General features: G+C 39.6%; 85 protein-coding genes and 2 pseudogenes. 59 read left to right on the top strand and 28 right to left on the bottom strand.

Translation table 11 applies throughout. The features are described from left to right. From B3X18_RS04970 to B3X18_RS04945, 6 genes are all read left to right on the top strand, one after another. Positions 1 to 778: acyl-CoA dehydrogenase family protein (locus tag B3X18_RS04970; protein WP_286935165.1), on the top strand; the 778-nt coding region annotated here is incomplete at its 5' end. A 61-nt stretch (positions 779 to 839) separates the two neighbouring features. After that, entirely contained in the window at positions 840 to 2,111 is a 1,272-nt protein-coding gene (locus B3X18_RS04965) for an MFS transporter (RefSeq protein ID WP_005014178.1), read from the top strand. A gap of 49 nt (positions 2,112 to 2,160) precedes the next feature. Continuing rightward, positions 2,161 to 2,835 (top strand): 3-oxoacid CoA-transferase subunit A, encoded by a 675-nt coding sequence (locus tag B3X18_RS04960; protein WP_005025985.1) that lies wholly within the window; start codon positions 2,161 to 2,163, stop codon positions 2,833 to 2,835. Beyond that, positions 2,832 to 3,482 (top strand): 3-oxoacid CoA-transferase subunit B, encoded by a 651-nt coding sequence (locus B3X18_RS04955; protein WP_005025983.1) that lies wholly within the window; start codon positions 2,832 to 2,834, stop codon positions 3,480 to 3,482. Before B3X18_RS04960 ends, B3X18_RS04955 begins: the two co-directional genes overlap by 4 nt. 41 nt (positions 3,483 to 3,523) lie before the next feature. Then, positions 3,524 to 4,789, top strand: a complete 1,266-nt coding sequence (locus B3X18_RS04950; protein WP_005025982.1) for a DcaP family trimeric outer membrane transporter — start codon at positions 3,524 to 3,526, stop codon at positions 4,787 to 4,789. A 24-nt stretch (positions 4,790 to 4,813) separates the two neighbouring features. Continuing rightward, positions 4,814 to 6,016: an MFS transporter gene (locus B3X18_RS04945; protein WP_034671047.1), complete on the top strand. Its 1,203-nt coding sequence runs from the start codon at positions 4,814 to 4,816 to the stop codon at positions 6,014 to 6,016. A 114-nt stretch (positions 6,017 to 6,130) separates the two neighbouring features. Here the strand turns inward: B3X18_RS04945 and B3X18_RS04940 are convergent, their stop codons facing one another. The 5 genes from B3X18_RS04940 to xseA all read right to left on the bottom strand — a co-directional run bounded on the left by B3X18_RS04940 (position 6,131) and on the right by xseA (position 9,635). Continuing rightward, positions 6,131 to 6,565: a PaaI family thioesterase gene (locus B3X18_RS04940; protein ID WP_005025977.1), complete on the bottom strand. Its 435-nt coding sequence runs from the start codon at positions 6,563 to 6,565 to the stop codon at positions 6,131 to 6,133. 172 nt (positions 6,566 to 6,737) lie between these two features. Next, positions 6,738 to 7,388, bottom strand: a complete 651-nt coding sequence (locus tag B3X18_RS04935; RefSeq protein WP_005025974.1) for an SOS response-associated peptidase — start codon at positions 7,386 to 7,388, stop codon at positions 6,738 to 6,740. Positions 7,389 to 7,698: 310 nt separating this feature from the next. Then, a complete protein-coding gene (locus B3X18_RS04930) occupies positions 7,699 to 8,037 on the bottom strand; it encodes a hypothetical protein (RefSeq protein WP_005025972.1) in 339 nt (112 codons plus the stop codon). Between the two features lie 145 nt (positions 8,038 to 8,182). Next, positions 8,183 to 8,377, bottom strand: a complete 195-nt coding sequence (gene xseB / locus B3X18_RS04925) for an exodeoxyribonuclease VII small subunit (protein ID WP_005014193.1) — start codon at positions 8,375 to 8,377, stop codon at positions 8,183 to 8,185. Further along, positions 8,370 to 9,635 (bottom strand): exodeoxyribonuclease VII large subunit, encoded by a 1,266-nt coding sequence (gene xseA, locus B3X18_RS04920; protein ID WP_005025970.1) that lies wholly within the window; start codon positions 9,633 to 9,635, stop codon positions 8,370 to 8,372. The genes xseB and xseA overlap by 8 nt, the downstream gene beginning before the upstream one ends. Positions 9,636 to 9,925: 290 nt before the next feature. Between xseA and B3X18_RS04915 the strand changes: the two genes are divergently transcribed. Next, positions 9,926 to 10,048: a hypothetical protein gene (locus tag B3X18_RS04915; RefSeq protein ID WP_005404932.1), complete on the top strand. Its 123-nt coding sequence runs from the start codon at positions 9,926 to 9,928 to the stop codon at positions 10,046 to 10,048. Between the two features lie 229 nt (positions 10,049 to 10,277). Here the strand turns inward: B3X18_RS04915 and B3X18_RS04910 are convergent, their stop codons facing one another. Next, on the bottom strand, positions 10,278 to 12,671 hold the full coding sequence (locus tag B3X18_RS04910) for a glucose/quinate/shikimate family membrane-bound PQQ-dependent dehydrogenase (RefSeq protein ID WP_005025968.1): 2,394 nt from the start codon (positions 12,669 to 12,671) through the stop codon (positions 10,278 to 10,280). Positions 12,672 to 12,773: 102 nt separating this feature from the next. Next, a complete protein-coding gene (locus B3X18_RS04905; protein ID WP_005025966.1) occupies positions 12,774 to 14,018 on the bottom strand; it encodes a carbohydrate porin in 1,245 nt (414 codons plus the stop codon). A 364-nt stretch (positions 14,019 to 14,382) separates the two neighbouring features. Between B3X18_RS04905 and B3X18_RS04900 the strand changes: the two genes are divergently transcribed. After that, positions 14,383 to 14,832 carry a hypothetical protein gene (locus B3X18_RS04900; protein WP_227548699.1) on the top strand — a complete coding sequence of 150 codons (450 nt, stop codon included), beginning with the start codon at positions 14,383 to 14,385 and terminating at the stop codon, positions 14,830 to 14,832. Positions 14,833 to 14,954: 122 nt separating this feature from the next. Here the strand turns inward: B3X18_RS04900 and B3X18_RS04895 are convergent, their stop codons facing one another. Then, on the bottom strand, positions 14,955 to 15,950 hold the full coding sequence (locus B3X18_RS04895; protein WP_005025961.1) for an ABC transporter substrate-binding protein: 996 nt from the start codon (positions 15,948 to 15,950) through the stop codon (positions 14,955 to 14,957). Between the two features lie 3 nt (positions 15,951 to 15,953). Further along, a complete protein-coding gene (locus tag B3X18_RS04890) occupies positions 15,954 to 16,541 on the bottom strand; it encodes an ANTAR domain-containing response regulator (protein WP_005025959.1) in 588 nt (195 codons plus the stop codon). A 417-nt stretch (positions 16,542 to 16,958) separates the two neighbouring features. Between B3X18_RS04890 and B3X18_RS04885 the strand changes: the two genes are divergently transcribed. From B3X18_RS04885 to B3X18_RS04825, 13 genes are all read left to right on the top strand, one after another. Next, positions 16,959 to 18,299, top strand: a complete 1,341-nt coding sequence (locus B3X18_RS04885) for an MFS transporter (RefSeq protein WP_005025957.1) — start codon at positions 16,959 to 16,961, stop codon at positions 18,297 to 18,299. A 40-nt stretch (positions 18,300 to 18,339) separates the two neighbouring features. Further along, positions 18,340 to 20,886, top strand: a complete 2,547-nt coding sequence (nirB, locus tag B3X18_RS04880; protein ID WP_005025956.1) for a nitrite reductase large subunit NirB — start codon at positions 18,340 to 18,342, stop codon at positions 20,884 to 20,886. 24 nt (positions 20,887 to 20,910) lie between these two features. Further along, positions 20,911 to 22,521: a nitrite reductase small subunit NirD gene (nirD, locus tag B3X18_RS04875; RefSeq protein ID WP_005025954.1), complete on the top strand. Its 1,611-nt coding sequence runs from the start codon at positions 20,911 to 20,913 to the stop codon at positions 22,519 to 22,521. Between the two features lie 282 nt (positions 22,522 to 22,803). Next, positions 22,804 to 25,584: a nitrate reductase gene (locus B3X18_RS04870; protein ID WP_034671046.1), complete on the top strand. Its 2,781-nt coding sequence runs from the start codon at positions 22,804 to 22,806 to the stop codon at positions 25,582 to 25,584. After that, positions 25,581 to 26,219: a molybdenum cofactor guanylyltransferase gene (mobA, locus tag B3X18_RS04865; RefSeq protein WP_005025949.1), complete on the top strand. Its 639-nt coding sequence runs from the start codon at positions 25,581 to 25,583 to the stop codon at positions 26,217 to 26,219. Before B3X18_RS04870 ends, mobA begins: the two co-directional genes overlap by 4 nt. Before the next feature lie 132 nt (positions 26,220 to 26,351). Next, the gene (gene moaA, locus B3X18_RS04860; RefSeq protein WP_005025946.1) at positions 26,352 to 27,404 is read left to right on the top strand and encodes a GTP 3',8-cyclase MoaA; all 1,053 of its coding nucleotides are present in this window, start codon (positions 26,352 to 26,354) and stop codon (positions 27,402 to 27,404) included. A gap of 1 nt (position 27,405) precedes the next feature. After that, the gene (locus tag B3X18_RS04855; protein WP_005025944.1) at positions 27,406 to 27,657 is read left to right on the top strand and encodes a MoaD/ThiS family protein; all 252 of its coding nucleotides are present in this window, start codon (positions 27,406 to 27,408) and stop codon (positions 27,655 to 27,657) included. A 1-nt stretch (position 27,658) separates the two neighbouring features. Next, on the top strand, positions 27,659 to 28,114 hold the full coding sequence (locus B3X18_RS04850; RefSeq protein ID WP_005025941.1) for a molybdenum cofactor biosynthesis protein MoaE: 456 nt from the start codon (positions 27,659 to 27,661) through the stop codon (positions 28,112 to 28,114). A gap of 148 nt (positions 28,115 to 28,262) precedes the next feature. After that, positions 28,263 to 29,186, top strand: coding sequence for a bifunctional molybdenum cofactor biosynthesis protein MoaC/MoaB (moaCB, locus tag B3X18_RS04845; protein ID WP_005407381.1), 924 nt, complete (start codon positions 28,263 to 28,265; stop codon positions 29,184 to 29,186). Next, the gene (locus tag B3X18_RS04840; protein ID WP_005025937.1) at positions 29,183 to 30,424 is read left to right on the top strand and encodes a molybdopterin molybdotransferase MoeA; all 1,242 of its coding nucleotides are present in this window, start codon (positions 29,183 to 29,185) and stop codon (positions 30,422 to 30,424) included. Before moaCB ends, B3X18_RS04840 begins: the two co-directional genes overlap by 4 nt. Before the next feature lie 14 nt (positions 30,425 to 30,438). Then, positions 30,439 to 31,200, top strand: coding sequence for a molybdate ABC transporter substrate-binding protein (gene modA, locus B3X18_RS04835; RefSeq protein WP_005025935.1), 762 nt, complete (start codon positions 30,439 to 30,441; stop codon positions 31,198 to 31,200). Positions 31,201 to 31,208: 8 nt separating this feature from the next. Continuing rightward, positions 31,209 to 31,892 carry a molybdate ABC transporter permease subunit gene (gene modB / locus B3X18_RS04830; protein WP_005025933.1) on the top strand — a complete coding sequence of 228 codons (684 nt, stop codon included), beginning with the start codon at positions 31,209 to 31,211 and terminating at the stop codon, positions 31,890 to 31,892. A gap of 1 nt (position 31,893) precedes the next feature. Then, the gene (locus tag B3X18_RS04825; protein WP_005025932.1) at positions 31,894 to 32,550 is read left to right on the top strand and encodes an ATP-binding cassette domain-containing protein; all 657 of its coding nucleotides are present in this window, start codon (positions 31,894 to 31,896) and stop codon (positions 32,548 to 32,550) included. 52 nt (positions 32,551 to 32,602) lie between these two features. Here B3X18_RS04825 and B3X18_RS04820 read toward each other — a convergent pair whose 3' ends face one another. After that, a complete protein-coding gene (locus B3X18_RS04820) occupies positions 32,603 to 33,463 on the bottom strand; it encodes an MBL fold metallo-hydrolase (protein WP_005025930.1) in 861 nt (286 codons plus the stop codon). Between the two features lie 223 nt (positions 33,464 to 33,686). Further along, a complete protein-coding gene (gene paaZ / locus B3X18_RS04815; protein ID WP_005025929.1) occupies positions 33,687 to 35,801 on the bottom strand; it encodes a phenylacetic acid degradation bifunctional protein PaaZ in 2,115 nt (704 codons plus the stop codon). 261 nt (positions 35,802 to 36,062) lie between these two features. Here paaZ and paaA point away from each other — a divergent pair, with 261 nt between their 5' ends. From paaA to B3X18_RS04770, 9 genes and pseudogenes are all read left to right on the top strand, one after another. Continuing rightward, positions 36,063 to 37,007, top strand: coding sequence for a 1,2-phenylacetyl-CoA epoxidase subunit PaaA (paaA, locus tag B3X18_RS04810; protein WP_005025928.1), 945 nt, complete (start codon positions 36,063 to 36,065; stop codon positions 37,005 to 37,007). A 42-nt stretch (positions 37,008 to 37,049) separates the two neighbouring features. Further along, positions 37,050 to 37,340: a 1,2-phenylacetyl-CoA epoxidase subunit PaaB gene (gene paaB, locus B3X18_RS04805; protein ID WP_005014243.1), complete on the top strand. Its 291-nt coding sequence runs from the start codon at positions 37,050 to 37,052 to the stop codon at positions 37,338 to 37,340. Positions 37,341 to 37,352: 12 nt separating this feature from the next. After that, positions 37,353 to 38,108 carry a 1,2-phenylacetyl-CoA epoxidase subunit PaaC gene (gene paaC / locus B3X18_RS04800; protein ID WP_005407311.1) on the top strand — a complete coding sequence of 252 codons (756 nt, stop codon included), beginning with the start codon at positions 37,353 to 37,355 and terminating at the stop codon, positions 38,106 to 38,108. Between the two features lie 24 nt (positions 38,109 to 38,132). Continuing rightward, positions 38,133 to 38,633, top strand: a complete 501-nt coding sequence (paaD, locus tag B3X18_RS04795; protein WP_005025924.1) for a 1,2-phenylacetyl-CoA epoxidase subunit PaaD — start codon at positions 38,133 to 38,135, stop codon at positions 38,631 to 38,633. Between the two features lie 35 nt (positions 38,634 to 38,668). Then, positions 38,669 to 39,724 carry a 1,2-phenylacetyl-CoA epoxidase subunit PaaE gene (gene paaE, locus B3X18_RS04790; protein WP_005014249.1) on the top strand — a complete coding sequence of 352 codons (1,056 nt, stop codon included), beginning with the start codon at positions 38,669 to 38,671 and terminating at the stop codon, positions 39,722 to 39,724. A 45-nt stretch (positions 39,725 to 39,769) separates the two neighbouring features. After that, positions 39,770 to 40,561, top strand: a complete 792-nt coding sequence (gene paaG / locus B3X18_RS04785; RefSeq protein WP_005025922.1) for a 2-(1,2-epoxy-1,2-dihydrophenyl)acetyl-CoA isomerase PaaG — start codon at positions 39,770 to 39,772, stop codon at positions 40,559 to 40,561. 98 nt (positions 40,562 to 40,659) lie between these two features. Continuing rightward, positions 40,660 to 41,952, top strand: coding sequence for a phenylacetate--CoA ligase PaaK (paaK, locus tag B3X18_RS04780; RefSeq protein WP_005014254.1), 1,293 nt, complete (start codon positions 40,660 to 40,662; stop codon positions 41,950 to 41,952). Positions 41,953 to 42,013: 61 nt separating this feature from the next. Further along, positions 42,014 to 42,952: pseudogene (paaX, locus tag B3X18_RS04775) on the top strand (phenylacetic acid degradation operon negative regulatory protein PaaX). A gap of 36 nt (positions 42,953 to 42,988) precedes the next feature. Continuing rightward, complete coding sequence (locus tag B3X18_RS04770) at positions 42,989 to 43,603, top strand: carbonic anhydrase (RefSeq protein ID WP_005025919.1); 615 nt, start codon at positions 42,989 to 42,991, stop codon at positions 43,601 to 43,603. Positions 43,604 to 43,624: 21 nt separating this feature from the next. Here the strand turns inward: B3X18_RS04770 and B3X18_RS04765 are convergent, their stop codons facing one another. Beyond that, entirely contained in the window at positions 43,625 to 44,506 is an 882-nt protein-coding gene (locus B3X18_RS04765) for a LysR family transcriptional regulator (RefSeq protein WP_005014261.1), read from the bottom strand. Between the two features lie 164 nt (positions 44,507 to 44,670). On the opposite strand from B3X18_RS04765, the gene B3X18_RS04760 reads away from it, so the two are divergent. From B3X18_RS04760 to B3X18_RS04710, 11 genes are all read left to right on the top strand, one after another. Next, the gene (locus tag B3X18_RS04760; RefSeq protein ID WP_005025916.1) at positions 44,671 to 46,188 is read left to right on the top strand and encodes a CoA-acylating methylmalonate-semialdehyde dehydrogenase; all 1,518 of its coding nucleotides are present in this window, start codon (positions 44,671 to 44,673) and stop codon (positions 46,186 to 46,188) included. 15 nt (positions 46,189 to 46,203) lie between these two features. Further along, positions 46,204 to 47,094: a 3-hydroxyisobutyrate dehydrogenase gene (gene mmsB / locus B3X18_RS04755; RefSeq protein WP_005025914.1), complete on the top strand. Its 891-nt coding sequence runs from the start codon at positions 46,204 to 46,206 to the stop codon at positions 47,092 to 47,094. Between the two features lie 77 nt (positions 47,095 to 47,171). Next, entirely contained in the window at positions 47,172 to 48,830 is a 1,659-nt protein-coding gene (locus B3X18_RS04750; RefSeq protein WP_005025911.1) for an AMP-binding protein, read from the top strand. 50 nt (positions 48,831 to 48,880) lie between these two features. Beyond that, positions 48,881 to 50,008 carry an acyl-CoA dehydrogenase family protein gene (locus B3X18_RS04745; RefSeq protein ID WP_005025909.1) on the top strand — a complete coding sequence of 376 codons (1,128 nt, stop codon included), beginning with the start codon at positions 48,881 to 48,883 and terminating at the stop codon, positions 50,006 to 50,008. A 44-nt stretch (positions 50,009 to 50,052) separates the two neighbouring features. Further along, positions 50,053 to 50,826, top strand: a complete 774-nt coding sequence (locus B3X18_RS04740; RefSeq protein WP_005025907.1) for an enoyl-CoA hydratase — start codon at positions 50,053 to 50,055, stop codon at positions 50,824 to 50,826. A gap of 12 nt (positions 50,827 to 50,838) precedes the next feature. After that, positions 50,839 to 51,864 (top strand): enoyl-CoA hydratase/isomerase family protein, encoded by a 1,026-nt coding sequence (locus tag B3X18_RS04735; protein ID WP_005025905.1) that lies wholly within the window; start codon positions 50,839 to 50,841, stop codon positions 51,862 to 51,864. A 119-nt stretch (positions 51,865 to 51,983) separates the two neighbouring features. Beyond that, a complete protein-coding gene (locus tag B3X18_RS04730; protein ID WP_005025903.1) occupies positions 51,984 to 53,321 on the top strand; it encodes an MFS transporter in 1,338 nt (445 codons plus the stop codon). Positions 53,322 to 53,596: 275 nt separating this feature from the next. After that, the gene (locus tag B3X18_RS04725) at positions 53,597 to 54,934 is read left to right on the top strand and encodes a site-specific integrase (protein WP_034671230.1); all 1,338 of its coding nucleotides are present in this window, start codon (positions 53,597 to 53,599) and stop codon (positions 54,932 to 54,934) included. 2 nt (positions 54,935 to 54,936) lie between these two features. After that, positions 54,937 to 56,505, top strand: a complete 1,569-nt coding sequence (locus B3X18_RS04720) for a site-specific integrase (protein WP_034671236.1) — start codon at positions 54,937 to 54,939, stop codon at positions 56,503 to 56,505. Continuing rightward, on the top strand, positions 56,495 to 58,813 hold the full coding sequence (locus tag B3X18_RS04715) for a hypothetical protein (protein ID WP_034671228.1): 2,319 nt from the start codon (positions 56,495 to 56,497) through the stop codon (positions 58,811 to 58,813). Before B3X18_RS04720 ends, B3X18_RS04715 begins: the two co-directional genes overlap by 11 nt. Before the next feature lies 1 nt (position 58,814). Next, positions 58,815 to 59,252, top strand: a complete 438-nt coding sequence (locus B3X18_RS04710) for a hypothetical protein (RefSeq protein ID WP_034671226.1) — start codon at positions 58,815 to 58,817, stop codon at positions 59,250 to 59,252. Here the strand turns inward: B3X18_RS04710 and B3X18_RS04705 are convergent. Next, a complete protein-coding gene (locus tag B3X18_RS04705) occupies positions 59,241 to 59,450 on the bottom strand; it encodes a helix-turn-helix domain-containing protein (protein WP_034671223.1) in 210 nt (69 codons plus the stop codon). The two genes, B3X18_RS04710 and B3X18_RS04705, sit on opposite strands and share 12 nt — an antisense overlap. Positions 59,451 to 59,536: 86 nt before the next feature. Here B3X18_RS04705 and B3X18_RS04700 point away from each other — a divergent pair, with 86 nt between their 5' ends. After that, positions 59,537 to 60,034: a hypothetical protein gene (locus B3X18_RS04700; RefSeq protein ID WP_034671221.1), complete on the top strand. Its 498-nt coding sequence runs from the start codon at positions 59,537 to 59,539 to the stop codon at positions 60,032 to 60,034. 136 nt (positions 60,035 to 60,170) lie between these two features. After that, the gene (locus B3X18_RS04695) at positions 60,171 to 60,479 is read left to right on the top strand and encodes a hypothetical protein (RefSeq protein WP_034671220.1); all 309 of its coding nucleotides are present in this window, start codon (positions 60,171 to 60,173) and stop codon (positions 60,477 to 60,479) included. Between the two features lie 49 nt (positions 60,480 to 60,528). Here the strand turns inward: B3X18_RS04695 and B3X18_RS04690 are convergent, their stop codons facing one another. Continuing rightward, positions 60,529 to 63,192, bottom strand: a complete 2,664-nt coding sequence (locus B3X18_RS04690; RefSeq protein WP_034671218.1) for an ankyrin repeat domain-containing protein — start codon at positions 63,190 to 63,192, stop codon at positions 60,529 to 60,531. A 208-nt stretch (positions 63,193 to 63,400) separates the two neighbouring features. On the opposite strand from B3X18_RS04690, the gene B3X18_RS04685 reads away from it, so the two are divergent. Genes B3X18_RS04685 through B3X18_RS04675 form a run of 3 tightly spaced genes read left to right on the top strand, consistent with a single transcriptional unit; the run spans position 63,401 to position 71,305 of the window. Beyond that, on the top strand, positions 63,401 to 69,205 hold the full coding sequence (locus tag B3X18_RS04685) for a dsDNA nuclease domain-containing protein (protein ID WP_034688549.1): 5,805 nt from the start codon (positions 63,401 to 63,403) through the stop codon (positions 69,203 to 69,205). A 26-nt stretch (positions 69,206 to 69,231) separates the two neighbouring features. Next, positions 69,232 to 70,344 (top strand): PIN domain-containing protein, encoded by a 1,113-nt coding sequence (locus tag B3X18_RS04680; RefSeq protein ID WP_034671213.1) that lies wholly within the window; start codon positions 69,232 to 69,234, stop codon positions 70,342 to 70,344. A gap of 1 nt (position 70,345) precedes the next feature. Next, complete coding sequence (locus tag B3X18_RS04675) at positions 70,346 to 71,305, top strand: bacteriophage abortive infection AbiH family protein (RefSeq protein WP_034671234.1); 960 nt, start codon at positions 70,346 to 70,348, stop codon at positions 71,303 to 71,305. Positions 71,306 to 71,725: 420 nt separating this feature from the next. On the opposite strand, the gene B3X18_RS04670 is transcribed toward B3X18_RS04675, so the two are convergent. Further along, the gene (locus tag B3X18_RS04670; RefSeq protein WP_005025893.1) at positions 71,726 to 72,664 is read right to left on the bottom strand and encodes a LysR family transcriptional regulator; all 939 of its coding nucleotides are present in this window, start codon (positions 72,662 to 72,664) and stop codon (positions 71,726 to 71,728) included. 201 nt (positions 72,665 to 72,865) lie between these two features. Here B3X18_RS04670 and B3X18_RS04665 point away from each other — a divergent pair, with 201 nt between their 5' ends. Next, positions 72,866 to 76,345: an indolepyruvate ferredoxin oxidoreductase family protein gene (locus B3X18_RS04665; RefSeq protein ID WP_034680053.1), complete on the top strand. Its 3,480-nt coding sequence runs from the start codon at positions 72,866 to 72,868 to the stop codon at positions 76,343 to 76,345. 335 nt (positions 76,346 to 76,680) lie between these two features. Here the strand turns inward: B3X18_RS04665 and B3X18_RS04660 are convergent, their stop codons facing one another. The 5 genes and pseudogenes from B3X18_RS04660 to B3X18_RS04635 all read right to left on the bottom strand — a co-directional run bounded on the left by B3X18_RS04660 (position 76,681) and on the right by B3X18_RS04635 (position 84,271). Beyond that, the gene (locus B3X18_RS04660) at positions 76,681 to 79,818 is read right to left on the bottom strand and encodes an efflux RND transporter permease subunit (protein WP_034671209.1); all 3,138 of its coding nucleotides are present in this window, start codon (positions 79,816 to 79,818) and stop codon (positions 76,681 to 76,683) included. Further along, positions 79,808 to 81,046 (bottom strand): efflux RND transporter periplasmic adaptor subunit, encoded by a 1,239-nt coding sequence (locus tag B3X18_RS04655; protein WP_026444368.1) that lies wholly within the window; start codon positions 81,044 to 81,046, stop codon positions 79,808 to 79,810. Before B3X18_RS04655 ends, B3X18_RS04660 begins: the two co-directional genes overlap by 11 nt. Then, positions 81,047 to 82,372, bottom strand: a pseudogene (locus B3X18_RS04645) (TolC family protein). Positions 82,373 to 82,419: 47 nt separating this feature from the next. Beyond that, positions 82,420 to 82,830 (bottom strand): cation efflux protein, CzcI-like, encoded by a 411-nt coding sequence (locus tag B3X18_RS04640; protein ID WP_197736764.1) that lies wholly within the window; start codon positions 82,828 to 82,830, stop codon positions 82,420 to 82,422. A gap of 172 nt (positions 82,831 to 83,002) precedes the next feature. Next, positions 83,003 to 84,271 (bottom strand): MgtC/SapB family protein, encoded by a 1,269-nt coding sequence (locus B3X18_RS04635; protein WP_005025875.1) that lies wholly within the window; start codon positions 84,269 to 84,271, stop codon positions 83,003 to 83,005. 612 nt (positions 84,272 to 84,883) lie between these two features. On the opposite strand from B3X18_RS04635, the gene aspT reads away from it, so the two are divergent. Next, positions 84,884 to 86,569, top strand: coding sequence for an aspartate-alanine antiporter (gene aspT, locus B3X18_RS04630; protein ID WP_005025873.1), 1,686 nt, complete (start codon positions 84,884 to 84,886; stop codon positions 86,567 to 86,569). Positions 86,570 to 86,617: 48 nt separating this feature from the next. Then, the gene (locus tag B3X18_RS04625) at positions 86,618 to 88,219 is read left to right on the top strand and encodes a bifunctional aspartate transaminase/aspartate 4-decarboxylase (protein WP_286935153.1); all 1,602 of its coding nucleotides are present in this window, start codon (positions 86,618 to 86,620) and stop codon (positions 88,217 to 88,219) included. A 274-nt stretch (positions 88,220 to 88,493) separates the two neighbouring features. Here the strand turns inward: B3X18_RS04625 and B3X18_RS04620 are convergent, their stop codons facing one another. Next, a complete protein-coding gene (locus B3X18_RS04620; protein WP_026444397.1) occupies positions 88,494 to 89,405 on the bottom strand; it encodes a bestrophin family protein in 912 nt (303 codons plus the stop codon). Between the two features lie 195 nt (positions 89,406 to 89,600). Here B3X18_RS04620 and B3X18_RS04615 point away from each other — a divergent pair, with 195 nt between their 5' ends. Beyond that, positions 89,601 to 90,905, top strand: coding sequence for a type II toxin-antitoxin system HipA family toxin (locus B3X18_RS04615; protein WP_005025864.1), 1,305 nt, complete (start codon positions 89,601 to 89,603; stop codon positions 90,903 to 90,905). After that, positions 90,898 to 91,176: a helix-turn-helix domain-containing protein gene (locus B3X18_RS04610; protein ID WP_005014332.1), complete on the top strand. Its 279-nt coding sequence runs from the start codon at positions 90,898 to 90,900 to the stop codon at positions 91,174 to 91,176. Before B3X18_RS04615 ends, B3X18_RS04610 begins: the two co-directional genes overlap by 8 nt. Positions 91,177 to 91,202: 26 nt before the next feature. Here the strand turns inward: B3X18_RS04610 and B3X18_RS04605 are convergent, their stop codons facing one another. From B3X18_RS04605 to B3X18_RS04580, 6 genes are all read right to left on the bottom strand, one after another. Beyond that, on the bottom strand, positions 91,203 to 92,189 hold the full coding sequence (locus tag B3X18_RS04605) for an NAD(P)H-dependent flavin oxidoreductase (protein WP_005025862.1): 987 nt from the start codon (positions 92,187 to 92,189) through the stop codon (positions 91,203 to 91,205). 18 nt (positions 92,190 to 92,207) lie between these two features. Further along, complete coding sequence (locus B3X18_RS04600) at positions 92,208 to 92,999, bottom strand: enoyl-CoA hydratase-related protein (protein WP_017401227.1); 792 nt, start codon at positions 92,997 to 92,999, stop codon at positions 92,208 to 92,210. Positions 93,000 to 93,020: 21 nt separating this feature from the next. Next, positions 93,021 to 93,944 carry a 2-hydroxyacid dehydrogenase gene (locus tag B3X18_RS04595; protein ID WP_005025858.1) on the bottom strand — a complete coding sequence of 308 codons (924 nt, stop codon included), beginning with the start codon at positions 93,942 to 93,944 and terminating at the stop codon, positions 93,021 to 93,023. Beyond that, a complete protein-coding gene (locus B3X18_RS04590; RefSeq protein WP_034671340.1) occupies positions 93,941 to 94,696 on the bottom strand; it encodes a class II aldolase/adducin family protein in 756 nt (251 codons plus the stop codon). Before B3X18_RS04590 ends, B3X18_RS04595 begins: the two co-directional genes overlap by 4 nt. A 677-nt stretch (positions 94,697 to 95,373) precedes the next feature. Further along, positions 95,374 to 96,669: a DcaP family trimeric outer membrane transporter gene (locus B3X18_RS04585; protein ID WP_034675240.1), complete on the bottom strand. Its 1,296-nt coding sequence runs from the start codon at positions 96,667 to 96,669 to the stop codon at positions 95,374 to 95,376. A gap of 668 nt (positions 96,670 to 97,337) precedes the next feature. Then, positions 97,338 to 97,673, bottom strand: a complete 336-nt coding sequence (locus B3X18_RS04580; RefSeq protein WP_005025852.1) for a hypothetical protein — start codon at positions 97,671 to 97,673, stop codon at positions 97,338 to 97,340. Positions 97,674 to 98,224: 551 nt separating this feature from the next. Between B3X18_RS04580 and B3X18_RS04575 the strand changes: the two genes are divergently transcribed. Together B3X18_RS04575 and B3X18_RS04570 are read left to right on the top strand one after the other, a co-directional pair. Further along, positions 98,225 to 98,674 (top strand): hypothetical protein, encoded by a 450-nt coding sequence (locus B3X18_RS04575; RefSeq protein WP_227548697.1) that lies wholly within the window; start codon positions 98,225 to 98,227, stop codon positions 98,672 to 98,674. Positions 98,675 to 98,915: 241 nt separating this feature from the next. After that, the gene (locus B3X18_RS04570; protein WP_005025848.1) at positions 98,916 to 100,778 is read left to right on the top strand and encodes a non-contractile tail sheath protein; all 1,863 of its coding nucleotides are present in this window, start codon (positions 98,916 to 98,918) and stop codon (positions 100,776 to 100,778) included. Between the two features lie 57 nt (positions 100,779 to 100,835). Here the strand turns inward: B3X18_RS04570 and B3X18_RS04565 are convergent, their stop codons facing one another. Continuing rightward, a complete protein-coding gene (locus tag B3X18_RS04565; protein WP_005014349.1) occupies positions 100,836 to 101,327 on the bottom strand; it encodes a Dps family protein in 492 nt (163 codons plus the stop codon). 300 nt (positions 101,328 to 101,627) lie between these two features. Between B3X18_RS04565 and B3X18_RS04560 the strand changes: the two genes are divergently transcribed. From B3X18_RS04560 to B3X18_RS04535, 6 genes are all read left to right on the top strand, one after another. Further along, on the top strand, positions 101,628 to 101,936 hold the full coding sequence (locus B3X18_RS04560) for an ArsR/SmtB family transcription factor (protein WP_005025845.1): 309 nt from the start codon (positions 101,628 to 101,630) through the stop codon (positions 101,934 to 101,936). Between the two features lie 120 nt (positions 101,937 to 102,056). After that, positions 102,057 to 103,799 (top strand): SulP family inorganic anion transporter, encoded by a 1,743-nt coding sequence (locus tag B3X18_RS04555; protein WP_005025844.1) that lies wholly within the window; start codon positions 102,057 to 102,059, stop codon positions 103,797 to 103,799. A gap of 191 nt (positions 103,800 to 103,990) precedes the next feature. Next, positions 103,991 to 105,184, top strand: a complete 1,194-nt coding sequence (gene sstT / locus B3X18_RS04550) for a serine/threonine transporter SstT (protein WP_005025842.1) — start codon at positions 103,991 to 103,993, stop codon at positions 105,182 to 105,184. Between the two features lie 34 nt (positions 105,185 to 105,218). Beyond that, a complete protein-coding gene (locus B3X18_RS04545) occupies positions 105,219 to 105,905 on the top strand; it encodes a YoaK family protein (RefSeq protein ID WP_005025840.1) in 687 nt (228 codons plus the stop codon). A gap of 6 nt (positions 105,906 to 105,911) precedes the next feature. Further along, positions 105,912 to 106,448, top strand: a complete 537-nt coding sequence (locus B3X18_RS04540) for a DUF2058 domain-containing protein (protein ID WP_005025838.1) — start codon at positions 105,912 to 105,914, stop codon at positions 106,446 to 106,448. A gap of 101 nt (positions 106,449 to 106,549) precedes the next feature. Beyond that, positions 106,550 to 107,836: a mechanosensitive ion channel family protein gene (locus B3X18_RS04535; RefSeq protein ID WP_005025836.1), complete on the top strand. Its 1,287-nt coding sequence runs from the start codon at positions 106,550 to 106,552 to the stop codon at positions 107,834 to 107,836. Positions 107,837 to 108,137 lie beyond the last annotated feature (301 nt).

Raw genomic sequence — 108,137 nt, 5'->3', positions numbered from 1 at the left:
ACCGGAATCAGGTTCTGATGCTGCATCTTTACGCACGACTGCAGTCAAAAATGGCGATTTTTATATCCTGAATGGCACTAAACGCTATATCACCAATGCTCCACATGCTGCAACCTTTACCGTAATGGCCAGAACCAATCCTGAAATTAAAGGCTCAGGCGGTATTTCTGCCTTTCTAGTTGAAGCCGATAATCCAGGTATTACTCTTGGAAAAATTGATCAGAAAATGGGGCAGAAGGGTTCACATACCTGTGACGTCATCTTTGAAAACTGTCGTGTACCCGCCTCTGCCCTGATTGGAGGAGTGGAAGGGGTCGGTTTTAAAACAGCCATGAAAGTCCTCGATAAAGGACGTCTGCATATTGGAGCCTATAGTGTAGGGGTAGCAGAACGTATGCTGGATGACGCATTGCGGTATGCCGTTGAACGTAAACAGTTCGGTCAGCCAATTGCCAATTTCCAGTTAATCCAGGCCATGCTGGCAGACTCCAAAGCTGAAATCTATGCAGCCAAATGTATGGTACTCGATGCTGCACGTCGTCGTGACCAGGGTGAAAATATCAGTACAGAAGCATCATGCTCAAAAATGTTCGCAACGGAAATGTGTGGCCGTGTTGCAGACCGCTGTGTACAGATTCATGGAGGAGCTGGCTATATCAGTGAATACAGTATTGAACGTTTCTATCGGGATGTACGCTTGTTCCGTCTTTATGAAGGAACCACACAGATTCAGCAAATTATTATTGCACGCAACATGATTAAAGAAGTGTCTTCGTAATGAGGACATGATGGGGATAAGGCATCAAAGCTAAGATGCCTTTTATTACAAGGAAATGGACATGATGGATCAGGCTGTTCAAAAAACAGATAACACAACAAATGCAAAAGTCTGGAAATTTGCTTTTATTTTTTCCTTCCTGGCTTTATTGGTTGATGGCGCTGATATTGCTTTTTTATCTTATAGTCTAACCAGTCTGAAAGCTGAATTTGGTTTAAGCAGTATACAGGCAGGCGCACTCGGAAGCTGGACACTGGCAGGCATGGCAATTGGTGGCTTCTTTGGTGGCTGGGCCTGTGACCGTTTTGGACGGGTGCGGGTTATTGTTATTGCAATTACCTTATTCTCGTTGCTGACCTGCTGGCTGGGCTTTGCACAAAGTTACCAGCAATTTGTGACACTACGTTTTATTTCAGCGATTGGTTTAGGGGCACTCTACATCGCCTGTAACACCTTAATGGCTGAATATGTGCCTACAAAATATCGCTCGACTGTATTAGCTGCCCTTATGACTGGCTGGACCTTGGGTTCAATTGTGGCTACGGTACTTGCAGGCTGGCTTATTCCTGAATTCGGCTGGCGCATGCTGTTTTATATTTCAATTATTCCTATTGTTCTGGCAGTAGCCATGCACTTTCTGGTGCCTGAACCACAGTCATGGAAAGATGCACGTGCCCAGCGCCTCACCACTACCACTTCAGTAGATCAGAGCCAACCTAAACCTAAAGGTGCTTTCAAGACAATTTTTGCAGATGTCATGAACCGCCGCATGTTCATCCTGTGGTCATTCAGTACTGCTTTTCTACAGTTCGGCTATTATGGGGTAAGTAACTGGTTGCCAGCCTATTTAGAATCCGATCTTGGTATCAAGTTTAAAGAAATGACCATGTATATGATCGGCACATTCTTTATCATGATCTGTACAAAAATTATTGCAGGCTATATTGCAGACCGGATTGGACGCCGTGCTGTATTTGCCTTCGGTACAATGGGCACAGCAATCTTTATTCCCATCATTGTATTTGGTAATACGCCTGACAATATTTTATGGCTAATGCTGTTATTCGGTTTTCTGTACGGTATTCCATACGGAATCAATGCAACTTATATGACAGAGAGCTTTCCAACCAAGGTTCGAGGTACAGCTGTAGGCGGTGCATACAATATTGGCCGTCTGGGTGCAGTACTTGCGCCGGTTACTATTGGCTACTTTGCACAAGGCGGTTCCATAGGTACAGGTCTGTTGATTATGGGTGTAGCCTATTTTCTTTGCGGTTTAATTCCAGCCTTGTTTATTAAAGACCGTTTATATAATCCTCAAAAAGCAGAGTAATGGTATTTACCATTGCTCTTTTTTTATATTTGAGAAGGTAAAAGTTCAGATGATCAATAAAATCACTCCGGATATTGAAACGATTTTAAAGGGTATTCCAGACGGGGCCAGTATCATGACAAGCGGCTTTGGACTAGCTGGACAACCAGTTGAACTCATTGAGGCCCTGATTGACTTTGGCCCACGCGACCTGACCATTATCAATAATAATGCAGCCTCAGGTGACCGTGGTCTGACCAAGCTATTAATGGCTGGACTGGTCAAAAAAATGATCTGTTCTTTCCCAAAAGCTAATAATACCAAAGTATTTGATGAACTTTATAAAGCAGGAAAAATAGAGCTGGAGCTAGTACCACAGGGCAATCTGGCCTGCCGGATTCAGGCAGCTGGTGCAGGGCTGGGAGCAATATTTACTCCGACCGGTTATGGGACCAAGATTGCTGAAGGTAAGGAAACCCGTATTATCAAAGGCAAAGCTTATGTACTTGAATATCCGATTGAAGCTGACTATGCACTGATCTATGCAGACAAAGCAGACCGTTGGGGTAATCTGACTTATCGAAAAGCTGCGCGAAACTTTGGCCCCCTTATGGCTAAAGCTGCAGAGATCACAATTGCTCAGGTTCATGAAATTGTTGAGCTGGGTACATTAGATCCTGAGTGTGTCGTCACACCAGGAATTTTCGTTCAGCATGTATTTCAGTTACCAGGAGGAGGCGCATGAGTATCCAGAAGCGTACACGTGAGCAAATTGTACAGTTAATTGCACAAGATATCTCCGATGGTTCTTATGTGAATCTAGGCATAGGTCTGCCAACAAAAGTTTCTAAATACCTGCCAACAGACCGGGAAATTATTCTTCATTCAGAAAACGGTATATTGGCTTTTGGTGCACCACCAGAGCCAGGGCAAGAAGACCCCGACCTCATTAATGCAGGAAAAGAATTTGTCACTTTACTGGATGGTGGCTGTTTTATGCATCATGGTGACTCATTTGACATCATGCGCGGCGGGCATCTGGATATTTGTGTGCTTGGGGCTTTTCAAGTTGCAGTAAATGGTGACCTGGCCAACTGGCATACTGGTGAAGCAGATGCAGTACCAGCTGTAGGTGGTGCAATGGATCTTGCAGTCGGCGCAAAAACTATTTTCGTATGTATGGAACATGTGACTAAGCATGGTGAGCCTAAAGTGGTTAATGCACTGACTTATCCCGTAACAGGGGAGCAATGTGTGAACCGGATTTATACTGATCTCTGCATTATTGAACTCAGCAATGGCAAAGCATTAGTTAAGGAAATAGTTGAAGGCTTAAGTTTTGAAGAATTACAGTCTATGACTGGATGTGCACTTGCCGACGCCAGAACTTAAAAAGCTTTTTATACGGATTTAATATCTTTAAGGATTAAAGAATGAAAAAAATGATTTTAGCTGCAGCCTGTGCTGCGGCCTCAGGGAGTATTTTCGCCGATTCTACCGAGCAGCGTATTTTACTGTTGGAAAATGAATTACAGCGCTTAAAGACCGAGCTTAAAGAGCAAAAACAGCAGCAAAATGTTCTGCAAGCACAGCAGCAGGAAGATCGGGCTTTAACACAGAAAATTAATACTTCCTCATGGAAAGACAATGTCGACTTTTATGGCATCTTGCGTATGGATGGTGCAGTAGACTTTAAAAGTACAACAGGCCGTTCAAGCGGAGGGCGTACCAGTAATAAGATTAATAGTGTCCCTTTTGATGGAGTTGAGGGAAACCGTTCAGATTTTACCGTAGCCGCCAGCCGCTTTGGAGTAGACATTAATCATCTGGGGGGACGTAAAGATGTTAAAGCCAAGCTGGAAGCCGACTTTTGGGTGGACAGTGGTAAAGGCGATGGCAAACTCAGGATACGTCATGCTTATGTCAGTTTTGATGACTGGTTATTTGGCCAGACATGGTCGCTTATGTCGAATATGGAAACAATTACTGAGTCAGTTGATTTTACCCAGTTACTCGGTGCTTCAATCCTGCGTGATCCGCAAGTCCGCTATCAGTGGCAGTTTAGCCCCGCACATACATTGCAGATGGCTCTTGAGTATTCAGGTGAAAGAACTTCAGAATTTCCAAGCCTGACCAGTAAATACACTTACAAGAATGGACCATTGCATTTGATGGGGCAGGGCTTCATCAACGAGAAGCAGGCACAAGCTACCACTGGTGATATTGAAAAAGTCAGTTGGGGTGTAGGAGCGGGTGCCAAATATAAATTTAATGCTCAGCAATCAGTTCAGGCGAACTATTACCATGTGAAAGGTGACCAGAAGTTTGTATTTTATACCAATCAGGGTTCAACCTCGGATAACGCAAACTGGGGCGGCGACTTCTCTGTAAATACAGATAATAATGAGTTACTGTTAAATGAATTTGATAGCCTGAGTATTGGTTACTCTCATAAATTTAATGACCAGTGGCGAGCAAATATTGCAACTTCATTACTGCAATATGATGATAATAGTGCATATGCCAAAGCCAATCCAGAAAGTAATAAACGCCTAACTGACCATGTAGTTAATGCATTTTATACCCCAGTGGAACACGTAGATCTAGGGGTAGAATATCATCATGGTAAACGTGAAAACCTTGCAGGAAAAGAGGCGGATATTTCACGTGTTAATATGTCAGCACGTTATAAGTTTTAATTTAACCAGACAAGGATGTCATTTATGCAAAATAGCCAGCCAGAACATTATGACCTGTCACGAGGTCTGATTCTGATGCTGGCAATTACCTGCGGTTTATGCGCCGGCTCAAATTATTTTAATCAGCCATTAATATATTCAATTTCAGAAAGCCTTTCAGTGAGTGCAGAACAGGCAGCCTTTACAATTGTGATTAGTCAGCTTTCATATGCTGCCGGTTTATTTGTATTGGTTCCCTTAGGAGACCTTTTTGAGAAACGGGGTTTTATCTGCCTGCTCATGTGTTTAACCGGAATTGCCCAGATTGGGCTTTCCATGAGTCATTCAGTTTCTGTACTTTATGGTTTTACATTTTTAGCCACATTCTTTTCTATAGCAGCTCAGGTACTTATTCCCTTCATTTCCAATCTGGTATGTCCGCGTAAAAGTGCTGAACTTGTCGGTATACTGATGAGTGGTTTACTGATGGGAATACTTTCCGCCCGAACAATAGCCGGGTTAGTCTCTACCATGTGGTCTTGGCACTATATTTATCTGGGTAGTGGTATAACCATACTTTTATTTGCACTGGTGATGTGGAAACGCTTGCCTCAGTCCAATAAAGTATCTGGCTTAACAATATGGAAAATTTACCAGTCTTTATTCAGCTTTGCTGTTCATGAACCCCATCTGATCCGTAGGGGTATTGTAGGAGGACTCGGCTTTGGGATGCTTACTCTTATCTTTACAACGATGACCTTTCTTTTAGCAAATGCTCCTTACCATTTTAACGATTTTCAGATTGGCCTTTTTGGAATTGTAGGTTTAGCAGGGGTTTTTGCTACACCTTGGGCAGGTAAACTCATCAGCCGTGGTCAAGATGACCATGTAGCACGCATATGCATCTGTTTATTAATCATATCTTGGTTACCACTCTATTTTGCTCAGCAATCATTATGGATGTATGGAGTAGGGGTGATTTTAGCCTATTTCGGGCTTTCTGCCTTGCATGTATTAAATCAGAATCTGGTTTACCGGATTTCAGCTACAGCACGTTCAAGGATTAATTCAATTTATATGACGATGTACTTTGGTGGCGCAGCTATAGGTTCATTTTTGGCGGTCTTTTTCTGGAAACATGGAGGCTGGCCAGTATGTGTAATATTAGGAGTCTGCATCGCATTACTCATTTTTTTATTTGATCGCTATGATTACCGAGCAGTGAAGCAATCTACGATCCCTCAGTAAGATTTATCGCTCTACTAAAGTAATAGCCTAAGTAAATTAATTCTCAATTAAATAGCCTAAGTATAGTTTTAAATTTTTAAAGCAAACCTCTCAACATAAACTTCACAAAAAAATTCAAGAACGATTGGTAATCATAAGAGTAGCTGAACCAAAAGCATAAACTTTATCACTCTCATCAACTATACGAGCTTCAGACGTTAAAATATTACGTCCCGTATTAATCACATCCCCAATGGCAATATATGTTTTATCTTTCTGTAAAGGCCGAATCATTTTGACATTCAAATCCAGTGTCGCAAAACTTACTCCATTCTCAACAGTTGTATGAACTGCACCTCCAGTTGCTGTATCTAGTACTGTGGCACAAAAGCCACCATGAATTAAACCCTGTAAATTAAGATGACGTTCATCTGGTGTAACTGCATATTTAATATGACCAGGATGCACATCAATAATACGCATAGGAATAGTTTGAGCCATAGCAGCAGGACTCTTGATTTTCCCATCCTTTATGGCCATCAGAAATTCAAATCCATTTTTAAATTCCATATATTCTCCAAAATAGTTTATTTAAGTCTTTATTATATTTTGCTAAATAGAAATTAATTTCGCAATAAGAAATTTTTATATTTTATTAATAATAGTTGAGAAAGCTAACTGTTAAAGCTTAAACCAGCTGATCAAGAATATTTTTATGATCTAAGATAGAGTTATACTGCGTTTAGAATGAATTGATATTAAAATCGTGCTGTGCTGAATAGGGCATATGTTCAGCTATAAAGTCTTCAGCAGGAAAGCTGGTTAAAAAATTTTGAGCTTCTTGATGGGTAGCTTGTAACCAAGCTAGACGTAGCTCGGGTGGAATCACTACAACAGAGCGTTTTTCTTTTCCTGGCTTATGAAACTGTGACATTAATGGATGCTTCTCAGCATTTATAGTGAGCATAGACATAGAATGTATAAACTCTTTTTCAAGTTTTGTGCGCTCATAAATTGCTGCTATTGTAAAAGGTTGGCCATCTTTACGATAAATTCCCCAGCGTTGTGCTTTTCCCTCGATATAGCGAGGCTCAAAAAATACTTCAACTGGAATGAGTGCAAACTGGTCTGATTTCCACGCATGTCTGAAACTTGGTTTCTCGCTTGCAGTTTCACTCCGGGCATTAAAAGTTTTTTGTACTGTTTTTAAATCCTCTGCCCAAACCGGAACCAGACCAAATATGGCACGGCGCCATTCAGGCTGTTGTTCTGGAGCAATAATGATCGGACTCCGATCACTAGGGTAGACTTCAGCCTGATAGTCAAATGTCATTTGCGGTAAATCTAGTAAATGTGCATGTTCAGGTCGGATAGGTAAATAATTAGCACACATAATGCTCTACTATATTTATAATTTCTTATCTACTTTAAAATTACTCGAAATAGAAGAACAGCTAGCTATATAAAAAGTTGCAGTATAGATATATAAAATAAAATTTTTGCTAACCAAGACAGGTTGAGAGAAAATTATTTTTTAAAATAATAGCGAACCAGCAGAAGAAGGATGATAGTAACTATTAGCATGATAGCTGTAGTAGAATCAAAAAATTGCATAGATATTTTTACCTGATGATTATTTTTAAAGAATACCAGATGTCAGAAACTGTCTGGTATTCTACAATATAATAAATTAATTCCAAAAGTTAGCGATGATATTCCTGCTCAATGGCTGCAAGTTCTTGCGCATAATGTTCCAGTTTGTCCGATAAAATTTTTAATTCGTTATCACTGTAGTCATTATCAATAAGAGTGCGATAAATTACTTCCAGATTATCTCTCACAGATTCATTTTTATTAGAAAGTTTGGCATACCATGCTGAATCGACACCATAGTCCATCCTTTCATCATTGCCTGTGGAATGAATAAACAGGTTGCTCTGATATTCTTTATTCCCTGCATTATTCAATTTTTCCGAAATATTATAGGCACGAACCTGTAAATCTTTAATGCGGTCATGTAGTTGATTTTTAGTTATGCTCATAATTTTATTTCCTGTCATTACTCTATTCTTATTAGTGACTATGAAGACAGCTTTAGACTATTTCAATTATAAGTTGTTAAGTTTTAACAGGTCGTTAACATATCCAAGCTAAGCATATTATACTTTTGATCTCGCTAAACCATCTTCATTCTTTAAAAGTTTCTGTTAATGCCTGCTGAACTGCTTCTACACGACTTTTACAAGCCTTATAGGCTCGCATGGATTCTTCTACAATCTCCATCAGATTATCAATGTCTGGTTCTTCCTGTGTTTCCAAAAACTCGGCATTCTTTTTCAAGATCTCATAACCCTGTTTAAAGCTGAGTTCTTCATTATTCATTTTGACTTCCTTTTACAATTTCTGCCTGAATCGTACCATCCTGCAGCTCGAGCTGTATATTTTGCATAATATTTAATTGCTGTATAGAACGAATGGCCCTACCATTATGCCGGACAATTGCATAGCCCTTATTCAAAATATGTCGTGGATTTTGCAGTAAGGTCTCTTTTAATAGGCTGTCAATATGTTGTTTAGTCTGACGAACTTGCTGCTGGGCACAGTAATGGACCACATCCTTTAAAACGTCTAGGGTTTTAGCTGACTCAGAAAGTTGGCTATGAGACAAAGTTCTGATTAAACGCATATATTGATCATTTTGACTCTGATAAACCGTAAGCTGATATTGAGATAAAGCCTTAATATGCTGAAAGGTATTTTGAACCTGCTGTACGTTTTCACTGATAGTATTTCGAATTCCTGCAATAACCTTACTTGGGGTATCAAAAGAGCGATGGGCAATTTCATCCAGAATGGTCCGGTCTTTTTCATGACCGATACCTACCCATACGGGAACCGAACGTTTGCATAAAAGGGCAGCCAGTTCATAATCATTTAAATAGGCCAAATCATTTACAGCACCGCCTCCGCGAATAATTACAATTAGGTCAGGAGGGTAGTTAAAATCATTAGCCCAGTGTTTCAGAGCACTACGTAGAGCCTCTATAATACTTTTTGGAGCTGTTTGGCCCTGAAATGTAGCTGTTTGATAGATGAAATTACAGACACCATATTTTTGTAGTACATCAGCATCTTTTTTAAAGTCACCTAAACCGGCTGCCTGTTGCGGGGCAATAACCAGTACATGCTGGATATCAAATGGCGTAACAAGCTGACGGTTTCGTTCGATCAGTCCTTCCTGAGTTAACCGTTCAACCAGTTGTTGATATTGTCTGGCGATATCACCTAGGGTAAAGCTGGAATCTATATCTTCAATATTGACTGAAAACCCATATTGCGGATCAAAACGAGCCTTGACCTTAATAAGCACATTTAAGTCTTTAGACAGTTCTATTCCACTTTCACGCTCGAATTTAAGCACAATGTTTGCCGCACTAAATTTCCAGATTGTTGCCCGGCAACTAGCAATGACCTTATCGCTCTGCTGTTCTTTTTCAGCAAGTTCCAGATAATAGTGACCACCTTTAATATTTAAATTACGTATTTCTGCCCTGACCCAAACGGGCTCGTCAAAAGTCAGCTGAATAATTTCCTGTACGCCAGATAAATATTCACTTAAAGAAAGTTGTGGATCAGCCATAGGTCTCTGGTTAGAGTAAAACGTAATTAAAAAATATCAGGAATATTATAAATCATCTGTTGAATAGACGTGAGAATGGCTAAAAGATTTAAGCTTAACTATAAAAGGGACTTATATGAACATCACGCTAGTAAAACTTCTCAGATGTAACAATCAAAAGGTTATGTTATCTCTGCACAAATATTTTGTTACTTTTTATAGGACAAGAATTCTGTTTCTTTAAGAAAGCTTATAACGCACTTTGAAAAGAGTATATTGAATTTCATCATTACTGTTTAGGAGTTAAGGACATGCTTAAACAAGTATTGAAATGCTGGTTATGCTTTCATGTCTGGTCATTTACCAAACAAGATGGACATAAGCTCAAGCAATGTCATAAATGCGGAACCATTAAAGACCAGTTCGAATTCTAACTTGATGCTGTCTTTTAAAAATAAAAAGCTGAAGTAACTGATAAGGATTACTTCAGCTTTTTATTTTTCATATCTATTTAGAGAAAGATTTTTATTTAGGTATTTAATACCTAAAATGCAATTTCTAATTGCAAAAATCTTTTCTATTAATAAGCTGATTTTTTATACAGATGAAAAATTAATAGACCTCCAAGGAGGCCTATTAACTCATTATAATCTAGTGTTAATATCAGTCTGGCAAGGCATAAGCGATTAAATAATCACCCATTTTGGTTCCAAAGGAACCATGCCCACCTGCCATAATAACTACATACTGTTTGCCATTTATTGAGTAGGTCATAGGTGTAGCCTGACCACCTGCCGGTAAGCGGGCTTTCCATAGCTCATCACCATTGGAAACATTAAAGGCGCGGATATAATTATCCTGAGTACCTGCAAGGAACATCACATTACCAGCAGTTGAAATTGGCCCACCTAGCATTGGTACACCTAACTTAAATGGCGGTAATGGAATACCTGGCAGACTGTCACGGATTGTACCCACACGTTTCTTCCATGCTATCTGATGGTTATCCAGATCTACACCGGCAATATAACCCCATGCTGGCTGCTTACAAGGTAAACCTAAAGGAGAGAGGAATGCATTAATTTCTACGCCATACGGAATACCGTATTGTGGTTGAATGCCTGACTCTGTGCCTGTACCTTTTACTCCACCTTCAGGCCAGATCGGATTACCCGGACCACGTGGAATGAGTTTAGATACGAATGGCAATGCCATCGGATTCATTACAGCCACCTGACGGTCCGGATTCACAGAGATACCACCCCATTCAAACATACCAAGATTACCTGGGAATACGATGGTTCCATTTTCAGAAGGAGGTGTATAAGGGCCCTTATAGTCCAGGCTATGGAACATTACACGACACATTAGCTGGTCAAACATGGTCGCACCCCACATATCTTTATCTGTCAGATGATTTTTAGGGCGGAAGGTAAACTCGGAAATCGGTTGAGTCTTAGATACCCAATCACCTTTAGCTGCACCTTGTGGAACCGGTTCTTCATGAACAGGAACTACCGGCTGGCCAGTACGGCGATCCAGTACAAAGATATGACCGGTTTTTGTAGGTGCATAAATTGCAGGCACTATTTGACCATTTTTAGCCTTTACATCAACAAGAGTAGGCTGTGAAGGCACATCCATATCCCACAGGTCATGATGTGTAGTCTGGAATGACCAGACCAGTTTACCTGTGCTTGCATTGAGAGCTACTACGGCATTTGCATAGCGTTCCATTTGTGGTGTGCGGTGACCACCCCAAATATCTGGGGTAGAAACACCAGTTGGAATATAAACGATATCCAGTTGAGAGTCATATGCAAGAGGTGCCCAGGCATTTGGCGAGTTATGTACATATGTACCACCAGTCGTTGGCATAGCATTTGGATCGGCTGCGCCTGTATCAAATACCCAGAGCAGTTTACCTGTATTTACGTCATAGCCGCGAATAACTCCTGAAGGCTCTTTAATTGACAGGTTGTCGGTTACAGAACCTGCAATAATGATCGTACTGCCAGTTACAATAGGAGGCGAGGTTGGGTTATAGCCGCCCGGATAAGCATTTGGCATATAGAGCTGAAGGTTAACTTCACCATTTTCACCAAAATCTGTACAGCGCTGACCATTATCTGCATTAATAGCAACAAGGCGCCCATCATTAACAGGCAAGATCACCTTACGTGGACATATCGCAGAGGTAGAGGTACGGCCCTGCAGGCTTGTAGCAAACTCGGCAGTATTGTTCTGATCATAGTAAGAAACACCCCGACAGGTTAGATGCTGAAAACTTGGATCTGTTTTGAGTTTTGGATCAAAACGCCATTTTTCCTTACCTGTAGCGGGATCAAGAGCCACCAGAAACTGGTGGGTAGTACAAATATACATGTTATTGCCAACTTTAATTGGCGTCACCTGATTTGTAGTTTCTCCAGAGTCCTTGTCAGTTTTAAAGTCACGGGTCCGATAGGTCCATGCAACTTTAAGATCTTTAACATTGTCAGCATTAATCTGAGCTAGGGGAGAATAGCGCAAACCTGACTGGGTACGGCCATATGCCGGCCAGTCTTCAGGGGGTATACCAGGAAGCGCTTGCCCTTGAGCTGGCTGCTGTGCTTTTAACTCACCATGAATCTCTTGCGGGTCATTAAATATTGAATAAATCATGACTAAAATTGTCAAGGCCAGTACTGCACCCAAAGCCATGATTGCCGGCTTGCGATTTATAAAGTTGTAGGTAACCGCTGGAATTAACAACCAGAGACCAAGCAAGCCTAGAATATCCAGACGTGGTGCAAGGGCCCAAAAGTCGGTTCCAACTTCCCAGATAGCCCAGATTACAGTTCCAAGCACTAAAGCGGCATATACCAGTAATGCTGAAATTCTGCCTTTATATAGCAAGAAGGCAGTAAGTAACATAAGAACGGCAGCAATAATATAATATATCGAGCCGCCAATTGCAGCGAGCCATATACCGCCGATGAGCAATCCGATTCCGATAATTGTAAAAATGAACACGGTAATCAGATTCATTTTTGACCTTGAAGATGCACGATTCATTTTCTGTGATCTCCTCCTAGTTTTAAGTTTTTTAGTGAGTTAAGCATTTTCATCAAGATAGAACAGGGTTCATCAAATCCTTTAATCAGAATCAACATATAATTAAAAAGCAGCCTGTAGTTTTAAACCACCGACCCAGACATTTTCGCCATTCTTATAACCACCGACGTGACGGATGTACTGAATATTCGGGCGAAGAGTCAGCCAATTTGTAGCGTGAATACCGTAGTAAAGCTCGGCATCATATTCTTCGTGTTGACCGGTTTGGACCTTGTCATTCACAGAAATCCGGCCAAATGCTATAGCGAGCTGATCATCTGGGCGTTGTAAGCTAAGACCGGTATAGACCAGACCAATATTTTGCATGTTATCTATAGTATTGGTTGCATCATCATGCAGGGTAAAATTAATAAAGCCTTTTAGACCACGATTCGAATCAGGTTCAGGCTGAGTAAGTTTCTGCTGAATTACTGCCCACATTCCCTGTTTATGGCTATTTTTTATAGGGTTTTCAATTTCTTCTACATCTGCGGTACTATAATAATAACCAAGGCGGTATTCACCTGGTAACTGTTGTAAAAACGCTCTAGGCTGCCAGACCAGTTCTACAGGAATAATTGCACCTTTGGAACCATCTGTACTCAAGTTAAATCCTTTACTGCGTTTCAGATTTTCAGGGTTATATTCATATACTCCTACTTGGCCATAAAGTTCTGGCTGTACCTGGTATTTAACTCGCATGGCCCATTGACTCACAGGCCAGTTATACCACTGGTCACCCACCCAGTTACCTACCTGTGAACCACAAAAAGTAAGATTCTGGAAATCACAGTCAAAACTGTTAAAATCTTCGCCTTCACCGAATCGGCCAACTTTAATATCTAACTTCTGGTCTAAAAACTGTTTTTTTATCCATAAATCAGTCAGACGCCAAGTTTGCCCACGTCCCCAGACTTCCTGTACCGAACTCAAATGTCCTTGTAGGGCCTCATGTGTCTGCGAAAGTGAACGGCCATTCCGGTGAGTAACAGTAATCTGGGCTTCTGTATCTTCCCAACCTATAATTTTTTCCAGATCAAAATGTGCGCCTAGAGCAAACTGGTCGGTGTATTCAGTTTTATGTTTATCATTATTCTTTGCATCTATAAGGCTTGCCATTTCACCTGTATAACCCAAACTAAATTGATAGCCTTGCTGTTCAAGCTGAGTTCTGTTGCTATTCCAGTCGCCCAACATCCAGGGAGATTGCATAGAAAATGCAGGTACAGCTGCGTAGAGACCGCTTGAAGTTAGCAGACCACCCAATAAGCCAAAAAGACTTACAAAGTATTTACTTTCAGTAGGCATTATGAATATCCTGAACAATATTTGTAATTGTTAATAAAGAGAAGTATGAAACTTTCAAAAAATAAAATGTAGGTATAAGATTTTTCTATGTATTCTTTTTATATATTTAAGTTAATAAATATTAACAATTCTTAAATATTCTATAGTTGTGAGATAATAAAAGGTTTTTTATAAAAAATAAGTAGATAGACGATTTTTTATAAGCATTTAATTTTAAGTAAAAACTCTAATTTAAAATACGAAATTACAGTAAATAATGCTTAATATTTTATACAGAAGCGATATAAATTTAAAAAAAAAGCCGTACAAAATTACTTTACATTTCTTTCAGATTTATGCAAGTTTAAAAACAACTGATTAAAATATGAAGAACAATATGCAAGATATTAATGAGCCGAAAATTAATCTTCCTGAAGAGATAAAATTAGAAGACGGAACAGTTATCCCCGTCGGTGACATCAGCTATGAGGCTTCCTATCTGGATGGAACCCATGATCCGGAAAGTTTTAATGGCTATATTCTTACATTTGAAGTATCAGGAAAGGGAATGGCCGCAATTCGGATTATCCCAAGTATGACTGATCCAGATGATGCCGAGCATGGAGTCAACTATACTGAATTCACTGAAGATGATGAAGCCGGTATCGACCTTTCACCTGAAACCGCCAGCCAGATTCGAATTATACCAGCAGAAGAAGATGATCTGGTTAATGAAGATGACTACGGCGACGGAAATGAACATGATGGGGGTGTAGTACCAGAGGACTATAATAATGAGGATATTGAAGATATAAATGATATTATAAACCGATAGGTTACTGAATTATAAAATTAATCCTAGTATCTTTAAAAACGTTTCATGAGATAAAAAGTTTTGCTATAAGAACTTTTTATCTCATTTCTGATAGTGGTCAATACAACTTCCCGGAGCCAATATCAGCATTGAAGTTTGTATATACAACTTTGACCAAGTTGGTGGAAATCAGATGAATAGGAATCAAGCTGTTCCCATTTTAGCATTTTTTCAGTTAACCATATAAAATCGGCTAGTTGGGGCTGAGCAGACTCACCAATAAAGTTCTGTATAATATTTTTTATAAAATAAAATCTGTCTACATGTATCTCAGCAGAACATTGAAACCGGATAATATTGTAATGAATGAGTAGCTGCCAGATTTGCTGATAATCTTGCATCTGTTTTAATTCATATTGTGCCTTTTGAATAGCCTCGACTAAAGCGGTTAATGTATTTGGATGCTGGCTAGCCCATTCGGCCGTTACTGCCAATACTTTATCGGCGACTTTAGGAATAATGGTTTGGCTTGAAGTAATTATTTTTGAATAACCTTGTAATTCTCCTTGGGTATTCCAAGGTTCACCTGCACAAAAACCATCAATTAAGTGATTAGAAACAGCCTCAACCATATACGGCGGTGGCAGAGTCTTTAATTCAAACTGCTGGGCGACTTGTTCATCGGCCAGAGCCAGCCATTCTCTTAAACAATAATGATGAAGCGAGTATTTAAAAACCTGCGCTAATTGAATTGGACGACCCTGTAAGTAAGCCTGCACTACTTTTTGTGCAGATTGTTGTGCTGTATCACTAGAGTTAATATCCAGTTCAAAACACAGTTTCTGGCTTAAACTGATATAAGCCTGATTGGTACTTAATATTAATGGTGTTTGAAAAGGTATCCCTGACTGATCAAGACCTATTGCAGCAGCAGGTAACATTGCAGAAAGACAATGTGCAGCATCGAGAAAACCAAAAGCTAGCCGATCACGCAGACTGGCCCACGATGGTTCTTTAACCAGCTGGACATTTAAACCAGTTTCTGTAAAAAAGCCACGATGTTTGGCCCATAAAATAGCAATACAGTCCAGTAATGGTATATAGCCTAGCTGAATATCTGTTTTTTCAAGCTGTTTCATAACCTAATCCTTTAATCTGGTCTGTAATAATTGCTGTGCGTCAAGAAGCCTTCTGGCCATTTTACCCATGGTCATACGATGGCTCATGGCATTTTTTCTTAACAGGCGAAATGCATCTTCTTCACTGAGATGATGCATTTGCATGAGTAGCACTTTGGCTTTTTCAATATCCTTACGGTCAGCCAGTTTTCCTTCGGTTTCTTTTAAAGCATTAAGCAATTTTCGGTGTTTTTTAAACTGTTCAATCGAGATCTGCAAAATACTGTCAAGTTTGGCCGGATCAATCCCATCAACGATATAGGCGGTTACTCCAGCATCGATAGCACTTTTAATCGTATCCTTGTGGCTATTTTTGGTGAAAAGAACAGTAGGCAAATCAAAATGGCTGACACAGTTTTCAATAATATCTCGATGCGGATTTTGTATATCAAGCAGAATTACATCTGCGTGCAACTGCTGCAAATAAGACATATTAGAGTGGTCAATGACAAGACAGGCCACCACATCAAAATGATGTTCCAGCAGAGAAACTCTAATATATTCTGCTCGCTCCAGATCATCATCGATTAAAACTATTTTAAGCTTTGACATGCAACACTCGGGTTGTGTCTCTAACAATTATTAAAGATCTAAAGCAATTAGAATGCCAATCTGATATAAAAATTTAAGACACGATGATTAAAATTCAATGGAGAAATACAGAAAATGCAGAATAAGTGCTCTTTGCTTTAACCCTCTGCACCTTAATAATGCAATTCTTAGATTCGAACCAGTAAACTTATATAAAATTAAAACTATTAAAATCAGTTAATTGATAAAAATTAAATAAAATCAATAGAATATAAAATAATTTTTAAAATTGGCATATTAACTGCATATTACTGAATGGGTCAAAGAAGACTCTCAAAATTTGTAAGACGGCCAATGACGTCCGTTCTGATCGCATCTGGTGTGCAGCGATTCGCATAGCAGATAAGCCTATACGTTCAGTTCTGGAAGGAGATGGTGATGTCTTCAAATTTATATGAAAAGAAAGCAACAAAAATAAGTCTTTTGAATTTCAGCAGCGCAGCAATGAGAGCCTTCCATATGAGTTGGCTCGCATTTTTTGTCTGCTTCTTTGCCTGGTTTGCCTGTGCACCGCTAATGCCAGTTATTGCAGGAGAGTTTCATCTGACCAAAGACCAGATAGCCAATATTAATATTGCTGCAGTTGCAATCACCATTCTCGTAAGACTCATCGTTGGTCCTTTATGTGATAAATACGGCCCGCGCAAAACTTATACCGCATTACTCATTATTGGCAGTCTTCCAGTCTTTGGAGTAGCCTCTGCCAACAGTTATGAATCCTTTCTGTTCTTTCGTTTACTGATTGGCGCTATTGGTGCCAGCTTTGTAATTACTCAATATCACACCAGCATCATGTTTGCATCCAATGTAGTAGGTACTGCCAATGCTGCCACAGCTGGCTGGGGAAATGCCGGTGGTGGTGCAACTCAAGCCTTGATGCCCTTACTTCTAGCTGCGTTGGTGATGTTCGGTGTTGAACAGGCGATGGGCTGGAGAATTGCCTTAATTGTTCCAGGCCTGATGATGCTGATTGTCGGTGCCTTGTACTGGAAATTCACTCAGGACTGCCCACAAGGCAACTTTAAAGAACTGCGTGCAGCAGGAATTCAGGTTGGTAGCGAGAAAAAAGGTGGCATGGCAATTCTGATGCATGCTGCACGTAACTACCGTGTCTGGATTCTATTTGGCGCTTATGCGGCCTGTTTCGGTATCGAAATCTTCATTCATAACATCGTAGCCATGTACTACGTAGAAAACTTCAGCTTTGGTTTAAAAGAAGCAGGTATGACGGCCGGGATCTTCGGTCTGCTAGCCCTGTTTGCCCGTGCACTGGGTGGCATCGTTTCAGACAAAGTTGCCATCAAAAAAGGCCTGGACGGACGTACCAAAGTGCTGTTTGCCATGATCTTGATGGAAGGCTTATTCCTGATTTTATTCTCGCAAATGAACAGTGCCATGCTGGCCATTATCACAATGACTGTCTTTGCATTATTTACCCATATGGCATGTGGTGCAACATATGCGCTGGTGCCATTTATTGACCGTGATGCTTTAGGCGGTGTGGCCGGCATTATCGGTGCAGGCGGTAACGTGGGTGCGGTCGCAGCAGGATTCTTACTCAAAGGCATGCTGGATATTCAAACCTGTCTGATGGCACTTGGCGGCCTGGTCGTGATTGCAGCAAGTTTTGTTCTGATGATTCGCTTCTCGGTTGAGCATAAGGCCAAAGAGCAAAAGCTATATGAAGAAGCTGTTCTTGAACGAAACAACCTGGCTTAAAACACAAGATACAAGATTTAGAAAATTTAGGAGAAGGAATATGAAACTGGTAATGATTGGCCATGGCATGGTAGGACACAAATTTATTGAATCTGTGCTTGAGCATACGGGTGATGACGTTGAAATCACGATTCTGGCAGAAGAGCCGCATCTGGCGTATGACCGTGTTCACTTAACAGAATATTTTAGCGGTAAATCAGCCAAGGATTTAACCCTTTGCCGTACAGACTTCGCCGATGCTTATGGAATTGATCTACGTTTAAGCACTAAAGCCACTGCGATTGATACAATTAGTAAAACAGTGACTACCAATCATGGCGATGTGATTGCGTATGACAAACTGGTTTTAGCCACTGGCTCTTATGCTTTTGTTCCACCAATTCCGGGTAATGATCGTGAAAATTGCTTTGTTTACCGTACTATTGAAGATCTGGATGCCATTCGTGCAGCCAGCCTGAATTCAAAAACCGGTGTAGTAATTGGTGGTGGTCTGTTAGGTCTGGAAGCAGCTAAGGCACTACGTGACCTGAATCTGGAAACGCATGTGGTTGAATTTGCACCACGCCTAATGGCAGTACAGATTGATGATCTTGGCGGTAAAGTATTACGCAGCAAAATCGAAGATCTGGGCGTTAAAGTCCATACCCAAAAAGCCACCTCGTCTATTGAAGATGGTGTCAATGCCAAGCACGTGATGAAGTTTGGTGATGGTGCTGAGCTGGAAACCGACATCATTCTGTTCTCTGCAGGGATCCGTCCACGTGATGAGCTGGCACGTCAAAGCGGACTGGCAATCGGTGAGCGTGGCGGGATCATGATCAATGATTATTGCCAAACTTCCAATCCAGACATTTACGCGATTGGTGAATGTGCGCTGTGGAATAACAAGATTTTTGGTCTGGTTGCACCAGGCTATGACATGGCACGTATTGCTGCGAAACATGTACTACAAGAAGAATGTGCAGCATTTGCTGGCGCAGACATGAGCACCAAGCTGAAACTGATGGGTGTGGATGTTGCATCAGTTGGCGATGCACATGCCATGACACCAGGTTCACTGAGCTATTTCTATGCCGATGAAGCGGCACAGATCTACAAGAAAATTGTGGTTAATGCAGAAAAAACCAAACTGCTCGGTGCAGTGCTGGTCGGTTGTGCCAAAGAATATAACGACCTGCTGCAAATGATGCTAAATGGTCTGGAAATCCCGGAAAATCCGGAAAGCCTGATCATGCCGGGCTTTGATCAAGCGACTGCAAAAGCAGGCGGTAGCGGTGTAGACCTGCTCCCAGACAGCGCAACGATCTGTTCATGTAATAACGTATCTAAAGCGGATATCTGTTCAGCGATTGCCGATGGTTCAACTTCACTAGGCGCTCTGAAAAAATGCACCAAAGCAGCTACTGCATGTGGTGGTTGTGCACCTTTAGTCACTCAAGTATTGAAGTCTGAACTGCAACGCCAAGGCGTGACAGTGAATAACCATCTGTGTGAACACTTTGCTTATTCACGCCAAGAGCTGTATCACCTGGTGCGCGTCAATGAGATCAAAACTTTTGATGACCTGATCCAGCAACATGGTCATGGTCTGGGCTGTGATATCTGTAAGCCAACAGTGGCCAATATTCTTGCATCTTGCTGGAACGACTTTGTCCTGAAACCAATCCATGCCGGCCTGCAAGACAGTAACGACTACTACCTCGGTAACATTCAAAAAGATGGTACTTACTCTGTCGTTCCTCGTATGGCAGGTGGTGAAGTCACTCCAGATGGTCTGATCGTAATTGGTCAAATTGCTAAAGAATATGGTCTGTACACCAAATTGACTGGCGGCCAGCGTGTCGATATGTTTGGTGCGCAACTGCATCAATTACCAGAAATCTGGGAAAAACTGATCAATGCCGGTTTTGAATCGGGGCATGCTTACGGTAAATCGCTGCGTACCGTGAAATCTTGTGTGGGTAGCACCTGGTGCCGCTATGGTGTGGATGATTCTGTGGGCTTGGCGATCTATCTGGAAAACCGCTACAAGGGCTTACGTTCTCCGCATAAACTGAAAATGGCGGTATCTGGCTGTACCCGTGAATGTGCCGAAGCACAAAGCAAAGACGTGGGTGTGATTGCCACTGAAAAAGGATGGAACCTGTATGTTTGCGGTAACGGCGGTATGAAACCGCGTCATGCTGAACTACTAGCATCAGATCTGGATACACAAACTTTAGTTCGCTATATCGACCGTTTCTTCATGTTCTATATCCAGACGGCTGATCGTCTGCAACGTACTTCAGTATGGCGCGACAATCTCGAAGGTGGCCTGGATTATCTGAAAGATGTCGTTGTGAATGACTCACTGGGTCTGGCAACAGAACTCGAGCGTCGTATGGAGCATGTGGTGGGCACTTATCAGGATGAATGGCGTACTGCAGTTGAAGATCCAGAAGTCCGTAAACGTTTCAAAACCTTTATTAATGCCAAGGCTGAACAGCAAAACGACTCACATATCCAGTTTACAGAAGTTCGTGGCCAGATTCGTCCAAAAACAAAAGCTGAACGTGATGCAAACCGTATTGCAGTAGTGGAAGCCTGATTCAAATAACAAAGGAGCAAGAAGATGACTATTTTTAAAGACATGAATGAACTAAATTGGGTAGAAGTGTGTGCACTGGACGACATCACCCCAAATACTGGTGTAGCAGCATTAGTAGAAGATCAATCAATTGCGATCTTCCGTGTAGGATCAGAAAAACGAGTATATGCGCTGAGTAACCAGGACCCATTTAGTAAGGCTTTTGTGATGTCACGCGGCATCATTGGTGATTTACAAGGTGAGCGCGTCGTCGCTTCACCCATTTATAAGCAGCATTTCAGCCTGGCGACGGGCCGCTGTCTGGAAGATAAAGACCAGAAGCTCCTGGTATTTCCAAGCAAAATTGAAAATGGCAAGATATCCATTAGCCCTGTGCCACAAAAAACCTATATTACCAATAACGGTGTTTCACCTGAAAAAATGAAGCTGGTACTGGTCGGTAACGGTCTGGCGGGCATGCGTTGTCTGGAAGACGTGCTGGATATGGCGCCAGACCGTTATGAAGTTACCGTGATTGGCGAAGAACCGTGGGGCAACTACAACCGTATTATGCTATCACCTGTACTTTCGGGTGAGAAAACCATTGATGACATCATGCTGCATCCGCATGCCTGGTATGCCGACAAAGGTATTCGCCTGATTGCCGGTGATCCGGCAGTCCGCATTGACCGTCCGCGTAAGCATGTGTATACCGAAAAAGGTGAAGTAATCAGTTATGACCGCCTGATTCTTGCCACCGGTTCTAAACCATTCGTTCCACCAATTCCAGGTAGTGATTTAAAAGGCGTACTCAGTTTCCGTAATATTTATGACGTCAACCAGATGCTGGCCTATTGCAAGACTAAAAAAAATGCGGTAGTCATCGGCGGTGGTTTGCTGGGTCTAGAAGCGGCGTATGGCCTGAAACAGCAAGGCATGAATGTCACAGTATTGCATCTGATGGATCGCATCATGGACTGTCAGTTAGATATCAAAGCCAGCCAGATGCTAAAAACAGCAATTGAGCAGAAGGGCATTAAAGTCCTAACTGAAGCCAATACTGAATGTCTGATCGGTGAAGATGGTCATGTCACTCAGGTAAAACTCAAAGATGGTACTGTGCTGGATGTTGATCTGGTGGTATTCGCTGTGGGGATTCGTCCCAACATAAGCTTGGCGCAAAGTGCAGGTCTGCGGTGCAACCGCGGTGTATTGGTGAATGACACCATGCAGACTTTTGATCCGAGTATTTATGCTGTAGGTGAATGTATCGAGCACCGTGGTCAAACCTTTGGCCTGGTTGAACCCCTATGGGGCCAGGCATTCATTTGTGCATCGCATCTGGCCGGGCATGGCATCCTGATTTTCAAAGCGCCAACAGTTCCAACTCAACTTAAAGTCAGTGGTTGTGATGTGTTCTCGGCAGGTGACTTTGAACCGAAAGAAGATTTTGAAGATATCGTGCTCAATGACGAAAAACGTCAGATCTACAAGCGCATTATTATTCAAAAGGATAAAGTGATTGGTGCAGTGTTGTTTGGCGACACTGAAGACGGCGCATGGTATGCGGAACTAATTGCAGATCAAACCCCAATTACAAATATTCGCAACAAGCTGCTTTTTGGTCGGGATTTTGCATTAAAGAAAGCAGGTTGAAAAATCAATTTGTCATGGAAAAAAACAGGATATGCAGAAACGTTATCCGCAACTGTTTAAGCCAAGACAACATAAGAAAATGAATGTTCCTGCAAGTTTTTTGATAAATAATGAATTAAGACGAGTTTTACGGATGACAATAGTTTTGCCTACTTTTCCCGAAAGAAAAATAGGTCGAACCGAATGTTCATTCAGAAAAATGAGTCGAATTGAAAAGACACCGTTGTAATGAACCCCTTTTAAAAGAATTAAATGGCCCGTTACAAAACTTAAGGAGCATCCATGAACAGTATTCCCATTGTGGAACTTGAAAGCTCTACAGACTTAAAAACAATAACTACGCAAACGACCTGTCCATACTGCGGCGTGGGCTGTGGAGTAACGGCACATGTGACGCCAACACCATCAGGACTGAAAGTAGCGATAGAAGGCGATGTCAATCATCCTACTAATTATGGCAAGCTCTGCATTAAAGGCAGTAATCTGGCAGATACTTTGGGACTGGAAACCCGTGTCCTAGAACCGATAATCGGGCGTAAAGATCAGCAAGAAATCACTAGCTGGGATACTGCGACTTCTATTATTGCCAAAAAATTCCAGCAATGTATCGATCAGTATGGACGCGACAGTATTGCCTTCTATGTATCGGGCCAATTACTAACTGAAGACTATTATGTCGTCAACAAATTTGTTAAAGGCTACTTTGGTACAGCTAATATCGATACCAACTCACGACTTTGCATGTCATCGGCAGTTGCCGCGCATAAGCGCGTCTTTGGTGAGGATATTGTCCCTGCAAGTTATGAGGATTTTGAACATACCGATATGGTAGTACTAGTGGGTTCCAATACTGCATGGTGCCATCCGGTGCTGTACCAGCGCATTATGAAAGCCAAAGAACAGCGTAACCTGTTTGTAGTCGTAGTTGATCCCCGCTTTACCAGCACCTGTGAAGCTGCGGACTTGCATTTGCCGATTTTACCCGGACAAGATGTGGCACTGTTTAATGGTTTATTGCAGTATCTCTGGAAAAATGGTCACACAGACCAGAAATTTATTGCTCAATATACACAAGGCCTAGAACAGACTTTAGTACAGAGTGAAACTGAATCTTCCATTGAAGCAGTGGCTCAGCGTACTGGCATTACTGCTGATAAACTGCGAAACTTTTATGAGAAATTTGCCCAAACTGAAAAAGTTATGACCTTATTTTCAATGGGAGTTAATCAGTCTTCTCAAGGAGTAAACAAGGCTAATAGTATTAGCAACTGCCATTTATTGACGGGGAAAATTGGCAAACTGGGTGCCGCACCATTTTCTATGACCGGACAGCCGAATGCGATGGGCGGGCGTGAAGTGGGTGGACTGGCCAACATGCTGGCAGCCCATCTGGAGCTGGAAAATGAAAGCCATCAGCAACTGGTGCAAAATTTCTGGCAAAGCCCCTATATTGCCAAGCAGGCAGGGCTAAAAGCCGTTGATTTATTTCAGGCAGTTGAAAGCGGCAAGATTAAAGCAATCTGGATCATGGCGACCAATCCAGTTGTGAGCATGCCGGATGCCGATCAGGTCAAACGAGCTCTGGAAAAATGTGACTTTGTGGTGGTGTCGGATATTTGCCAAAATACGGATACCAGTCAATATGCCGATGTCTTGTTACCTGCACTTGGTTGGGGAGAAAAAGATGGCACCGTAACCAATTCGGAACGTCGTATTTCCAGACAGCGTGCTTTTTTAGATATACCAGGACAAGCCAAAGCTGACTGGTGGGCCATCAGTCAGGTGGCTCAAAAAATGGGATTTAGTGGTTTTGATTTTAATAATAGCCATGACATTTTTCTGGAACATGCCCGATTATCTGCCGAACAAAATTCTCATTTAAGTCAGCGATCTGAAACACCATATTTCCGTTATTTCAATTTAAAGGGTTTAACCGATTTAAGCTTGGCTGAGTACAATGAGCTAAAACCAGTGCAGTGGCCAGTGTGGAGCAAAGATCAGGCGGATCATCTAGTCACTCGACTATATAGCCAAGGTCAGTTTAGCCATGCCGATGGCAAAGCTAAATTTATTGCGGTCTCTGCAGTAGATCCATTTTATCCAATCTGTAGTGAATTTCCTTTAATTTTAAATACTGGCCGGATCCGAGATCAATGGCATACCATGAGCCGTACCGGACTCTCTGCCAATTTAAGTACACACCGTGCTGAACCGTATTGTGAAATCCATCCGCATGATGCCTTGAAATACGGGATTAAAGATGACGAGCTGGTAGAAGTTAAATCCAGATGGGGAAATTGTGTTTTACGTGCAATGGTCAGTGACAATATTCGCCGTGGACAGGTCTTTGCACCGATTCACTGGAATGACCAGGTGGCCTCTGACGCCAGGATCGGCAAGATCGTGAATCCGGTAGTCGATGCTATTTCCGGTGAGCCAGAATTTAAACACACACCAGTGCTCATACAACCCTTTCATATTCAGTGGCAAGGCGTATTTTATGTACGTCAGGGTTTTGAAAAAACCGTGCAATCGTCTATTGAAAATATGGTTTGGTGGGTAAAGATCACCACCACCAAAGCTCTCCGTTATGAACTGGCAGATCGTCAAAAATTCGCTCATACTACTGAGCATTTAAAAGAATTATTCCCATTTCAGGATGAAAGTTTTGAATGGCTAAATCTTGAAGATCAAACTGCTCACATCAGCCATACTGTAGTACTGAAAGAAGGTCACTTAATTGCCAGCCTGTATATTGCACCGAAGGCTTTATTACCAGACCGGGACTGGATAGCCAACCTGTTTAAACGTGAACGTTTAAGTGCCATGCATCGTAAAGCCTTACTCGCCGGGCAGCCAATGTCCATGGTGAATAATGAAGGTCCCTTGGTGTGTAGCTGTTTTAAAGTCGGTAAAAACCGCATTATTGAAACCATTAAAACTAAAAATATTACAGATGAGAAACAGATAACTGCATGTTTAAAAGCTGGAGGAAATTGCGGTTCATGTCTGCCTGAAATCCGTGGTCTGATTAAAGCATGCCAAATGGAGGCGGTAGAATGAAAAAAGGGAGCAAGAGAGAAAATAATAAAACAGTTTATCCGCGTACTGATCTGGTGATACTAGCCGGTGGACAGGCCAGACGGATGAATGGCATCAACAAACTGTTGCAGAAATTTGATGAACAGATTCAGCTGATTAAAATTTATCAACAACTGAAACCAAATATTGCACAGGTCTGGATCAATAGTCATCGTGACTATTCCATTTATCAAAAAATTATTCCAAATATTTATTATTATCAGGATGATGAGACCGGTTTTCAGGGGCCATTAATGGGCATGAAAAGTGCTTGGTCGCATGTGCAATCAGACTATGTGCTATTTGTACCCTGCGATGTAACCTATATCCCATCCAAAGTACTGCTCAAGCTACATGTGGCTCTAGCTAAAAATAATCTGGCAGAAGTCGCTTATGTCGAAATCAATGGTAAGCCACTTTATCCATTTTGTCTGGTCAAGCGCAGCAGCTTGGTAACCCTGAATTTACATATTGAACAAGAACAGCGCAGTCTTAAACACTGTTTTAGTAATTTGCACGCTCAAGTCGCATGTTTTAAAAACCCTGCCCTATTTTTTCACAGTATTAATTCGCTGGATGAGCTGCAACAGTATCAGCAGCTCAAATTTCTGCACTGAAACTGAATATTTTTCTTTTAGCGTAAAGTTGGAACACTTATTGCAAACCTGATTATTACAAGATTGAGCAATGCAGGTATCAAGCATGCAGATGCGCATAACCAGCCCGCAGTCTGAAGATGGATATTCAACATGAAGACGATGACACAGCTTGAAAACGTTGCATTATTTGTCGACCAGTTTGGCCGCAGCAAGCGCAAGCTACGTATTTCAGTGACTGATCGCTGCAATTTTAAGTGTGTCTACTGTATGCCAGAACATCCTGAATGGATGAAAAAACACGACCTGCTCAGTTTTGAAGAGTTATATCAATTCTGTGATTTTATGGTTCGTCATGGTATAGAGGCTATCCGCATTACTGGTGGTGAACCCTTAATGCAGCAGGGAGTAGTGCATTTCGTTGAACAGCTTCAAGCTCTGAGAAAGTTTGGACTAAAGCGTATTTCGATGACCACTAATGGACACTACCTCAAGCAATATGCAGATAGTTTAAAACAGGCCGGGCTGGATGATTTGAATATCAGTCTGGATAGCTTAAATAATGAGCAGTTCAAGCAGCTGACCCAAAAAGATTTGGCACCCGTTTTGGAAGGGTTTCATGCAGCCAAAGCTGCTGGTTTACCAATCAGGATCAATTGTGTATTGATGAACGGAATCAATGACAATCAAATTCTGCCTTTGGCACGCTGGTCGGTTCAGCAAAAAATTATGCTGCGTTTTATTGAGTTTATGCCCCTGGATGGGGATAGAAAATGGTCTACGGAACATGTGGTCAGTGAAAAATACATTTTAGAAACCTTGGCGACTGAATTTACTCTCACTGAAAAAAACAATGACTCTGCACAGTCAGGTTCGGAACCTGCAAGACAGTATTTAATTGATGGCCATCCGATTGGAATTATCTCGACCATTACCAATTCATTTTGTGGCAGCTGTGACCGGTTACGGTTGACAGCACAAGGTGAATTTTATAACTGCCTGTTTGCACCACAAGGTTTGAATATTAAAAATGAAATCCGCTCTCTGGGCTCTTCTTTACCTTTGGGTGAAGTGAATTTATACAGCATTTTATCTCCATACATCTGGAACAAAGAACAAGGCTTTTACGCTATAGCACAGCGTTTAAAAAGTCAGAATATGAACCAAAACAGCCGCAAGATTAGCATGCATATGATAGGAGGCTAAGATGTCACAGATCAAAATCAGGATTGAAGCCTTTGGTGCGGTAGAACGGCAGTTACCGCAAAATTTCGAAATTATCTGTAAATCTCAAAGTACAGTTTCTCAGGTCTTGGATCAGGTGGGACTTAACCATCCTGAAGCCCTTGCCATAATGGAACGCTGTGCCTGTGCAATTGGTGAAGATATTATTTCACGTCAGACTTCACTCATTACTGACAGCACGCTAGTACTACTTTCACCTGTAGCAGGAGGTTGAAATGGGCGAATACAAACAGTTTCTCCGGATTCAGGAGGCTGCTTTAAAGCTGGAATTTTTTGATCTGATTCAGTCTTTTCCTGAATGTGGTGGGATTGGAGTATTTATCGGTACGGTTCGGAATCACCATGAAGGCAAAGCAGTAAAAGCACTAAAATATACTGCCTATACACCCGTTGCAGAAAAAATGATTCGTCAGATTGAACAGGAAATTCAGCTTAAATACGGCGTATCTTATGTACGTGTAATACACCGGATTGGGACACTGGAGATTGGTGAAAAAGCCATTATTGCCATTGCTTATGCAGCACATCGCCGGGAAGCCTTCGCAGCCTGTGAAGAAGCTGTAGAACGGGTCAAACATGAGGTACCTGTCTGGAAAGAAGAGTTCTATATAGATGGCAGTAGTCAATATGTTGAGGGTTGCTGTATCCGTAAAGATGAAAACAGACCTTAGCCATGCACATCATCCAGAATATTCAGCCGAAAAGCATCAGCATTGCCGTCACACCAAAGAGAACACTCCATTGATTTATCAATGGCCGCTATAAGCTACAACTGAAAATACGCTCGTTTAAAGAAAGAATGAACCACAGGAATAGGCAATGAAAAATGTCGGGATGAAGCCAGAAAGTTACCGTACTGCAGTGGCCACAGGAATTCTGCGTGCTCCGCCACATTGCATTGAATTATTACGCAATGGTAATACTGAAAAAGGTGATGCTCTCAAGACGGCTCGCATTGCGGGAATTCTGGCAGCTAAACGTACCGATGAGCTCATTCCACTATGTCATCCATTACCCATTTACCGGGCTGACGTAGAATATAAACTGTTTGATACGCATGTTGAAATTATTGCGATAGTTGAAACCATAGGCCCAACGGGTGTGGAAATGGAAGCTTTAACGGCAGTTAGTCTGACCGGTTTAACACTGTATGATATGTTGAAGCCTCATTGTGAACCAGAAGATTTATCACTGGATCAATGCAAGTTACAAAAGAAAAAAGGGGGGAAATCACATTTTACCCGCGTTTTAAAAAACAGCTTGCCTGCTTCTATCATTGTATTGTCAGACACGGTTGCTGCCGGTAAAAAGCCGGATACAGCAGGGCAAAATGTCCTGGAAATATTACAAGAAGCTAATTTCGCAAATATTGCCTATCAGATCATTCCGGACAATCCTGAACAGTTACTAGCACTAGTTGAACAACAGAAAAATGATTATCCACTCATTTTAACGGTAGGCGGGACAGGACTTGGCCCTAAAGATTTAACTGTTGAAACCATACAGCCTTTGTTAAGGCGGGAAATACCCGGCTTGATGGAAGCTTCACGCAATTTTGGTCAGAAACGTACGCCCTATGCTGCTTTAAGTCGTGGTGTCGCTGGTTATATCGAGAATAGTCTGGTCATGACTTTGCCAGGCAGCCGTCAAGGTGCCAAAGAATCTTTGATTGCGGTTTTACCCGCTTTGATCCATCTGTTTGATGTGCAAAAAAATATTCCACATCAGGAAGGATATCAATGAATACTATCAGCTCAAGGTGTGGTGCTGAATATGGCCTGATCAGTGTAGATCAGGCATTGGATCGCATTTTGCAACATGTGCAGCCCTTAGATACTGAGAAACTTGAATTACAGAACGCCTTAAATCGCTATCTGGCTGAAAATATCTATTCTTCAATCAATTTACCCTTATTTTCACAAAGTGCAGTCGATGGATATGCCATCTGTGCCAAAAAAGCGATTGAACCGGAAAGTGAATTCCAGCTCATCGGTGAAATTCGGGCCGGTCAGCAGGTCGAAGTACAACTCCAGGCAGGGCAGGCAGTCCGAATTTTTACTGGGGCCAAAATTCCATCTGGAACTACTACAGTGGCGCGTCAGGAAATAGTTGAGCTAATCAATTCATCCAGAATTAAAATCATCGAAAACCTAAAAGCTAATATTGATATCCGGGATGTAGGCGAAGAAATTGTAGCAGGGCAATTATTGGCAAATGAAGGTCAGCAATTGTCTGTCGGAGTAATTGCTTCCTTAAGCATGGCAGGGATCAATACCGTTGAAGTCTTGCAATATCCTAAAGTTGCCATAGTTATTTCAGGAGATGAAGTTGCTGAAAGTGTAGAGGACTTTGCAGCAGGAAAAATTTTTGATGCCAATGGACCCTTGATTAAAGCATGGTTTCAGCAGGCAGGGCAGCAAGTAGAAATCTTTCATATTACCGATACCAAAGAGGCTGTACAGGCACTCATCCAGCAATTATCGTCAAGTTATGACCTGATTTTAACCACTGGGGGCGTATCGGTGGGAGATTATGATTTTATTCGTCCCGTTGCTTTAGAGTCAGGTTTTGAACAGATTTTCTGGAAAGTAAAACAGAAGCCGGGTAAACCCATATTCTTTGCGTACTTACAGCGTAATGACAAGTCCGATTGTTATCTGCTAGGGCTACCGGGCAATCCTGCAGCGGTTTATGTAGGTATGCAAGTCTATACTTCCACCTTATTAAACGTTTTACAAGGTCAAAAAAATCAGCCGAGCTGGTTTAATGCGGTACTGAGCCATGATCTAAAAATGGATGCCAGAGAACGTTTTTTAAGAATGTACGCAAGCTTTGATGATTCGGTTTTAACAGTTAAGAGTTTGTCCAGGCAGCAATCACATATGTTGAGTAATTTAATGCAGGCTAATTGTCTGGTACGGGTTCCGGCAGAACGAAGCCTGAGTCAAGGTGATATGGTTCAGGGCTTATTTATTCAGTAATAAGGAAAATGCACATGAAAAAAATCCTGTTTTCTTATATGTGCCTGACACTGACATTTTCCTCTACACAGGCCGGTACGGTTAAGATCTATGCAGCGGCCAGCCTGAACAATGCCATGACTGAAATCGCTAAAATTTATCAGGCTCAATATCCACAAACTAAAATTGTCACAGTATTTGGTGGCTCTTCAACTTTGGCTAAACAGATTGAAGCCGGAGCCAGTAGTGATCTATTTTTTTCAGCAGATCAGGAGTGGATGGCTTATCTGGTCAGAAAAAATAAAATTCATGCGGATCAAGTGAGGCCTTTATTGGGTAATCAGCTAGTTATGATTAGCCCCAAATACCTACATATTCCATTCAAGCCGCAGCCGGACTTTAAAATAGCTAAAGTTTTTAATGGATATTTGTGTACAGCACAGATGGAGACTGTTCCCGCAGGCAAATACGCTAAACAGGCCTTGACCAGATTACGCTGGCTGAATGATTTGAAAGGACGCATTGTAGGTACAGATGATGTACGTTCTACGCTGACCTTTGTAGAACGGGGAGAATGTAAACTGGGAATCGTGTACAAGACAGATGCTTTGATCAGTCAAAAGGTAAAAATTCTGGGAGTCTTTCCTGAGCATTTGCATAATCCTGTTATTTATCCGCTTGCCTTGACCAAGGCAGGAAGTAACAGCCCTGAAGCGGTACGATTCCAAAAGTTTATTGTAGAGTCAATACAGTCAAAAACTATATTTCATCACTACGGCTTTTCGCTTAAACCTTAAGGATAATCATGTTCGGACCAGAAGAGCTGAGTGCACTTTATTTATCAGCCAAAGTTGGCCTGTTTGCAACGCTGGTCTGTTTACCGTTTGCTATTGCATTGGCCTGGTACTTGGCTCGTTATGAATTTCGTCTAAAATTTATGGTTGAGGCCTTATTACAGCTTCCAATGGTCTTGCCGCCTGTCGTATTAGGTTATCTGTTACTTATACTATTTGGTCAGCAAGGGCTAATCGGTCAGTACTTGCATATTCTTGGACTGGAACTGGCCTTTAACTGGAAAGGTGCTGTGCTGGCTTCAATGGTAGTGGCATTTCCATTAATGGTACAGCCAATCCGCCTGTCTTTTCAGTTAATGAACCGGCAGTTAGAACATGTAGCAGGTACACTTGGTGCTACACCTGTTCAGGTCTTTTACAGTATTAGTCTACCTTTGGCCTTACCCGGCATGATCATTGGCAGTATTTTATGTTTTAGCCGGAGTCTCGGAGAGTTTGGCGCGACAATTACTTTTGTAGGCAATATTCCTGGTGAGACCCGTACTATGCCTATTGCTATATATTCTTTTTTACAGCAGCCCAATGGTGAAGAAATGGCTTTACGGCTAGTGATGTTATCTCTGGTACTGGCTTTTTCAGCCCTCATCGCCAATTACTTCATTTTACAGAAATATCAGAAAAAACTGGAGGGGTGATATGCTCAAATGCAAATTTCACTATCAACAGTCAGGGTTCAGATTAGATGTAAACCTGACCATGCAACAGCAGGTATTGGGGATTGTGGGAGCATCAGGAAGCGGGAAAACAACATTCTTAAAAAACATTATAGGTTTATTATCTCCGGTAGAAGGCCAGATTGTCTTTAAAGAAACTACTTTGCTCGATACAGTAGAGAATGTGAACCTTCCTACTCATCAGAGACATATTGCTCTGATATTTCAACATGCCTTATTATTTCCCCATATGAATGTATTACAAAATCTGCATTACGCGAAAAAATTCTCAAAAACAGTCCATCAAAAAATTAGCCTTGAACATATAGTTGACTTACTTGAATTAAAAAAATTACTCCAGCGTAAATCTCACCAACTTTCGGGCGGTGAAGCACAGCGGGTATCAATAGGTCGGGCTCTGCTTTCATCTCCAGACTTGCTGCTTCTTGATGAACCTCTAAGCGGCTTAGATCAGCAATTAAAACAGCAGGTTTTACCCTTTCTTAAACAATTGCAAAGCCATATTGAACTCCCAATGATCTATGTTACTCATCATCCGGCAGAACTGGATTTTTTAGAGGCAGATACCATAATGCTACAGCAGTACAAACCGAACTGTTCCATGTTAACCGGCCCATAAGCAGATATTTTTTCAGGTATTTAAAATTATTATAAAATTTACTCGAAGCGAGCTATTTGAAGAAGGACGCAGGTAACTCTGCCGAACGGCCACTCAGGCGTTCAAAATCATGACTATCATGCGAGCAAAATATATCAATTTCATGTGCATGGTGCTGATGAAGCTGGCGTAAACGGGCCTGATTAGAGAGACGCGCTTTACGGTCTTTTTCCAGCATGGTCTGGTAAAAACGCAGGCCAGGGGTACAGCATGGGCTGACGGGATCTATTTCCTTATGATAAAAATAGGCATCAGCAGCATTAAGTAGCCATTTATCTCCAGCCTGAATGGCAATGCCGGCATGACCATGTGTATGACCTGAAAGAGGAACAAATAAAATCTCAGGTGGTAACCCATCCAAATCTCTTACTGAATTAAAACCATACCAGCCTTCTCCTGCATCAGGGTTATATACTTTCCATTTCTCGCGATAAGACCACTGCTGTGGACGAAAACGCTGCCGGTCCAGCCAGGTCTTTTGCGAAAGGGCATAATCCCGTTCTGTTTGCATCATATGAACAGTAGCATGGGGAAAATCATCCAGTCCGCCAGCGTGGTCAAAATCCAGATGCGATAAAATGATATGTCTTACATCACGCGGGTCATAGCCTAAACGTTCAATCTGCCGGATTGCTGTCATTTCTTCACGCCACTCTGGACTGACCAGAAAACGGAAAAACCAGCCAAGGCGGGTACGTGGAGAAGCAATGTCACGTAATCCAAAACCAGTATCAACCAGTACCAGACTATCAGCTGTTTCAATCAGCACACAGGTACAGGTTAAACGCCCCCGCAACTTGGCATAAGAAAAGCCATCCATCAAGGCACCACCTAAAGGACAGGTTGAAATACTGTTCAGGAAATGGATACGCATCAGATCATCTCTTTATCAGCTTATATGTTTCACTTCTAACATGGTATAGAGTGAAGTACAGTATCCTAATTTTATGTTTTGTTATAAGTAAATGATTTAGGTAAATTATGACTATTTTTACTTATTATATCAAATAGTTATTTTTTTTAGGTTTATTCTATAAATAGCTATATTTCAGGATAAAAGCCCTTCAGCAGACTTTTATCCCGAACTTTACCTGCATTTATGCAGCGCGTTCGACCAGCGTCAGAATGTCATAGGTTGCTACCAGTTCATTACGCTGGTTTTTAACCTTGATATCCCAGACAACCACACCATGTGATTTCTGGTCTGGCTCACGTTGAGGTTTTGGCGTTTTTTGCTTACAGGTTAATTCAACCTGAATAGTATCATCTATTTTTACCGGCTCAACAAAACGCAGGTTATCCATACCATAATTGGCAATAACCGGTCCTGGTGCTGCCTCTACAAACAGGCCCGCTGCGGCAGATACAACAAAATACCCATGAGCCACGCGTTCACCAAATAATGAATCTGCCGCGGCAATCTTGTCCATATGGGCATAGAAGTGGTCACCACTCAAGTAGGCAAAATTTACGATATCCGCTTCGGTAACTGTCCGACGTGCTGTAAGCAGGCGTTCACCAATTTGCAGCTCGTCAAAGCTTTTCTTAAATGGATGTACGCGATCTTCAAACACCCTTGAACCTGCTGTCCAGCTATGTCCAATCTGTGTCATGACGTCAGGTGAACCCTGAATGGCTGTACGCTGCATATAATGTTTTACTGCTCGCAGGCCTCCGAGCTCTTCTCCACCACCTGCACGGCCTGGCCCACCATGAACCAGATGCGGTAAGGGTGAGCCGTGACCGGTACTCTCTTTTGCATTTTCTGTATCCAGAATATGAATACGACCATGCCACGGCGCAATTTTTGCGATCAGACTTTCAATATTTTGCTCTGTATTGCGAACAATTGAAGCAACGAGACTACCTTCACCACGGGCAACCAGCTCAGTCAGCTCAGTTTGGTTTTGATAAGGCATCAAAGTTACAACCGGACCAAAAGCCTCAATCTCGTGCACATATCTTGCAGTGACCGGATTTGAACAGCACAGTAAGGTAGGCGGATAAAATGCACCTTTTTCAGGAGAGTCTGAGTGAAACTGAAAATTCTGATCATTATGTCCACCAAAGACAATCTTTGCTTCTTGGCTCAGCAGTTCGACTTTTTCAGCGACATCATATTTTTGTTTGAGACTGGCAAGCGCACCCATCGTCACATTTTCATGTTCTGGATCACCGACTACAACTTTTTCCAGTCGGGCCAGCAGTTTTTGTTGCACTGTATCCAGCAGGAAAGCCGGCACGAAAGCCCGACGAATGGCAGTACATTTCTGCCCGGCTTTTGAGGTCATCTCCCGATAAACCTCACGGACGAACAGTTCAATAGTTTCTTCGCTGGCTCCTTCGGTTAAAATGGCACTGTTTACTGAGTCTGCTTCCATGCTGAACGGAATCGAGTAGCGGTTAAGATGAGGGTGGGCGCGTAATTTCTGTCCGGTTGTTGCAGAGCCAGTGAAAGTTACGATATCTTGTGGACCTAATTGTTCCAGCAGATCATAAGTTTGACCACATATTAACTGTAAAGTGCCTTCAGGCAGAAAACCGCTGGCATAAATAGCCTGAACCACAGCATGTGTAAGTTCTGCGCCTTCTGTCGCAGGTTTAACAATACAAGGGACACCGGCAAGCAGCGCTGGTGCAATTTTCTCTAGCATCCCCCAAACCGGAAAATTAAAGGCATTAATATGTACGGCAACACCAGCCTTAGGAGTAAGGAGATGCTTTGCTCCAAAGGTGCCCTGTTTGGAAAGTGGAATCCAGTTATCTTCAATCAATACTATTTCATCACTGAGTTCACGGCGTACCAGACTGGAGTAGGCAAACAGTGTACCTATACCACCTTCAATATCGACCCAGGCATCCTTACGGGTACAGCCGGTTGCTTTCGCCAGTTCATAATAGGCCTCCTTACGTTCCAGCAAATATTGTGCTACCTGCTTGAGCGCATGTGCGCGCTGATGAAAACTCCATGTCGCAATAAGTGAACCTTGAGTTTTGGCATAGTTAACCACTGTCTGCATATCAATACCATAACTGCTGACCTGATAAACAGCTTCACCAGTAATGGCGTGATAGACAGTACGTAAATCCTGCTGGGCAATATATTCCTGTCCACAGACAAGCGAGCTTAAGGTTTTTACCGGTCTTCTTGGATTGCCTGCTTGGGTATGATCATTTTCCGTATAAGGTGTACCTGTTTCCAGTTCGAGCATTACAAACTCCCTTTTATGATACTTATTTAAATAAATTTTAATTATCCTGTCATATAATTTGATTTCTAAAAATGAAATTGTCAATTAAAATTGAGTCAAAAGAGAAGTAACAAAAACTAGTTAAATTAAAAATTGTATAAAAATCAATTTATTAAAAGTTATAAATAAATTATTTTAAATGATACCTAAAAATTTATATTGATTTAAATTTAGTATCGCTTTAATTTTAAATTATAGCCACTTGGGATAAGTGAGGAAATAATGAAAAATCATGCTGAAGATTTTGAACAAGCCATACAACAAGATATTACCATTGAGCCAAAGGACTGGATGCCAGAAGCGTACCGAACAACGCTCATTCGCCAGATTGGACAGCATGGCCATTCGGAAATTATAGGTATGCTGCCGGAAGGAAACTGGATTACCCGAGCACCCACCCTGAAACGTAAAGCAGTACTGCTGGCAAAAGTTCAGGACGAAGCAGGTCATGGGTTGTATTTATATAGTGCCGCCGAAACACTCGGTGCTGACCGGGACGATATGATGGACAAGCTTATTGCGGGACGCATGAAGTATTCATCTATTTTTAACTATCCAACTTTAAGCTGGGCAGATGTCGCCGCAATTGGCTGGCTGGTCGACGGCGCCGCGATCGTTAATCAGGTAGCCTTGTGCCGTACATCTTACGGGCCATATGCACGGGCAATGGTACGAATTTGCAAGGAAGAAAGTTTCCATCAGCGGCAGGGGTTTGAAGCCATGATGCAGCTTGCAAATGGTACACCTGAACAGAAACAGATGGCACAGGATGCGGTCAACCGTTACTGGTGGCCAGCACTGATGATGTTTGGCCCAAATGATGATAATTCCCCTAACAGTGCACAGAGTATGGCCTGGAAAATTAAACGCTTCAGTAACGACGAGCTGCGCCAGAAATTTGTCGATAACACTGTACCGCAAGTACTACAACTTGGCCTGACTGTACCTGATGAGAAACTGCATTTTAATGAAGAAACTGGCCACTACGAATTTGGCGAGATTAACTGGGATGAATTTTTTGCTGTGATTGCCGGGAAAGGCCCATGTAACCAGGAACGCATTGATGCCCGCCGTAAAGCATGGGAAGGCGGAAAATGGGTCCGTGAATCTGCTGCTGTATATGCCCAAAAACAGCAGGCACAGCAACAATCTAAAAAGGTTGCCTGAAATCTGGTTTTAGCTATTCAATAAAAACAGGAACAAAACGACATGGAACATAAAAATAACTGGTCATTATATGAAGTCTTCATACGAAGCAAGCAGGGTTTAAGCCACCGCCATGTAGGTAGTCTGCGTGCACCTGATGCTGAAATTGCCTTGCAAAATGCCCGTGATGTTTATACCCGCCGTAATGAAGGTATCAGCATTTGGGTGGTGAAGTCAGAACTGATTACTTCTTCGCAGCCAGATGAGAAACCGGAATTTTTCGATCCCTCTCTGGACAAGGTGTACCGCCATCCAACTTTTTACCATATACCAGATGGCATCGAGCATATGTAAGGAAGGTATTGTATGAATCATCCACTTTTAGCACAGTTTCTTTTACATATTGGCGATAGCCAGCTGATTTTATCGCACCGGCTCTCTGAATGGTGTGGTCATGCACCTGAACTGGAAATTGATATTGCCTTAGCCAATATTGGCCTGGACCTGTTGGGCCAGGCACGGACTGCCTTAAGTCTGGCTGGTGAACTCGAAGGGCTAGGCCGTGATGAAGACAAACTGGCTTATTTTCGTACTGAACGTGAATACCGTAACCTGCTGCTGTGTGAACAGCCAAATGGTGATTTTGCCCAGACGATTGTCCGCCAGTGGCTGATGGATCATTATCATGTACTCCTTTTTACGGCTCTAGCGAAAAGTTCTCAAGCTGAGCTGGCAGCTTTCGCAGCAAAATCATTAAAAGAAGTGAAGTATCACCTGCGGTTTTCTACTGCCTGGATGGAACGCTTGAGTCTGGGAACAGATGAGGCACATGAAAAAACCCAGACAGGATTAAATCAGCTATGGCGCTTTAGCGATGAACTATTTGTTTTAAATGCTGATGAACAGATACTGGTTGAACAACAGGTTCTCATGGACCTTGAACCATTAAAAGCTGAATGGCTTGAACAGACGACTGCTGAAATTGAACGTTTTAAGCTGACTCTTCCGGAAACCGGTGCTTACCGTAGTGGTGGCAGACAGGGTCTACATACTGAACATCTGGGTTATGTACTGGCTGAAATGCAGTATTTGCAGCGTTCATATCCAAATATGAACTGGTAAGCAGGGAACACAGGAGTAACGGGTATGGAGCTAATTAAACACTGTCTGGATGAATGCTGGGAAACTCTGAAACAGGTGGCTGATCCTGAAATTCCGGTTCTTTCAGTCGTTGACCTAGGTATGATCCGTGGAGTGGAACTAAATGAAGAAGATCAAATTATCGTTCGTTTAACTCCAACCTATAGCGGCTGTCCGGCTACAGATCTGCTTAAGGCAGAAATTACCCAGGCATTTACTGTTCAGGGTTTGGTTCCGGTACAGGTAGTAGTGGATCTGTCCGAAGTCTGGACTACTGACTGGATGAGTGAAAGCGGTAAACAGAAATTACAGCAATATGGTATTGCTCCGCCACAGGGTGAAGCACATAGCTGTGGTACCCATGTTGCTCTGTCCGATGGAATTGAGTGCCCACGCTGTCATAGCCAGCATACTAAACTGTTAAGTGAATTCAGTTCTACTGCCTGTAAAGCACTGTACCGATGCCAGCAATGCCTGGAACCTTTTGACTATTTTAAATGTATTTAAATAACCGAATGGTCAAAATAAAGAAGGATTTTTATATGAACCAATTTATTCCGCTAAAAATTAAATCAGTCAGCCCACAAACTGAACAGGCGATCTGTATTGCTTTTGAAATTGCACCTGAACAGCAACAGCAATTTCAATATCAGCCAGGTCAGCATCTGACTATCCGGCATATGAGTGAAACCGGTGAAATCCGTCGCTGCTATTCAATCTGTAGCGATACTCAGGAAGACATGAGTATCGCAATCAAAAAGATTGAACAGGGGCAATTTTCAAACTGGGCCAATAACCGCTTAAAAGCCGGTGATGTGCTGGAGGTCATGCCACCCCAAGGTGTTTTTTTTCAGAAGGCTGCAAAAACTGGCGGAAAAAATTATCTGGCATTCGCAGCAGGTAGCGGTATTACACCTATTCTTTCTATTGTTAAATCAGTCTTGTACCAGCAGGAAAATGCAAATCTTACTTTAATTTATGGTAACCGTTCATGGAAACAAACCATGTTTTCAGAACAGATTATGGACTTAAAAGATCGCTTTAAAGAACGTTTTCAGCTTATCAATATCTTTTCACGGGAAATGAACGACAGCCAGCTGCTTAATGGTCATATCGATACTGAAAAACTGCAACAGCTTTATAGTGCCGGTTTGATTAATCAGGACATTGACCACTGTTTTGCCTGTGGACCGCAGGCCATGATGGATGCCGTCGAGCAGACATTACCGCAGTTCGGTATTGAGCACAGTAAAATTCATACCGAGCGTTTTAATACCGGCACCACAAAAGTAACAACGAGAGAAATTGAAGGCCGTAATGAAGAAAAAGTTCAGATTATTCTGGATGGACGTGAGCTGGTGGTAGAGGTTTCCAGACAGGATGACAGTATTCTGGATGCTGCACTGCGCGCCGGAGCCGATTTACCCTATGCTTGCAAGGGCGGAGTCTGTGCCACCTGTAAGTGCAAGATAATAGCAGGTAAGGTTGATATGGCTGTTAATTATAGTCTGGAAGAGGATGAAATCGCTCAAGGTTATGTCCTGAGCTGTCAGGCACGACCGGTAACAGCCAATGTACGCTTAAGTTTCGATGAATAATTAATCTATTTTAAAATAAAAATCAGGTTCAAAGGGAAATACTGAATGGACTACCAGACAATTCTTGTTGAAGAAAAAAATACTGTGGGCTATTTAAAGTTTAATCGTCCAGAGCAGCTCAACAGTTTTAATGAAGTTATGCATAAGGAAGTTGCTCAGGTCCTCAACAAATGGGCTGTGCAGCCCGATATTCGTGCTGTAGTTATTTCAGCACAAGGTCGAGGTTTTTGTGCCGGGCAGGACCTGAATGACCGGGTAGTCGATCCTGATTCAGCAGTACCAGACCTGGGCCTTTCAATTGAAAAATACTATAACCCGCTCATTAAACTGATTACCGAGATGCCAAAACCGGTTATTTGTGCGGTTAATGGTGTTGCGGCTGGAGCAGGGGCCAATATTGCATTGGCTTGTGATCTGGTTCTGGCAGCGAAGTCAGCCTCATTTATCCAGGTTTTCTGCCGTTTGGGGCTGGTTCCAGACTCTGGAGGCACCTGGTTCTTGCCGCGGCTGGTTGGTCGGGCACAAGCCATGGGACTGGCATTACTGGGAGATAAGATCCTGGCTGAGCAGGCATTACAGCTCGGTATGATCTGGCGGGTAGTTGAAGATGAGCAGTTACAGGTTGAAGCTGAGAAAATGGCTGAACATCTGGCCAAGCAACCAACTTATGGATTGGCATTAATTAAAAAAGCAATCCATGCTGCTGCGCATAATACTCTGGATGAGCAGTTACTTCTTGAACGTGACTTACAGCGTCTGGCAGGCCGTTCAGAGGATTACCGTGAAGGTGTACAGGCCTTTATGCAAAAACGTACACCTGAATACAAAGGCTGCTAGAACAGGCAGGGCTACACAATTCTTAAAGAATATGGATGAAAAGAGCATCGTCTTTTCAGAATCATACAGGCAGGATGACTGTACATGGAGTATAGAATATGAATAACAATACGATGGAATATATTGAAACGGTTTCAACCGATGAGCTGCGCAAGGTACAACTGGAACGCATAAAGAAAACTTTGGTGCATGCCTATCAGAATAGTCCGGTTTACCGGAAAAAATTTGATGATGCAGGCGTGCATCCCGAGGACTTTCAGCATCTGGAAGATCTGGCAAAATTTCCTTTTACCACTAAACAGGATCTGCGTGATCATTATCCGTTCGGCATGTTTGCCGTGCCTCAGGAAAAAATTGTAAGGGTACATGCATCCTCAGGTACAACCGGACAGCCAACGGTAGTAGGTTATACGCAAAATGATATTCATACCTGGGCTGATCTGGTTGCCCGCTCGCTAAGAGCTGCTGGCTTAAGTAATCAGGATATTATTCAGGTCTCGTATGGTTATGGGCTATTTACAGGAGGTCTGGGTGCACACTATGGAGTGGAACGTCTGGGAGCAACCGTTATTCCCATGTCGGGCGGACAGACAGAGCGTCAGGCACAACTGATTCATGACTTTAAACCAACTGCATTAATGGTTACGCCGTCTTACTGCCTCAATATTATCGAATGTCTGGAAAAGAAATTTAATACTGCAAAAAATACCTCAATTAAAACTGGAATTTTTGGTGCAGAGCCATGGACTAATGAGATGCGCCGTGAAATTGAAGAACGTCTGAATATTGATGCTCTAGATATCTATGGACTTTCTGAAGTTATGGGTCCCGGCGTAGCAATGGAATGTCTAGAAAGTAAAGATGGCCCCACCATTTGGGAAGACCATTTTTATCCGGAAATTATTGACCCTGAAACTGGTGAAGTATTGCCAGATGGTGAGCTGGGAGAACTGGTATTTACCACAATTACCAAAGAAGGTATGCCGGTTATCCGTTACCGTACCCGGGATTTGACGCGTCTATTACCCGGAACTGTACGACCAATGCGCCGTATGGACAAAATCGTCGGTCGTAGCGATGATATGATGATTATCCGAGGAGTCAATGTTTTTCCATCACAGATTGAAGAGCAGATTCTGCATATCCCGCAGCTCATTCCCAATTACCAGATTCATATCTGTAAACATGGACATTTAGATAGCCTGCACATACGTGCAGAAATGCGTAAAGAAATTAATGATATGATGGCACATCAACTATCCCAGCAGCTTATCAGTCAGATTAAAATAATGGTGGGTATTACGGTGAGTGTAGAGATAGTGACTGAAGGCACCCTCCCGCGTTCAGAAGGTAAGGCTCAACGGGTGTTTGACATACGGCAATCGGCATAAATTGGTCTAGGTGGTTTATCCTGTGATAAATCACTTCGTTTCAAAGGTGAATTTAAACGTGATGAACCCAAAACTCAAACAAGTCATCGATGATTTTATCAGTAATGAGCCTTTGAGCGGCACTTCGCTCATTATGACTGTATTTGGTGACTGTATTTTCCATCGTGGTGGAATCATCAGTCTCGCCAGCCTGATTCAGCTGATGGATGTATTCGGATTCAATGAACGTTCGGTACGTACAGCCGTTTTCCGGCTGGCACAAAACGGCTGGCTGATTTCTGAAAAAATAGGCAGAACCAGTTATTATCGCGTTACAGAAAGCAGTCGCCAGCGCTTTGTGAATGCTGACCAGAAAATTTATAATCTGAGCCATAAAGAATGGGACCAGAAATGGGACCTGGTGCTACTCAGTTCAGTTGAGCTTGAAAACAAGATTATTTTAAAAAAAGAACTGGAATGGCTCGGTTTCGCCAATATTGCTACCAATGTTATGGCATATCCGGGTTGTGATCATCTTAAACTGCAAAGTCTGCTACTTAACCTAAAAATGAGTGATCAGGTGGTTCTTTTCAATGCGGAGGCTCTGTAACTCTTGCAAGAGTCTTATCCAACTGTAAAACGTATGGTCGAGACTAACTGGCCGGTGCAGGAATTACATCAGCGTTATGAAAAGTTTATTGGTGATTTTAGAGAAGTCCTGAATCTGATTGAAAGTATAGATGACCTGGACCCAATACAAGCCTTCCAGATCCGTATTTTACTGATTCATCAGTACCGCCGTATTTTACTTAAAGATCCAAATCTGCCTTTTGAATTACTGCCTTCTAACTGGCTTTCACTAACTGCCCGCAATCTTAGCAGTAATGTATATCAAATGGTTTTTCATCCGGCAGAAGATTTTTTTCTGGAGCTGGCCAGAACTGCAGAAGGCTCTATGCCACCAGCACATCCACAGTTTTACAAACGTTTTGGCGGTTTAAAACAGGAAGTTACCATATAGCTTTAGGTAAATAGAATAAATTAAAAGGAAGTAAAAATGCCATGTTATGAGATTGATGGAGTTATTCCGGTAGTAAGCCCCGGAGCCTATATTCACCCAACAGCCGTATTGATTGGTGATGTTATCATTGAAGAGGGAGTATATATTGGTCCATTTGCCAGTCTGCGGGCAGATTTTGGCCGTATACATGTTCGGAAAAATGCGAATATTCAGGACTCATGTACTGTGCATGGCTTCCCGGCCAGTATCACTTTAATTGAAGAGTATGGACATATCGGTCATGGCGCCATTTTACATGGCTGTAAAATTCGTAAAAATGTTCTGGTAGGTATGAATAGCGTCATACTGGATGACGCAGAAATTGGTGAAAATACTATTATTGGTGCCAATAGCACGGTCAAGGCAAAAGCAGTCATTCCTGAAAATGTGCTGGCTTTGGGTAGCCCGGCTAAGGTTATTAGAGTATTAGAAGCCCAAGAAATTGAATGGAAGCGAAAAGGAACTGAAGAGTATATACGTTTGGCTGAGCGTAGCCGGCTTACTTTAAAAGAAGTACAACCTCTGGCTCATGAATATTCTGAACGCAAGACCTATCATGACTTTGAGTCAGAGCATGTCATTAAAGCCGCACTGGATAAAGCTCAGATTTAGTCAATATTTTAGTTAAAAAGTTTAATCCATAAGTAGATGCTGGTATTTGTCAGCCTGTGTTCTTAAAAAATCCCATACCAGCTTGATGCGTGGCTCATGCTGTAAATCTACCAGTGTCAGCATCCAGAAAGTATGAATAAAACGGACTTCTTTGTGCAGTACCTGTTCAAGTTCTGGTTGTTCATCTGCCAAGAATTTGGGCAAAATTGCCAGACCTGCTCCGGCACTAACAGCGATTTGCTGAGCTAAAATACTGCTACTCCTGAAGCTGGCACTCAGTTGTAGGGGCAAACGTTCCAGACAGTACAGTTCAGGACTATATATCAGGTCATCGATATAGTTCACAAAACGATGCTGTTTTAAATCTTCAAGCTGATGGATAGGTGAACTGGCCGCCAGATAATCTTTGCTGCCATATATTTTTAAACAGTAATCACTAAGACGGGTAATGATATAAGGCCCGGATTTTGGACGGTCAATCGAAATGACAATATCGGCTTCACGGTGAGAAAGCTTGATCATTTTAGGTACAGGGATTAAATCAATGGTAAGCAGAGGATACTGTTTGGATAATTCTGCCAGTAATTTTGCTAAAAATGCAGTACCAAAGCCTTCTGGTGTGCCAATTCGCACACGACCTTGTAAAGGCTGATGAGGCTTTTCTATCTGTAAAAATGCCTGTTCCATCTGTTCCACTCGCGGAACCAGAGCCAGCCCTTCAAGCGTCAATTCATAACCCGTGGCTTCCCGTTTAAATAACGGCGTCCCTAATGCCAGCTCCAGTGCCTGAATCCGTCTAGATACCGTACTATGTTCTACTCCAATAATACGTGCTGTATTGGTGAGGGTTTTGGCTCGTGCCAATACCAGAAAAAACTGTAGATGATCCCAATCCACTTTCATTTTTATTTTATCCCTTGTGCATATTTGCACAGTAATCGTGCGCGAATTTGTATTGGTAGTCAAAACCTTCTTTGTTAGTCTCAAGTGAAACCGAAAAGATGAAAATACGGCTTTAGGATATTTTCTGATTACAGCACAACAAGAATATCGCCCATGGAGAGGCTATGAACACAATGACAAATATTCAGACCACAACAGCCAAATTATTAATTAATGGGCAGTTTGTAGAATCTACTACTTCAGAATGGCAGGATATTATTAATCCGGCCACACAAGAAGTTGTGGGTCGTGTGCCGATGGCGACGCCAGATGAAGTAGAAGCTGCAATTAATGCTGCACAAGACGCTTTTAAAAGCTGGCGTTTAACCCCGATCCAGGCACGTATGCGTATTATGCTCAAGCTGCAAGATTTAATCCGTGACAACATGAAAGAGATTGCCCATGTGCTGACTACTGAGCAGGGTAAAACCCTGGCAGATGCTGAGGGCGATATTCAGCGTGGTCTGGAAGTAGTCGAACATGCCTGTTCAATTGGCACATTACAAATGGGGGAATATGCCGAAGGGGTAGCACGCGGGGTAGATACTTATACCTTACAACAACCGCTAGGAGTCTGTGCCGGTATTACACCTTTTAACTTTCCAGCCATGATTCCCCTCTGGATGTTCCCGATGGCGATTGTATGTGGTAATACATTTGTTCTCAAGCCATCTGAGCAGGACCCGTTATCTACCATGATGCTGGTTGAGCTTGCGGTTCAGGCCGGTATTCCGGCAGGCGTCTTAAATGTTGTGCATGGTGGCAAAGACGTAGTCGACCGTTTGTGTACACATCAATATATCAAGGCAGTTTCTTTCGTAGGGTCAACCGCTGTTGGAACTCATGTCTATAACCTTGCCGGTCAGCATGGTAAGCGTGTTCAGTCGATGATGGGTGCGAAAAATCATGTCGCTGTCATGCCCGATGCCAATAAAGAGCAAACTCTTAATGCTTTAGTCGGCGCCGCATTTGGAGCTGCCGGGCAACGTTGTATGGCATTGTCTGTAGCTGTTATGGTAGGTGAAAGTAAGAACTGGATTCATGATCTGGTAGAAAAAGCCAAAATGCTGAGTGTAAATGCCGGTCATGAGCCAAATACAGATATTGGACCAGTGATTTCAAAACGTGCTAAAGCCCGAGTGGTAGAGCTAATTAATAGCGGTGTAGAAGAGGGCGCCGAACTTTTACTAGATGGCCGTGATGTTGAGGTTAAAGGCTACGAAAATGGCAACTTTGTTGGCGCTACGATTTTCAACCATGTCAGCACAGACATGCGTATTTATAAAGAAGAAATCTTTGGGCCTGTGCTTTCGATTATCTGTGTGGATTCTCTTGAAGAAGCAATCGAACTGATCAATGCCAATCCATTTGGTAATGGCGTTGGTTTGTTTACCCAAAGTGGTGCAACAGCACGTACTTTCCAGAACATGATTGATATTGGCCAGGTTGGTATCAATATTCCGATTCCAGTACCAGTACCGTTCTTCAGTTTTACAGGCTCACGTGGCTCAAAACTTGGAGATCTCGGGCCTTATGGGAAACAGGCTGTCCAGTTCTATACACAGACGAAGACCATTACCAGCCGCTGGTTTGAAGATACGCAGGAAGCAGGCGAAGTAAACACAACCATCAGCTTACGCTAATTCAGGAGTTCAAGGATGAATATTGCTTTTATTGGTCTGGGAAATATGGGCGGGAAAATGGCCCAGAATCTCCTCAAAGCAGGTTTAAATGTCTACGGTTTTGATTTAAGTGAAACTGCAGTTACCTACTTTACAGAGGCTGGAGGGATTGCTTGTGACAGCCCTCAGGCCGCGGCGCGAACGGCAGATGTCGTTATTACCATGTTACCTGCGGCAAAGCATGTAAAGGATGTATATCTGGGGGAAAATGGCGTTTTGGCAGTACTTAAGGCGGGTAGTTTATGTATCGACAGTAGCACTATTGACCCACAAACAATTAAAGATATTGCAGCAAGTGCAGCAGAAAGAGAGATTACTATCTGTGATGCACCAGTTTCTGGTGGAACCATAGGTGCACAGGCAGGAACATTGACCTTTATGGTCGGCACAGATGAGGCTACTTTTATACGGGTTAAAACGGTGTTAACTCCGATGGGCAAAAACATGGTGCACTGTGGTGATGTAGGTGCAGGACAAATTGCTAAAATCTGTAATAACCTGATTTTAGGCATATCTATGGCCGCCGTCGCTGAAGGTATGGCACTTGGAGTCAAGCTAGGGATTGATCCACAGGCACTTGCTGGTGTTATTAACAGCTCAAGTGGCCGCTGCTGGAGCTCTGAGGTCTGCAACCCTTGGCCAGATATCTGTGAAAATGCGCCAGCTTCCAAAGGCTATAAGGATGGTTTTGCCACACAATTAATGCTGAAAGATCTTGGTCTGGCGGTTGAAGCAGCGGGGCAGGTCAAACAGCCCGTAGTATTGGGTGGACTGGTACAGCAGCTTTATCAACAGCTATGCATGCAGGGTAATGCCAACCTCGATTTTTCAAGTATTATTCAGCAGTATCTTCCAAAACAAGCATAATCATTTAGCCAGTGGATGGCATAAAATCAAAACACCCGTGTCATGAATAACAATAAAACCAGACTGAGGTAACAATCATGTTGGATTATCACGATGCAGTAAAAGAATTTGATTTAAATACGGTGGTAAGAAATCTGTTAGCAGGGTCACCAGAACAACTTAATGCATGCCATGAATGTTGTGATCGCCATGCTGATGTAGATAGCGACCAGATTGCGTTGTACTGGCAGGGCAAGGATGGGAGAAAGGAACAGTATACGTTTGGCCAGTTAAAGCAATGGTCAAGTCAGTTTGCTAATTTTTTAAAATCTCAAGGGGTAAAGCCCGGTGACCGGGTATCCGGTTTATTACCCCGAACGCCTGAATTACTGGCAACCATTTTAGGCGCTTGGCGTATTGGCGCAGTATATCAGCCCCTGTTTACGGCTTTTGGACCTAAAGCTATAGAACATCGCTTACAGCTGGCAAAAAGCAAACTGGTCATTACCGATATTGGCAACCGCAGTAAGCTCGAAGAAGTCGAACAGTGTCCGAAAATTGTGACCGTGGCAGACCGGGAGGGCAATGTACCACAGGGTGATCTAAACTTCTGGAATATGGTTAATGCGCAATCTGACCAATGTGAAATGGTTATGCAAACCGTTCAGGACCCGTTCTTGCTCATGTTTACTTCCGGCACAACTGGTCCTGCAAAACCACTGGAAGTACCATTGAAAGCCTTAATCGCTTTTGGCAACTATATGAAGGATGCTATTGGACTGAAAACTGAAGATGCCTTCTGGAATATTGCCGATCCGGGCTGGGCGTATGGTTTGTACTATGGAATAACCGGACCATTACTTTTAGGTCATGCCACCTTGTTTTATGAAGGGGGCTTCAGTATCGAAAGTTTATGCCAGATTGTAAATGATTATCAAATTACCAATTTGGCAGGCGCACCTACCGCTTACCGTATGATGATGGCTGCTGACCCTGCACAGATGGGCCAGCTTAAAGGAAAGTTTCGTGTGGTTAGCAGTGCAGGTGAACCCTTAAATCCAGAAGTATTTCGCTGGTTCAGACAGGTTCTGGATGCACCAATTTTTGACCATTATGGCCAGACCGAGGTAGGTATGGTGGTATGTAACCACCATGGACTAAATCATGAGATCCGTGCAGGTGCAGCCGGCTTCGCAAGCCCGGGTTACCGTATTGCTGTCGTAGATGAGCAGGGAAATGAACTTCCTGCAGGTACTCCAGGTATTTTGGCAGTAGACATTAACCAGTCTCCCATGATGTGGTTTGGTGGTTATAAAGAGAGCCGTAAAACTCCTTTCGTAAAGCATTATTACCTTACAGGTGACACTGCCGAACTCCATGAAAATGGCAGTATGAGTTTTGTAGGCAGAAGTGATGATGTCATTACAACTTCGGGTTACCGTATTGGACCTTTCGATGTAGAAAGTGCACTTCTCGAGCATGATGCCGTAATTGAAGCAGCTGTGGTTGGAGTACCTGACCCGGAGCGCACTGAAATTGTAAAAGCTTTTGTCGTTCTGGCAGAAGGCAGAGCTCCCTCAGATGAGCTGTCAGAGCAGCTTGGACAATTTGTAAAAAAACGTCTATCCGCCCATGCTTACCCAAGACAGGTTGAATTCGTGACCGAACTCCCTAAAACGCCAAGCGGAAAGATACAGCGCTTTTTACTACGTAATCAGGAAATCGCAAAACAGCAGGCAAACAGCAAGGCTGTCTGATGAGGCAATACCTCATTCATAAAGAGGATAACTTACTCAAGGATCATGAGATGCAATTTACGGAAGAACAGTTATTAATTCAGGATATGGCAAGAAGTTTTGCGCAGGAACAAATCAAGCCCAAAGCAGCCGAGTGGGATAAACATAGTACTTTTCCTAAAGAAGTCTTATCGCAAATGGGCAAGCTGGGTCTTATGGGTATGCTTATTCCAGAGCAGTGGGGTGGTTCAGACACCGGGAATCTGGCCTATGTGTTGGCCCTTGAAGAAATTGCGGCTGCAGATGGTGCGACCTCGACCATTATGAGTGTCCATAATTCTGTTGGTTGTGTACCTATAGCTAAATTTGGCACAGCCGAGCAAAAACAGAAATATCTGATGCCATTGGCTCAAGGTGAGATGATTGGCGCATTTGCACTGACTGAACCTCATACCGGTTCAGATGCAGCTGCTATCAGAACCCGTGCGGTAAAAAATGGAGATGACTGGATTATTAATGGTGCCAAGCAGTTCATTACTTCTGGAAATAATGCAGGAGTTATTATTGTGTTTGCCATAACTGATCCGGAAGCAGGTAAAAAAGGAATCAGTGCATTTATTGTGCCTCGTGAAACACAAGGCTATGAAGTCGTTCGTACCGAGGAAAAGCTTGGCTTACATGCTTCAGATACCTGCCAGATTGCCTTAACTGATGTACGTGTACCTAATACTTTAATGTTGGGACAACAAGGCGAAGGGCTGAAAATTGCACTTTCCAATCTGGAGGGTGGCCGTATTGGAATTGCCGCACAAGCTGTTGGACTGGCACGTGCTGCAATTGAAGAAGCGACCCGTTATGCTAAAGAACGCATTACCTTTGGCCAGCCTATTTTTGAACATCAGGCTATTGCATTTCGTTTAGCCAGTATGGCGACAGAAATTGAAGCAGCCCGTCAACTGGTTCATCATGCAGCCCGTCTTAAAGAAGCAGGTAAACCCTGTCTGAATGAAGCGTCTATGGCGAAATTATTTTCTTCGGAAATGGCAGAGCGGGTATGTTCGTCAGCTTTACAAATTTTTGGCGGCTATGGCTATTTAAAAGACTTTCCTATTGAGCGGATTTATCGTGATGCTCGTATTTGTCAGATCTATGAAGGTACAAGCGATATTCAGCGTCTGGTGATTGCGCGTAGCCTATAAGGTTCTAACAGTTTGGAAGGATTATAAAAATATAAGGATGAAGTATGCAGTTTGAAACAATCTTACTAGAAAAACGTAACGGGGTAGGTCTCATTACCTTGAACCGGCCTAAGGCCTTGAATGCATTAAATTCCGAGTTGATCAGTGAAATAAACCTGGCACTTGATGATCTGGAAAAAGATCAGGAAATTGGCTGCATGGTTTTGGCAGGTTCAGAAAAAGCTTTTGCTGCGGGCGCAGATATCAAGGAAATGGCTGAGCTTGCCTTTCCCGGAATTTATCTTGATGATTTTTTCAACCTTGCCGACCGAATTGCACAGCGCCGTAAACCTTTAATTGCAGCAGTAAGCGGTTATGCGTTAGGGGGCGGCTGTGAATTAGCATTAATGTGCGATTTTATTTACTGTGCAGATAATGCCAAGTTTGGCTTGCCAGAATTAACTTTAGGTGTGATACCGGGTATAGGGGGCACACAACGCCTGACACTTGCAGTAGGTAAAGCCAAAGCAATGGAAATGTGCCTGACCGCACGCCAGATGGAGGCTGTTGAAGCAGAGCAGTGCGGTCTGGTTGCCCGCATTTTCAGTAAAGAGCAACTGCTAGAACAGACCATGCAGGCAGCTGAAAAAATTGCATCCAAATCTTTAACTGCAAGCATGATGATTAAAGAGTCGATTAATCGTGCCTTTGAAGTAAATCTAGCTGAAGGTTTACGCTTTGAACGCCGTGCTTTTCATTCTGTATTTGCAACGCTAGATCAGAAAGAGGGTATGCAGGCATTTATTGAAAAGCGCCAAGCTCACTTTAAAAATCAATAGGAGAATGATGAGATGGATATGGAAAAGCATTTAATCATTGAACAGCAGGGCGTTCTGGGAATAATCAGTCTAAACCGTGTCGCAAATCTTAATGCACTTTCAATTGAGATGATTCATCAGATTCATATGCAATTTGAGACATGGCAACAGGATCATTCTATTCAGGCTATATTGATTAAATCAAACAGTCAAAAAGCTTTTTGCGCAGGTGGCGATATTCGTTATCTATATGATAATTATAAAAACCAAACTGAAGCGCATAAAGCATATTTTAGTGCTGAATACGACATGCTTAACAGGATTCGTGATTATCAGAAACCGGTTATAGTCATACTGGATGGCTATGTGCTGGGTGGAGGTTTCGGTCTGGCACAGGCCTGTCATATTATTGTGAGTAGTGAAAAGTCCCGTTTTGCCATGCCGGAAACAGCAATCGGCTTTTTCCCTGATGTTGCAGCAACACACTTTCTATCTCGTCTTGATGATATCGGCGTCTATATGGCGATTACCGGCGAGCAAATCAGCAGTAGTGATGCACTTTATCTTGATCTGATTGACTACCATGTGCCTGGAGAAAAACTTCAGGCTTTACAGAATGAGCTGGCTCATTCATCCAGTTTAAATAAAGAAAAAATACAACAGATGATTGGAAAGTATATTACCCGTCCTGCTGAGAGTGATCTAAGTTCACGGTCTGAAAATATTCGAAAACATTTCGGTTTTAAAAATTTGCAGGATATCGAACAGAGTCTCGAAAATGAACAAGACGAGCAGTACAAGGCATGGACAAATAAAATACTGATTACCTTGCAGCAGCGTTCCCTGATTGCGAAACAGACCAGCCTGAGACTTCAGCACTTAGGACGAAGTTTGTCATTACAACAGTGCATGCAGATTGAGCGTGATTTACAGGATATCTGGTTTGAACATGGTGACTTCATTGAAGGTGTCCGTGCACTTATTGTTGATAAAGACAAACAGCCGCAATGGAAAAAAGGCAATCCAGAGCTTGAACAAATTCTAGAGCGACTCGGCTGAGTCATTCATATAGAAGTTATACATTCAAGGAGACTAGAGAGAAACTGAAAATACTTATGGTCAGGGCTGATTATACGTATAAAAACTCAAAACAAGAAAATCTAAAAAGGAATATGACAATGCAAACAATACATGGAAACGGTTCGCATTCTAAAAAGTCTTCTCACCGCCTGGCAGGTATCTCAAGTATGGTAGGGACGACTATTGAATGGTATGACTTTTTTATTTATGGTGCTGCTGCTGCACTCATTTTTAATAAATTATTTTTTCCAAACCTTGATCCGCTCACCGGTGTACTCGCAGCTTTTGCAACCTACGCTGTTGGATTTATTGGTCGACCATTAGGCGGTATTGTATTTGGCCATTTTGGTGACAGGGTAGGCCGAAAATCCATGTTATTAGTGACTTTAATGTTAATGGGTATCCCGACAGTCATGATCGGACTGTTACCTACATTTGAGTCGATCGGTTACTGGGCTACGGTTTGTCTGATTATTTTAAGATTTATTCAGGGTATGGCGATGGGCGGCGAATGGGGCGGGGCAGTTCTCATGGCTGTTGAACATGCTCCAGAAGGTGGAAAGGGTTTTTGGGGAAGTTTACCACAGGCCAGTACTGGAGGCGGTTTAATGCTGGCTTCGGTGGCTTTGGGTCTAGTGTCTTTACTACCCGAGGAAGCATTGTTTAGCTGGGGCTGGCGCTTACCATTTTTAGCCAGTATAGTGCTGTTGGCGGTAGGTTGGTATATCCGGGTGAAAGTTCCTGAGTCGCCAGACTTTGAAAAAATTAAAGAAAAAGCGAAAGAAGTTAAAGTTCCTGCATTACAGGTGTTTAAAAATCATCCAAAACAGTTAATTACAATTATTCTATCACGCGCTGCTGAAAATGCCTGGTTCTACTTGGCTTCCACCTTTGCTTTAGCCTATACCACCACGCAGTTAAATATTCCTAGACAAGATATTCTATTTGCAACAATTTGTGGCGCTGCTGTCATTATGGTAATGACTCCATTATGCGGACATTTATCCGATAAAGTCGGCCAGCGTAATATGTTCAGATTTGGTCTTTGTATGCTTGCACTATATAGCTATCCATTCTTTGCAATGTTAAATACAAAAGATCCTGTTTTAGTATGGACAGCAATCGTATTGGCAATTGGTGTAATTTTTCCAATTATGTATGCACCGCAGTCACAATTATTTGCTCGCCAATTTCCTGCTGAAATTCGCTATAGCGGTATTTCAATTTCGGTACAATTTGCAGGTGTGTTAGGTGGCGGTTTGGCGCCATTAATTGCTACAAAGCTATTGAGTATTGGTGAAGGAAGTCCGCACTTAATTATTATGTATATTATAAGCTTTGCAGTATTGGCAATTATTGCTTCTTCATTCTTAAAGCCTGACCAGAAGCTCAAGCCTACAGAAACGTTTACACAGAAAGAAATTAAAACTTTATAGAGCTTTCTAAAAGCTTTTAACAAGTTTTACTGAAGCTGGATTTTTGAATACCGTTATACAAAGTGTATGGCGGTATTTTTATAGAATTTAACTTTACCACAGCATTTCGCATAATGTATATTATGTTAAATTGGTTACATGATACATTTACTTCACAACTCCCTGTGTTTATAGATAAACAATATATAAATCAATAACTTATTTTCAAAATAACCCTATGCTAATTTTAGTTAAGTCTATATAGTGTTTACTTCATTTAGTTCTTCAATTATGCAATGTTCTTCTTAAAGACAATTAAACTTCCAAAAAAGCATTCAAATCAAAATCGTATAGTTTTGTTGTTTGATGCTTCCACTACAACTCCTTGTCTTTATCCGTTGCTCTATTCTTTATCTGTTTTGAGATTTCAAAGTGTAGCTACACAACAATCAGATATGCTCGCGCTTAAATTTTGGTACGAATTCTGGTTTCAAAAGTTTTCAACATCATTTTGTGAGTCATTCCTTTCGCTGAACTATGAACCTGAAATATATTTACAGGAAATCGATAATTTCATGTTTTTCTTAGAGAATAATAAAAAAATAGAAACCAATCTAATCCGTTTAAGATCCAATCTTGATGTTAACTATATGACCATTACTCAGCGTATAAGGTCTTTATTTAAGTATTTTGCATATCTACTTAATGAATACTGGAATGTTAGAAATCAAGAGCTTACTGTCGCAGAAATAACACATCGCAGAAAAAACATAGATCTATATTTAATGAATAAAAAGAAAATTTTTAGCAAATTTTCTAAACGCAGTTTAACTGTAAAAAGTGAAATTAATCATAGTTTTAAAAGTCTAAATAACGAAATGTTAGCTAAGCTTTATGAAATTATCCGGCCAAATCAATCCACTAAAACCAATATAAATAATCCTTTCTCCAGCCAGCAGCATCAGCTTAGAAATTTTTTGATTGTGCATCTAATGGTGAATTATGGCTTAAGAGTTGGAGAATTAATGCTGCTGACTAAAAGATCAATTAAAAAGTCTCTTAACTCTGACTTATATAGTCTTGTAGTTACGAATACTGAGGATGAGCATGATACGAGAGCTAGAAAACCGAGTATAAAAAATGAACAGTCATTCCGTGTTATAAAACTCAATAATATGGATTTTAAGTTCCTAAATCTATATATCGAAAATATAAGAAATTTTACCGAATCTGACCTCTTGTTTACTTCTTTGAAGCCACCCTACTCTCCGCTAAGCTATTCTTCTATCAATGCAATATTCATAAAAATAGATAAAGCGTTTAGAAAACTACATCCTATATATTTCGATCATACAAATATCGACTCAGTTCAAAAGATAACTCCTCATGTTTGTCGGCATACATGGGCATATATCACTCTAGCTTTCGCTATTAAAAAGTATCGAAATGAAAGTCTTTCTAAATTAAGTATAAGTAGTAATGAAATTATGCAAAAAGCCCTAGAAGACTTACGCGTTTTAGGAGGCTGGAGTGCTAACAGCATAATGCCAAATTATTATGCAAAACGATTCATTGTAGACAGTGCAAATCTTTTAAATTTACAACGAATATCAGAAGAGATATGGGAGCTATAAAAATGGAACAATTTGATCTCTTTATAGATCCAGAACCACAGCCTAGATCATTTTTTAGCGATCAGCAGATAAAAGCTCTTCAGGATATATCTAAAAAATTACCTAAAATTGTTAAATTTTTGATAGCAGATAAATTTGATGATAAATATCTCACATCTACAGATAATATTTGGAATTTTTACTATTCTGGTCAAAGAGAAAATTTAAATTTTTCAAAGCTTTCCGAAAGTGAAAATATTTTGATTAAATTTTTCCTAATAGCATTTATTCAAAAAAACACCCCTTCTTTTTTAAGTCTAAAGCTTTATTCTTTTAACTTTTTAAAGAATTATTTAAATAATAATAAATTAGATTTTAATTATGAAAATTTAAAAAACTTACTGATTAAAATTGCACCTTTTGACAACCACAATGTTACTTATGGACATATAAAATTTTTATTGAAGCTATTAATTCTTGAGGATTTCCCTGGTTTTAATATAGAAGATGATTTTGAGCTAGAGTTTATTCCTAGGCCAAAACCTTTTAATTCAAGACTATATTACCAAGAATACATAGATCCTATTGATTACCCTCTTATTACAATGATTCAACAAGGGTTTTCACAATTAAATAAAGTTCTAGATCAAGTTAAAAATCAAACTCTACTTTATTCATCAATATTGGGACTTATGTATGTAACTGGACTTAGACCAGTCCAGTTAGCAAAGTTATCTGCTCAAGATATAAAAATTGATACTACTCGATCTGTTGATCAATTCCATCGATACAGCGTGCTAATTCCTTATGCTAAACAAGCTAGATATGTACATGAAAGAATAGCAGTAAAACTTCCAGAAGAAGTTGCAAAAATCATTATTGCTTATATTGAGAAGTTTAACTTACACCTTGAAGCAAAATTATTTGATATGGGTGAGAACTCTGCCCGCTTTTGCTCAATAGCAATTAATACTCAATTGTTTGATTTTTCACCTGAATCATATCGGAAAGCTGTAACTGCTGGTGAAATGATAAAGCAGAAATATTCTTTTTCAGATTTTAGACACCATGTAGGTTATAGCCTAGCCATGGCTGGATCTTCTGCTGAAGAAATTGCATATATTTTAGGACATTCTTCCCTTGTAACTGCTAGATATTATATTTTTTCAACTCCAGAATTAGCCCAGATCAGAGCACAAGCTCTTGGTAGGAATTCCTTATACAAACAAATGATTGCTATGCTTCTCACTGGAAGATTAGTTTATAAGAATGACTGGAAGCAAAAGAAAGTTTTAGGAAATATTGGTAGCAAAATTCACTATGATATTGGTGGATGTTCTTATAAAGACAAGTGCTTATTTCAGCCTGTACGTAACTGCTATGGTTGCATGTATTTTCATCCTTTTATTGATGCTAATCATAGTAATGTTCTAGAAAGTGTTCAAAATGAAATTAATGATCTGATCAAACTATCTGATGGTATAGGTGTCTCTAGAAATCCTTTAATTAGAGTTCATGAATCAACAAAATTTGAAATTGAATCTGTAATAGCTCGTTGCGCAATGCATCAGGAAGATCATCATGAATCTTGAAAAATATAATGCATTCATCAATGAACAGAAAGAATACTTTAATCAAAATCTACAGGAGAACTTCAAGTGGAGTTGGAATGAGCTATCCTGGTATGGAGGAACAATAGGTTCTGGCTGGCTGTTATCAAGAAGTGGTAAAACACATTTTACCTTTGGATCTATTAAAAGACTAAATGGGATAAGCAACTGTGATATTGATGAAAATTTTCAATATTTCATTAAAGCAGTTTTAATTCTTAGTTATAGAAAATCAAATTCTAAAGCTTCTCCTCAAAAGCTATATGCAGAGTTTTTAATTTTAAAACGTTGGTACAGCTCACTTTGTGATATGGATATGTCGAAAGTCCATCCCTGTTACTTATCTACTTTAATTTTAAATAATTCTTTTGAAATTCTGGCAGAAAATTCTAGTAAAACAAACCTTCCAGATCATGCTGGAACATATCTTAGATTACAGGATATGCTTAATCACTATAGTTTTACTAAACAACCTTTAGAATTTTCTCAAAAATTTCTCTATATCAACCGCCAAAATAGAACACCAAATGCGAAGAAAACTAAAGCGTTAATAGATCAGTTGGAACTTGATGAGGATGATCTAGATAAAGATAAACTTATTTCTATTCGAACATTTATCAATATCGTTTCGTTAATTAGTTTGTGTGAAACGAATGGTGAAAAGATTGTGCTCAACCTTCTGTTGTTGCTTATCGTCACTGGATTACGTTCGACAGAAGCAATTCTTTTAAAAACTGATGCATTGATTAAAAAGCCTATAATTGATCCTATCACCAAAGAGCATTTAACTTTAGACGGTATCAAACAATACACCTTAGGTATTCAATATCATGGTGCAAAAGGTGCTGGATTTAGAATACATTGGATTGAGCCTTTGTCCGCAAATTTAGTAGAGACAATATTTCAATCAGTATTAGAGTTAACCAAGGAATATAGAGAACATCTCCACTATATTAGATCAAAAGACTGCTCTAATTTCCTACCTAAAACATTAGATAACATTGCTGCCGATTATGTTGAAGTAGATGATCTAATTAATACAGTTTTCAGAGTGAAAAATACTTATAGAGGACGGGCCGGTCAACGTGAAGTGGTGATCAAAACTCTTAAAGATATTCCTATATTTAAAGAGTTTAAGAATAGCACGCAAAAAAGAAAATATTATTTGAAAGATGATATCAATACATTCATTGAGGGGCTAACTTATGATTCTAAATACCCTATTGATCATGTTTTTAATTATGAAGGTAAGACAGAAAAGATTGCTTTTGAAAATTTATTATTTATTCATGAATTTCGGTCTACAACCCTCCAAAGAGCTTTTATCAATAAGACAAATGTTATTCCTTTAAATGCAACGTTGGTTAATAGTTTTTTAGGAAACTCTCGAAGTAAGTCTGTTTTTGAGAAATATAATTTATTAGAAAATGAGAAAGAGCATTCTAAATTAACTACTCATATTCCACGTCATAATATTAATACCTTCCTTGCCTTAAGTGGTCTCGCTGAGCACTTACAGGCAATGCTAATGGGGCGTGTAGATATCAAGCAAAATCAGCATTACCAGCATCTAGCTCTCAAGCAACGTAAAGTAGCAACGAGTATTCTAGAAAAGCATGAATTGACTCTTTATAAAGAAGTAGAAGAGCTTAAGCCAGAGTATCCAATAGATGCACTTAAGAAAGATGGGTTAATGTATTTTTCAGATCAGTTAGATCTTGAAAATAATCTAAAGATGAATTTGCAGTCTTTTGATTCTAAAAATGAAGTTGCGAGTTATATAAAAGATTCTTTTTTTGATGAATATTTTGAAGATATTGCTGAGTCATTTAATGAATTAGTAAAAGAAGATCAATCCCTAGCAAACTCATTAATTCAACGCCATGCCTGTTTACCCCCCTTGCCTTTTGGTGGTTGTATGCGTGAAGTGGCTGTTCATGACTGTCCTAAGCGACTTGCATGTCAATCTGGTGATCAGTGCGGTAACTTCGCTTTAACAGGCCGTAAAGGTGAATTAGAAACATTGAAACTTATTTTAAATAGATTATTGCGACAGTTTGAAAGTATCGAACAATTAGTAGCTCATGATTCTACTTATGATGAAATGCTTGAAGATTTACGCCAGAAGATTCTTTATTTAACCGGTTTGAAAGAAAAGGCATTAACTAGACAGAATAATTTAACGCCTATATCAATTTTCTCTTATGGAGATCAGCTTAGTAAATTACCGAGTACTTTAAGTGAGTTATTTGCCATAGAGCAGCAAAAAATAGAGTCAAAGGAAGTTTAGTATGTTACGTGGCAAACAATTAGATGAAGTGATCGAACAAGAATTGCAAATGATGCTGATAGAAGGTTTTGAGAAATCCCCTATCTCTCATAAAACTTTGCATGATCGATTAACGAATAAAGGGTATATATCTGGTGGTTTAAGTACCCTAAGCTCTGCTGAACGCAAAAAATTAATTAGCCTTTATATGGCAGAACAACTATTGCCATTGAACCTGAGGGCTAAAGATCAGCAGCTTTATGTGAATAAAAAAACAAGACAGGCACTTACTAATACCAATAAAAATTTACGGACTCAAGTTGAGGAACTTGAATTACAACTACATCAAAATACTGAAACGCTTATAGATATTATCGAGGAAGTAAAACTACGAACTAATTTGAAGATTGATCATCTACTGGCTCCACATCTTCTAAAAAAGTATTTATCACGGGAGTAGAATTTTTGGATCAACCTCTAATGTTTGTGAAATTTGATATAGTTTTTCAACAGTTATACTAACTTCTCCCCTTTCAATTCGACCTAGATAGCTACGATCAATTGCTGTTCGTAATGCCAACTGTTCCTGGCTAATCGATTTACTTTTCCGAGTTTCTCTTATTTTAGTGCCAATTGATATTGCTAGTTCCTGATTCATAGTTAAACACCATAAATACCAGAACTATCAAGAATTGAAGTGTTTTAATCCACGGACTATAATCCTCAATTTCTAGTGTACTATTTATGGAAATTCAGAATTTACCGATGTTCAGGGAACTTTCGTCAGTTCTTTGTAGTTATAAAATCGAATCTTGGCAAACTAAAGATTTCTGGGAGAAAGTTAAGCTTTTAAACGTGCCTGATAACAATATAAATTACCAAAGTGTTTATCGATTGATAGTTCGATTATCAAATGAAGGATATTTGGATATTGATTTAGAAAAAAGTAAATATAATCTAATAAAATACAATGAAAATAATAAATTAAAGGAATTTCGTTCAGCATTCTGTTTTAGCTCACTGACGATACTTAAAAAGGTAAGTTCAGAAAAATTGAAATTTGAAAGCGAGCTTATTTATTTAGAAGAAGAAATCGATGTTTTAGAAGAATTAAAAGATCAATTTCCTGATATTCAAACTAAAATCGAACAGCTAATAGACTTAAAAATACATAGAATTAAGTACTTAGACATAAAAGTGCGTGCAATAGTTTCATTAATTAATTATTTATCAAAGTTTTAATCTGTAGAAAAGTATCTGCCATCAAAATCAATCATCTTCAAAACGTCAAATTATGTCGTCTAAGAAACTATACATATAGACAGTTCTTTTTTGATCAATTAATAATCAGTTTTATTCAATCACTTTAGGATGCTAGATGAAAGATAAATTCATAGATTGGTTTCACTTTCATGTGGAAATTTTGGAAAGGTATAAGCTTCCCTACTTTGTTTGGGGAATCGGCTTGATAGCTATGCTTATTGCACAACATTTTTATTTTAAAGCCATAAATGGGATATATAACTTTCAACTTTTTGGGAACTTTCCTTTTAGACAAACTATAGAAACACACATCTATTTTGTTAAACATGGTATGTGGTTAATACCTATGGTGGCTTTAGTATTCTTTATAGTTCTTGGAGTTCAAATCCATCAGAGGAATATTCAAAGAGTTTATAGGTATTAATATGAAGAAGCCCTGTACATCAGTATCTACAGGGCTTTAAAGAGAGAAATTAACTGTTCATAGATAAATTTTGCTCTAAAACTTCAAGAATTTTTTCCAGTTCTTGTTGTGTCCCACAAGAGTAACCATTTTTTCTACTTTGCAGTCTCAATATATCTAACGCCTCAGGATTCTCTATGAGGTATTCAACCAATTCTAATGGTGTGAATCCAGCATGATCTTTTTCCCGAAGTTGTTTCGGCACTAATTCTACTAACTTTTCGACAGCATAAATATTTCCAGACCAACAAGCAGTATGTAACGGTAATCTTCCATCCATTGTTTTCAAATTCCAATCAGAAGAGTCAGTACAGAAGGCATCAAAAACTTTTGGAGATCTAATTTTACAAGCTGTATGTAATGCCGTCATCCCTTGATAATTTTGAATATTTGCATCGGCTCCTGCCACTAGCATCTGTTCAACTAACATCGTTTCACGAGCCTCGACAGCCAACATTAATGGTGTTTGGCCTTTTAGGTCTGGAATATCCAGTTGTTTTGGATATTTTTCAAAAATATCTTTTAATAAGTTTTCCCAAGCTTCTACTATCTTAGCATCCATCACTTTTTGAACTTTGAGAAATAGCTTCAGCATCAGCATGAGCATTGAGTTGCCTTCAACGTCAGGAAGATTAGATTTAAACAAAGCTTTATTAGAATTTAGCCAATCCTTCAATCCTGCTAAATTATGTTGTTCTAGCAAAGGAAAAAGTTTATCCAAAGCTGGTTTTACCAGAGTTTGACCAAGTGGTTGTTGAGACTTGATTCCAGGATACGGTTTATAAAGATCTTCCCAGAAATAAGAATATGCCCAACGTGCTACTTCCTCTATAGAAGGAATTTGATCACTTTCTATCATTCCACCACTAAGCATTTCACGATAATATTTTTCGTGATTGTTTGTGATAAGTTTTTGATTCGCTACTGCTACAGCTAAACAATCTCGTGCAATTTCTCCAGTCATTAGGCCATAACTGCCTTTAAAACTCTCTTCTAGTGCATCTCTGAAATATTTTGATGCCTCATCAAAATTATTTTGTGCCAATAAGTGCTTAGCTTTGTACTGTAAAATAGCAAACTTCCATAAATCATATCCTTCGGTTTTTTCTGCTTGATCAAGTAAAGCTTCAACCTTATTTTTACAATCTTTAGGTCTGTTTTTACTTTCACCATTTAAATAGTAAGCAAGCTCGGGGATAACAACTAGAATTTTCTCTATAGGCGTATTAGCCAGTTCTCTCATACGCTTAGCGGTCATTTCTTTCAAGTGAATAGGTAGCTCTGGTGACTGAGCTACGCCACTTACTACCCAGTAATTCTGTTCATTATGTAAAGCTCTCCATGGTGAGCTTTGTTGCATGCGAGCTTTCAACTCTTGAGTTTTGGTTTGTTCTTCATAAAAGTTATGGAGTTTACGTACAGTGCGTTCAGCAATTTCAGCACATGATTCCGGATCATGATCAATTACATCATCAAGTACATCGCTTGCATTGATACGGAAGCTATAGCTCAGATATGTTGCTAGCTCATCAATACCTGTTTCTTTACTAGAGGGTAGAATTGAAAGAAATATGCTTTGTTTATCCCATTCAGGTAAATGAGCTTCAAACCACATATCTTCTGCAAATTCACCTTTATCTCTACAATTTCTCCATGCCTCAATAGTAAGGTTATAAACACCTTTATATAATGCAAATAGTTGTAGGACTTTGTTTTTCTTGAGGTCAACACAATACTTATCTACGTCAGGACACAGAGATTTGACTAATCGGTGATAAATATCCTGCACTGTACTAGCAACAATTAGGCGTTGGCGAATAACTTCTATAGAAGGTGCTGAATAGCGATTTAATAAGCATTCAATTAATCTAGTTTTTTCTTCTTCATTTACGTTCCCCTGCAAAATATGAGTAAGGATTTCCTCAGACAAAGGAATTTCAAATTTAAGCTTTTGAGCATTTAGTTCCTTTTTGTTGATAAAAGCTAATGCTTGATTAAATTGCTCATCCAGAGTGATAGTTTCATTTAGGGTAAAGGCACCTTCAAAATCTAAACATAGCCCTTCTGGGAAATATTCATAAATAGAGCTGTAACGAATAGTATTTGTACCATTCTTCCAGTTATAGAGAGAACGTCGTAAATTTTGAATGTCTATATCTAGGCTATGGTTGGCAACATTGTCTACATCTGTTCCTAGTAGATCTGTTAACCAGTCAATGACTTGTGGCACAGGTAGAATTAGCTTTTTATCACCATCACTTTCAACCACCTCTGGTAAATACCAGAAACGACCACCTGACATACCTTTATCAAAAGGGGTCTCAATAGCTTGGAATGCCGAAAACCGTGCTAAACCTGGTACTAAGAAATGCGTTAAAAGCATCCAGTTAATTTGTTTTTGATCAGCATTAAATGTCCAAGTTTTGAGCTCAAGACCTTTATAGGCATTTGCAATATTGGTTAATGATTGCCAAATGGCATCAAAAGACTCAGGGCGAACATTGAGTTTTTCAAAAATAGATAAAATAATTTTTTTCATCATATCAGATTGCTTACTGATACTGATTTTCCCAGTGGCAAATTTATTCTTTTGAACTGTCGAATATGAGGTATTACCACCAAGACTTTGATGGATTTCTAACAGTACTGATTCAATTTTTGGTAAAGTGCCCATGCTTTTTTGCTACCATGATGAAATTTTCAGAAATCATATATGGTTATCCTCAAAACAACGATGAAAAATGATGTCCCCCCCAATTATCTAATCATATTGTATTGATTATAATTAAGAAATTTTCATTTTTTTATTTAATTCTAACTTTGGATTAAGATAAAAGTAGGTATACTTTAGACATTAAAAATTTCTTAAAATCATCAAATTTATGCTTAAAGATAATATTAAAAGTACTGCGATTACATATAAAGGCTATGATTATCAAACGCTATTTGGTGTAAGTGTTCTTGCTGATTGGCTAAATTTCCCAGACAAATACCAGAAAGTTTTATTTGAAGCGACTGATGATACTGACTATACCCCACAAGCATTAGATGACGTAATTTGTGTCAGAAAAGATAACAAATATGACTACTACCAAGTCAAATATTCACCCTCTCCAGAAAAAGAAGAGAATGAATTTTCTTGGGATTGGATTCTTAAAAAGTCAGGAAAAACTGAACGTTCAAAAAGTATTTTAAGAAAAATATATGATGCCTACAAGCGGATACCATTAGATCAAATAAATTCGATCAATTTAGTAACAAATAAGCGCCTTGCACGAGATGTAGAACCTTGTTTTCAAGGAACACCTTATATTCAATTTGATTTGATACCTACAAATATTCAAGATGAAATCATTAAGCAGTTAGGTAATAAAGGTGAAGCTAAAACTTTTATTGAGAATTTAAAAATCGCTTATGATGATCCGATTTATTCAGTACTTGAGAATCAGGTCAAAACCTCAATTCTTAAATTTAGTGATGAATTAGGTTATCTTTGTCTTAAGGATGAGGCTAAAAAATGGGCAACAATTAAAAATTATCCTGCACCAGAAGGATGGATTACATTAGATATACTACGTTCAGTTATCCATACAAAACGACCTCAACCTATACCTCAAAGTTTTCATACTTCAGATGATTACGTATTGCCAGATGAGAATTTTCATAAAAATTTTATTAGTAAAATTCTTAGCGAAGATATCACAGATATACAGGTGCTGACTGGTAGCCCTGGCTTAGGTAAAAGTACATATCTAAGTTACCTTTGTAATGAATTAGAAGAAAAGAATATCCCCTATATCAGACATCATTATTTTATTTCTACTAGTGATAGAACACAGGATAGACTTTCTTTAAGAGTTATTGCTGAATCACTCTATTCACAAATCAGAAGATTTCATAATGGAATTGAAGTTTTATCTCATGAAAACCCTGAAAATTTAACTAATATTCTTGAAAAATGCGGGTGTTACTATAAAAAAAGTGGAAAACCTTTCATACTTATTATTGATGGTTTGGATCATGTTTGGCGAGATAATAATCGGAATATCAATCCATTAGAAGAGCTTTTCAAAACACTATTGCCATTACCAGATAATCTTAAAATTATTGTTGGTACGCAACCTGTAGATGATGAATATCTACCAAAAAAACTTTTAACTCTATGTCCTAAGAAAAACTGGACTTACCTTCCCCCTATGTCTGGCAACGCTATTTTAGTTTATGTAACTAAAAGAATAAAAGATGGAGCATTAATAACGAATAATTATGGAAATAAAAATGAAATCATCGCTAAGGCTTCTTCAGCACTATTAAATTCTACACATGGTTATCCGTTACAACTGATCTATACTTGTGAATATCTAAGAACTAACCTACTTCCCATTAATGAATGGCAAATCAATAAGCTTCCTATGCATAGCGGCGGGGATATCGAAGAGTATTATCTATCGATTTGGCATACGCTAAATCATAAGCAAAAAAATATACTACATCTTGTTGTAAATTTTAATTTTTTCTGGCCTAGAACTTCTTTTAATAAAATTTTTTCTGATTCATTCTTAGATATAAATTCAGTAATTTTTTTGCTACATGAATCTTTATCTGGTTTAAGGCCATTTCATGAAAGCTTGAGTGTTTTTGTCAAAAGCAGAGAAAACCATGATGAAATCATTGAATCATTATTAGTACCTCTGTGCACTTGGCTCGAGCATGATGCACCTGAGTCATTAAAACAGAGATGGTTATGGTATTGCCATGCTTTACTTGGTAATACTAGCCCTTTAAGAAGTGGCCTAACACGTGATTGGATTATCGAGCGATTAGTAGAGGGGTATGATCCCCAAATTTTTATCGACTTACTAACTCAAGCTGAAAAGGTTGCCTTTAAAGAACGACAGTATGCTGAGGCATACAAACATAGATCGATAAAAACACGTTTATTAAACGGCCCTCAATATCAACCAACTGATTTTAATCAGTTAAAAATTATATTTCTAACCACTGCCCCACAGTCTGCAATCAATGAGTTAATTTCCTTACGTCACCAACTTTCAGTAGCTGATTTAGGAATTCTATCAATAGCCTTATGGCATAGAAATGAGAAGCCCCAAGCTTTATCAATTGCAAACTGGTGTCGTGAAAGATTTCTAAGTGAAGAGCGTTTGCACAATGGTCATCAACATGATGATATTTATAATAAAAATTTAAAAATAATGCTGCATACTAAAATTTTAAATGATGATAAGTATATTCCTTCTCTTATCAAAAAAGATTCAATTAAAACGTGGAATGAAGAATGGATGACATTGTTGTGCCAAATAAATTGTTTGAATGATAATTTTGAACAATTGCTAGATGTTTTCAATGTAATAGAGAATGAAGACATCCAGAAGATGATAGCAGAGCAAATAATAATTCTAGGTTCTATTGAGGAAGTTGAACTTGGATGTTTAGAAAATCAAGAGTTGTTCGAGGCATCCACTCTAGGAAAAGTTGTTCAAATTTTAGAAAATAATTTATTCAAGCAAAGCTATTTAATTTGCAAAGATGAAGATGAAGATGAAGATGAAGATGAAGATGAAGATGAAGATGAAGATGAAGATGAAGATGAAGAACAATATCTAATATTTAAAAGTGATCAACTAGTCTTTAATTATAAAGATTACTTTTTCGAGAACTTCTTTCAACACTTAGCATCCCAAGGAAGTTTCTGTCATCTCCATATACGAAGTTATAGTAATTCCGTAAAAGCCCCTCTATACAACTTATTAGTAGAATTGGGTGACCATATCGTAAAACTTATTGAATATGATGAAGAAATTAAATTTATAGACATATATTCATTATTAAATAGTTCAGATCTTCCTATTCATGAAAATTATAAAGATGAAGGAGAGTTAAACCGATTTAGAAACAATTGGTTTGAGATTTGCTTAACTCTAAATTTAATCATTAATAAAAAAAGTATTAGCCTGTCTAATTTTAAAGGTGTAGAAGAAAAAGAATATTTTAATATTTATTGGTTTATTGAATGGTATGCTGAGCAAAATATTAAGTATTTGGATATGGAGACTATTGAATACTTATTTGAAATTATTAATGAAAGATTTGCTCAAGAAATTCAGGAAACCAATGAAAGATGTGATTACTTTTCCAATTTAGCAAAAATTGCATTACTTCATCAGAAACCAGAATACATCAAGCTATATTCTTATCAATGCTGGGATCTAATATTAGGGTATGGTTGGCGTAAAGATCTAGGTATTTTTGAGGTGCTTGATTCAATTGAATATCTATCTCAAAAAAATCAAAGAGATGCCCTATTCTACTTAAAAGAAATCTCTTCAGAAGTGACCCAAATTTTGGAATATACTGATGGTAAAGAAACCAGACATGCCTTACCACAATATACGAAACTTTTGTCTAGCCTTAATTTATCGTGCTTGACTTCTAAGTTTGAATGGGAAGTTAAAAATGGTGATTGGCACAATGCAGAAAATTCTTTTCATCATATATTAAGTAATTTACCAAACTTGTCGTCCCGTGTTTGGGAATCAATTTGCCGAACTGGGCTTTCACAAGATGATCTATATGCATTAATAAATAATTCAAATATAGACCGTGTGAAAGAGTTAACTAATATCGCATTAGATCACAATGGAATGGAGAGTCTTTCTAAGTACAATAATGATGCTAAAAATTCATCTAAAGATGAAATTCCTAATACTATAAGCTATGAGGATTATCCATTAGAAAAATTTCCTGATTTTTTGACATGGATTAAGTCAGATTATAAAAACAGAGACCATTTACTACCATGGATGGAATATTGGAAACCCAAAGTAAAAATATCTGACTTCATTAAATATGTTTGGAATTATATCAAAGATAATGATCTACATAACAAAGATGAAAATTTACTACTTGACCCTATCTATGAAATTGCAAAATCTACTAGGGGGAAAAATTTTGCATTTGACGTTCTTGTTAAAGCCCAATCCAATAAAGGTGGGTGGTTTAATCATTGGTTTGAGTCTACTGAACATACTTTCAAACGTTTAGATATTGTTGCTAAAGAATATAAAGAAAAAGCAGATGATTTCATCCAACTATCTACTCAGAATAACAAGGTCTTAAATACAGGACTTGTGATTCCATCGTCCCGATTAGTTTATCTGCTAATACAACTTGATCGTATAGAAGAAGCAAAATCATTTATTGAAGTAATGATTGAGGTTCTAAAAGAAGAAACTCGGAATCTGAATTTGCAGACACCAAGTTGGAATTGGAATGAGAATTTAGATGAACATGAAATAGCTATAGCGTTACTTGTTACTAGGTTACAGTGGCCGTTCACGAGTATTAAGCAATGGACTGCAAGTGAACTGTCTACTTTGTTAACTGTAAATGACACTCAAAAAATTGTCGAAGCTAGATTATTAGAAAGTTTGAAGTCTAAGAAATTAGAATCTGAAGTTGTTGAAATTTTGTGTGTATTTTGGATGGCTTGTCAGAAAGGCTATCATCCAACTATTGTTCTCGGAGAATATGTCTTTTCTAGATCTTGTTTATCTGATCAATTATTGAATGCTATAGACTCTAAAAACTGCAACTACGGTTATTACCAAGGAAACTTTGATATTGATTCGGGCTTGATTGAAAGAGAATCTAATTTCAGAAAAAACCTTGGATCTGAATTTCCACTTATGTATTTAAGTACTTGTGAAGATCTCGAAGAAAAATATTTTATTCCCTTGACTGAAGATTTTCAGCATGAATGGAACAAAACATTTATTCATGAGCCTAGGCTTCATGACACATATCAATATTTTTTAGAAAGAGATAACACTGGTCAGTTTTACACATTAAATAGCCATAGAGCCAGATCTGCATATTTAAGAGTATTTGAGGTTGCTAAACTTCGTTATGGAATGCCCGATGAATATGCTAATTTCTATTCAATAAAAGCTTTGCCACTCGAGACAGCATATTTAAATTTCTTACCATCTAGAGTGATGTGGTTTACAAAATGGAATTCTCAAGATGAATATAGTATTGAATCTCTTAAAGATTATCTTAGAAAATTAATTCGAGTTTGCAATACAAGCAATGAGGGAAAAATTTTAGGGGCTTTGTCATTTCCATTAAAAATTAGCTCTAAATTACAGTTAGATATTACTTGCACGTTAAGAAATGATAAAAGTAAGGCATCTGATAGATCTCAAATTGCTTCTATTGGATTGGATCTAGAAAAAAAATTAGAGTTTCAGTTTATTAGATCTAGATCTCAATCTACAGCTTCTGATGGTTTTCCTTTTATTGGAACAGCTTATCCTCGTCATAGATATGGACATTGGTCTGTTGAGCAAGATTCAAGAGGAATATATGTCCCTATCATTCCCGACACTGAGTTTAAAATTATAGGTTGTTCAGATAATAAGCTCATTAGGTATTTATTAGATAATATGGAAGTTGGTGTATCAGGTTATTGGAATGAAGAATGGAATAGAACTTATCCATCTAAAATAAAGCCTAAATGTGCAACCTATACATTACTTTATCCACAATATTTTCAATACATAGGAAATACTGAAACTGAATTTAAATATGTTTGTAAAGTAAATATTGCTTCAAAAGAGCGAGATTATAGTGATTTTCAGTTTGAAGAATTAACGATTGAAATTTAATTATTTGATGAAAGTTAGGTTTAACGATGACATTTAATACAGAATTAGAAACACGACTAGTTTTTCTGGATACTTCTGCCTATGAAAATAAGAATTACCAATTCGGGCAACATGCATTAGGACGTCTTCAAGAGCTGATTGAACAGGAAAAAATTCACTTATTAATTACAGATGTTACGATAAGGGAAGTTGAATCACATTTAAAGAAAAAGTCATTATCTGCAGTTGCTAAAATCAAGGAAGTACAAAGAGAGGCAATTTTTCTAAGAAATACACCTGAACTTGATTGTTACGGCATATTTTCCAAGATTGATGGTAATGAAATCTATGATCTGGTACATAAGAAATTTCTAGAATTTTTAGATAATCGGTCTGTAGAAACCATAAGTGTAAGTTCTGTAGATCCAAAACTAATATTTGATGCTTATTTTGAAAAATTGCCACCATTTAATAAAGAATCAAAAAAACATGAGTTCCCTGATGCTTTTGTATTAGAAGCTATAAAAAATATTAGTTTAGCAAGAGGACACTCTGTTTATATTGTGAGCTCAGACGGTGATATGCAATCATTTTGTGATAAAGAACCTAATTTTTTACATCTAAGATCGGTAGATGATTTAATTAATTTGATAATTCGTAGTGATAAAGCATATGAAGAGCCAATTAGATTTGCTGATGAAGTATTTGAACTTTTGAAAGAAGAGATAAAAGATCTTGCTTTAAATTATCTTGAAGATGGAGAGTTTATTTATGAAGATGCTGATCCTTATGATGAGGTTATAAACTCAGTCGATATTGAATCGCTGACTATTACAAATAAGACTCTACAGACAGTGAATCCCGAATGGGCAGAATATATTGTAGATTTTGAAGTGATAGTTACAGCAGATTATCGTTTTTCAGATTATGATCGTTCCCCTTGGGATCATGAAGAAAAACAATATGTATTCGTACTTGATAATGAATCAGTCATTAGACATAAACAAATTTATACTGCCAATTTAACACTAGCTTACGATGATGGGCTAAAAGCAAAAGCATATATCAGTGAGTTGTACTTTGAGCAACCTTACTTTGAGCTAACTAATGAGAATTCAGAAACACTTTCCTTTAAAGAACTAGATGTTAATGGTGAATAAAATGAAGCTATATATAATTGGTAATGGTTTTGATATTTATCATGGACTTGATACTCAATATTCATCTTTTGGTCTTTATCTTAAAAAAAATTACCGAGCAGTATATGAGCTTTTGTTAGAGCACTATGGTTTTACAGATTTAGATCCTAAAAACGCTTCTTCAATTTCAGATCCTTTATGGTCAGACTTTGAGTCCAATATGGCTGGACTAAATATAGATTCTGTTCTTGAAGCAAATACAGATTTTATGCCAGACTATGCTTCTGATACTTTTAGAGATAGAGATCGTTATTCATTTCAAATTGAAATGGAAAAAACTCTGAATTACTTAACAACAGATTTATATAAAGCATTTAATGAGTTTATATTAGCTGTGGATTTTCCAATTATAAGCAAAGATAAAATTATAAATTTAGATAAAAATGCGACCTACCTAACATTTAACTATACAGATACCCTTGCTAAATACTATAAAGTACCAAATGATAATGTCTTATTTATTCACGAAAAATCTGAAAATAATAAGCAAAATCTTATTCTTGGACATGGTATTACTCCAGATAACTTTAAAGAGAGTCCAGCTGTACCACCTTTAGGATTAAGTGAAGAGGAACTTGAGGACTGGAACAACTATCAGGCTGAACAATATGATTATTCTTTTGAACTTGGTAAACAAACTATTAAAGAGTACTTTTCAAGAACCTTCAAAAATACAGAAATAATCATTGGAAAAAACAAAGACTTTTTTTCAAGTCTTACTGATATTAGCGAAATTTATATTCTTGGCCATTCTATGGCAGAAGTTGATTTGCCTTATTTTGAAGAATTAGTTAAATCTGTTAAAGCTGATGCAAAATGGACCGCAACTTTTTACTCTCCTGATGAGAAGACGCATCATTTTAAGGTTCTGACAGGACTTGGTATCTCTAATATATCGATTGTCACCATGCAAGAAATCTAGTTTAGATAAAAAATTGTGGTAATAAGTGCCACTTTTCGAAATTATGAACGTTCTATCTTCAGTTCATGAACAAAACTTTTGAAATAAAAGAAATCTTAAATGTAAATATTTAATTTTCATTGGAAATTTTAATTTTTAGTTTGTGAACTAGATTTTAGGTGAACATAAGTTAACTAGGATATCTGAGACTGTAGCCTGCACAACACTGTTTGTTGCTATAGCTCAGCAACGTGAATACCTGCATCTAATTCACATTGATAAGTATCCTAATGCATAATTACCTAATACGAAATTTCGCAAATGTTATAGCATGGTCCATAGTATTTCGTACATTTATAAAGATAGCTGACTGTTTTATAAATTGTTTATCACAGAACCCTTCTGATTTTATATCTTAATAATTTTGACAGTGAATCAGAGTTATAAAAAATATTCTGTATCATTCTGAATCTTAGGCGAAATATGCTGATCGACCCACCTTAACCATGCTCTTGTTTTAGCATCAATAAAATGACGTGATGGTAATAAGGTATAAACACCAATATCAGGTGATCTCCAGTCTGCTAAAACGCGACATAATCGTCCAGTACGTACAGCTTCGATAACAGTAAAAGTTGGAAGCAAAGCAATACCCATGTCTTGCTGTACCATATCCAGTAATAATTCTGGTGTGTCTGCAATTAATGGTCCTGTAATATCGACTTGGTACGAACAACTATTTTTACTGATGAGATGCCATTGTGGTGTAATAGATGGGTTCACCAATCTTAAGCAGGCATGCTTTTGCAGGTCATCTAATGATTCTGGTTCACCGTATTTTTTTAAATAGGCTGGTGATGCACAAAGTAATGAAAATATTGTCCCAATTTGACGAGCAACAAATCTTGAGTCAGTCAATGATTCCGTAAGATATAAACTTACATCAATTCCTTTACCTAACAGGTCTGGCACATTCTGTGAAGTACGGTACTCAACCGTAAGCTTTGGATGGTTTTGACAGAACTCCGCCATTACTGGTGATACATAATGATGTCCGAAGCTTCCCATGCTCAAAACACGTAACCTCCCCTGCGGTTCGGTTGCCATTCCCATTGCCTGAGTTTCAGCTTCTTCTACCATCGCAAGTACTTGCCGGCACTGCTCTGCATAACTTGCACCAATATCGGTTAATGCGTGCTGCCTCGTAGATCTCTGTAGTAATTTTGTGCCTAAACGCCCTTCTAACTCGCTAATAAGTCGGGACACTTGCGCTGTTGTAAGCTCCATCTGCTCTGCAGCAGCCGTAAAACTCCCACTATCAATGACTTTTAGAAAAGCATGCATTGCATGTAGCAATCCACCATCAAGATTTTTGCGCATAACGTAAATATCTTTTTCTTAATTACGCATTGTTGCACCAGTATGGATCAACCACAATGACATTAATGTACATACATTAATCAGTTCCATTATTTTTAATTAAACTGATCAATCCTTTTTTAAGTATGTCATTTACTCCAAATATTCAACCGGATGTTGAACATAAAGTAGCTTGAACTACAAGATTCTAAGGAGACATAAATGAATATATCTACAAAATTTACTCCAAATAAGATTTTAACTAAGGACGTATCACTTGAAGACAAATATCTAAGTGATAACGGTACTGCTTACATGACAGGTATCCAGGCATTGGTGCGTTTACCACTCGCGCAAATACGGCGGGATACTTTAAACGGTTATCATACTGCTGGTTTTATATCTGGTTATCGTGGTTCCCCTTTAGGGAATTATGACAATTTTCTCTGGCAGGCTGAAAATATACTTAAAGACCATCATGTTGTTTTTCAGCCTGGTGTAAATGAAGATCTAGCTGCTACTGCAATTTGGGGTACGCAACAAGCCAATCTCGCAGGTCAAGGTAAATATGACGGGGTAACCGCCTGGTGGTATGGCAAAGGCCCTGGTGTAGATCGTTCTGGAGATGTACTCCGTCATGCCAATCTTGCAGGAACATCAAAGCAAGGTGGCGTGGTTGCCTTCTTTGGAGATGATCACTCTTGTAAATCTTCTAGTATTCCACACCAGTCAGAACATGTCATGATTGGTTGTGGCATTCCAATTTTTTATCCTACTTCAATACAACATATTCTTGATTTAGGTGCTCATGCGGTAGCAATGTCACGCTTTGCAGGTGTATGGACTTCGATGAAATTAGTCAGTGAAATCGTCGAAACCTCTGCTTCTGTTCATGTTAATTTAGATCGGGTCATTCCTGTATTACCCAAAAATATTCAAATGCCTGAAGATGGCGTAAATATTCGTTGGCCAGATCACGGCATTCAGCAAGAAGAACGTCTTTATAAATATCGCTTACCCGCTGTGTTGGCTTATGCGCGTGAAAATGAACTGAATCAGGTGACATGGCATTGTCCTGATGCACGTATTGGTATTGTAGCAAGTGGTAAAGGTTATTTAGATACAATTGAAGCGTTACGTATTCTAGGAATTGAAGGTCAGACAGCCCAACAGCTCGGACTGAGAGTATACCAAGTTGCGCTGATTTGGCCCCTGGAACCTCAAGGTCTTCGTGAATTTGCCGAAGGTTTAGAGGAACTTATCGTTGTAGAAGAAAAACGCCCTATCCTGGAAGCACAGATTAAAGACGAGCTATATGCACTTTCAGATGCCAAGCGCCCTCGTGTCATCGGTAAAGCCTGTGATGGAAAGGGTGAATGGAGTACATCTATTGATGAAGCGCCTTTGATTGGTCATTATGAATTTCAGCCTGAACCTATTGCCAAAATGCTGGCAGCTCGATTCTTGAAACTGGAGATTCCAGAAAGCTTAAAAACACAAATCCAAAACAGAGTTGAGCTGTTAGAAAAAGCAGAACAGGAATCACGTCGTGTTCTTGATATTGCAGAACGCAAACCTTTCTTCTGTAGTGGCTGCCCTCATAATTCATCAACCGCATTACCAGAAGGTAGCCGTGCATTAGGGGGAATTGGTTGTCATTTTATTGCTGTTTCACTGGATCGTGGTACAGAGACCTTCTCGCAGATGGGTGGTGAAGGTGTGAGTTGGGCTGGTGCCTCTCATTTCACCAACGAAAAGCATATTTTTGCTAATCTGGGAGATGGAACTTATTTCCATTCAGGTTATCTTGCAATACGTCAAGCAATTGCTGCAAAACTCAATATTACCTACAAGATTCTCTATAACGATGCAGTAGCAATGACCGGCGGGCAGCATGTCGATGGTCATCTCAGCGTGGCGCAGTTAACACGACAACTTGATGCTGAGGGAATCAAAAAACAAGTGATTGTTACAGATGAACCTGAGCTGATTCATACAGAAGAAGGTATTGCGCCTCACGTAGAAATTTACCACAGAAATGAGTTGGATGATGTTCAACGCAAATTACGTGAAATTTCAGGCGTTACGGCGCTAATTTATGTTCAAACTTGTGCCAGTGAAAAACGCCGCCGCCGTAAACGCAACGCTTATCCGGATATTGCAGAGCGAGTCTTTATCAATACTGATATTTGCGAAGGCTGTGGTGACTGTTCCAGAAAATCTAACTGCTTATCTGTTGAACCCGTTGAAACAGCGTTAGGAACGAAACGACAAATCAATCAGAGTAGCTGTAATAAAGACTTTTCCTGTGTAGAAGGTTTCTGTCCAAGTTTTGTGACAGTCCATACTCGCGATATGAAACGCCCGGAAATATTCAAAGGTATAGAAGCTGGCTGGCCTGAGAAGCCAATTCTTCCTGAACTCGATCAACAACCAGTACGTATAATGGTCGGTGGTGTTGGTGGTACAGGTGTGGTTACCGCAGGCGCTTTACTTGGAATGGCTGCTCATTTGGAGGGTAAAGCTGCACGTATTATGGATATGGCTGGACTGGCTCAGAAAGGTGGTACGGTTTATTCTTACGTACAGCTCGCTACAGAAGATGATCAAATCTCTGCTACCAAGATCCCTGCTGGTCAATGTAATCTTTTAATCGGTGCAGATCCTATTGTCGCAGGTAGCAATGCAGCACTTTCTCGCTTAAAGGCCGAGGCTATGGTAATAGTCAATGAAGATGGTTCCCCTACATCTGATTTCCTTGAGTCTCGTGACTGGTATGCTCCCATTACTGACTTGATTAATCGGCTGCGTAATCGCACTACACAAGGAAAACTCTTATCTTTGCCCGTAACACGTATTGCTACACTAGTGCTGGGTGATGCAATCTTTGCAAATCAGATACTACTTGGAATGGCTTGGCAATCAGGTCAGATCCCGTTAAATCGTGAAAGTATTGAAAAGGCCATCTATCTTAATGCCACTGCAGCTGAAAAAAATCTTGAAGCTTTCCGCATCGGTTGTCATCTGATGAGTGATCCTGACTTAGCAAAACGCATTATTGCAACAATAACAGTAAAGAATAAACCAGCTACATTGGCCGAATTAGTTGAAGACCGCTCTTCTCGCCTTGTCGAGTACTGGAATCAGGATTATGCAGCCCAGTATCGGGCACTTGTGGAACAGGCTGCCAAAGTCTTACCAGAAGACCTGACTGGAACAATAGCGACTCAGCTATATAGAGTCATGGCATATAAAGATGAATACGAAGTTGCACGCTTACTCACAGGAAAAAGTTTTAAACAGTCTATTGAAGCGCAGTTTGGTCAAGGTCTGCGTTTAACTTATCATTTAGCACCTCCAGCTTTGGGGGCTCATGGTACTATACGCAAACGTGCTTTCGGATATTGGATGCGCATTCCAATGATGATTCTTGGACGACTGCAGTGGCTTCGGGAAACGTTCCTTGATCCCTTTGCGTTACAGCAAGAACGACAAAAAGAACAGGCTTGGCGTGATCGTTATATCACATTTGTGAAATCCATTACTTCTGCACCTGAAAATTATGATTTATCTGTTGCTCAGCAAATCGCTAAATTACCTGCAGATGTAAGGGGTTTTGGCCCTGTCAAAATGCAAGCAATGGAAACAGCAATACAATGTTGGGATGAGCTTTCGTTAAGTCTCCATAGAGCTGATCAATAAACAGGATAAGTGTATATAGTAGCTGAAACAGGATTAAACCCAGACTTGAATCTTGCTGTACCTGTTCAGCTACTTAATTAAGCTATACAGAAATAAATCTCATGGCTTATTTAATACATAGCCCCTATTTCACCATTCAGCATTTTTTATATATAAGTCTTTTCATGTGAATTCGTTCTACTCTCTGAGGATTATTATTCTAAATAGCAGTTAAAGCTTGGACCTACTTCTCCTGAAGTCACTTATTATATATTTACACTTTTGAAATTTTTCTACTATAAAATTACCTTTAAAAGAAAGCCTTTGAACAGTCAAAGGCTTTCATAAGACTCACTTTACCTCTGAGGACTATTCACCCATCTATAGAGAATAGGCAACAGTACAAGTGTGAGCAAGGTAGACGATATAATTCCACCGATGACTACAGTTGCAAGGGGCCTTTGTACTTCAGCACCTGTACCTGTAGCAAGCGCCATAGGAACAAAGCCCAGTGATGCCACGCAAGCCGTCATTAATACAGGACGCAATCGTAAAATCGCCCCCTGCCATACCGCTTCATGCAAGTTGTACTTCAAGCGTAACTCTTTAATAAACGTCAGCATTACCAGACCATTCAGTACAGCCACACCAGATAAAGCAATAAATCCAATCCCTGCTGACATGGATAATGGAATATCTCTCAGCCAGAGAAACAGAACTCCTCCCGTCAATGCAAAAGGAACACCTGTGAATACCAGAAAACTGTCTTTCATATTATGAAAAACTGCTATCAATAAAATAAAAATCGTAATTAGAGCCAATGGAATAACAATTTGCATACGGGTTTTAGCTGAAGCCAGATTTTCAAACTGGCCACCATATTCTATCCAGTAGCCACTTGGTAAATCATAGGTTTTAAGCTGTGTCTGCAAGTCACTGATAAATGAGCCCAAGTCTCGCCCTTCAACGTTGGCAGTGATAACCATACGGCGTTTACCGTTCTCACGACTTACCTGATTGATACCTTCAATACTGGCAACTTTTGCGACATCAGACAATATAATACTGCCGCCATTTGGGAGTCGTATTGGCAATTGGGAAACATCAGCCACATTTCTGTCCTGATCTCTTAAACGAATAACGAAATCAAAACGGCGGTCTCCTTCCAGAATTTCTCCAACCTGCTGTCCGCCAATGGCAGTAGCTACCACATCTTGAATAGATTTAACACTTAAGCCATATTGCGAAGCTAAAAACTTATCAACCTCAACATTGAGTAAAGGCAAACCTGAGGTTTGCTCAACCTTTACCGCACTGCTTCCTGCGACCTGCTGAATAATTTTGGCAATTTTAGCAGCCTCGCCATTGAGAACTTGCATATCATCACCAAAAATCTTGACTCCTACATCGCTACGTACCCCTGAAATTAACTCATTAAAACGCAGCTCAATCGGTTGAGAAAATTCACTGTTATTCCCCGGAATTGTTGCAAGGTAACTTTCCATCCGGGATCGGAGCTCATCAATGCTCTCTTTAGGGTCAGGCCATTTTTCATTTGGTTTAAGCATGATATAGCCATCAGAAATATTAGGTGGCATGACATCTGTTGCGACTTCAGCGGTGCCGGTACGTGCAAATACTGCTTTAATTTCAGGAAAATTCTTTAATAAAAGCTTTTCTGTGTTTTCCTGCATACGTAAAGATTCTTCTAATCCTGTACTAGGAGAACGTAATTGTTGTACGGCAAAATCACCTTCACCAAGCTGTGGCGCAAACTCGCTCCCAAGTTTAGTAGTTAAAACACCTGTAACCACCAGAAGACAAATAGCAAATGTTAAGACTACTGCTTTATATTCATAAGCAACATTTAAAGTCTTTTCATAAGATTTCTTGAGCGAAGTCATCCAGCCACTTTCAGTTTCGCGAATATCTCCTTTAACCCATAAAGCGACTGCAGCAGGGACAAAAGTTATAGACAGAATCATTGCAGCAATCAGTGCCAGGACTACAGTCAAAGCCATCGGATGGAACATTTTCGCTTCTATACCACTTAAAGCAAAAATTGGTAAATACACCACTAAAATAATAAGCTGCCCGAAAATCAGGGGACGTCGTGCCTGTCGAGCAGCTAAAAACGCCTCTTTAAATCGCTCACTTTGTGTTAATGGACGTTTAAGTAACTGCTGTGCATGGGCCAAACGGCGTATACAGTTTTCAACAATTACCACTGCACCATCAACAATAATTCCAAAATCTAGTGCCCCCAGACTCATCAAATTAGCACTAATATTTTTTTGTGCCATTCCTGTTAAGGTAAATAGCATGGAGAGCGGAATAACGCAGGCGGTAATCAGAGCTGCTCGTATGTTTCCCAAAAATAAGAATAGTATAACAATAACAAGTACCGCTCCCTCAACCAGATTTTTCTGTACAGTTTTAATCGCTTTTTCAACCAGAGACGTACGGTCATAGACCGTTTCTATAAATACTCCCTTGGGTAAACTGTTTTGAATATCCCGGATTTTGGCATCTACCGCTTTAGAAACAGTCCGGCTATTTTCTCCCATTGCCATCATGGCAATTCCCAGAACAGTTTCTTCACCATTATAGGTTGCGCCACCTGTTCTTAGATCATGTCCTATGGAAACTTGCGCAATGTTACTGACCCGAATGGCACGACCACTGGAACTGGTGACTAAAGTATTCTCAATATCTGAAATGTTGTTGAGTGTGCAAGGAATACGGACTGTAAGTTGCTGTCCATTATCTTCAATAAATCCTGCTCCTCTATTTTCATTATTTTGGTTTAGAGCCTGCTGTAGCTGTTCTAAAGAGATATTAAGCTGTTGCATGTAGCTGAAGTCAGGTGATACCACATAGTTTTTTTCAAAACCGCCAATACTGTTCACTTCAGCCACACCTTGTACACGCTGCAACTGAGGCCGAACTACCCAATCCTGAATTTCACGTAAATCCATAGCGGTATAAGCAGTTCCATCAGATTTTTTCGCCTTTGGCTCTGCTCTTAGTACCCATTGATAAATTTCTCCAAGCCCTGTAGAAACAGGTGACATGATTGGACTGGTTTGTGCCGGTAACTCTGCCTGAATCTCTTGTAACCGCTGGTTAATCTGCTGACGTGCCCAATAAATATCGGTACCATCTTCAAATACAATGGTAACTTGAGACAGTCCATAGCGGGAAATAGAACGGGTTAATTCCAGATCAGGAATTCCGGCCATTGCATTTTCAATGGGATAAGTAATACGTTGTTCTACTTCAAGTGCAGTAAACCCATTTGCCTGGGTATTAATCTGTACTTGGGTGTTCGTAATATCTGGTACTGCATCAATAGGTAACTTTTGATAACTGTAAATTCCAACTGCAATCCAGATACAGGCAAACAGCATGACCCATATAGCATGTTGAATAGAGAACTGGATAATACGTTCAAACAGGCCTTCTGCTCTTGGCAGTTCAGAGTTAGTGTTCATGACCGGCCTCATCTTTTTCCAGTTCAGACTTCAGCAGAAAACTACCTTCACTAATATACTTCTTGCCGTTAGCAAGCCCGGAAATTACCTCAAGCCATTCCCCGTTACCTGAGGCTTGGCCCAATTTCACCTGTTGAGCCTTTAGATGAACCTGTCCTTTTTCTTCAGATTGCAAAATAAAAACGGTATCTTTGCCTTCAATACGTTGTACGGCTGCTTTTTTTACCCGAAGAGACGTTTTAGCAGCAGGCTTGGCCATCAAAACACTCACTAATACATTAGGACGTAAACTGGCAGACTGCGTATCAAGCTTGGCACGGACTATTAGCCGCCCTGTCTGACTGTCTGCCTGCGAGGTTAAACTTTGTATTCGTGCAGTATGGGTCTGCTCTGTACCCATTAGTTTAAATAAAACTTTCTGTCCGGCTTGTAGTGGTCCTGCGTATTGAGCGGGTAAAGTAAACTCAAGCCATAAATTATTGAGCTGTTCAATGACAAAAATTTGATCAGCCAACTGGACATTTTCACCTACTACAATATCTTTCTGACTGATGACACCAGAAATCGGTGCCCGAATAACAAAACGCCCATGAGTATTACTACTTGCCCCCAAGGCATTTAAGCGTGCCTGTGAGGCTTGTACAGCAACCTGTGTCTGTCGGTACGCATTTTCAGCACGCTGATAATCCTGTTTGGCTGAAATGCCCTGTGTCCAGAGTTGCTGTTCACGTTGATAGTCTTGTTTGGCAAGCTGAAGATTTGCCTGTGCCATACGTAAATTTGCCTGCTGATCAATCAGTTCAGGAACCAAAAGCACTGCTAGAGTTTGTCCTTTTTGAACACTTTGCCCTAAAGACACCTTTACTTGCTCAACATGACCACTGAAACTCGGCGATACATGGGCTTGCTGGTCAGTATTTACGACCAGTTTACCTGGCAACAGAGTAACCTCTTCCACTGGGCCTGTACTTGCTGTGGCGACTTTTAGACCCTGTTCAGCCATTTGACGGGCTGTCAGTTTTATCTCGCCTTCCTTTTCCTTAACATGCTCTTCTGTCGCATGAGCCTCATCCTCGCCGTCTCCGGTATGTTCATCCTCATGTCCATGTTCAGCAGTTCTCGTTTCCTGCTTATTTAACCAAATGATCAGGCTCACCAGTGCGGTTAGTGCAATCAGAATCGCAATCATGAGAGGCTGGGATAATTTTCCATATTGTTTCAAGTTCATTTATCGTGTCCCCTCATTGATTAAATTCTGTAATGTTTCAGCCGCATTTTGATTTAGTTGTATGTAGGCATCAGAACGGCTGATTTCTTCATAGCTTGTTCCAATACTTAGGGCTTCAGCACCAAGTGCGCTCTGCCAGGCTTGCCGTAATGTCTGTAACATCGCCAAACGTAGACTGTGCAGCTGTGAAGTCGCCTGCTGGACATCTGTAATTGACAATTTACCTGCCTTAAAGCCCTGTAAGGTCCTGCTCTGGACTTTTTCAGCCAAGTCAATTTGACTTGTGATCAGTTCATATTGATTCCGTAAAGCCTTGAGCTAATGCATGCTATTTGCAATATCAAGTATTTGCTGTTTTAGTTCACGCTGCTGCTGTTGATTCAGCAAGATCTGCTGCTGCTGCGCAATAGGAATGGCATATTGCTGACGATTGAAAAGATTAAGGGGAAGATCGACCCCCAGTGTTAACGCCGTCTCATTATTTTCATCAGGAGACCTTGTACGGTTCATCCCTACATTTAAGGCGGGCTGTGGGCGAGCCTGGACTTTTAAACGTTCAATCCGGTAATTGGACTGCCGGATATTTAAAGCATAAAGTTTTTCCAGCCATCCTTCAGAAATATAATGCTGTACTGTCTGATTACTCTGATCTGGCCAAGGAATAGAAGTTTTAGTTAAATCAATTTGTGCATGGGTTTCACCCCATAAATTTGAGAGTTGACGCCCTGCTGACTGCTGATTTAATACAGCCTGCTGATAAAGCCGTTCCATTTCTAACGCTTCAATCTGAGCCCGCTCATAATCAACCAGAGCAATGCTTCCTGCCTGATAGCGCTTCTGGGCACTCTCTAAATTAGCTTTACTTGCTCTAAGCTGCGATGCATAAACAGTACGTTCCGTTTCTGCAATTGTTAACTGTGACCATGCATATCTGACAATTAATTGGCTTTGCGCATTCCATAACTGTTGTTGCAATTGCAACTGCTGACCTGATGTATTGGCTATGGCCTGGCTAAGCTTGCGCTGACCAAAAATATCTAAGGGCTGGCGAATACCGAGGCTGAATTCCTGCTCCTGATCTGAACCGAATCCTGACTGTTCAACCGTTAGGCTCGGATTTTGCCATAATTGGCTTTGGCGAATATTTAAATCAGAAATTTGTGCATAATGCCGAGCTACTTCAGCTTGTACCTGATAGCTCTGTACTTTGGCATACGCAGATTCAAAACTGCTAATATTTTCAGCATAACTATATGATGGCACAACAACTGTAAATAGACAGGCCATCAGAGCATGACGTAATAACGTCCTTGACTGTAAAGACATGATTTTTCCCACTTAATTAAATTTAGAAGTGGTGAGAATGTTTTAGGCTACCCCACCATAAGCGGGGAAAATTCGGGAGGTGGACTTTGCTGAAACAGGTCAGGTGCCTGATAGCTGTTCTTCCAGTGAAACTCTGGAATGACATGAGTTTCAAAAACTGGAATTAAAACCGAGATTTTTTCATTTTGCACAATCAGATGCGTCATGGAAGGCAGATGATCCTGATGATCTTCACCAAGCTTTAAATTATTATTCTTTATGTCTTTATGATCTGATTGGGTATCATGCTTATGCGGGCGGTCATGACTGATACATAGGGTATTTTGATGATGGCCAAAATGATAACTCTGCTGTACTAAAGTTTGCTCTTCATGGACGCAAAAGGCCGCTGCCACGTTCCAAAGACTTTGGAACATGAATAATCCAACCAAGACTGTAATCCATGTGGTAGACCGCATACGGTACTTTAACGAATTAAATTGCTTGTTATTATAGAGAGTATGTGTTGGCTAGCAAGTTCTATGTAGTTCTTATTGAGAATCGGCTCATTTGAACGATATTTTTAATAAATTTAGCTGTTTTGGTAAAATTGCAAAAGTACTTCAGAGATCTGGATTTTAAATTATGCTTTCAGATTAAGATTTGATGAAAGTAAATAATCAGCATTATAACAACCGCCATATGAACAACTTGCACAGGTGCAAAATATAAAAAAAACTTCCAGCCACCGGTTAGAAAGGCATTAATACTTTTTGAAAGTGCATGTGCAGCCAAACCAATGACAACTGCATAAATCAGAGTCAAATTAGCTGGGTTTCCTTGTACTACTACCCCGGCCATAGCAGCATGAACTTCAAATAGTGACGCTAAAAAAGTGCTCAAGATTAAGCCTTTATCTCCTAATATAAGATTTGCTCCATAAATTCCGGCCTGAATGAGAGTGAGGCTAACTGCAATAATGACGGCTTCCTTGAGACTAAACATGCGGTCATCTGCTTGATCAACTTGTTTTATTAGACGGGTATCTGAATGATTTGACCGGTACATAAATAAGCCTGTAGCAGCACATAGTATGCCTATCCCAGCCAGACTTGGGATAAAAAGCAGTTTGAACCACATTAAACTTACACCTGAGACAATCAGCAGTAATTGCAGTAAAGTCGCTACACATGACATCAGAGCAGCACCGGCATTCACTTTGGCAGTGGCTTCTCCGGAGCGGACTTGCATGCCAAGACTGGCGATAGTGGCAGTACTAGAGACAAAACCTGAAGCTAGAGCAGATAAAATCAATGCTTTGTCATTTGATAAAATGCGTTTTGCCACATGTGCCATAGATTGCACAATAAGGATTAAAACCAGTAATTTTAAAATGACATATGGGTTTAGTACTGAACCCCATAGGGGTTTATTTGGCATGATCGGTAAAGCGATCAAAATGAGGGCCAGTAAAAGGAGTCCATCCCGGAGTTCATAATCTCGAATGGTTTTTCCAGCAAAGCGATGAAGGCTAGTTTTCCCCATTAAAATAAGGGTAAGCAATACTGCCATACTGGCTGCTAATGGAATATTCCAGATGCACGCCGCCCCAATAAGGTAGGTCATTAAAAAAGCCAGTTCAGTGGTGGAACCAATATCTTCTTTTTGTTGAGATAAACTATACAGGCAGAACAGGCTTACGGCTATTGCCCCCACTACTCCAACATACGGGTGTATAACAAAACACAAAGCCCCCAATAAGGCGCTGATCGTAAAAGACCTTAATCCCGCGAAACTTTGTTCATTGCGGGTATTTTTATTACGTTCCCGCTCTAGCCCGATTAAAAGACCACATCCTAATGCAGACAATATAATTGTGAGAAGCTCTTGAAAAGTTAGACTTTGCAAAAGAATATTCAAATGCCTTTCCTTTTATCAGTTCATATTTATCTTTATAAGATATTATTATTAAAAAGCAACCAATTTAAAATACATAACTGATTGAACCAATAAAAGTATAATATTATCGAATGAAAAAACTCAGAATCCTAAAGAAATAATTAATTTTATTATTCTCATCTTTATAAAAATTTCAGTTTTTAGTAAAAAGACCAAGCAACTATAAAATATTTTTGAATTATTAAAGATATATTACATTTACCTATTAATTATTTAAGCCTAGCATGAATATTAAATAATTTAATTAAATTAACTTTAATCAATTAATTATGTTTAATTTTTTCTCAAAATTTTATTTAAAACCCAACATAAAATTTTACAATTTACTATTAAATAAAAGTTATTTTAAAAATTTTATAATCTAAAAATAATTAATTATTATCAATATCTTAATTTTAATTATATAAGTTATCTTTATATTATATAATAATTAAGCCATTGAAATTAATATATATTTGTACTTAAGTAAAGTAAATTTGTTTTCTCATAATTAGAATAGTAGTTTAAGTAAATATTTAAAAAAACCATGATTCTTTACCTAAAAATATATTAATAATGAAGTGAGAATATAAGATGATTGAATGGTTACAACATGAATTAAGTCATAGTCCAGAAATTTTATTATTTTTATCACTTGCAATTGGTTTCTGGATTGGTCAGTTTCAATTTGGCAGATTCCAGTTTGGTGGCGTTGCTGGTTCGCTTCTTGTTGCAGTGGTTTTAAGCCTGATTGGTGTCTCTGTAGATAATGGTGTAAAAGCGATTCTTTTTGCGTTATTTATTTATGCTGTAGGTTTTGAAAGTGGACCGCAATTTTTTAAATCATTAGGACCACACTCTATTAAAGAGATTCTGCTTGCAGTATTTATGGCAGTGAGTGGCTTAATTACGGTACTGCTCATGGCCAAGCTTTTCCATCTGGACAAAGGGCTGGCAGCAGGACTAGCGGCAGGTGGCATGACGCAGTCAGCTATTATTGGTACTGCTGGAGATGCAATATCACGACTGGATTTACCTCTTGCTGAAATACAAAAGCTACAGGCAAATGTCGCAATTGGCTATGCAGTAACTTATATTTTTGGGTCACTTGGCGCAATTATTATCTGTGTCAATATTCTTCCTAAATTTATGGGAAGAGAAATCCATGATGATGCCCTGAAAGCACAATCTGAACGTTTGAAAGGTGCTTTTGAGCTGGCTCCGGGTCAAGAGCTGGCTATTCCGGAAATAGTCGGACGTATTTATCAAGTCAAACAGGGTAATGGTCTGAAAATAGAAGAACTTGAGGCCAAACAATCTAGCACTACCATCGAACGCTTAAAACGTGATGACCAGTTTATCGATGTATCTCCAGATATCATTTTGCAGACAGATGATATTGTACTGATTGTAGGGCGACGAGCTAGTGTGGTTGCAATTTCTGAGTATATTGGTCCAGAGCTACAGTCTTCTCCTGGTATGGAAATGGTGATGCAGACCACGGATGTAGTACTCAGAAATTCTAAATATCTTAATCATAGCTTGGGCGAGGTAAAGGCCAATACGCCTGCCTATTTGAAACACGGTATATATGTACTTGGTATCAAACGAAATAATGAAACACAGGTTCTAAATGATGATCTGGTTTTGAAACCAGGTGATGTAGTCACAGTATATGGAACAAAAACCGATCTTGAGCGGTTAGTAAAAGAAGCCGGAAAAGCTTTACCTGAGAGTTTAAAAACAGACTGGATGTTTCATGGAGCAGGTCTTGTAGTCGGTTTGGTTATTGGCCTTTTTGTTATTCGTATTGGAGGGGTGCCCCTTACTTTAGGTGCAGGTGGAGGTGCGCTACTTTCTGGCCTGTTATTTGGATGGTTACGTAGCCGTAATCAAGTGCATGGCAATATGCCTTTAGCAGCATCACAGCTACTTAAGGATTTGGGACTTGCAGGATTTGTCGCTGCTGTCGGGCTGCAATCAGGCTTACAGGCGATTCAGACCATCAAGCAAAGTGGTCTATCACTATTTATGATTGGTGTGGTGGTTACTGTTGTTCCTCTTATCCTTTCAATGTTCTTCGCCCGTTATATTCTTCGTTATGACAATGTCGCCATTATGGCAGGTGCATTATCAGGTGCACGCAGTGCCAACCCCGCTTTTGGTGGTGTATTGGATAAAGCCGGAAACTCTATACCTACCGTACCCTTTGCTATTACCTACGCCCTAGCAAACGTTTTTTTAACCTTACTCGGTCCAATTATTGTCGGATTAGCCTAAAAATTGTTTCAAGCATTTTAAGATCACTATTCACTAAGGAGATTTCCCATGGGGAATGTAGATTATTCTAAATATTCAAAACTTAGCCCATTCGAGTTAAAAGATAGCCTGATTGCTTTGGCACAGAGTAAGCGGGACCGCTTAATGCTCAATGCTGGACGAGGAAACCCTAATTTTCTGGCTACCCTGCCACGTAGGGCTTTTTTTCAATTAGGTTTATTTTCTGCCACAGAATCAGAATTTTCATTTTCTTACATGCCAGAAGGCTTAGGTGGGTTCCCCCGTCCTGTCGGTTTGCAATCACGTTTTGATAATTTTCTCATGCAGAACCGGGATAAACCTGGAGTTTTATTTCTGGGAAAAGCAGTGTCTTATGTGAGAGACCAATTGGGTTTAGATCCAGATATGTTTCTGCTTGAAATGGTCGAAGGGATTCTAGGATGTAACTACCCTGTACCTGATCGCATGCTCCGTGTCAGTGAAACAATTATTAAAGAGTATCTGTTACAGGAAATGGGCATAAAAAGTATGCCCAAGGAAGGCTTGGACCTGTTTGCGGTTGAAGGCGGAACCGCAGCCATGGCTTATATATTTAACTCCTTAAAAGAAAACAGGATTATTAATACTGGCGACCGAATTGCAATCGGCAGACCGATTTTTACGCCGTATCTGGAAATTCCCAAACTGAATGACTATCAGCTTGAAGAAATTTTTATTGAAGCTGATCCCAATCTGGGCTGGCAATATCCTGAGTCTGAATTAAGAAAGTTAGAAGACCCTTCAATCAAGGCATTCTTTTTAGTCAATCCGAGCAACCCGCCTTCTGTCAAAATAAGTGATGAAGGATTGCTAATACTGGCAGATATTGTAAGAAAACGTCCTGACCTGGTTATTTTGACAGATGATGTATATGGAACTTTTGCAGATGACTTTAAGTCACTTTTTGCAATTTGCCCAAATAATACTATTTTAGTTTATTCATTCTCAAAGTACTTTGGGGCTACAGGCTGGAGACTTGGCATTATTGCGCTGTCGAATAACAATATCATTGATCAGAAGATTGCAGCGCTTTCAGATCAGGAAAAGCAGGAACTTGAAGAACGTTATTCATCATTAACTACTGAACCAGAAAAAATCAAGTTTATTGACCGTTTGGTAGCAGATAGCCGTAATGTTGCACTGAATCACACCGCAGGTCTGTCAACACCGCAGCAGGTACAGATGGTTCTTTTTGCCCTGTTTAATATGATGGATTCTCGTCAGGCTTATAAAAAAGCTGTCAAGTCTGTAGTCCGGGAACGCGATGCTGCACTTTATAGACAGCTTGGTGTTGAAGTCCCTGAAGATCTTAACGCTGTTGACTATTACACCTTGGTAGATCTGGAAAGAACAGCCCGCATATTATATGGTGACGATTTTGCCAACTGGGTCATGGTCAATAAAAACCCGACAGAATTATTATTTCGGGTAGCAGATGAAACCGGTGTCGTTCTGTTGCCAGGTTCTGGCTTTGGGGTATCCCATCCATCGGCACGTGCTTCATTAGCCAATCTGAATGCTTACCAATATGCTGCAATCGGTGATTCTCTACGACGCTTTGCCGAAGATGCCTATCAGGAATATCTGGGAACTAAAAAAGATGAGTCCTGAAGTTTCTAAGGAAAAATAGTTTTATATCATCATAGGGGTAATCGGGTATTAAAACTCTATAATTTTAATACCCATTTTTATGATTAATTCAAAATTAACCATATGAATAATAATATTATTTCATGATGTAGAAATAACCATCTGATCATTTTAGATGAATTTTATTCTAAAACGAATAAATGCTAGTGAGGAGATTGAAGATTTTGAGTTAAAGAGTTCAGCCCTATATAAATAGCTTTTTTAATTTGCGAAATACCTGTAGCGCAGCACTTGATTAACTTAAATTGCCCCTAATAGGCAAAATAGTATCGGGCAATTCCTCTCCAAGCGAACTCAACATCTCCCGTTCGACCAAGCGTACAATCGAATCAAGTGGCAGATCATTTTCTTCAAGCCCAAAGGGTTCTTCAAGCTGGGCACTTAAAGCATCCAGCCCTAAAAACAGATAAGCAATTAATCCAACTACAATAGGTGTCCATATACCTAAGTCAGCTTCCAGACTAAAAGGTAAAATAAAACAGAAACAATAAACAGTACGGTGTAATAAAACTGAATACGAAAATGGTAAAGGTGTACTTAATATACGGTCACAGCCAGCCTGAATATTACCCAATTCAACAATATGCCGGTTCAATGTACTATAAATGATATCGCTGATCAGGCCCTGTCTCAGGAGTTGAACCAGGTCTTTCTGAATGCATTCAAGCACAAACTGTGCAGCATTAATATGCTGATCCAAATGATTCAGTGCTTGTTGCTCCAGCGCCAGATGATGAGTATCTAACTTGAATGGAGTATTGGTTTTTCTCAGGCGATTTCTTAAAAGATGAGTAAAAAACATTACCCTGTACATGAGAATCCGGCGCTCTCGATCAGGTAATACATGAGAATCACGGGCAATATGCCTGGAATTCGCAATAAGGGCTCCCCATAATTTACGCCCTTCCCACCAGCGGTCATAGCAGGCGTTATTTCGAAAACTTAAAAAAATAGAAAGAATAATGCCGAAAATGGTAAACCCTATAGCAGGCACTTCCGGCACATTCAGCATATGATGAGAGGTCAAATAACCAATTACCGCAGAGATTAAAATAACAAAGGTGAGCGCAGGTAAAACTGTAGGCAGTATTGTTCCTTGCCACGCAAAAAGTAAAGCCAGATTACTAGTTTTATCACGAATAATCATAAGATTTAATTGAAAACATTACTTATGTTGAGTGGACTATCTTAAACCATTCTCTATGATTTTTATAATCTATTATCTCACACGCCTGAGTATCTTTTAATCCGGTTAATTTCTTGGCTCATAAATTCATAATATTTTATTCTAATAAATAACTACCCTCTATTCTACTTATTATTTTTATATTATAATAAAAGAATGAATAATTTTTGCACTATACAGATTTATCAGGACCATCAGTGGCTCGATTGTGCTCTAGTAGAATTACTCAATGCTACACACTTGGGGTGGGAGGCAGGAACCCGTACATCTTATCTGTTTGAATATGCTATTTCTTATATGGACTGCCGTGATGCACGAGCAGTGTCTTTTAATTTGCCCGTAAATGTGCAAAGTAATTATGCAGAGACTTGGCCCGCTTTTCTGATGGACCTGTTACCCCAAGGATATGGACGTAAAGAGCTGCTTAAACAGCTGGACTATAATGAAACAGCACAACAAACAGCTGACTGGGCTTTATTAAAGGCCGGTGCCGGTAATCCCATTGGCCATCTTCGTATTAAAGAGGCTCATGATTGGTTAAATGCAAAGTTTCCTGATCCTGACCTGAAGGGTTTTACCCTACATGAAATTGCTGAACGCCGTGAATATTTTATTGAATCATTAGCATCTTATGGACTGTTTGTGGGCGGTTCCTCCGGAGTGCAGGGAGAATGGCCTAAACTATTGCTAACCCAAGCGAATGATGGACTGTTTTATCTGGATCATACCTTGCCAGATGAGCATGCAGCCAAACACTGGCTGGTCAAGTTTAGCCGCGGTGATCATCCCCGGCTAGAAAAAATCCTGGCTCAAGAAGCCTTATATATGCAAGTAGCAGAATATCTTGGTCTGCGAGTGCATGAAAAGCTAGAACTTCATGACCGTACTCTTTTTATTCCCCGCTTTGACCGCCAGACAGTCAATGGGAAGGTCAAACGTATTGCCCAGGAAAGTATTGCGTCACTGAGCAATCAGGCCGGGTTTGGAGTACGCCTTACTCATAACCAGATCTGTATGCTCATCCTCCAAAGCTGTACGTATGCAGAAACTGAAATAGTTGAATATTTAAAAAGAGACATTGCCAATGTAGCTCTAGGAAATAAAGACAATCATACCCGTAATACAGCGATCCAACGCCATGAAAATGGTTTGATCCAGCTTACGCCACTTTTTGACTTTGCGCCAATGTGGTTACATCCTGATGGAATAGCCAGAACCACCCGCTGGGAAAGAAATGATCAGGGCGGCGCTCCATGCTGGGCATCAGTCATTGAGCAGATTCAAACCATTATTCCTATTGCGCGGGATACTCTTCGCTCAGCACTGGCTGAACAGTACCTAAAATATCAAGGTCTGCTCAGTTATATGCAACGTATCGGTATCGATCCGGAAATTATCGAAAACAGCGAGCCAAGAATAGAAAATATCTGTCAGCAACTTCAGGAGCTGAGTCATGGATAAACGTTTTAAATCGATGACGCCGATTGAGCAGATGCAACGGCGCCAGCAGGTACTTGATACTATAGAACAGCATCCAGAGTGGGAAATTCATCAGGTTGCCAGGTATCTGCGGACTGAATTGCGCCTGACCTTAGAGGATATGGCAAAAATTACAAAAATTGCTCCGCAAACACTACAAAAGCTGGAACAGCCGCATAGTAATCCGACCCTGCATTCTATTTTAAAACTATTTAATGCTTTTGGACTGACTTTAGTCATTAAAAAGTGTTAATACCAACCAAAACCAGAATTACTTTTTTATTCATTGGCTCGAATAAATTTTGTCAGTCTGCTGTCAATAATCTGGTTTGCTTCCTGAATAATACGCTCTATCAGCTCTTTACAGGTTGGAATATCATGGATCAGGCCCTGCACTTGCCCCGCTGTAATTAGCCCGGCATCGATATCTCCAGTTTCTAAAGCCAGTTTACCCTTTAAGCCAGAGACATAAGGCTGAATATCTTCAAATTTCAGGTCAGGCTTTTGACTGATCTCCAGCACACGGTCTGATATACTATTTTTTGCTACGCGTGAAGTATTTCGAAAAGGTCTAAGCAACAGATTGGTATCACGTTCGTCATTGTCCAGATAGAACTGCTTGATCCGTTCATGTACGGGCGCTTCTTGTGTTGCACAAAAGCGGGTACCCATATTTATACCTTCAGCCCCCAATGCCAGCGCAGCTACCAGCCCACGCCCATCGGCAAACCCTCCACTGGCGATGATTGGAATGTCAATCTGGTCAGCAGTAGCAGGAATCAAGACAAGTCCAGGAATATCATCTTCACCAGGGTGGCCAGCGCACTCAAAACCATCAATTGAAATTATATCTGCTCCGATTTTCTGGGCAGAGAGTGCATGACGGACTGCCGTACACTTATGAATAATTTTTATACCGTGCTGTTTAAAATGCTGAATATGGTCATGTGGTTTATTTCCTGCCGTCTCTACAATTTTGACTCCGCTTTCAATAATGGCCTGACGGTATTCAGCATACGGTGGTGGTTTCACAGCAGGCAATAAAGTGAGATTTACTGCAAAAGGCCTGCCGGTCAGGTTACGGCAATGTGCAATTTCTTTATATAAAGCTTCTGGTGTAGGTTGGGTCAGTGCAGTAATTGTCCCTAAACCACCAGCATTAGAAACTGCACTGGCCAGTTCGGCAGTTCCTACCCACATCATTCCACCCTGAACAATAGGATACTGAATGCCTAAGAGTTCTGTTACACGCGTATTTAAATTCATTTTTAAATTCTCACCTGATTATTTACCTATGAATAGTGGTGTTCTCTTTTCAGTAAATGCTTTTACTCCTTCTTTATAGTCCTGGCTGTTACTCGCTAGATATTGCAAGTTTTTCTCCAGCTCAAGCTGTTCAGTCAAAGTATGATGAGTAGACCGGTGAATAGCCTGTTTAATGAGAGACAAAGCATAGGTTGGCTGTTGTGCCAATCTTTGGGCCAGTTGCTGTACTTCAGAATCAAACTGTTCATCTGGTACAACCTGCCAGATCAGTCCCAGTTTTTCTGCCTGTTCAGCGGAAATTTTATCGCCTAGTAAGGCCAGCCCCATTGCTTTAGCATGTCCAGCCAGTCGTGGTAAAAGCCAGGTTCCACCGGCATCTGGAATTAGACCAATTTTGCAGAAGGCCTGAATAAAAGATGCGCTCTGTTTAGTAATGACCAGATCACAGGCCAAGGCAATATTGGCACCCGCGCCAGCCGCCACTCCATTAACTGCTGCAATCACCGGTTTAGGGGCGTGGGTAATCGTTTCAATTAGAGGATTATAATATTTAGCCAGTGTACCTTCATTAGGCAATGCAATCTGGTCAAGCTGACCGGCACGCTCTTTCAAGTCTTGGCCAGCACAAAATGCCCTGCCTGAACCGGTTATAATAATGACCCGGACCTGCTCCGAATCGACCAGTTGGCGTATGGCAATTTGAACTTCCTGATGCATTTTTTCATTAAAACTGTTCATAGCTTCAGGCCGGTCTAGCTGTAGTCTACCAATCTGAGCATCTATACTGACTTTAATCGTCTCAAAATCCATTTTTTACTCCTAAGTGTTATTTTAATATCCTCTGGCAGAGTCAATCTGATGGTTTAATGGCTTATGTTCTTTATAACGACGGTCATTTTCCAGAATCTGCTCGACGACAATTGACATTGGCGCATGCGAAGCCACATGAGGCGTAATCAGAACTTTTTCATGAGTCCATAACGGATCGGCTTGCTCAAGGGGTTCCCGTTCAAAGACATCAAGAACTGCCCCCCTTAAATGACCAGAATCAAGTGCTGCAACAAGATCTGGCAAAACCAGATGTTGACCGCGGCCACAATTAATGACACAGGCCTGTTCTGGCAGCTTTTTTAAAACCTGGGCTGATAAAATAGAATGATTCTGTGCAGTTAACGGCAAAAGATTGATCAGGATTTGACTCTTGGCTAAAAAGCCATCTAGCTCTTCATTTCCTGCAAATGATTGAACTCTGTGCAAGTTTTTCTTGGAACGTGCCCAGCCTGAAACCTGATAGCCCATCTGTGCGAAATGGGTTGCTACATATCCCCCCATATGCCCAAGACCCATCACTCCAATCTGGATATCCTGACTGGAGAATTGCCGGTACTGTTTCCATAATTGCTGTTTCTGCTGGTTAATAGCCCGGTCAAACTGACGCTGATAATACAGGACAGCCCATAACAGATATTCAAACATTCCCTTCTGGTGCTGCTCATCAATAACCCGACACACTAGATATGAAGGGTCAATAAGATTTAGATCCAGATGTTCAATTCCTGCCGCAATGGAATGAATGACTTTCAGTTGGGGAAGCTGTTTTAGCTGTTCAATATCCGGAAACCAGCAAGCCGCCGTAGTAGCCTGTTGTGCCTGTTCACTTTCTGGCAGACAATAGGTTCCTTCGGGTGCATATTTTTGAAAGACCTTGAGTAGAATTTTCTCGATTTCAGGTATTTTGCAGGAAATTACTATCATGAACAGTACTCTGCTTTCTGATTTTCAATCAGACTGAGTGCAGCATTCCATGCGTTCAAGATAATTGGCTCTACCGCGGAGCTGTTAAACTGTCTTGCGGTACGTTCACATACTTCGGGCGCAGGATAATGTAACTCAGATCCTCCCGCCAATGCCTTAATCTGTGCCTGACAGGCTCTTTCCAGAAAGTAAATTTCATGGAAGGCACGCTGGATGGTTTCGCCTGCAGATAGTAAGCCGTGATTCCTTAAAATCATGACCCGATTTTGTCCTAAATCATGAACCAGTCGTTCTCGCTCATCGGTAGAGAGCGCCACTCCTTCATATTCATGATAGCTCATCAGGTTATAAAATTTTAAAGCATGCTGGGAAATTGGTAAAAGACCGTGTTTCTGCGCTGAAACGGCAATACCATCGGCTGTATGAGTATGAATTACGCAGTTTATATATGTATGTGCAGTATGCAAGGCTGAATGAATTACAAAACCTGCCACATTAACTGGTTTTCCCTGATCATAATCAGAAACAATATTTCCATCATGATCGATTTTGACCAGCTGAGAAGCTGTCATTTTATCAAATGTTACGCCGTACTGATTAATCAGAAAGTATTCAGGTTGGTCTGGTACTCTCAGGCTGATATGCGTATCAATCAAATCAGTCATGCGATAATAAGCAATCAAGCGATATAGTGCAGCCAGTTGGCAACGTGCTTCCCACTCCGAAGCTGACATCTTGTCTTGTAAACTCATAATCTTGGTCCTTATGACAGAGTTAATTTTATTATTGAGCGAATTAGAACAATTTTTTTCTATAATATAGAATTTAATTTCGTTAAGCAAAATCAAATTCTATTATTCAATTAAATCTATATGTATACCTAACAGTATTAACTATCTAATGTATATTGATTCGCTAGTTTTAATACTATAAGCCCTTGTTTTTTATTATCTTTCTGTTTTTTCTAACTTATAGCTTTAGTACGAGGTATTATTATCTTTACTGCCAGATAATTATTTGTACTGGATTACTGAAATTAGCCTGCTACAGAATGCTTTTCTAGGCTCAATCTCTGCTATGGGTTTATTAAGGTAATAGTGCATTTTTACTTTAGTCTTATGCCCATGCCTTTTAGATTTACTTTTTTTAATAAAGTTTTGGTTTATAAAACTAATTTTTTATTTTTTACGTTTGATTTATATTATTGGGATAGGTTTTCATTCTTTGGAAATTTTTATAAAATTACTTAGGCTATTTTATTAAAATATAAAATAATTTTTCTAGCTATGAGTAAAATAATTACATTTGATAGAAGTGATCATTTATATTTTATATCTATATGTTTTTTATAGGTAAAAAAGCCCATAAGATTGATGGGCTTTTTTAAATAAATTAATGTAAATAGTTGTTAAATCTGGTTTTTATCTATTTAAAAGTCATAAATAGCCATCATATTGAAACGATTATCTACGCCGGTCCGATTATTGAAAGTTTCACGCTCTCCATAAACATATTCCACTCCAAAAGTTACCGGCTTATAAGGGTTATACATGGCATTAATCCATCCCTGCCAGAGTTGCTTGTTCTGAGATGCATCGTCATATTTCAAGCGTGAAAATTCATTGTCATCTTGAGCTTTCATATAGCCATAACCTAAAGTTGATCTGATTTTAGGCGTAAAACGATGGGTAATACCGGCAGCAATTACATCGAACTCATTACTGTGCATATTATTATTTTCATCAATTGCATATCCGCTGTTACTCCATAATACGAAGCGTCCATCCCCTTTTACATGATAATAATCTGCCTTTAATAAAGTCTCTGGGGTAATCTGATATTTCCCGCCTAAGCCAATACCCCAAGCCAGCTGTTCATCTTCACCGGTTTTTTTCTCTGCAATAAAGCTACGGCCGGAAATCGTTGAGCCATCAGCAAACTTATGGTTCAAACGTCCGACAAGGGCTGGCATACGCATTCTGTTAGCCGGATCAGTCGCTTCAGTATATTTCGGGTCTTCTATACTGATGGCATAATTAGTATTTTCAGAAAGCTGATCACTATAACGAATTAATGGAGAACGCTGTAAGGCTCCTCCCATAAATGTTGCTGCGTCTACAGTATCTGGTATGTATTCTGGTGCAACAAAGGTCGACCAAGTCTGACCAACTAGCCATTTATCATAAGTTAAGTACGCATGACGTATACGGAACTGGTCTCGGGTTGAACCTCCGAAAAAGTCCATTTCGAGTTTACCGCCAATATCACCAATAGAGGTGGGTGTCTTAAAGTTCAGGCCTAGGCGTGTCACATTAACGGTAGTTCTCAAGCGATCTTTTTGATTAGTTGCTTCTACTGTATCTTTAAGCGGTACTCCACTAATATTGTTATACATGGTTGCCGCGCCTTCCGTCTGGTAAGAAGCGTCAGCACGAATATAACCATAAAGATTCACTTCAGCTCCGGAAGGCAATATATTTGTTTTAACAGATTGGGATGTATTTAAAGGGGTAGTTTTGACCTGAGGTGTCACATCACTCTGGGGCTTAAGAGTTACAGCAGGCTGTTGTAGTGAGGCATTTAGTAAAGTTCGCAGCTCTTTTACTTCCTGACGTAATTGTTCTATTTCTGTTGTGTTCTCTCCTGCATGTGCTAGCGACATGACTGCCATGCTACTTACAGCAAGTACCAAATGTTTTGACCGTAAATTAATAAGTTTATCCATAACTTTAATATCCATATTACTAAAGATTTGCTGAGTATTCAGATCTAATTGTTATTGTTCAGCTTTCTAGATAAAATTTTTAAATAACTCTAATAAGATATTTAGAAATTTAAAAAGCTGAAATATAAAAACTATTTTTAATTTTCTACTAAAGCTTGTTTAAATTTTTGGCTGGCATCACTTTGTAGATGCCAGACACTACTCTTCACCTTCATCCCTTTCATGCTATTGTCCCCTTTTCTATTAAATTTTATAAATTATTTGCTTACAGAACTTAACGAAAAAGGAAATTCATTTCAATCTGTATTAGAGAACTGATTATTCTATATATTTCTTAATGCACCTAAAAATAGAATATATATTTCATTTTAAATATATTTTTCAATTTTAAAGAAATAAAAATAAAATATTTTGTTACATTTACAGTGGTTTCTAAGATGAAATTTATGAATCTTAATTCATTTTATGCTTGAATTTTAAAATTATTTTTGTTTGTCTGTTGTCAAATTTAGATATTGTCTGATGTGGATGATTTAATTTTACTTAGGCTAAATTGTTTAGAAATAAGTTCTATAATATAAAGCGCCTGCTATTTTTCAGCACGTAAATGAAGAAGTACTCCAAATACATCTCTGTAGCAAAAGTCATTTTATACAGTTTCAAATTAGTCAGTGCTTCAGCAGGTTCAAATCCTGAAAGCCAAAAGTTTGGGCCTGCTGTATTTTATTAGCAGGAATTTTAAATACTACAATTTTACCGTCTGATGCACCGCAGAGAGAAATCCGTATCTGACCGTCATCAGTAATATAAGAAGAGAGGACTTTAATCTGGTTTTGAACTAACTGCTGCTTCATCGCTACGATATTCTTCGTCCTGTCAATTTGTTCACATTGTCTGGAACCTAAAGATTTATATACTTCAGCTGTTTGGTACTCTGATTCTGGTATTGTTGAGCATGCTCCCAAACTTAACCCAATCCAAATTATGCTTGTCATTCTCTTCATGATTGAATATTCCTTTATTTGATATGTTTCAAAATAACGCAAGTGACTTGATCTATCGTGAAAATCAGTATTAGACTAAATTCAAATCAACAAGTTTTAAAAATCAAAGTTAACTTTGATAAACAGTTAATTATATAAAATATATATATTTAATTTTTAGAAGTAGTCATAGATATATCACCTTATTTCTTTATATGCTTATTGTTTTAATTTATAAATGAAAATGGATCCTTGTCCTTAACTTTCTGTATAAGCTCCCTGCCCCTTCTTGTAACAAGTATTAATCTCTGTGAAAAAATAATGACTTAATATTTTTAGCCTTATTATCAAAATGTTAAAAATTTTTATGTATTAGATACACAAAAATTATTCAATTCTCGTGCAAAAAGTATCTTTTTTTACCATAATACAACAGTTTTTTTAATCTGATTTATTTCTAAAGATATATCGCCATGATCCGGACTTATTTTTTACGCTGGGAAAAACATCTCTCAAGTACTGTTACAGGTAACATTACCCGTATTGGTTTGCTGTCTATCGCTTATAGTCTCATGCCAGTTACGCTGGTCAGCATGGGAATGTCTGGAGAAAAAGGTGACCTGACTTATGAGCTTGCATTCTTTTTACTTATGAATGTATGGTTTATTTTTGCTTTAATTACTCTTTTCGATACGCTTTGCCGCTTAAAAGCAAAAGTAAAAGTAAATATGAGCAGCTGGTTCGATTTAGCTTATATGACTTTAACGCCTATAGGTATGTGGCTATTCCTTTTTATATTCAGGGCAGATCAAGTTCCACACATTTATCTGGCCAATACATTTGCTATTTTTGCTATTGCATCATTCTTCATGGATAAATATGCAAAGTATTTTATTAATATAGAAAGACGCGACAGTTTTGTTCCTAAACCAGAAGTGGTTCAAAATATAAAGCATAAGTTTACGGGACTAGCTGTCTTATTTATGATTATTTCTTTGAGTATTCAATTTTTTCTAATTTAATATGCCTATTGAATCTATTTTAAAGCCCATAATTTAAAAAATTATGGGCTTTCATTATAATTACATGATATATATTCTGATTTATGCTCAATTATAAGTATCAATTACATTCTTATCTTACAAAATCAAAGAATTAAAACGGGTTTTTTTATAATACCTCTTTAGTATCTAAATACGACTTCCAAAAATCTGAAAAATATACTCTGGAAAACCGTCTTAATTTATTAAAAGGGTGCCGGTTATGCAAAATGCTTTTCCCTATCAGAAAATACCCCCTCAACTTTCATGGGCAACTCAAACCCTGCCACGTTTTCATCCTCATTATTGGCGGGTAGAAGGCCCAGATACAGCATCGTTTAGTCTTACCAATTACAGAAACGGTTTTGAAGTACTATTCAAACCCCGCCTCAGTAGTGATCTTATAGGTATTATCTGGGAGTCTGAGGATCATAAAGATCATCAGTTTTTAAGTTATGAAACACTATATGACTACAGTGGTGTGGTCTGGGATTTTGATATAGAAGTTTCTACATACATGCCTATGATCAATAATGAACAGATGGCACTTACGCTAGCAGTATACTATCTGGAAAATGGAATTGAACAAATAGCATATATTCCGCTTTTCAATTATGCAGATCAGCCTGTGTCCAGACAGGCTCATATCCAGATTGACTGGGATACTGTAAAAGCAGGTTTTAATGCGACCATTCCTTTTCCAGTCAATCATATCCAGCGTATTGTATTGAATGTGGTAGCAAGCAGTTATAATCCTGCGACTTTGCCTTATCCACTGCCTGATCCTGAACTTTGTTATGTCAGAATCACCAACTCTACAGTTCAAGGAACTCACACACAATTAGAACTTAAACAGATAGTAGTATCTGCACATCATAAAGGTATATGTACCAGTTATGATGATCATTATGATTTAAATCCTCAACGTATAGTCGATAATATTGTGGCGCTTGGTTATCGGGGACTACTTAATCATTATTGCGGAATGTCACGTTATCCAGACATGTACTGGGACACACAAGTAAATAGATGGCAGATTCCTGATACACTTGCTACACGTGTAAATGTAGTTAATCCATGTGCGTTAAAATGGCATCAGGTTTATGCTAAAGCATTGCATGAAGCAGCCTTTGCTCCTGTTTTCAGCTTAAGCTTTGAAATGTACTCTCTTGCTGCCAACGAATATTGGGCACAAAGAGACATTCATGACAATCTGGGTAAAACGGCTTATGAGCCACCCAGCTATTTTTTCAGTCCTAGCAATATAAATGCTATGGCATATTTACAAAAAGGTTTTCTGGAATTCGCTGAAACTATGCAGATAGGCGGCTGCCAGGTCAATATGCAGATTGGAGAACCTTGGTGGTGGTATAATCCTGCAACCAACTTACCCTGCATATATGATTACTCTACCCGATTAGCCTTTAACCAAGATACAGGCCTATATGCACCAGATTTAGGAGACATTTTTCAATCAGTCTACCAGACTGGTACACCTTATGAAGAATTCAGACAGTGGCTACGAATAAAGCTAGGTCAGACATGTCAGGATATCCGCACTGTTCTCAAAAAGAATTATCCAGATGCGCAGTTTTGTCCCTTATTATTCTTACCTGCTATACGTACTCAGCAGCCCACTCTGTTAACCAGTATCAACTATCCACAGGAATACTATAGGTACCCTAATTTTGACTACATTATAGTCGAAGCTTATGACTGGATTTTAGAAAATAACCTGGAACAAGCCCACCGTACAATTATGGAAGTTGCCTTAGATGAATTAGCATATCCTAGTGACAAAACAGCTTATCTGGCAGGTTTTGTACCACCAGAGAATTTGACATATCTTTATGGTTTCAATAATAAGGAACCTTACCATAGGGCTATCTGGCAAAGGATTTTAGGAGATATGCAGAACAATGAAACTTTTGGGTTAATGAAACAGTTAATCTGGGCATATCCACAAGTTATGGCTCATTCCCTTACAATTGATATCAAAAATGCACCAGATGGCTTTTTTTTGGCAGAACAATATTATTCTGCAATAAATGATAATACGCCCTACCCGCCTGAAATTTACTTATAAGTTAAAGCCAGAACCAAACCTGCTCAAATAGAGCGGGTTTGGCTCTAAAAAACTTTTTTACTGTAGCAGGCTACGCAGCATCCAGGCAGTTTTTTCATGCACATCAATACGCTGGGTTAATACATCAGCAGTTGGCTGGTCATTTACTTCATCTACGACAGGAAAAAGTTCACGTGCAGTGCGTGCAGTTGCCTCTTGAGCATTGACCAGATAACGGATCATTTCCTCAGCAGTAGGCACACCCTCTACTTCTTTAATTGTAGCGAGGTCATTAAACTGTTTATAGGTGCCGGGCGCAGGAAATCCAAGAGCACGAATACGTTCAGCAATAATATCAAGCGCATTCCATTGTTCTGTATACTGCTCCATAAACATTGCGTGCAGACTACTGAACATTGGGCCCGTAACATTCCAATGAAAGTTGTGCGTCATCAGATATAGAGTATAGCTATCTGCTAAAAGACGGGATAGTCCCTCAACAATTTTCTTGCGGCCTTCAGTGGAAATCCCGATATTAATTTCAATTTCATTAGTCTGGTTCTTAGCCATTTTTTACTCCAGATTATAGCTTTTTGAATGGTTTACCATATTTGTTATACCTGAGCAGCTTATGAGGTAGTAGCATTCTTAAGTAAAAAGATTTATTAATATGTTTATTTTTACACGCTGAATTGATTTTAAAAAAGAAAAAGTATATTTTTCAAATTAAAAACTTGGATTTATATATACCATGTATCAGTTTTACTGATTAACTTCTTCATCAAAAGCCATGAATTATTCTTCTTAATTAATCTTTATTTTCTCTTAGTACATTTATACTATGGCGCACTCAATTTAACGGATTTGATTATGCAACCTGCTCTCCAAATCGATGTCATGCGCGATTCTGCTGACACCGTCGTGAGTATACTAAAATCGCTGGCCAATACAGATCGCCTATTAATCTTGTGCCATTTAGCTCAAGAAGAATTAAACGTTTCTGAAATTGAGGAAAAAACTCAAATTACTCAGCCTACCTTATCTCAACAGCTGATGATGTTACGTAAGAGTGATGTAGTTATCACACGGCGTCAGGGAAAGCAGATTTTTTATTCAATTAAAGATCAGAAACTAACCCAAGTTTTACATACACTTTATGACCTCTATTGTCCAAAATAATAATAAAATTCTATATATTCAGTAAATTAATAGCAGTTTATTAAGTAACACTTTTAAAGGCAGCGACTTTTTATCACTTTTTATGCATAATATATGAAAAAATGTGATTTAGGCTATTATATGGCTATGCGTCGTTTATCTATACCCACTCTTTTTCCGGCATGGCAATGGCTGAGTAGATATAACGGACCAAAATTTAGATCAGATTTACTGGCAGCATTAATTGTTATTGCAATGCTGGTACCACAAGGTATGGCCTATGCCATGGTCGCCGGTCTGCCTCCTGTAATGGGGTTATACGCCAGTATCCTGCCCATGATTATTTATGCCATGGTCGGTGGCAGTCCAACGCTTTCAATTGGTCCAGTTGCTATTATCTCCATGATGGTCTTTGGCACCCTTGCCCCGCTATACGAAGTAGGTTCGCCAGTTTATATTGAAGCAGCTTGTCTGCTAGCGCTACTCACCGGCTTTATTTCTTTACTTTTAGGTATATTCCGTTTTGGTTTTCTAATTCAGCTGATTAGTCATCCGGTTATAAAAAGTTTTATTATTGCTTCAGCTCTGCTTATTGCATTAAGCCAATTTAAATTTCTTTTTGATATTCCCTTACAAACCAATAATGTTCCAGAATTCTTGGTATCTTTTTGGCAGTATGTACGTTATAGCAACTTTGCTACTCTGGCGCTTGGAATCACTGCTGTATTGTTTCTGGTATATATTCCTGCCTTTTTAAACTCAGCCTTTATAAAAACCAGAGCAGGTTCACTGATTTTTCTGATTCGTGCCTTACCCCTCATTCTGGTTATAGTTTCGATTGGACTGATGTATTTTCTGAACTTGCAGCAGGCAGGCATTAAAACTGTAGGAGAAATTCCTTCAAGTTTCCCCCCTATTGCTATACCACACTGGAACATGCAAATGGTAATTGATTTGCTTCCTGGTGCTGCTCTTATTGCAATGATCAGCTTTGTAGAGTCTCTTTCAATTGCACAGGCCACTGCATTGCAGCAGCGTAGTAACCTGAACAGTAATCAGGAACTTATCGCACTTGGCTTGGCGAATATTAGTGCCGGAGTCACCTCTGCCTTTCCCGTAACAGGAAGTTTGTCACGTACAGTTGTAAATGCCGATGCTGGTGCACGCACTCCAATGGCTGGCGTACTCTCTTCACTGTTTATTATTGTGGTTAGTATGTATTTTACCGGGTTCCTGCGAGATTTACCGCTGGCTATCCTGGCTGCAACCATTATTGTTTCTATCTGGAAGCTGGTTGAATTTAAACCATTTCTTGAAACTTGGCGTTATTCTAAGGCAGATGGCATCGCAATGTGGATTACATTTTTCAGTGTTATTTGCATTGATATCTCTACCGGTCTGATAATCGGAATTATCTCTACATTTATTTTAATGCTTTGGCGAATTAGCCGTCCTCATATTGCAGTGATTGGGTTGGTTAAAGGAACACAACATTTCCGTAATATTTCACGGCATCAGGTTATAACCAGCCCCAAAATCTTTTCGATCCGTATTGATGAAAACCTGAGCTTTTTAAATGCGAATACCTTAAAAGGCTATATCATTACTGAAGTAAGTAAAAATGCCCAGCTTGAGCATGTCATTATTAACTGCTCAAGCATTAGCGCTATCGACTTAAGTGCACTGGAAATGCTTGAGGAAATAAATGCAGAGCTCGCTAAACTTCATATTCAGCTGCATTTTTCAGAAATCAAAGGCCCTGTTATGGATAAGCTTAAAGACTCCCCCTTATTGCAGCATTTAAATGGCCAGGTTTTTTTCTCTCACTTTCAGGCAATGCAGAACTTGGCACCAGAGCTTTTTTTGCCTGAAATGCCCCATTAAAATTTAAATATTAACAATGCAAGTGATCTATGGATATTCAAATGTAATAAAAGTATTTAGCTTTTATTATATTTATATCATTCGAAAGACCATGGACGGGTCAGTAAAAATTAATTTCAAGCTTTATGTATTTTATGTATAAAATAGCCGGCTTGTACTTTTGGCCCTTATAGGTCTCATAAGGCTTTCCTATGTTCTCATACTTATTTCGCTTAAGCCTGGTTACTCAAATTGTCATTGCCATTATTCTGGGCATGCTGGTAACCTGGCTTTTTCCTCAAGCAGCTCCCTATCTCAGCTTACTGGGTGATCTTTTTATTAAGGCACTTAAGTCAGTGGCCCCGATTCTGGTTTTTGTTTTAGTTATGGCTTCCATTGCCAATTTCAAACTGGGTCAGACTGCACATATCAGACCTATTTTAATGATGTATATGGTTGGTATGCTTCTAGCTGCATTTAGTGCTGTCTTTGCCAGTCTAATGTTTCCAAGTACATTGTTCCTGGATGTGCCAAGTCAGCTCGAAGTACAGGCTCCAGGGGGGTTGGGAGAGATACTGAAAAACCTGTTATTGAGCTTTATTGCCAATCCAGTTGTGGCGCTGAGTGAAGCGAACTTTATTGGAATTCTAGCGTGGTCTGTCATATTGGGGCTAGCGTTTCGACACGCGTCTGAGACTTCACGTGTGGTACTGACTGATGTTTCCAATGCCATTAGTAAAGTGATCGCAATTGTAATCCGCTTTGCTCCATTGGGTATATTCGGTTTGGTTGCTGCAACTTTCGCTGATGCTGGCTTAAAAACGCTGGAAAGTTATGCACAGCTTTTAGCAGTGCTGCTTGGCACTATGCTTTTTGTTGCCCTTATCATTAATCCTTTGCTGGTTGCAGTTGTTACCCGCAGTAACCCTTATCCGCTAGTCTTAACATGCTTACGCGAAAGTGCCATTACTGCTTTCTTTACCCGTAGTTCCGCTGCTAATATTCCGGTTAACCTCGACCTGGCACGACGTTTGGGTGTAAATGAAGCAACTGCCAGTGTATCTATTCCCTTGGGTGCTACTATCAATATGGCAGGTGCGGCGGTCACTATTACTGTGCTAACACTCGCGACTGTACATACTTTAGGCATACCGGTCAGCATTTCAACCATGTTAATCCTTTCCGTGGTTGCTACAGTATCGGCCTGTGGAGCTTCTGGGGTTGCTGGCGGTTCATTGCTACTGATTCCTGTGGCCTGCGGCCTGTTCGGTATTTCATCTGAAATTGCTATGCAGGTGGTTGCAATCGGAATGGTGATCAGTGTGCTTCAGGACTCGACTGAAACTGCATTAAATTCATCAACTGATGTACTATTTACTGCTGCTGCTGACCGTGGAATGCGTTAATCTATTGAAAGGACAATAATTCGCGAGTGTAGCGATGCCTTTTCAAAAACTGCCTGCATGGATTCAAATAGGTGCTTTTTTACTGGCAATCAATGCGGGCATGATTAATGTACTTGGACTGGTGACTGTCTTGCATCAGTCTGTCTCACATATGACCGGTAATATTAGTATGCTGGCCATGAGCCTGATTAATTGGGAACCCTCTAGTGTTCTGTACCTGATATTGGTGGTCCTTTGCTATGTTACCGGTTCATTTTATAGTGGCCTGATTCTTGGAAATAGTCACTTTCAGCTTGGACGCCGTTATGGTTTGCCACTTAGTCTGGTTGCGCTATTCATTTTCCTGTGCTGGATATTGTTACCCTATTTCCCACGATATGCTTTATTGTGGGCCTGTGTTGCAATGGGCGTGCAAAATGCAATGGTTAGCCATTATAAAGGTACAATCATTCGCACTACCCACTTATCAGGGGTATTAACTGATCTTGGGCTGGCGCTAGGTTATTGCCTACGTGGCCTGAGCGTTGGAAAGCGTCGTATTATTCTTCATTTACTTATTCTCTTCGGCTTTTTAATCGGTGGTATTGTTGCCAGTCTGATTTATCCTTATCTAAAATTACAGTCATTTCTCGTACCGGCAGTTTTGAGTTTATTGCTCAGCATCATCTACTGGTCTATATACTTTCGTCATAAGTCTACACAGCATTCAAGCTGGGAGTAATCAAACATGGTTAAAAATGCACTACAGGCCCAACTTTTAAAAGCCGGCTTGGTAGATAATAAAAAAGCAAAAAAGCTGAGCAAACAGGCACAGCATGAACAGCGTACCGGTCAAAGTGACGAGGCTGCACTCAAGGCAAAAATTGAGCAAGAAAAACAGGAAAAGTTAGCTAAAGATCAGGCTCTAAATCAGGAAAAACAGCGTCAGCTTGAAGAAAAAACTTTAAAAGCCAATATTGTCCAAATGATCTCTCATCATAAGATCAAGGAAACTGACGGCGATATAACTTATCAGTTTATCGATGAAGGCAAAATCAAAAAAGTCTATATCTCACAACAGGTTTATAATGCACTGGTTTCAGGCAGTTTAATGATTGCACGAGATAATGGCAGCTATGCCTATTTACCAAAAGCCTTGGCAGAAAAAATTGATGCGCGCATGGAAGGGTTTATTTTACATAATAGTACGCAGGCCAATGATCAATCAACTGATGAAGAAGATCCATATGCAGCATATGTTATTCCTGATGATTTAATGTGGTAAAACACCTCTTCTTGAGGTAATACTATAAAGTTTCAATTTGCTAATAAAACGTATATAAAAAGTTGTTTATAGCCTGTTTCAAGCAATAAACTTTTACAATCATGCAATTAATCATAATTGTAGGGGTAAATGGCTTGGAACAGCTGGCTTTTATACAAAATATTCAGGACTGGTCAGATCAGTTTCCTTGGTTAGAGATGTTGACATCATTAGGCATTCTTATTCTGCTAGCCGCTCTGGCTAACTTTATTGCCAAACAGGTCGTAGTAAGAGGCCTACGTAAACTCATCAGCAAGATGAAGTTTGCCAATAGCAGTATTTTCGCTGAACATAGTGTAATTCGTCGCATAGCTAATATTGTTCCGGCTATCGTCATTATGAATGGCATCACTACGGTTCCACATCTTTCACTCAAGCTTGTAACTTTTGTACAAATGGGAGCACAGGCTTTTATTTTCCTTACATTAGCGCTGGCTTTGAGCGAACTTCTTAATATTTTTAACCTGATTTATCAGCGCAATCCAAAATCAAAAAATAAGCCTATTAAAGGATACTTGCAGCTGGTTAAATTAATGCTGTATATCGTCTGTGCTTTAATGATTTTAGGTACTTTCCTGAAGAAAGATGTGTTTACCCTGCTAGCAGGCTTTGGTGCTATGGCGACTGTGCTGATGCTGGTTTTTCAAAATACTATTCTTTCGCTGGTGGCCAGTGTACAAATTTCTTCTTATGATATGGTACGTATCGGAGACTGGATTGAGATGCCATCATTAAATGCGGATGGCGATGTCATTGATATGTCATTACATACGGTCACAGTACAAAATTTTGACAAGACCTTTACGACTATTCCCACCAATAAACTGATTACTGATACTTTTAAAAACTGGCGTGGTATGAGCAATGCCGGTGTAAGACGTATCAAACGTGCTATTTACATTGACCAAAGCACAGTGCATTTTATGACGAATGAAGAGCAGCAAAAGCTAAAGGACTTTTTGCTTCTTGACCAGTATTTGAATATTAAAGAAAGTGAAATTCAAAAATTTAACCAGCAGCTTGGCAATCAGGCTATTTATAATCAGCGTCGCTTGACAAACTTAGGTACATTTCGTGCTTATATAGAGTTTTATTTAAAACAGCATCCAGGTATTGCTCAGCATCAGACAATTATGGTGCGTCAATTACAACCTACCAGTGAAGGACTTCCCCTTGAGATTTATGCATTTAGTAATACAACTTCATGGGTAGATTATGAAGCCATTCAGTCAGATATTTTTGACCACCTGATTGCCATTATTGGAGAATTTGGACTACAGGTTTATCAAGCCCCTTCTGGGCAAGACTGGAAAGTCTTGTCTAATGCAGAAGTTATTGAACATTCCTGATTTTTTACACACTGTATAACAGGCTTTTACAACGAAGCCTGTTATATAAGTACTTATTTTTTAAATTATAGTATTGTGAGAAGTTCATTCTATTTTACTATCTCAGGCGTTGGCTTATGCATTATTTAAACGACACTTATTAATATTAAAAATTTAAACACCAGATGAAATACTAAAGAAAATTTTATAATACTAATATTTATAAAGCTCAATTAATATACAGCCCTATTTTACCTATATAAAATTATAGAGTTAATTCAGAAAATACAATGATTAAAATACGGCGAATTCAAACATGAGG

Origin of the sequence: Acinetobacter sp. UBA6571 (genome assembly GCF_002434085.1) — a bacterium.
Taxonomy (GTDB): Bacteria; Pseudomonadota; Gammaproteobacteria; order Pseudomonadales; family Moraxellaceae; genus Acinetobacter; species Acinetobacter radioresistens.
The sequence above is the reverse complement of the archived record's forward strand: the minus strand, read 5'-3'. Positions and strand labels throughout refer to the sequence as shown.

What these genes read in the sequence shown, in the direction of transcription:
- B3X18_RS04905 (WP_005025966.1), bottom strand. Translation starts at nt 14,018, where the DNA reads ATGCCTACTGAAAGTAAATACTTTGTAAGTCTTTTTGGCTTATTGGGT.
- B3X18_RS04870 (WP_034671046.1), top strand. Translation starts at nt 22,804, where the DNA reads ATGAACAGTATTCCCATTGTGGAACTTGAAAGCTCTACAGACTTAAAA.
- B3X18_RS04615 (WP_005025864.1), top strand. Translation starts at nt 89,601, where the DNA reads ATGAATAATTTTTGCACTATACAGATTTATCAGGACCATCAGTGGCTC.
- B3X18_RS04700 (WP_034671221.1), top strand. Translation starts at nt 59,537, where the DNA reads ATGGAAATTCAGAATTTACCGATGTTCAGGGAACTTTCGTCAGTTCTT.
- modB (WP_005025933.1), top strand. Translation starts at nt 31,209, where the DNA reads ATGTTCGGACCAGAAGAGCTGAGTGCACTTTATTTATCAGCCAAAGTT.
- B3X18_RS04750 (WP_005025911.1), top strand. Translation starts at nt 47,172, where the DNA reads ATGTTGGATTATCACGATGCAGTAAAAGAATTTGATTTAAATACGGTG.
- xseA (WP_005025970.1), bottom strand. Translation starts at nt 9,635, where the DNA reads ATGGCTGATCCACAACTTTCTTTAAGTGAATATTTATCTGGCGTACAG.
- paaD (WP_005025924.1), top strand. Translation starts at nt 38,133, where the DNA reads ATGGAGCTAATTAAACACTGTCTGGATGAATGCTGGGAAACTCTGAAA.
- B3X18_RS04945 (WP_034671047.1), top strand. Translation starts at nt 4,814, where the DNA reads ATGCAAAATAGCCAGCCAGAACATTATGACCTGTCACGAGGTCTGATT.
- B3X18_RS04850 (WP_005025941.1), top strand. Translation starts at nt 27,659, where the DNA reads ATGGGCGAATACAAACAGTTTCTCCGGATTCAGGAGGCTGCTTTAAAG.
- B3X18_RS04745 (WP_005025909.1), top strand. Translation starts at nt 48,881, where the DNA reads ATGCAATTTACGGAAGAACAGTTATTAATTCAGGATATGGCAAGAAGT.
- B3X18_RS04660 (WP_034671209.1), bottom strand. Translation starts at nt 79,818, where the DNA reads ATGAACACTAACTCTGAACTGCCAAGAGCAGAAGGCCTGTTTGAACGT.
- nirD (WP_005025954.1), top strand. Translation starts at nt 20,911, where the DNA reads ATGACTATTTTTAAAGACATGAATGAACTAAATTGGGTAGAAGTGTGT.
- B3X18_RS04560 (WP_005025845.1), top strand. Translation starts at nt 101,628, where the DNA reads ATGCAACCTGCTCTCCAAATCGATGTCATGCGCGATTCTGCTGACACC.
- B3X18_RS04730 (WP_005025903.1), top strand. Translation starts at nt 51,984, where the DNA reads ATGCAAACAATACATGGAAACGGTTCGCATTCTAAAAAGTCTTCTCAC.
- B3X18_RS04960 (WP_005025985.1), top strand. Translation starts at nt 2,161, where the DNA reads ATGATCAATAAAATCACTCCGGATATTGAAACGATTTTAAAGGGTATT.
- moaA (WP_005025946.1), top strand. Translation starts at nt 26,352, where the DNA reads ATGAAGACGATGACACAGCTTGAAAACGTTGCATTATTTGTCGACCAG.
- nirB (WP_005025956.1), top strand. Translation starts at nt 18,340, where the DNA reads ATGAAACTGGTAATGATTGGCCATGGCATGGTAGGACACAAATTTATT.
- B3X18_RS04585 (WP_034675240.1), bottom strand. Translation starts at nt 96,669, where the DNA reads ATGGATAAACTTATTAATTTACGGTCAAAACATTTGGTACTTGCTGTA.
- B3X18_RS04915 (WP_005404932.1), top strand. Translation starts at nt 9,926, where the DNA reads ATGCTTAAACAAGTATTGAAATGCTGGTTATGCTTTCATGTCTGGTCA.
- B3X18_RS04950 (WP_005025982.1), top strand. Translation starts at nt 3,524, where the DNA reads ATGAAAAAAATGATTTTAGCTGCAGCCTGTGCTGCGGCCTCAGGGAGT.
- B3X18_RS04895 (WP_005025961.1), bottom strand. Translation starts at nt 15,950, where the DNA reads ATGAAACAGCTTGAAAAAACAGATATTCAGCTAGGCTATATACCATTA.
- B3X18_RS04595 (WP_005025858.1), bottom strand. Translation starts at nt 93,944, where the DNA reads ATGATAGTAATTTCCTGCAAAATACCTGAAATCGAGAAAATTCTACTC.
- B3X18_RS04705 (WP_034671223.1), bottom strand. Translation starts at nt 59,450, where the DNA reads ATGAATCAGGAACTAGCAATATCAATTGGCACTAAAATAAGAGAAACT.
- sstT (WP_005025842.1), top strand. Translation starts at nt 103,991, where the DNA reads ATGTTCTCATACTTATTTCGCTTAAGCCTGGTTACTCAAATTGTCATT.
- B3X18_RS04575 (WP_227548697.1), top strand. Translation starts at nt 98,225, where the DNA reads ATGCCAGTTACGCTGGTCAGCATGGGAATGTCTGGAGAAAAAGGTGAC.
- paaK (WP_005014254.1), top strand. Translation starts at nt 40,660, where the DNA reads ATGAATAACAATACGATGGAATATATTGAAACGGTTTCAACCGATGAG.
- B3X18_RS04620 (WP_026444397.1), bottom strand. Translation starts at nt 89,405, where the DNA reads ATGATTATTCGTGATAAAACTAGTAATCTGGCTTTACTTTTTGCGTGG.
- B3X18_RS04590 (WP_034671340.1), bottom strand. Translation starts at nt 94,696, where the DNA reads ATGAGTTTACAAGACAAGATGTCAGCTTCGGAGTGGGAAGCACGTTGC.
- mmsB (WP_005025914.1), top strand. Translation starts at nt 46,204, where the DNA reads ATGAATATTGCTTTTATTGGTCTGGGAAATATGGGCGGGAAAATGGCC.
- paaA (WP_005025928.1), top strand. Translation starts at nt 36,063, where the DNA reads ATGAAAAATCATGCTGAAGATTTTGAACAAGCCATACAACAAGATATT.
- B3X18_RS04910 (WP_005025968.1), bottom strand. Translation starts at nt 12,671, where the DNA reads ATGAATCGTGCATCTTCAAGGTCAAAAATGAATCTGATTACCGTGTTC.
- B3X18_RS04935 (WP_005025974.1), bottom strand. Translation starts at nt 7,388, where the DNA reads ATGTGTGCTAATTATTTACCTATCCGACCTGAACATGCACATTTACTA.
- B3X18_RS04680 (WP_034671213.1), top strand. Translation starts at nt 69,232, where the DNA reads ATGACATTTAATACAGAATTAGAAACACGACTAGTTTTTCTGGATACT.
- B3X18_RS04625 (WP_286935153.1), top strand. Translation starts at nt 86,618, where the DNA reads ATGGGGAATGTAGATTATTCTAAATATTCAAAACTTAGCCCATTCGAG.
- paaZ (WP_005025929.1), bottom strand. Translation starts at nt 35,801, where the DNA reads ATGCTCGAACTGGAAACAGGTACACCTTATACGGAAAATGATCATACC.
- B3X18_RS04535 (WP_005025836.1), top strand. Translation starts at nt 106,550, where the DNA reads ATGCAATTAATCATAATTGTAGGGGTAAATGGCTTGGAACAGCTGGCT.
- B3X18_RS04710 (WP_034671226.1), top strand. Translation starts at nt 58,815, where the DNA reads ATGTTACGTGGCAAACAATTAGATGAAGTGATCGAACAAGAATTGCAA.
- B3X18_RS04570 (WP_005025848.1), top strand. Translation starts at nt 98,916, where the DNA reads ATGCAAAATGCTTTTCCCTATCAGAAAATACCCCCTCAACTTTCATGG.
- B3X18_RS04735 (WP_005025905.1), top strand. Translation starts at nt 50,839, where the DNA reads ATGGATATGGAAAAGCATTTAATCATTGAACAGCAGGGCGTTCTGGGA.
- paaG (WP_005025922.1), top strand. Translation starts at nt 39,770, where the DNA reads ATGGACTACCAGACAATTCTTGTTGAAGAAAAAAATACTGTGGGCTAT.
- B3X18_RS04885 (WP_005025957.1), top strand. Translation starts at nt 16,959, where the DNA reads ATGTCTTCAAATTTATATGAAAAGAAAGCAACAAAAATAAGTCTTTTG.
- B3X18_RS04740 (WP_005025907.1), top strand. Translation starts at nt 50,053, where the DNA reads ATGCAGTTTGAAACAATCTTACTAGAAAAACGTAACGGGGTAGGTCTC.
- B3X18_RS04600 (WP_017401227.1), bottom strand. Translation starts at nt 92,999, where the DNA reads ATGGATTTTGAGACGATTAAAGTCAGTATAGATGCTCAGATTGGTAGA.
- B3X18_RS04655 (WP_026444368.1), bottom strand. Translation starts at nt 81,046, where the DNA reads ATGAACTTGAAACAATATGGAAAATTATCCCAGCCTCTCATGATTGCG.
- B3X18_RS04820 (WP_005025930.1), bottom strand. Translation starts at nt 33,463, where the DNA reads ATGCGTATCCATTTCCTGAACAGTATTTCAACCTGTCCTTTAGGTGGT.
- B3X18_RS04675 (WP_034671234.1), top strand. Translation starts at nt 70,346, where the DNA reads ATGAAGCTATATATAATTGGTAATGGTTTTGATATTTATCATGGACTT.
- B3X18_RS04565 (WP_005014349.1), bottom strand. Translation starts at nt 101,327, where the DNA reads ATGGCTAAGAACCAGACTAATGAAATTGAAATTAATATCGGGATTTCC.
- B3X18_RS04825 (WP_005025932.1), top strand. Translation starts at nt 31,894, where the DNA reads ATGCTCAAATGCAAATTTCACTATCAACAGTCAGGGTTCAGATTAGAT.
- B3X18_RS04715 (WP_034671228.1), top strand. Translation starts at nt 56,495, where the DNA reads ATGAATCTTGAAAAATATAATGCATTCATCAATGAACAGAAAGAATAC.
- B3X18_RS04900 (WP_227548699.1), top strand. Translation starts at nt 14,383, where the DNA reads ATGAAGAACAATATGCAAGATATTAATGAGCCGAAAATTAATCTTCCT.
- B3X18_RS04665 (WP_034680053.1), top strand. Translation starts at nt 72,866, where the DNA reads ATGAATATATCTACAAAATTTACTCCAAATAAGATTTTAACTAAGGAC.
- B3X18_RS04890 (WP_005025959.1), bottom strand. Translation starts at nt 16,541, where the DNA reads ATGTCAAAGCTTAAAATAGTTTTAATCGATGATGATCTGGAGCGAGCA.
- B3X18_RS04955 (WP_005025983.1), top strand. Translation starts at nt 2,832, where the DNA reads ATGAGTATCCAGAAGCGTACACGTGAGCAAATTGTACAGTTAATTGCA.
- B3X18_RS04545 (WP_005025840.1), top strand. Translation starts at nt 105,219, where the DNA reads ATGCCTTTTCAAAAACTGCCTGCATGGATTCAAATAGGTGCTTTTTTA.
- paaE (WP_005014249.1), top strand. Translation starts at nt 38,669, where the DNA reads ATGAACCAATTTATTCCGCTAAAAATTAAATCAGTCAGCCCACAAACT.
- xseB (WP_005014193.1), bottom strand. Translation starts at nt 8,377, where the DNA reads ATGAATAATGAAGAACTCAGCTTTAAACAGGGTTATGAGATCTTGAAA.
- B3X18_RS04610 (WP_005014332.1), top strand. Translation starts at nt 90,898, where the DNA reads ATGGATAAACGTTTTAAATCGATGACGCCGATTGAGCAGATGCAACGG.
- B3X18_RS04690 (WP_034671218.1), bottom strand. Translation starts at nt 63,192, where the DNA reads ATGGGCACTTTACCAAAAATTGAATCAGTACTGTTAGAAATCCATCAA.
- moaCB (WP_005407381.1), top strand. Translation starts at nt 28,263, where the DNA reads ATGAAAAATGTCGGGATGAAGCCAGAAAGTTACCGTACTGCAGTGGCC.
- paaC (WP_005407311.1), top strand. Translation starts at nt 37,353, where the DNA reads ATGAATCATCCACTTTTAGCACAGTTTCTTTTACATATTGGCGATAGC.
- aspT (WP_005025873.1), top strand. Translation starts at nt 84,884, where the DNA reads ATGATTGAATGGTTACAACATGAATTAAGTCATAGTCCAGAAATTTTA.
- B3X18_RS04725 (WP_034671230.1), top strand. Translation starts at nt 53,597, where the DNA reads ATGTTCTTCTTAAAGACAATTAAACTTCCAAAAAAGCATTCAAATCAA.
- B3X18_RS04695 (WP_034671220.1), top strand. Translation starts at nt 60,171, where the DNA reads ATGAAAGATAAATTCATAGATTGGTTTCACTTTCATGTGGAAATTTTG.
- B3X18_RS04670 (WP_005025893.1), bottom strand. Translation starts at nt 72,664, where the DNA reads ATGCGCAAAAATCTTGATGGTGGATTGCTACATGCAATGCATGCTTTT.
- B3X18_RS04605 (WP_005025862.1), bottom strand. Translation starts at nt 92,189, where the DNA reads ATGAATTTAAATACGCGTGTAACAGAACTCTTAGGCATTCAGTATCCT.
- B3X18_RS04555 (WP_005025844.1), top strand. Translation starts at nt 102,057, where the DNA reads ATGGCTATGCGTCGTTTATCTATACCCACTCTTTTTCCGGCATGGCAA.
- B3X18_RS04685 (WP_034688549.1), top strand. Translation starts at nt 63,401, where the DNA reads ATGCTTAAAGATAATATTAAAAGTACTGCGATTACATATAAAGGCTAT.
- B3X18_RS04765 (WP_005014261.1), bottom strand. Translation starts at nt 44,506, where the DNA reads ATGAAAGTGGATTGGGATCATCTACAGTTTTTTCTGGTATTGGCACGA.
- B3X18_RS04770 (WP_005025919.1), top strand. Translation starts at nt 42,989, where the DNA reads ATGCCATGTTATGAGATTGATGGAGTTATTCCGGTAGTAAGCCCCGGA.
- modA (WP_005025935.1), top strand. Translation starts at nt 30,439, where the DNA reads ATGAAAAAAATCCTGTTTTCTTATATGTGCCTGACACTGACATTTTCC.
- B3X18_RS04640 (WP_197736764.1), bottom strand. Translation starts at nt 82,830, where the DNA reads ATGCGGTCTACCACATGGATTACAGTCTTGGTTGGATTATTCATGTTC.
- B3X18_RS04840 (WP_005025937.1), top strand. Translation starts at nt 29,183, where the DNA reads ATGAATACTATCAGCTCAAGGTGTGGTGCTGAATATGGCCTGATCAGT.
- B3X18_RS04855 (WP_005025944.1), top strand. Translation starts at nt 27,406, where the DNA reads ATGTCACAGATCAAAATCAGGATTGAAGCCTTTGGTGCGGTAGAACGG.
- B3X18_RS04965 (WP_005014178.1), top strand. Translation starts at nt 840, where the DNA reads ATGATGGATCAGGCTGTTCAAAAAACAGATAACACAACAAATGCAAAA.
- B3X18_RS04580 (WP_005025852.1), bottom strand. Translation starts at nt 97,673, where the DNA reads ATGAAGAGAATGACAAGCATAATTTGGATTGGGTTAAGTTTGGGAGCA.
- B3X18_RS04540 (WP_005025838.1), top strand. Translation starts at nt 105,912, where the DNA reads ATGGTTAAAAATGCACTACAGGCCCAACTTTTAAAAGCCGGCTTGGTA.
- B3X18_RS04940 (WP_005025977.1), bottom strand. Translation starts at nt 6,565, where the DNA reads ATGGAATTTAAAAATGGATTTGAATTTCTGATGGCCATAAAGGATGGG.
- B3X18_RS04930 (WP_005025972.1), bottom strand. Translation starts at nt 8,037, where the DNA reads ATGAGCATAACTAAAAATCAACTACATGACCGCATTAAAGATTTACAG.
- mobA (WP_005025949.1), top strand. Translation starts at nt 25,581, where the DNA reads ATGAAAAAAGGGAGCAAGAGAGAAAATAATAAAACAGTTTATCCGCGT.
- paaB (WP_005014243.1), top strand. Translation starts at nt 37,050, where the DNA reads ATGGAACATAAAAATAACTGGTCATTATATGAAGTCTTCATACGAAGC.
- B3X18_RS04720 (WP_034671236.1), top strand. Translation starts at nt 54,937, where the DNA reads ATGGAACAATTTGATCTCTTTATAGATCCAGAACCACAGCCTAGATCA.
- B3X18_RS04760 (WP_005025916.1), top strand. Translation starts at nt 44,671, where the DNA reads ATGAACACAATGACAAATATTCAGACCACAACAGCCAAATTATTAATT.